At 29.6% G+C, this 115343-nt stretch carries 98 protein-coding genes, 4 tRNA genes and 3 other annotated features (2 of these 105 cut by a window edge); of the genes, 81 read left to right on the top strand and 21 right to left on the bottom strand.

What is annotated here, in order from left to right:
* Positions 1 to 298: the 3' end of a sporulation protein YunB gene (yunB, locus tag AC2JAQ_RS12090; protein ID WP_488456669.1), read on the top strand. 389 nt of this gene lie to the left of the window's left edge; 298 of the gene's 687 nt are visible here — the last part of the coding sequence; the start codon falls outside the window, past its left edge; its stop codon occupies positions 296 to 298.
* A 32-nt stretch (positions 299 to 330) separates the two neighbouring features.
* Here the strand turns inward: yunB and hpt are convergent, their stop codons facing one another.
* On the bottom strand, positions 331 to 855 hold the full coding sequence (hpt, locus tag AC2JAQ_RS12085) for a hypoxanthine phosphoribosyltransferase (RefSeq protein ID WP_488456668.1): 525 nt from the start codon (positions 853 to 855) through the stop codon (positions 331 to 333).
* Between the two features lie 106 nt (positions 856 to 961).
* Here hpt and hflX point away from each other — a divergent pair, with 106 nt between their 5' ends.
* The 10 genes from hflX (at position 962) to AC2JAQ_RS12035 (ending at position 8990) form a co-directional block, all read left to right on the top strand.
* Positions 962 to 2755, top strand: a complete 1794-nt coding sequence (hflX, locus tag AC2JAQ_RS12080) for a GTPase HflX (protein ID WP_488456667.1) — start codon at positions 962 to 964, stop codon at positions 2753 to 2755.
* A 129-nt stretch (positions 2756 to 2884) separates the two neighbouring features.
* Complete coding sequence (locus AC2JAQ_RS12075) at positions 2885 to 3340, top strand: hypothetical protein (RefSeq protein WP_488456666.1); 456 nt, start codon at positions 2885 to 2887, stop codon at positions 3338 to 3340.
* A 41-nt stretch (positions 3341 to 3381) separates the two neighbouring features.
* A complete protein-coding gene (locus AC2JAQ_RS12070) occupies positions 3382 to 4284 on the top strand; it encodes a nucleotidyltransferase domain-containing protein (protein WP_488456665.1) in 903 nt (300 codons plus the stop codon).
* Between the two features lie 14 nt (positions 4285 to 4298).
* Positions 4299 to 5705 (top strand): aminotransferase-like domain-containing protein, encoded by a 1407-nt coding sequence (locus AC2JAQ_RS12065; RefSeq protein WP_488456664.1) that lies wholly within the window; start codon positions 4299 to 4301, stop codon positions 5703 to 5705.
* 5 nt (positions 5706 to 5710) lie between these two features.
* The gene (locus AC2JAQ_RS12060) at positions 5711 to 6364 is read left to right on the top strand and encodes a YigZ family protein (RefSeq protein WP_423237770.1); all 654 of its coding nucleotides are present in this window, start codon (positions 5711 to 5713) and stop codon (positions 6362 to 6364) included.
* Between the two features lie 125 nt (positions 6365 to 6489).
* Positions 6490 to 7227 (top strand): YebC/PmpR family DNA-binding transcriptional regulator, encoded by a 738-nt coding sequence (locus AC2JAQ_RS12055; protein WP_423237769.1) that lies wholly within the window; start codon positions 6490 to 6492, stop codon positions 7225 to 7227.
* A 200-nt stretch (positions 7228 to 7427) separates the two neighbouring features.
* A complete protein-coding gene (locus AC2JAQ_RS12050; RefSeq protein WP_423237768.1) occupies positions 7428 to 7625 on the top strand; it encodes a hypothetical protein in 198 nt (65 codons plus the stop codon).
* A gap of 27 nt (positions 7626 to 7652) precedes the next feature.
* Entirely contained in the window at positions 7653 to 7943 is a 291-nt protein-coding gene (locus AC2JAQ_RS12045; protein WP_488456663.1) for a hypothetical protein, read from the top strand.
* Positions 7944 to 8052: 109 nt separating this feature from the next.
* Positions 8053 to 8499, top strand: coding sequence for a hypothetical protein (locus AC2JAQ_RS12040; protein WP_488456662.1), 447 nt, complete (start codon positions 8053 to 8055; stop codon positions 8497 to 8499).
* Positions 8499 to 8990 carry a hypothetical protein gene (locus AC2JAQ_RS12035; RefSeq protein ID WP_488456661.1) on the top strand — a complete coding sequence of 164 codons (492 nt, stop codon included), beginning with the start codon at positions 8499 to 8501 and terminating at the stop codon, positions 8988 to 8990. The genes AC2JAQ_RS12040 and AC2JAQ_RS12035 overlap by 1 nt, the downstream gene beginning before the upstream one ends.
* Positions 8991 to 9042: 52 nt before the next feature.
* Here the strand turns inward: AC2JAQ_RS12035 and AC2JAQ_RS12030 are convergent, their stop codons facing one another.
* Positions 9043 to 9246, bottom strand: coding sequence for a hypothetical protein (locus tag AC2JAQ_RS12030; RefSeq protein WP_488456660.1), 204 nt, complete (start codon positions 9244 to 9246; stop codon positions 9043 to 9045).
* A 734-nt stretch (positions 9247 to 9980) separates the two neighbouring features.
* Between AC2JAQ_RS12030 and AC2JAQ_RS12025 the strand changes: the two genes are divergently transcribed.
* The 21 genes from AC2JAQ_RS12025 to AC2JAQ_RS11925 all read left to right on the top strand — a co-directional run bounded on the left by AC2JAQ_RS12025 (position 9981) and on the right by AC2JAQ_RS11925 (position 34308).
* Complete coding sequence (locus tag AC2JAQ_RS12025) at positions 9981 to 10979, top strand: tyrosine-protein phosphatase (RefSeq protein WP_488456659.1); 999 nt, start codon at positions 9981 to 9983, stop codon at positions 10977 to 10979.
* A 288-nt stretch (positions 10980 to 11267) separates the two neighbouring features.
* Complete coding sequence (locus AC2JAQ_RS12020) at positions 11268 to 14777, top strand: multifunctional 2',3'-cyclic-nucleotide 2'-phosphodiesterase/3'-nucleotidase/5'-nucleotidase (protein ID WP_488456658.1); 3510 nt, start codon at positions 11268 to 11270, stop codon at positions 14775 to 14777.
* 133 nt (positions 14778 to 14910) lie between these two features.
* Complete coding sequence (locus AC2JAQ_RS12015; RefSeq protein WP_488456657.1) at positions 14911 to 15504, top strand: hypothetical protein; 594 nt, start codon at positions 14911 to 14913, stop codon at positions 15502 to 15504.
* A 326-nt stretch (positions 15505 to 15830) separates the two neighbouring features.
* Positions 15831 to 16436 (top strand): Holliday junction branch migration protein RuvA, encoded by a 606-nt coding sequence (gene ruvA / locus AC2JAQ_RS12010; RefSeq protein ID WP_423237760.1) that lies wholly within the window; start codon positions 15831 to 15833, stop codon positions 16434 to 16436.
* Positions 16437 to 16449: 13 nt separating this feature from the next.
* Complete coding sequence (gene ruvB, locus AC2JAQ_RS12005) at positions 16450 to 17490, top strand: Holliday junction branch migration DNA helicase RuvB (protein WP_488456656.1); 1041 nt, start codon at positions 16450 to 16452, stop codon at positions 17488 to 17490.
* Positions 17491 to 17509: 19 nt separating this feature from the next.
* Positions 17510 to 18535 (top strand): tRNA preQ1(34) S-adenosylmethionine ribosyltransferase-isomerase QueA, encoded by a 1026-nt coding sequence (gene queA, locus AC2JAQ_RS12000; protein ID WP_488456655.1) that lies wholly within the window; start codon positions 17510 to 17512, stop codon positions 18533 to 18535.
* A 23-nt stretch (positions 18536 to 18558) separates the two neighbouring features.
* Entirely contained in the window at positions 18559 to 19701 is a 1143-nt protein-coding gene (gene tgt, locus AC2JAQ_RS11995) for a tRNA guanosine(34) transglycosylase Tgt (RefSeq protein ID WP_488456654.1), read from the top strand.
* 37 nt (positions 19702 to 19738) lie between these two features.
* On the top strand, positions 19739 to 20008 hold the full coding sequence (yajC, locus tag AC2JAQ_RS11990) for a preprotein translocase subunit YajC (RefSeq protein WP_488456653.1): 270 nt from the start codon (positions 19739 to 19741) through the stop codon (positions 20006 to 20008).
* Positions 20009 to 20203: 195 nt separating this feature from the next.
* Positions 20204 to 20344, top strand: coding sequence for a six-cysteine ranthipeptide SCIFF (gene scfA, locus AC2JAQ_RS11985; RefSeq protein ID WP_003451489.1), 141 nt, complete (start codon positions 20204 to 20206; stop codon positions 20342 to 20344).
* A 69-nt stretch (positions 20345 to 20413) separates the two neighbouring features.
* Entirely contained in the window at positions 20414 to 21787 is a 1374-nt protein-coding gene (gene scfB, locus AC2JAQ_RS11980; RefSeq protein ID WP_488456652.1) for a thioether cross-link-forming SCIFF peptide maturase, read from the top strand.
* A 97-nt stretch (positions 21788 to 21884) separates the two neighbouring features.
* A complete protein-coding gene (gene secD, locus AC2JAQ_RS11975) occupies positions 21885 to 23144 on the top strand; it encodes a protein translocase subunit SecD (protein ID WP_488456651.1) in 1260 nt (419 codons plus the stop codon).
* The gene (gene secF / locus AC2JAQ_RS11970; RefSeq protein WP_488456650.1) at positions 23137 to 24006 is read left to right on the top strand and encodes a protein translocase subunit SecF; all 870 of its coding nucleotides are present in this window, start codon (positions 23137 to 23139) and stop codon (positions 24004 to 24006) included. The genes secD and secF overlap by 8 nt, the downstream gene beginning before the upstream one ends.
* A gap of 201 nt (positions 24007 to 24207) precedes the next feature.
* Entirely contained in the window at positions 24208 to 25062 is an 855-nt protein-coding gene (locus tag AC2JAQ_RS11965; protein ID WP_488456649.1) for a DHH family phosphoesterase, read from the top strand.
* A gap of 41 nt (positions 25063 to 25103) precedes the next feature.
* Positions 25104 to 25622: an adenine phosphoribosyltransferase gene (locus AC2JAQ_RS11960; protein ID WP_488456648.1), complete on the top strand. Its 519-nt coding sequence runs from the start codon at positions 25104 to 25106 to the stop codon at positions 25620 to 25622.
* Between the two features lie 151 nt (positions 25623 to 25773).
* On the top strand, positions 25774 to 27954 hold the full coding sequence (locus AC2JAQ_RS11955) for a RelA/SpoT family protein (protein ID WP_488456647.1): 2181 nt from the start codon (positions 25774 to 25776) through the stop codon (positions 27952 to 27954).
* A 15-nt stretch (positions 27955 to 27969) separates the two neighbouring features.
* Positions 27970 to 28419 carry a D-aminoacyl-tRNA deacylase gene (dtd, locus tag AC2JAQ_RS11950; RefSeq protein WP_488456646.1) on the top strand — a complete coding sequence of 150 codons (450 nt, stop codon included), beginning with the start codon at positions 27970 to 27972 and terminating at the stop codon, positions 28417 to 28419.
* A gap of 178 nt (positions 28420 to 28597) precedes the next feature.
* The gene (locus tag AC2JAQ_RS11945; protein ID WP_488456645.1) at positions 28598 to 29218 is read left to right on the top strand and encodes an MBL fold metallo-hydrolase; all 621 of its coding nucleotides are present in this window, start codon (positions 28598 to 28600) and stop codon (positions 29216 to 29218) included.
* Entirely contained in the window at positions 29208 to 30650 is a 1443-nt protein-coding gene (locus AC2JAQ_RS11940; RefSeq protein ID WP_488456644.1) for a coproporphyrinogen III oxidase, read from the top strand. Before AC2JAQ_RS11945 ends, AC2JAQ_RS11940 begins: the two co-directional genes overlap by 11 nt.
* Before the next feature lie 31 nt (positions 30651 to 30681).
* Positions 30682 to 31929, top strand: a complete 1248-nt coding sequence (hisS, locus tag AC2JAQ_RS11935; RefSeq protein ID WP_488456643.1) for a histidine--tRNA ligase — start codon at positions 30682 to 30684, stop codon at positions 31927 to 31929.
* Between the two features lie 20 nt (positions 31930 to 31949).
* Positions 31950 to 33743, top strand: a complete 1794-nt coding sequence (gene aspS / locus AC2JAQ_RS11930; protein WP_488456642.1) for an aspartate--tRNA ligase — start codon at positions 31950 to 31952, stop codon at positions 33741 to 33743.
* A gap of 292 nt (positions 33744 to 34035) precedes the next feature.
* Entirely contained in the window at positions 34036 to 34308 is a 273-nt protein-coding gene (locus AC2JAQ_RS11925; protein ID WP_488456641.1) for a metal-sensitive transcriptional regulator, read from the top strand.
* A 20-nt stretch (positions 34309 to 34328) separates the two neighbouring features.
* Here the strand turns inward: AC2JAQ_RS11925 and AC2JAQ_RS11920 are convergent, their stop codons facing one another.
* The gene (locus AC2JAQ_RS11920; RefSeq protein ID WP_488456640.1) at positions 34329 to 34847 is read right to left on the bottom strand and encodes a threonine/serine exporter family protein; all 519 of its coding nucleotides are present in this window, start codon (positions 34845 to 34847) and stop codon (positions 34329 to 34331) included.
* Positions 34848 to 35618: a threonine/serine exporter family protein gene (locus AC2JAQ_RS11915; RefSeq protein ID WP_488456639.1), complete on the bottom strand. Its 771-nt coding sequence runs from the start codon at positions 35616 to 35618 to the stop codon at positions 34848 to 34850.
* Positions 35619 to 35798: 180 nt separating this feature from the next.
* Here AC2JAQ_RS11915 and glyA point away from each other — a divergent pair, with 180 nt between their 5' ends.
* The 3 genes from glyA to ymfI all read left to right on the top strand — a co-directional run bounded on the left by glyA (position 35799) and on the right by ymfI (position 39101).
* A complete protein-coding gene (gene glyA / locus AC2JAQ_RS11910; protein ID WP_488456638.1) occupies positions 35799 to 37031 on the top strand; it encodes a serine hydroxymethyltransferase in 1233 nt (410 codons plus the stop codon).
* Positions 37032 to 37218: 187 nt separating this feature from the next.
* On the top strand, positions 37219 to 38181 hold the full coding sequence (locus AC2JAQ_RS11905; protein WP_488456637.1) for a dipeptidase: 963 nt from the start codon (positions 37219 to 37221) through the stop codon (positions 38179 to 38181).
* A 173-nt stretch (positions 38182 to 38354) separates the two neighbouring features.
* Positions 38355 to 39101: an elongation factor P 5-aminopentanone reductase gene (gene ymfI / locus AC2JAQ_RS11900; protein WP_488456636.1), complete on the top strand. Its 747-nt coding sequence runs from the start codon at positions 38355 to 38357 to the stop codon at positions 39099 to 39101.
* 135 nt (positions 39102 to 39236) lie between these two features.
* On the opposite strand, the gene AC2JAQ_RS11895 is transcribed toward ymfI, so the two are convergent.
* Together AC2JAQ_RS11895 and AC2JAQ_RS11890 are read right to left on the bottom strand one after the other, a co-directional pair.
* Positions 39237 to 40676 (bottom strand): HAMP domain-containing sensor histidine kinase, encoded by a 1440-nt coding sequence (locus AC2JAQ_RS11895; protein WP_488456635.1) that lies wholly within the window; start codon positions 40674 to 40676, stop codon positions 39237 to 39239.
* A gap of 83 nt (positions 40677 to 40759) precedes the next feature.
* Entirely contained in the window at positions 40760 to 41431 is a 672-nt protein-coding gene (locus AC2JAQ_RS11890) for a response regulator transcription factor (RefSeq protein ID WP_488456634.1), read from the bottom strand.
* A gap of 153 nt (positions 41432 to 41584) precedes the next feature.
* Here AC2JAQ_RS11890 and AC2JAQ_RS11885 point away from each other — a divergent pair, with 153 nt between their 5' ends.
* Genes AC2JAQ_RS11885 through AC2JAQ_RS11875 form a run of 3 tightly spaced genes read left to right on the top strand, consistent with a single transcriptional unit; the run spans position 41585 to position 44651 of the window.
* The gene (locus AC2JAQ_RS11885; RefSeq protein WP_488456633.1) at positions 41585 to 42829 is read left to right on the top strand and encodes a M16 family metallopeptidase; all 1245 of its coding nucleotides are present in this window, start codon (positions 41585 to 41587) and stop codon (positions 42827 to 42829) included.
* Positions 42830 to 42834: 5 nt separating this feature from the next.
* Entirely contained in the window at positions 42835 to 43473 is a 639-nt protein-coding gene (recX, locus tag AC2JAQ_RS11880; RefSeq protein WP_488456632.1) for a recombination regulator RecX, read from the top strand.
* Positions 43474 to 43478: 5 nt separating this feature from the next.
* Entirely contained in the window at positions 43479 to 44651 is a 1173-nt protein-coding gene (locus tag AC2JAQ_RS11875; protein ID WP_488456631.1) for a transglutaminase-like domain-containing protein, read from the top strand.
* 80 nt (positions 44652 to 44731) lie between these two features.
* Here the strand turns inward: AC2JAQ_RS11875 and AC2JAQ_RS11870 are convergent, their stop codons facing one another.
* A complete protein-coding gene (locus AC2JAQ_RS11870; RefSeq protein WP_488456630.1) occupies positions 44732 to 45082 on the bottom strand; it encodes a tetratricopeptide repeat protein in 351 nt (116 codons plus the stop codon).
* A gap of 156 nt (positions 45083 to 45238) precedes the next feature.
* Positions 45239 to 45453 (top strand) — a binding site (T-box leader).
* Between the two features lie 237 nt (positions 45454 to 45690).
* On the opposite strand from AC2JAQ_RS11870, the gene AC2JAQ_RS11865 reads away from it, so the two are divergent.
* The 3 genes from AC2JAQ_RS11865 (at position 45691) to AC2JAQ_RS11855 (ending at position 51642) form a co-directional block, all read left to right on the top strand.
* Complete coding sequence (locus tag AC2JAQ_RS11865; RefSeq protein ID WP_488456629.1) at positions 45691 to 48333, top strand: valine--tRNA ligase; 2643 nt, start codon at positions 45691 to 45693, stop codon at positions 48331 to 48333.
* Between the two features lie 290 nt (positions 48334 to 48623).
* On the top strand, positions 48624 to 49946 hold the full coding sequence (locus tag AC2JAQ_RS11860) for a bifunctional folylpolyglutamate synthase/dihydrofolate synthase (protein ID WP_488458800.1): 1323 nt from the start codon (positions 48624 to 48626) through the stop codon (positions 49944 to 49946).
* A 109-nt stretch (positions 49947 to 50055) separates the two neighbouring features.
* Positions 50056 to 51642, top strand: coding sequence for a ClC family H(+)/Cl(-) exchange transporter (locus AC2JAQ_RS11855; RefSeq protein WP_488456628.1), 1587 nt, complete (start codon positions 50056 to 50058; stop codon positions 51640 to 51642).
* A 34-nt stretch (positions 51643 to 51676) separates the two neighbouring features.
* Here the strand turns inward: AC2JAQ_RS11855 and AC2JAQ_RS11850 are convergent, their stop codons facing one another.
* Positions 51677 to 52171 (bottom strand): cupin domain-containing protein, encoded by a 495-nt coding sequence (locus tag AC2JAQ_RS11850; protein WP_488456627.1) that lies wholly within the window; start codon positions 52169 to 52171, stop codon positions 51677 to 51679.
* 109 nt (positions 52172 to 52280) lie between these two features.
* Between AC2JAQ_RS11850 and trhA the strand changes: the two genes are divergently transcribed.
* Entirely contained in the window at positions 52281 to 52922 is a 642-nt protein-coding gene (gene trhA / locus AC2JAQ_RS11845) for a PAQR family membrane homeostasis protein TrhA (RefSeq protein WP_488456626.1), read from the top strand.
* Positions 52923 to 52985: 63 nt separating this feature from the next.
* On the opposite strand, the gene AC2JAQ_RS11840 is transcribed toward trhA, so the two are convergent.
* The 3 genes from AC2JAQ_RS11840 to AC2JAQ_RS11830 all read right to left on the bottom strand — a co-directional run bounded on the left by AC2JAQ_RS11840 (position 52986) and on the right by AC2JAQ_RS11830 (position 56254).
* The gene (locus tag AC2JAQ_RS11840; protein ID WP_488456625.1) at positions 52986 to 54389 is read right to left on the bottom strand and encodes an LCP family protein; all 1404 of its coding nucleotides are present in this window, start codon (positions 54387 to 54389) and stop codon (positions 52986 to 52988) included.
* Positions 54390 to 54551: 162 nt separating this feature from the next.
* Complete coding sequence (locus tag AC2JAQ_RS11835; RefSeq protein ID WP_488456624.1) at positions 54552 to 55658, bottom strand: AI-2E family transporter; 1107 nt, start codon at positions 55656 to 55658, stop codon at positions 54552 to 54554.
* Positions 55659 to 55723: 65 nt separating this feature from the next.
* Positions 55724 to 56254 (bottom strand): DUF4364 family protein, encoded by a 531-nt coding sequence (locus tag AC2JAQ_RS11830; RefSeq protein WP_423237725.1) that lies wholly within the window; start codon positions 56252 to 56254, stop codon positions 55724 to 55726.
* A 107-nt stretch (positions 56255 to 56361) separates the two neighbouring features.
* Here AC2JAQ_RS11830 and pdaB point away from each other — a divergent pair, with 107 nt between their 5' ends.
* Together pdaB and AC2JAQ_RS11820 are read left to right on the top strand one after the other, a co-directional pair.
* On the top strand, positions 56362 to 57138 hold the full coding sequence (gene pdaB / locus AC2JAQ_RS11825) for a polysaccharide deacetylase family sporulation protein PdaB (RefSeq protein WP_488456623.1): 777 nt from the start codon (positions 56362 to 56364) through the stop codon (positions 57136 to 57138).
* 115 nt (positions 57139 to 57253) lie between these two features.
* Entirely contained in the window at positions 57254 to 57910 is a 657-nt protein-coding gene (locus AC2JAQ_RS11820; RefSeq protein ID WP_423237723.1) for a single-stranded DNA-binding protein, read from the top strand.
* 41 nt (positions 57911 to 57951) lie between these two features.
* Here AC2JAQ_RS11820 and dapD read toward each other — a convergent pair whose 3' ends face one another.
* Entirely contained in the window at positions 57952 to 58662 is a 711-nt protein-coding gene (gene dapD, locus AC2JAQ_RS11815; protein ID WP_488456622.1) for a 2,3,4,5-tetrahydropyridine-2,6-dicarboxylate N-acetyltransferase, read from the bottom strand.
* Between the two features lie 195 nt (positions 58663 to 58857).
* On the opposite strand from dapD, the gene AC2JAQ_RS11810 reads away from it, so the two are divergent.
* Positions 58858 to 59394, top strand: a complete 537-nt coding sequence (locus tag AC2JAQ_RS11810) for a cob(I)yrinic acid a,c-diamide adenosyltransferase (protein WP_488456621.1) — start codon at positions 58858 to 58860, stop codon at positions 59392 to 59394.
* Entirely contained in the window at positions 59394 to 60536 is a 1143-nt protein-coding gene (locus tag AC2JAQ_RS11805) for a pyridoxal phosphate-dependent aminotransferase (RefSeq protein ID WP_488456620.1), read from the top strand. The genes AC2JAQ_RS11810 and AC2JAQ_RS11805 overlap by 1 nt, the downstream gene beginning before the upstream one ends.
* A gap of 105 nt (positions 60537 to 60641) precedes the next feature.
* On the opposite strand, the gene dapB is transcribed toward AC2JAQ_RS11805, so the two are convergent.
* The 3 genes from dapB to AC2JAQ_RS11790 form a co-directional block, all read right to left on the bottom strand.
* Positions 60642 to 61406, bottom strand: coding sequence for a 4-hydroxy-tetrahydrodipicolinate reductase (gene dapB / locus AC2JAQ_RS11800; RefSeq protein ID WP_488456619.1), 765 nt, complete (start codon positions 61404 to 61406; stop codon positions 60642 to 60644).
* 78 nt (positions 61407 to 61484) lie between these two features.
* Entirely contained in the window at positions 61485 to 62360 is an 876-nt protein-coding gene (gene dapA / locus AC2JAQ_RS11795; protein WP_488456618.1) for a 4-hydroxy-tetrahydrodipicolinate synthase, read from the bottom strand.
* A 21-nt stretch (positions 62361 to 62381) separates the two neighbouring features.
* Positions 62382 to 63356: an aspartate-semialdehyde dehydrogenase gene (locus tag AC2JAQ_RS11790; protein WP_488456617.1), complete on the bottom strand. Its 975-nt coding sequence runs from the start codon at positions 63354 to 63356 to the stop codon at positions 62382 to 62384.
* Positions 63357 to 63557: 201 nt separating this feature from the next.
* Between AC2JAQ_RS11790 and AC2JAQ_RS11785 the strand changes: the two genes are divergently transcribed.
* The 7 genes from AC2JAQ_RS11785 to AC2JAQ_RS11755 all read left to right on the top strand — a co-directional run bounded on the left by AC2JAQ_RS11785 (position 63558) and on the right by AC2JAQ_RS11755 (position 65971).
* Entirely contained in the window at positions 63558 to 63830 is a 273-nt protein-coding gene (locus AC2JAQ_RS11785; RefSeq protein WP_488456616.1) for an alpha/beta-type small acid-soluble spore protein, read from the top strand.
* A 51-nt stretch (positions 63831 to 63881) separates the two neighbouring features.
* The gene (locus tag AC2JAQ_RS11780) at positions 63882 to 64619 is read left to right on the top strand and encodes a class I SAM-dependent DNA methyltransferase (RefSeq protein ID WP_488456615.1); all 738 of its coding nucleotides are present in this window, start codon (positions 63882 to 63884) and stop codon (positions 64617 to 64619) included.
* A gap of 14 nt (positions 64620 to 64633) precedes the next feature.
* Complete coding sequence (hslO, locus tag AC2JAQ_RS11775; protein ID WP_488456614.1) at positions 64634 to 65587, top strand: Hsp33 family molecular chaperone HslO; 954 nt, start codon at positions 64634 to 64636, stop codon at positions 65585 to 65587.
* 74 nt (positions 65588 to 65661) lie between these two features.
* A tRNA-Phe gene (locus AC2JAQ_RS11770) sits at positions 65662 to 65737 on the top strand.
* 5 nt (positions 65738 to 65742) lie between these two features.
* Positions 65743 to 65817: transfer RNA gene (locus AC2JAQ_RS11765), tRNA-Gly, on the top strand.
* A gap of 2 nt (positions 65818 to 65819) precedes the next feature.
* Positions 65820 to 65893 (top strand) — tRNA-Gly (locus tag AC2JAQ_RS11760).
* A 3-nt stretch (positions 65894 to 65896) separates the two neighbouring features.
* Positions 65897 to 65971: transfer RNA gene (locus tag AC2JAQ_RS11755), tRNA-Cys, on the top strand.
* 40 nt (positions 65972 to 66011) lie between these two features.
* Here AC2JAQ_RS11755 and AC2JAQ_RS11750 read toward each other — a convergent pair.
* Positions 66012 to 66398, bottom strand: coding sequence for a hypothetical protein (locus tag AC2JAQ_RS11750; protein WP_488456613.1), 387 nt, complete (start codon positions 66396 to 66398; stop codon positions 66012 to 66014).
* A gap of 309 nt (positions 66399 to 66707) precedes the next feature.
* Here AC2JAQ_RS11750 and AC2JAQ_RS11745 point away from each other — a divergent pair, with 309 nt between their 5' ends.
* A complete protein-coding gene (locus tag AC2JAQ_RS11745; protein ID WP_488456612.1) occupies positions 66708 to 67253 on the top strand; it encodes a hypothetical protein in 546 nt (181 codons plus the stop codon).
* Between the two features lie 134 nt (positions 67254 to 67387).
* On the top strand, positions 67388 to 67942 hold the full coding sequence (locus AC2JAQ_RS11740; protein ID WP_488456611.1) for an NUDIX hydrolase: 555 nt from the start codon (positions 67388 to 67390) through the stop codon (positions 67940 to 67942).
* A gap of 110 nt (positions 67943 to 68052) precedes the next feature.
* Here AC2JAQ_RS11740 and AC2JAQ_RS11735 read toward each other — a convergent pair whose 3' ends face one another.
* Both AC2JAQ_RS11735 and AC2JAQ_RS11730 read right to left on the bottom strand, forming a co-directional pair.
* On the bottom strand, positions 68053 to 68931 hold the full coding sequence (locus AC2JAQ_RS11735) for a BadF/BadG/BcrA/BcrD ATPase family protein (RefSeq protein ID WP_488458799.1): 879 nt from the start codon (positions 68929 to 68931) through the stop codon (positions 68053 to 68055).
* A 354-nt stretch (positions 68932 to 69285) separates the two neighbouring features.
* Positions 69286 to 69981 (bottom strand): DUF6873 family GME fold protein, encoded by a 696-nt coding sequence (locus AC2JAQ_RS11730; protein ID WP_488456610.1) that lies wholly within the window; start codon positions 69979 to 69981, stop codon positions 69286 to 69288.
* A 134-nt stretch (positions 69982 to 70115) separates the two neighbouring features.
* Here AC2JAQ_RS11730 and ytxC point away from each other — a divergent pair, with 134 nt between their 5' ends.
* The 10 genes from ytxC (at position 70116) to AC2JAQ_RS11680 (ending at position 81397) form a co-directional block, all read left to right on the top strand.
* Positions 70116 to 71000: a putative sporulation protein YtxC gene (ytxC, locus tag AC2JAQ_RS11725; protein ID WP_488456609.1), complete on the top strand. Its 885-nt coding sequence runs from the start codon at positions 70116 to 70118 to the stop codon at positions 70998 to 71000.
* Between the two features lie 136 nt (positions 71001 to 71136).
* Positions 71137 to 71256: a sequence feature (ribosomal protein L20 leader region), on the top strand.
* A gap of 29 nt (positions 71257 to 71285) precedes the next feature.
* Complete coding sequence (infC, locus tag AC2JAQ_RS11720; protein ID WP_488456608.1) at positions 71286 to 71807, top strand: translation initiation factor IF-3; 522 nt, start codon at positions 71286 to 71288, stop codon at positions 71805 to 71807.
* A gap of 21 nt (positions 71808 to 71828) precedes the next feature.
* On the top strand, positions 71829 to 72026 hold the full coding sequence (rpmI, locus tag AC2JAQ_RS11715; RefSeq protein ID WP_003451643.1) for a 50S ribosomal protein L35: 198 nt from the start codon (positions 71829 to 71831) through the stop codon (positions 72024 to 72026).
* A 29-nt stretch (positions 72027 to 72055) separates the two neighbouring features.
* The gene (gene rplT / locus AC2JAQ_RS11710) at positions 72056 to 72415 is read left to right on the top strand and encodes a 50S ribosomal protein L20 (RefSeq protein WP_423237706.1); all 360 of its coding nucleotides are present in this window, start codon (positions 72056 to 72058) and stop codon (positions 72413 to 72415) included.
* Positions 72416 to 72647: 232 nt separating this feature from the next.
* A complete protein-coding gene (locus AC2JAQ_RS11705; RefSeq protein ID WP_488456607.1) occupies positions 72648 to 73988 on the top strand; it encodes a TrkH family potassium uptake protein in 1341 nt (446 codons plus the stop codon).
* An 18-nt stretch (positions 73989 to 74006) separates the two neighbouring features.
* Positions 74007 to 74672 (top strand): potassium channel family protein, encoded by a 666-nt coding sequence (locus AC2JAQ_RS11700; protein ID WP_423237704.1) that lies wholly within the window; start codon positions 74007 to 74009, stop codon positions 74670 to 74672.
* 26 nt (positions 74673 to 74698) lie between these two features.
* A complete protein-coding gene (locus AC2JAQ_RS11695) occupies positions 74699 to 75478 on the top strand; it encodes a TrmH family RNA methyltransferase (RefSeq protein ID WP_488456606.1) in 780 nt (259 codons plus the stop codon).
* 146 nt (positions 75479 to 75624) lie between these two features.
* Positions 75625 to 75851, top strand: a binding site (T-box leader).
* 289 nt (positions 75852 to 76140) lie between these two features.
* Entirely contained in the window at positions 76141 to 77160 is a 1020-nt protein-coding gene (pheS, locus tag AC2JAQ_RS11690; protein ID WP_488456605.1) for a phenylalanine--tRNA ligase subunit alpha, read from the top strand.
* Positions 77161 to 77183: 23 nt separating this feature from the next.
* Complete coding sequence (gene pheT, locus AC2JAQ_RS11685) at positions 77184 to 79565, top strand: phenylalanine--tRNA ligase subunit beta (RefSeq protein ID WP_488456604.1); 2382 nt, start codon at positions 77184 to 77186, stop codon at positions 79563 to 79565.
* Positions 79566 to 79645: 80 nt separating this feature from the next.
* Positions 79646 to 81397: a cell division protein ZapA gene (locus AC2JAQ_RS11680; protein WP_488456603.1), complete on the top strand. Its 1752-nt coding sequence runs from the start codon at positions 79646 to 79648 to the stop codon at positions 81395 to 81397.
* Between the two features lie 196 nt (positions 81398 to 81593).
* Here the strand turns inward: AC2JAQ_RS11680 and AC2JAQ_RS11675 are convergent, their stop codons facing one another.
* Entirely contained in the window at positions 81594 to 82376 is a 783-nt protein-coding gene (locus AC2JAQ_RS11675; RefSeq protein WP_488456602.1) for a histidinol phosphate phosphatase, read from the bottom strand.
* Between the two features lie 431 nt (positions 82377 to 82807).
* Between AC2JAQ_RS11675 and AC2JAQ_RS11670 the strand changes: the two genes are divergently transcribed.
* The 6 genes from AC2JAQ_RS11670 to AC2JAQ_RS11645 all read left to right on the top strand — a co-directional run bounded on the left by AC2JAQ_RS11670 (position 82808) and on the right by AC2JAQ_RS11645 (position 92682).
* Positions 82808 to 85159 (top strand): U32 family peptidase, encoded by a 2352-nt coding sequence (locus AC2JAQ_RS11670; RefSeq protein WP_488456601.1) that lies wholly within the window; start codon positions 82808 to 82810, stop codon positions 85157 to 85159.
* 13 nt (positions 85160 to 85172) lie between these two features.
* Entirely contained in the window at positions 85173 to 87533 is a 2361-nt protein-coding gene (locus tag AC2JAQ_RS11665) for an endonuclease MutS2 (RefSeq protein ID WP_488456600.1), read from the top strand.
* A gap of 272 nt (positions 87534 to 87805) precedes the next feature.
* Entirely contained in the window at positions 87806 to 89989 is a 2184-nt protein-coding gene (locus AC2JAQ_RS11660) for a stage V sporulation protein D (RefSeq protein WP_488456599.1), read from the top strand.
* Positions 89990 to 90267: 278 nt separating this feature from the next.
* On the top strand, positions 90268 to 90711 hold the full coding sequence (locus tag AC2JAQ_RS11655; RefSeq protein WP_488456598.1) for a 2-thiouracil desulfurase family protein: 444 nt from the start codon (positions 90268 to 90270) through the stop codon (positions 90709 to 90711).
* Positions 90712 to 90725: 14 nt separating this feature from the next.
* Positions 90726 to 91748 carry an alpha-hydroxy-acid oxidizing protein gene (locus AC2JAQ_RS11650; protein ID WP_488456597.1) on the top strand — a complete coding sequence of 341 codons (1023 nt, stop codon included), beginning with the start codon at positions 90726 to 90728 and terminating at the stop codon, positions 91746 to 91748.
* Positions 91749 to 91965: 217 nt separating this feature from the next.
* Entirely contained in the window at positions 91966 to 92682 is a 717-nt protein-coding gene (locus AC2JAQ_RS11645; RefSeq protein ID WP_488456596.1) for a glycerophosphodiester phosphodiesterase, read from the top strand.
* A 278-nt stretch (positions 92683 to 92960) separates the two neighbouring features.
* Here the strand turns inward: AC2JAQ_RS11645 and AC2JAQ_RS11640 are convergent, their stop codons facing one another.
* The gene (locus tag AC2JAQ_RS11640) at positions 92961 to 93338 is read right to left on the bottom strand and encodes a hypothetical protein (RefSeq protein WP_488456595.1); all 378 of its coding nucleotides are present in this window, start codon (positions 93336 to 93338) and stop codon (positions 92961 to 92963) included.
* Between the two features lie 176 nt (positions 93339 to 93514).
* Here AC2JAQ_RS11640 and AC2JAQ_RS11635 point away from each other — a divergent pair, with 176 nt between their 5' ends.
* The 9 genes from AC2JAQ_RS11635 to AC2JAQ_RS11595 all read left to right on the top strand — a co-directional run bounded on the left by AC2JAQ_RS11635 (position 93515) and on the right by AC2JAQ_RS11595 (position 113224).
* The gene (locus AC2JAQ_RS11635; RefSeq protein ID WP_488456594.1) at positions 93515 to 96313 is read left to right on the top strand and encodes an alpha-L-fucosidase; all 2799 of its coding nucleotides are present in this window, start codon (positions 93515 to 93517) and stop codon (positions 96311 to 96313) included.
* A gap of 172 nt (positions 96314 to 96485) precedes the next feature.
* Positions 96486 to 100925, top strand: a complete 4440-nt coding sequence (locus AC2JAQ_RS11630; RefSeq protein ID WP_488456593.1) for a glycosyl hydrolase family 95 catalytic domain-containing protein — start codon at positions 96486 to 96488, stop codon at positions 100923 to 100925.
* Positions 100926 to 101022: 97 nt separating this feature from the next.
* Positions 101023 to 106278, top strand: a complete 5256-nt coding sequence (locus AC2JAQ_RS11625) for a glycoside hydrolase family 2 TIM barrel-domain containing protein (protein ID WP_488456592.1) — start codon at positions 101023 to 101025, stop codon at positions 106276 to 106278.
* A gap of 462 nt (positions 106279 to 106740) precedes the next feature.
* A complete protein-coding gene (locus AC2JAQ_RS11620) occupies positions 106741 to 107349 on the top strand; it encodes a 50S ribosomal protein L25 (protein WP_488456591.1) in 609 nt (202 codons plus the stop codon).
* Between the two features lie 124 nt (positions 107350 to 107473).
* Positions 107474 to 109201 carry a phospho-sugar mutase gene (locus AC2JAQ_RS11615; protein ID WP_488456590.1) on the top strand — a complete coding sequence of 576 codons (1728 nt, stop codon included), beginning with the start codon at positions 107474 to 107476 and terminating at the stop codon, positions 109199 to 109201.
* A gap of 242 nt (positions 109202 to 109443) precedes the next feature.
* Positions 109444 to 110541: a tetratricopeptide repeat protein gene (locus AC2JAQ_RS11610; RefSeq protein WP_488456589.1), complete on the top strand. Its 1098-nt coding sequence runs from the start codon at positions 109444 to 109446 to the stop codon at positions 110539 to 110541.
* Positions 110542 to 110557: 16 nt separating this feature from the next.
* Entirely contained in the window at positions 110558 to 111274 is a 717-nt protein-coding gene (locus AC2JAQ_RS11605) for a WecB/TagA/CpsF family glycosyltransferase (protein ID WP_488456588.1), read from the top strand.
* Positions 111274 to 112560 (top strand): glycosyltransferase, encoded by a 1287-nt coding sequence (locus AC2JAQ_RS11600; RefSeq protein ID WP_488456587.1) that lies wholly within the window; start codon positions 111274 to 111276, stop codon positions 112558 to 112560. Before AC2JAQ_RS11605 ends, AC2JAQ_RS11600 begins: the two co-directional genes overlap by 1 nt.
* A 28-nt stretch (positions 112561 to 112588) precedes the next feature.
* Positions 112589 to 113224, top strand: a complete 636-nt coding sequence (locus AC2JAQ_RS11595) for a cyclodeaminase/cyclohydrolase family protein (RefSeq protein ID WP_488456586.1) — start codon at positions 112589 to 112591, stop codon at positions 113222 to 113224.
* 250 nt (positions 113225 to 113474) lie between these two features.
* Here the strand turns inward: AC2JAQ_RS11595 and pdaA are convergent, their stop codons facing one another.
* Positions 113475 to 114272, bottom strand: a complete 798-nt coding sequence (gene pdaA, locus AC2JAQ_RS11590) for a delta-lactam-biosynthetic de-N-acetylase (RefSeq protein WP_488456585.1) — start codon at positions 114270 to 114272, stop codon at positions 113475 to 113477.
* Positions 114273 to 114430: 158 nt separating this feature from the next.
* Between pdaA and ychF the strand changes: the two genes are divergently transcribed.
* Positions 114431 to 115343, top strand: partial view of a redox-regulated ATPase YchF gene (gene ychF, locus AC2JAQ_RS11585; RefSeq protein WP_423237681.1) — the 5' portion only. The gene runs 185 nt beyond the window's last position; 913 of the gene's 1098 nt are visible here — the first part of the coding sequence; its start codon is at positions 114431 to 114433; the stop codon falls past the right edge of the window.

Below are 115343 nucleotides of genomic sequence, written 5' to 3'. Positions count from 1 at the left end.
AAATAATATAATGTCTTATTGGGGGCCAAGTATAACTGTTAAGATGGAACCAATAGGAAGAGTAGAGGTGTCTTATGACTCTGTTTTTGAGAGTGCAGGAATAAATCAAACTAGGCATAAGATTTTAGTAAATGTAAAAACTAATCTTAAAATAATATTACCACTTCAATCTAAAGAGGTTGAAGTGGTAAATCAAATTCCCATCTCGGATACAGTTATAGTTGGAGAAGTTCCTAAGAGTATGTGGGGAAGTAATATGCTCCAAGGAATTAATGAAAATATGGAAGATAATAATTAGGCGTTAAAAAAGGAGGTAATCCCTCCTTTTAATTATTTTTCCCAGTTAAATATGTAAGGAATATTTCTGTAGTGGTCACCATAGTTTAATCCATAACCAACAACAAATAAGTCTTCGATTTCAAAACAACAATAGTCTGGTTTTAAATCAACTTTTCTTCTAGATGGTTTATCTAAAAGTGTGCAAGTTTGAACTGATTTAGCACCTAATGATTTTACGTGATTTATAACAAAGTCCATTGTTATACCTGAATCTATAATATCATCAACTATTAAAACATCTAAACCTTCAATATTATCTGGAATATCATTTACAACCTTAACTATTCCAGTACTTTCTTCACCGTGACCATAACTTGAAGTAGTCATAAATCCTATTTGAGTTTTAGTATCAATTGCTCTAACTAAGTCAGCTGCAAATATGAAACTTCCTCTTAATAAAGATAAAACATAAAGATCTTTGTCTTTATAGTCCTGAGTTATTTTTTTACCTACAATAGCTATTTGCTCTTTAATTTGTTCTTCAGAAAGTAATATATTTCTGTTTTTATCTTCCATCATTTTCTCCCCTAACTGTGCCGTATTATTTACAATATTGTATTTATAGTATAAAATTAAATGAAAATTGTCAAGAAACATAATAAATATTACGAGGTGGTAATATATGATACATGGAAATACTGATGGCATAAGGAATTCAGTGTTAAAAGAATTAGAAGAACTTTATAAAATAAATGTACCTAAATATAGTGTTTGTACAGAAGACATAATAAATGTTATTTCTAGATTATCTTCTCAAATAGAAAGAGAGATTAGTGTAGGAATAAATAGAAAAGGAAAGGTAATTAGTGTAGCTATAGGAGACTCTTCAAGTGTAGAGATTCCATTAATAGATATACATGAAAAAAGATTATCTGGAATTAGAATAATACATACTCACCCAAGTGGAGTTTGTAGACTTTCAGCTTTAGATATATCTGCACTTATGAAATTAAAGCTTGATGTAATAATGGCTATAGCTGTTGAAGAAGGAAAAGCTAAAGATGCTTCTTTAGGATTTTGTTATGTAGAAAATGAACTTCTTATAAATGAAGAGTATCCTCATTTAACTATAGATCAATGTCTACAAATTAATATTTTAGATAAGATTAACCATGTTGAAGAGGTTATTAAAACAAGCAATGTTGAGGAAGATGATAGTGAAAGAGCTATTTTAGTTGGATGTGACACAAGAGAAAGTTTAGATGAATTAGAAGAACTTGCTAAGGCTTGTGATATACCTACTTTAGAAAAAGTATTCCAAAATAGAAGTAAAATTGATGCTGCCTTTTATATAGGAAGAGGTAAGGTTTTAGAAATTGCTAATATAAGACAGTTAACAAGAGCTAACTTAGTAATTTTTGATGATGAGTTATCAGGAGCACAGGTTAAAAATCTTGAAGCTAACTTAGGAGTTAAGGTAATTGATAGAACAACTCTTATTTTAGAAATATTCTCAAGAAGAGCTAAAACAAGAGAAGCTAAAATTCAAGTAGAGCTTGCTCAGCTTAAGTATAGAGCAGCTAGACTTATGGGACTTGGTACTGTAATGTCTAGAACAGGTGGTGGAATAGGAACAAGAGGACCAGGAGAAAAGAAACTTGAAATAGATAGAAGACATATAAAAGAAAGAATATATGATCTTCAAGCTGAACTTAAAAAAATAAAGAAAATAAGAGAAACTCAAAGAGAGAGAAGAAGTAAGGATAAAACTTCACAAGTTTCATTAGTTGGATACACTAATGCAGGAAAATCTACCTTAAGAAATACTTTATGTGAAGAATCAGCTTCAACACTAGCTACTCAAGCTAAGGATAAAGTTTTTGAAGCGGATATGCTTTTCGCAACCTTAGATACTACAACAAGAGCTATAAAGCTTCCTGATAATAGGGATATAACTTTAACAGATACAGTTGGATTTGTTAGTAAGCTACCCCACGAATTAGTTGAAGCATTTAAATCAACTTTAGAAGAGGTTATATATTCAGATCTTCTATGTCATGTTGTGGATGCATCTTCAGATAATGCGCAAGATGAAATCGTAGCTGTAGAAAAAGTTTTAGGAGAATTAAAGGCTTTAGAATTAGCTAAGATATTGGTTCTTAATAAAATTGATAAGGCTGATGAAGAAAAATTAGATGAATTAGAAGAAAAATATTCTTTAATATACAGTAAGGTAATAAAAATTTCTGCTAAGGAAAGAATAAACTTAGAAGAATTATTAAAAGCAATAAGTGAGGAGCTACCATATACTTTAAAAAGTAAGGAATATATAATTCCATATACAGCGCAACAAGTTGTAGCTTATCTTCATAGAAATGCAAATGTAAGTGAAGAAGAATATAGAGAAGAAGGCACTTATATAAAAGCAGAGGTTGATGAAGAAATAGAAAATAGATGTAGAGAGTATGAGTTATAATATTATTATCTAATCCATAGTAAAAGCTAAATTCTAATTGAATTTAGCTTTTATTCTTAAAATAGTTGCATCATAAAATATACTATATATAAGTATAATATAATAATACTAATTTTTAGGGTGAGGGTTATGGAGGTAAATGCTAATATAAGGGGAGCTAGAGAACGTGCTGGTTCAATTGATGAGGCGCTTTTAGCACAAGCAGTAGCGACAGAAACTCAAAGTACTCAAAGTGGTAATCCATGCGTAGATGATTTTAATAAGGCATTAACTCAGCTACAGGATATTTTATTAAAAGCTTCTACTATTCAAGCAAGTGTGGCTACTTTAACTATAGGTGATGAATACAGGATGTATTATGATAGAATTGTAAGACCAGCAGTAGATATTCTTTATTTTTTAAGCTTTGCAGTACAGAATACAGCATCAGCAGCAAATTTATATCAGTGTAATAATTATGGCAAAAGAGGAGAAGGAAAAAAAGCCTTAGATATTTCTTATGATTTATTAGATCAAATGGAAATAGCCCTAGAATTAATAAGAGAGTCTTTACCATGTTTATTAGAAAAAGGTAGATGTTTATAAATTTCGTTAAGATTGTATAAAGTCATTAAGGAGGGAAAAAGTTGAGTGAAATAATATTAAAGTATCAGAATTCTTTTAAGTCAGTTATATCTGATCTTCAAAGGAATGAAGAAGTTATTGGAGTTACGGCTTTTGGAAGTATAATAAACGGAGATATATGGGAAGGGTCGGATATAGATTTATTTGTTATTGTAAATGGAGAGTTTAAAGGAATAAAAGATGTTTATGGTGAAGAATTAGGAGTATCTCTTCATTTGAAGATAATATCAAAGAAATTTTTAGTTAATTTTAGCCAAGAAGAGATTACAGGCAGCACAATACATAGAAAATTTATATCATCAAAATTGATTTTTTGCAAGGATCAGGAAATTGCAGATAAATTTACTTCAATAAAATATTATATAGATGCTCACAGTGAAAAATGGAACTTAGTTTATTTTGGAGAACTTCTTCAAGATATGAATTTATATAAAAAATGTATTCATAATGAAAATTTTTATGCTGCTTTTGAAGCTCTTATGTATTCTGTAGATAGCTTTAGTAAACTTTACTTAAATTTCAATGGATATCTAATTACAAAAAGTTCTACTGGAATGCTTATGAAGTTAGATGAAAATTTTGAAAATGTGGTTAATAGTATATTTAAGGCGTCAGATAAACAAGCTTTAGAATATGTGCATTTTTATATTGAAAGTTTTTTAGAAAGAAATATTATAGGAATTATAAAAGCATTAACAGATTATATGAAGAAACAAAAGGTTTATTTGAGTTCAGAAGAAATAAAGAAATCAGAAGAGTTTCAGGGTTTTAAAATAGATTTTGAAGAGATATTAGGATATCTTTATAAGAAGAATATAGTAAAGAAAAGTGGAAGAGAGAAATTTTCAGAGTGTGGTCATAAGCTTATAACAGAAAAGGTATATCTAATAAAAGAGAGTGTTTAAATAAGGTGTGAAGTATGAATAAATTTAGGGTGGTTTTTACAGAGGGTGTATGTAAATACTTAATAATATATGAAAATATTAAAATGTTAATTGAAGAAGGAAAAGTATTAGAAGGAGAAAAGTTACCTACTATAAGAGAATTAGCAGATTTTTTAGGGGTAAATAAAATAACTATCATTAATGCTTATAAAAAGCTTGCACAAGAAGGATATGCATATCAGTCTCAAGGAAGTGGAACTTATGCTAAAAACAAGGATGTAGGAAGAAGCTTTAAACATGATTATAATGATATTTTTAGAAAGATAGCTTCTGGAGATTTAAAAAATTGGATAGATTTTACTGGGGAGACAACTAGTGCAAACTTCTTCCAAGTAGAAAAACTTAAGAATGTTCTAGATAATGTTTTAGTTAGAGATGGAGTAGAGGCATTAATATATAGTGATCCATTAGGATATTTAGAATTAAGAAGAAGTATAAATGAAGAATTTTGGAGTGGTAAAAATAATTTAGATAATATACTTATAATTTCTGGAGCTCAACAAGGAATAGATATCGTAGGTAAATCCTTAGTTAACATAAATGATAACATTGTAATAGAAAGACCGACTTACGGAGGAGCACTTTTAGTTTTTAAACTTAGAAGAGCAAATATATTAGAGATTCCAATGGAAAAAGATGGACCTAATATAGAAAAGTTTGAAGCACTATTAAAGAGAAATAAAATAAAATGTTTTTATACAATGAGCTATTTCCAAAACCCTACTGGGATAAGTTGTTCTTTAGAAAAAAAGAAAAAAATAATAGAATTAGCACATAAATATGATTTCTATATATTAGAGGATGATTATCTTTCAGAATTAGTTTATTCAGCAGATTTGGAGTACATACCATATAGAAGTTTAGATTCTGAGAGGGTTATATATATAAAAAGTTTTTCTAAAATTTTTCTTCCAGGAATAAGAATGGGCTATTTAATAGCTCCAGATAAGTTTAAAGAGGAATTCCAAGCTTTAAAGGTTAATACTGATATAGCTACATCAAGTTTAATGCAAAGAGCTCTTCAAGATTATATTGCAAAAGGTTATTGGAAAGAACATATAGAAATACTAAATAAGGAATATTCTAAAAGATATAATTTTATAAAAGAACTTATAAATAATAAATTAGGAAATAAGGTTTCTTTTCAGGAGCCTAAGGGAGGACTAAATTTATTCTTAAAAATCAATAAGAACATAAACATAACATCTAAAGAGTTATTCTATGAATTGAAAGATAGACAAACCATAATAACTCCAGGTAATATATTCTTCAAAAATCCTAATGATGGAGATAAAAGCTTTAGAATTGGATTCTCTCAGATAGATTATAGTAAAATAGAAAAAGGAATAGATAATATATACGATGTTTTAAAAGGTAGGTAGATATTATGAATTATATAACGGTAAAAAAAGCAGCTGATGATAGATTCGAAGAGAAAAAATCAGTTTTTATAGGCTATGTTAAAAGAGTTACAACAGAAGAAGAGGCTAAGGAATTTGTAGCTGAAATAAATAATAAGCATAAGGATGCTAGGCATAATTGTTATGCTTATGTTATAGGACAAAATATGGGAATACAAAGATATAGTGATAATGGTGAGCCACAGGGGACAGCAGGTATTCCAATATTAGAGGTAATAAAAAAACAAGGAATAACAGATTGTGCCGTAGTAGTAACTAGATACTTTGGAGGAGTATTATTAGGTACCGGGGGACTTACTAGAGCTTATACTAAAGGCGCAGCCATAGCTATAAATGCAGCGGGTGTTGTAGAAAAAGTAGAGGGAGCAATGCTTTGTACCGAGATAGATTATGACCTTTATGGAAAGATTCAATATATATGTGGTCAAAATAATTGGCACATAGAAGATACAGAGTTTACTGATAATGTTAAGATATATATATTGGCAGAAAAAACTACGATTCCAGAAATAGAAAAAAGCTTTACAGAAGCAACAAATGGAAAAGCTATAATGAGTACTGATTTAGAAGGGGTATATTTTAAAGAAGGAAATAGACTTTATGAAAGTTTTGATGAGTAAGCTTTAACTACAGAAAAGAGCCAAGTTGAAGAGAAAAAATCTCTATGATATAATATTTAGGTGTTATTTCAAGATATTTAAAGAAATTTAAACTATAGTTCACATATATGTTAGGAGGAATAAGGATGTCAGGACATTCAAAGTGGCATAATATACAAGCTAAAAAAGGTAAGATGGATGCCAAAAGAGGAAAAATATTCACTAAGATAGGAAAAGAGATAGCTGTTGCCGTTAAAGAAGGTGGAGCAAACTTAGATGGTAACTCAAGATTAAAGGATGCAGTAGCAAAAGCTAAGGCTGCAAACATGCCAAATGATAACATTCAAAGAGCTATAAAGAAAGCTGCTGGAGAAGGAGATTCAGTAAACTACGAATCAATAGTTTATGAAGGATACGGACCATCAGGAGTAGCTGTAATGGTTGAAGTATTAACAGATAATAAAAATAGATCAGCTGGTAATGTAAGAAGTGCTTTCACTAAAGGTGGCGGAAACATGGGTACATCAGGATGCGTTGGTTTCATGTTCCAAAAGAAAGGTGAAATAGTAATAGAAAAAGCTGATTTAGATGAAGATGAAATAATGATGATGGCTTTAGATGCTGGTGCAGAAGATTTCGCATCAGAAGAAGAAGTATTCATAGTTACAACTTCACCAGAAGATTTTGGTACAGTAAGAGAAGCTTTAGAAGCTGAAGGATTAGAATTCTTAGAAGCATCAGTTAAAATGATACCAGATACTGAAACTGCTATAAACGAAGATGATGCTAAGAAATTCCAAAAGATGTTAGACTTACTTGAAGATGACGATGATGTTCAAGAGGTTTATCACAATGCTGAATTCCCAGAAGGATGGGATGAATAATATCTTTTAAATAAGATATTTTCATTTTGTAATATAGACCTTCTTTTATCAAATGATTTGATGAGAGAAGGTCTTTGCTTTATATAGGTTTTATATAAGGCTATATTTTAAGGAAATATTGATTTTTAGATAGACCTTAAAATCTAACTTAATTTTTAAAGGTATTGAAAGGAATTGTTTTTATGTCTGGTGAGTTTTTTATGGTTTTATTTGAAGGGGAATATGGGGAAGCAGTTGCATATTGTGGAGACTCTGAAATTGAGGCATATAAGAAGTTTAAAGAAAGAAGTAAACTTTATAGACCTAGGATTATTAAAGCCAATGTAAAAAGAAGATTAATATTAGGAACACCTTTTATAATGAGTTATGATACTATTGAGGTTATAAAAGAGAGTTAAATATCATAATTTTTATGGGAGGGAAATATGGAAATACTATTTGGAATATTAATCATAATACTAGTAATAGCATTTATATTTATAAAAGCATTTTGTGAAAATAAAAGTTTTATAGAGATAATGCTTATTAGTATTGAAACAACTTTAATGGCAATAGTCTGTCTTTTATTTAGAGATGATTCTACTAGTGACTTAAATTTTTTATTAGGTTTAGTTGGTGGGGGATTGTTCATAATAGCTCTAATTGTCAGTATATATGGGGCTAAGAAAAATGGAGATCTTAAAAAACTAAAGGATAAGATTTTTATAAAAATATAAGGTGATTAACAGATAGGTATAGAGGAAAAGAATTTGAGTAAAAACATAGATTTAATCTACTAAGGATTATAAATTAATAAATATATACAAAGGAAAGGTGGAGACTAAAATGAAAAAGTCAGTACTAATAAAGATTGTTATAGTTATTTTAGTGATAATAGGGGCTGTTTTTGGATACAAATACATAAATAATAAAACAGCACCGAATGGAACTAAGGGTGATAAAACAATAACTGTAACAATTAAAGATCAGGAAAATAATAAAGTAATTGTTGATAATGAGGAATTCAAAACTAATGCAGTAACATTAGGAGAATTTCTTAAGGAAAACACAGATAGATTAAAAGTTAAGATGGATACTAGTCAGTTTGCAAGTTTTGTAGTAGGACTTGAAGGAATTGAGACTAAAGATATGAAAGTAGGTCCATGGTGGATGTATTCATATAAATCACCAGAACAAAATTTAGATTATAAAATTGGTGAGGCTCCAGGTGTAGATAGTATAAATATTCAAAATGGAGATAGTGTACAATTTGTATTTACTAAATCAATGTAATGACTACTAAAAGAATTACACAAGGAGCATTACTTGCGGCAATACTTTATGCAGTTTATTTTATGGGTTCCTTTGTTCCATATTTAGAACTTGTAAGTTTTGTTATTTTACTTTATGGAACATCTCTTCCAAGAAATCTTGGGTGGTATTCTGCTTTAGTATTTTCTATTTTAGTTATATTAACAAAGGGATTAGCACCATGGAGTCTCATGTATATAGTGGTATTCCCACAATATGTACTTATATATAATTTTATAGCTAAAAGAACGGATTCAGAGTATGTATATGCTTTTTTGGGAGCTATACTATCATTTTTAATGGGATCCTTAATTCAACTTCCTTACTTTTTAACTGCTGGATTAGGAGTGAAAGAACTTTGGGTAACTATTTTATTAGGATTTCAGGTTTCTTTAGGAAATGCAGTTTGCACAGTAATTGCAACATTATTTTTATATAATCCATTAAGTAAAGTATTAAAAAAATCAATCTAAAATAAAAAGGTATTTTCTTAGTTAAGAAAATACCTTTTTTATTTATTCACTTTTAAGATGGATGAGGCCCACAGCCAACATCAATTAATGGATTACCACACTTTGGACAAAGGAATTTACCATTTTCTTCTTTGGGTGAAACAATAGGTCCATGTGTATTACAATGCCAATAATGTGGAGAATCGTAGGTACAGGTCTCAGTTGCTTCTACATTTAATGAAGTTAAATTTGGATTTTCCCATTTTTTTAGTTTCATATATTCTTTCCCCTCTTTACATGTAATATATTTAAAATATTATAATTATTTACAATAATTTACAATTAAAATCATATTAAATATATTTTAATAATATATAAATATTATCAAGTTTATAAACTAAGTTTTTGTAAATATATAAAATTAGTATATTTACTTTATAAGAATTTTAAAAATATTTTTATGGGATAAGGTAACAATGGAGTTTTTGAAGGAGAAAATCATAAGAAAAAAGCAGTAATATTTTAATAGACTTAAGATTAAATAATTCTATATAAATAGTACTGCTTTTACTTATTATTAATAAATATTAATCTTTAATGTATTTCTTTTTCTTAGTTTCCCTTAGTGAGGTTGAAAAAGCTGTTATAAGCATTATTAAAAAAGTTAATATAAATAATAATTCCATGTGACCTCCTTAAGTATAAATAAAATTAGACTTAATTGGATTTTTGCTCTAAATTAAATTTACGTATTACCATATAAAAAAGTACCTTTTAATTATATAAAGTAAGATTTTAATAGAGTTTTGTAAATATAAATACATTAATAATTAAATAATATAACAGTATTTTAACATACATAATATGGAAAGATATTAACTCTTTGTAAAAAAACTATTGGTATTTATAAAAATAAAGAAAAAAATAAAGTGTTTATAAAAAATTAATAATTTGAAAAATAAGTAGTATAATTAAAAAAAGAAATATGGTTGTATTAGGAGAGGGTGTTTTATGAAAAGTTTCAATGGAAATCTAATGAGAATTTCAAAGGATTTATTAAAGATAACATTAAACCAAGAAGTAACAGGAACTTTATATTATTCAGATAAAATAGATGGTGAATTAAAATTTATTAAACATATAGATAAGGAAAATGAATTTGAATTTAAGGATCCAGATCCTAAAAATAGAACTTTTTACTTCATAAAATGTGAAGATGAAGAGTTGATTTTAGCAGAAAGACTTTTGCCACTTAAAAAGTTTTGTAATTTTAGAGATTTAGGTGGATATGAAACTAAGGATGGTAGAAAAGTTAAATGGGGGATATTTTATCGCTCAGAGGCATTAAATAAATTAAAAGGAGAGGATTTAGAATATTTTAAAACATTAGGTATAAAGTATATTTTTGATTATAGATCATTAGAAGAAGTTAAACTAAGTCCAGATAGAAATGTTGAAGGTGTGAAAAATATAAACATATCTGCTATGAGAAATTTAGATAATCAAAACTTAGACATGGAATCTTATTTAAAAGGTATATTATCGAAAAATAGTAATCAAGAACCACCTGAAAAAATATTGATGGATGGATATATTGAGATGCCTTTAAACAATTTAGCTTTTAAAGAACTTATTAAAACAATAGAAAACCCTAAAAATTTAGCTGTTTTACAGCACTGTACATCAGGAAAGGATAGAACTGGATTAGGATCAGCCTTGATATTATTACTTTTAGGAGTGTCAGAGAAAAAGGTAATAGAAGATTATATGCTAAGTAATGAGTATAGAAAGGGAGAAAATCATAGAATACTTCAAGCTTATGAAAAACATATATCCAATGAAAATATAAAGGAATTAATAGAAAATATTTTAGGTGTGAAAAAGAAATTTATAGAATTAAGTTTAAATAGAATAAAGGAAACCTATGGTAGTTATGAAACATATTTTTTTAAAGAGTATGGACTAAATAAGGAAAAAATAGAGTTTTTAAGAAATCAGTATTTATATTAATTCTTATAAGAAAATAGGAGTTAAAATACTAGATTTAAAAAAGAATAAATGACTATATAAAAGGCAGTAAAGTAAAAAAACTTTACTGCTTTTTGTTTTTAAAATTTATTATAATTTCATTTGTTTAAGCATATAATTATTTGAATGATTAATAAAAGAGAAAAAGTTAAATAAAGTTAACGAATATTTAACAATAAAAGATTGAAAAATATTCGTAAATTAATGTACAATACATATTGTATAAAATTTACTTTTATAACAATAGTAAACTAAATAAGGGGGAAAAATATGCTTAAAAAAGTAAGGGAAAAGAAATTTACAGCATTAGCAGTGGCCACGTCCATGATTTTTGGTATTGCATCACCGTTAACTACTGTAAAGGCTACTGAAAATTTAGCACCAGAAAACTTAGAGAAGAATGAAATGGTGAACACTAATGTAAATGAAGGTGATGTAACTATTCAAATTTTAGGTACATCAGATCTTCATGGTAAATTCATGAATTATGAGTATGCTAGTAATCAAAAAGCTGATGGCGGATTAAACCAAATATCTACTTTAGTTAATAATGCTAGAACAGAAAATCCAAACACTATAGTTGTTGATAATGGAGATACTATACAAGGAAACTTTAATCATTTATTTAAAAATGGTCCTAATCCAATGATTATGGGAATGAATGCCATAGGTTATGATGTTTTTTCTTTAGGAAATCATGAATTTAACTATGGAATGGACAACTTAAATAATGTAGTAAGTCAAGTCAATGATAATTTAGATGTATTATGTGCAAATCTTTATAAGGATGGAGAAAGAGTTTATAAAGGATATACAACTAGAGAGCTAGACGGAATTGAAGTTGCTTTAATTGGAGTTGTAAGTCCTCACATAATGAAGTGGGATTCTGAAAACTTAAAAGGATATGAAGCTAAAAGTCCAGCAGATGAAGTTGGCTTTGTAATAGATGAGATAGAAGCTAGACCAGAAGGTGGAGCCGATGTTTACGCAGTAGTTTCACATGTTGGTTTAGAAAGTGAATATGGAAATGGTGATAGTGCAAGAGCCATAGCAGAGCAAAATCCAGAAGTATCAGCTATAGTTGCAGGTCACAGCCATTCAAATATAAATCAAGAAGTTGTAAACAATGCTGTTATAAGTCAACCTACAAGCAATGGTCAAATGGTTTCTAAAATAGAATTAACTGTTAGAAAAAATGGGGAAGACGTAGAAGTTGTAGATAAAAAATCTAAATTATTAAGTACAAAAGGAGTAGCAGAGGATGAAAAAATTAATAATCTTCTTGCTGATTTCCATAATAAAGCTATAGCTGATGCAACTGCACCAGTTGGTAAAATGGTTGGTGGAGACCTTGCTGATAAAAATGAAATAAAGGATATACCACAATCTTTAGTTGAAGATCAAGGTATAACTGACTTTATAAACGAAGTACAATTATATAATAGTAGAAAGCATTTAGAATCAAAAAATATAAATCCAGATGAGGTTTATCATGTTTCAGGAGCAGCTTTATTTAGTGCTTCATCAAATCTTTTTGAGGGAGATATAAGCAAAGCAGATATTTCAAATATTTATAGATATGATAATAAATTATATACTATAAAGACAACTGGAAAACAACTTAAAAAGTATATGGAAGAAAATGCTGATTATTATAATACTTACAAAGATGGAGATTTAACAGTATCTTTCAATGAAGATATAAGAATGTATAAATATGATATGTTTGATGGAGTATCTTATGAAATAAACGTATCTAAAGAACCAGGCCAAAGAATTGAAAACTTAAAGTTTGAAAAAGATGGTAAGTTAGTTGAAGATTCAGACGTACTTTACTTAACAGTAAATGATTATAGATATAATTCAGGTTTAGCTGCTGGAATAATGGATGAAGGCGAGCATGAAAAGATATATGACACAAACAATGATCCTATATCAGATATGAGAGATTTAATAGTTGATTACATCCAAAATGTAAAAGGTGGAAAAGTTACTAAAAACGTTGATAATAACTGGAAGATTACAGGAAACGATTGGGATTCAGAGCAAAGAGAGTTAGCTGTTAAGCTTATAAATGAAGGTAAAATAAAAATACCTGTATCAGAAGACGGAAGAACTCCAAATGTTAAGTCTGTAACTTGGAATGATGTATTAGAAGCTTTAGGAACTAAGGAAGTTGAGATTCCAATAGTTACTTTTAATGATTTCCATGGTACTTTAGAGGAATCTAAGAGTGAGGTTGGAGCTTCTAAATTAGTTGGAGAAATAAAGAGAGTAAAAGGTGAAAATCCGAACACTATAGTTGTTACAGGTGGAGATATTTATCAAGGAAGTGCTATGTCAAATCTTCTTAAGGGAGAGCCAGTTACTGCAATGCTTAGAGAAATAGGATTAGATTTCTCAGCAGTAGGTAATCATGAGTTTGACTGGGGATATGAATATATACCTGATTGGGCTAAGGCTGGAGAATTTGATTTCTTAGCATCAAATATATATGAAAAAGAAACTGGAGAACCAGTTGAATGGGCTAAACCTTATGGTGTTATTGAGAGGGAAGGAAAGAAAGTTGGATTTATAGGACTTGCTACTCCTGAAACTGCATATAAAACTAAGCCAGATAATGTTGCTCATTTAGAGTTTAAAGATCCTGTTGAAGCAACTAAGACTTGGGTAGATTATTTAGAAAATGAAGAAAAAGTAGACGCTGTTGTTGTATTAAGTCACTTAGGAAGTGAACAAAATAGAGAAACTGGAGAAATAACTGGTGAGGTTGTTGATATTGCTGAGGTACCAGGTGTTGATGCTATAATATCAGCTCACAGTCATCAAAAGGTTGAAGGTACAGTTAATGGTGTTCCAATTGTACAAGCATATAAAAATGGTAGAAATTTAGGATATGTTAACTTGAAATTTGATTATAAAGGTGAGTTAGCTGTTTCAACTAAGCTTGATGATATTTCTAAGAGAAAAGATACTCTTCCAGTTGATAAGAATATGGAAGATATATTAGCTAAATACGAGGCTGAGTTAGCTCCTATAATGAATGAAAAAGTTGCTGACTTATCAGTAGATTTACCACATGATAGAGATACTGGGGTTACTCCTATGGGAGCTACTGTAGCTGAGACTATGAGAAGAATAGTTGATGCTGATATAGCAATAACTAATGGTGGAGGAGTAAGAGCACCTTTAATGGCTGGAACAGTTACTGTTGGAGATATGTACACAATACTTCCATTTGATAATACTCTATTTACAATGGAAATGAAGGGATCAGATATAATAAAAGTTTTAGAGCATGGAATAGAACCAGAAAACTTTGGATGGGGACAACATGCTGGAGTTAAAGTTTGGTATACACCTGGTGCAGAAAGAGGAGAAAAGATAACTTCTGTAAGATTAGCTGATGGAACTAAACTAGAAGATGATAAGTACTATAAAGTTGTTACTAATGATTTCATGGCTGTAGGAGGAGATTCTTATGATTTCTCAGCTGCTAAAAATTTAGTAGATACAAACTTAGTTATAAGAGATGAAATGACAAACTATTGGAAAGAAAATGGAATAGATCCTATAACTGATTTATCTACTTTATTAACTACAGGTGAAGACACAACTGTTGATCCAGAGAATCCAGAAAATCCAGAAAATCCTGATAATGGTGGAAACTTACCTAATACAGGTATGCCATTTGGAACTGGAGCTGTTGCTTCTATTGGTACTGTATTAACAATTGGTGGATTAGTTGTATTAAGAAAGAAAAAGAATAATGTTGCTTAATAGCAAGTAGTTTTAGGGAGTGAAGAATAATCACTCCCTTTTTATATTTAGATCTTATAAAAGATTTAAAAAAGAAAAAAATAACATGTATAAAAAGAGAAATTATGTCAATAATCACCAATGAGGTGATGGTATGAATTTCAATAATATAAAAAACAATAACAAAATAAAAAATTTAATATTCATTCTTTTAGGTATATTTGTATTTTTAAGCAGTTATATGATAGCTTATTTCTATAATAACAAAAAAGTTCAACAAACTAACATGAAGATTACAGAAAAAAAAGATGGTGGAGTTTTAGCGGCTGATATGGATGTAATCTTTACAAGAAGAACTTTAGATGACCATGTTGTAGTTGATTATAAAACTACCGTTGGAGAAATGGTTAAGAATGAAGAATTAAGAGAGCAAAATATAGAAGAACTTGTTTCAGTTGTAGAAAAAGATGGGTATGAATTAATTTCATCAAACTCAGAGGAAATAGTATTTTTAAATGATATGGGTGTTTTAGAATCAGGAAAGTATTACATTGGTGAAAAAGAAGGATACATAGCAATATTTAAAGCTGGAGAAGATGGAAGACCTTTTATTGAAAATCCAGAAGATGTTAGTACAAAGAAAATAGAGGATCTACCAGAAGTAGATAGAGAGAAGATAAGTAACTTTGAAAAGAAATATGATACAAGAGAAGAATGTGAAGAAGAAGTAACAAATTATATAAGCTAAGAAATGAATAAAAGTAATAATTGGGTTTCTTTATTTGTAAAAATATTATTACTTAATAACAGAATTAGTTTAAGTATTTTAGAAGTTAACATATCCCATAATATAGTCCCATAATATAGGTAGATAATAATTCTATAGATTAACAGCTATATCTTATTTAGATATGGCTTTTTTATTTATTAAATAAAAACTGTAACCTTGAAAAATAGAGAGGTTAAGGGGTGTTTAATGAATAGTAAATTTTGTGGAATTCATTGATAATATTCCCTCTTCATGTTAAAGTATTATATAGATTTAAAGAACTTATTATACATAGGAGCATTATTATGTACGAATATATAAGAGGCCAATTTCAAGGAATAAATAAGGATTATGTTGTAATAGAGTTAAATAATATAGGATATAAAATTTTCACTTCTGGAAATACAATTTCTAATATGCCTAAGGTTTCAGAAGAGGTATTACTTTATCTGGAACAAATAGTTAGAGAAGATTTTATAGGATTATATGGTTTTACAACAAGAGAAGAGTTAGAAATGTTTAAGCTTTTATTATCTATAAATGGAGTAGGAGCAAAAGCTGCTTTATCACTTTTATCAATAAGTACTGTAAATAATTTAAAGTATGCAATAATGATGGGAGATGAAAAGCATATAACAAGAGCACCTGGTATAGGAAAGAAAACGGCTCAAAGAATTATTTTAGAGCTTAAGGATAAATTAAAACCAGATGACCTTGTTTCAGAAGAGGGAGAATTAATAGAAGGTATTGATGATAATACTGACTATAGTTTCAATATAAATGAAACATTAAGTGCTTTAGTTGCATTAGGATATACAGAAAAAGAAGCTCAAAAAGCTTTAGAAAAAATTGATAAGACATTATCTTTAGAAAATATGATAAAGGAGTCTTTAAAGCTTTTAATGCGTTAGGAGGTGTAATTAAATGAGTGAAAGATTAGTTACCTCTAATGAGATTGGGATAGATTCAGCTAATGAATATAGCTTGAGACCGGAAAAAATTAATGAATATATAGGGCAAGACAAGGTTAAGGAAAGATTAAATATATTCATAAAAGCGGCTCAGAGAAGAGAAGAGGCTTTAGATCATGTAATTTTATATGGACCACCAGGTCTTGGAAAAACTACATTAGCTAATATTATAGCTAATGAAATGGGCGGTAATCTTAAAATAACATCAGGTCCCGCAATTGAAAGAGCTGGAGATTTAGCTGCCATATTAACAACTTTAAATACCAATGATGTTTTGTTTATCGATGAGATACATAGATTAAATAGGAGTGTAGAAGAAATACTATACCCTGCAATGGAAGACTATGTGCTTGATATAATTATTGGTAAGGGGGCTGCTAGTAAATCCATAAGATTAGATTTACCTAAATTTACTCTAATAGGTGCTACAACTAGAATTGGAATGTTAAGTTCACCTTTAAGAGATAGATTTGGAGTTTTGTGTTCTATGGAATACTATACTAATGAGCAATTGAAGGAGATAATAGTTAGAAGTGCAGAGATTTTAGGCTGTGATATAACTGAAGAAGGGGCCTTTGAAATTGCTAAAAGATCAAGGGGAACTCCAAGAATTGCAAATAGACTTTTAAAGAGAGTACGAGATTTTGCAGAAATTTTATATGATAATGAAATTACAGAGGAAGCTGCAAAAAAATCATTAGAGCTTTTAGAGGTTGATGGAGAAGGCTTTGATAGAATAGATAATAAAATTCTAGAAGCCATAATAGATAATTTCAATGGAGGTCCTGTAGGAATAGAAACCTTAGCATACTTTGTTGGAGAAGAATTAGATACTATAGAAGATGTTTATGAGCCATATTTACTTCAAAAGGGTTTTATAGTTAGAACACCAAGAGGAAGAATGGCTACAGATAAAGCATATAAACATTTAGGAAGAGTTAAATTTAATGAATCTAGAATGGATTCTAAGCAATGTACGTTATTTGAAAAATAAAATAGAGAAGGTGTAATTAATGAAAGTAAGTGATTTTTATTTTGATTTACCAGAAGAACTTATAGCTCAATGTCCACTTGAGAAGAGAGATGCTTCAAGATTAATGGTTTTAGATAAAGAAACTGGAGAGATTGAACATAGAAAATTCCATGATATATTAGAGTATTTAAATGAAGGAGATACTTTAGTTTTAAATAATACTAGAGTATTACCTGCTAGACTTATAGGAGAAAAAGAAGAAACTGGTGGTAAAATAGAATTTCTTCTTTTAAAGAGAATAGAAGGCGATAAGTGGGAGTGTTTAGCTAAGCCAGGTAGAAAAGCTAAAGTAGGTACAGTTTTCACTTTTGGAGAAGGTAAACTTAAAGCTATAGTTAGAGAAATTGGTGAAGAAGGAAATAGAATAATAGAGTTTATGTATGATGGTATATTTGAACAAGTACTAGATGAATTAGGTCAGATGCCACTTCCACCTTATATACATGAAAAACTAGAAGATAAAGAAAGATATCAAACAGTTTATTCTAAGGAAAAGGGATCAGCAGCAGCGCCAACAGCTGGATTACATTTTACTGAAGAATTATTAAAAGAAATTAAAGATAAGGGCGTTAATATCGCATATTTAACTTTACATGTGGGCCTTGGAACATTTAGACCAGTAAAGGTTGATGATGTTAATAACCATGTTATGCATTCAGAATATTATCATTTAGATAAAGAAAATGCAGAGCTTATAAATAAAACTAAGGAAGCTGGAAAGAGAGTAATTGCTGTAGGAACAACATCTTCAAGAACTTTAGAAACTATTGGAGATGAAAATGGAAGAGTTAGAGAACAAAGTGGATGGACAGATATATTCATATATCCAGGATATAAGTTTAAAATAGTTGATAATTTAATTACAAACTTCCATTTACCTGAATCAACTTTAATAATGCTTGTTTCAGCTTTAGCTGGTCAAGATAACATAATGAATGCTTATAATACTGCAGTAAAAGAAAAGTATAGATTCTTCTCATTTGGAGATTCAATGTTTATAAAATAAAAAGCAAAGGAAGGACTTTTTTCATGACTAAAAAAAGATATACTCTTTTAAAAAAAGACGGAAAAGCTAGAAGAGGTGAATTTGTAACTCCTCACGGTACAATTCAAACTCCTGTTTTTATGAATGTAGGAACTTTAGCAGCTATAAAAGGTGCTGTTTCTTCAATGGATTTAAAAGAAATAGGATGTCAAGTAGAGCTTTCTAATACATATCATTTACATTTAAGACCAGGAGATAAGGTTGTAAAGCAAATGGGAGGATTACATAATTTTATGAATTGGGATAGACCAATCTTAACAGATTCAGGTGGATTCCAAGTTTTCTCATTAGCAGGAATGAGAAAGATAAAGGAAGAGGGAGTTTATTTTAACTCACATATAGATGGTAGAAAAATATTCATGGGACCAGAAGAAAGTATGCAAATACAAAGTAACTTAGGCTCAACAATAGCTATGGCATTTGATGAATGTATTCCAAATCCATCAACTAGAGAATATGTTGAAAAGTCAGTTGCAAGAACAACAAGATGGCTTGAAAGATGTAAAAATGAAATGGATAGATTAAACTCACTAGATGATACTGTTAATAAAGAACAAATGCTTTTTGGAATTAACCAAGGTGGGGTTTATGAGGATATAAGAATAGAGCATGCTAAGACTATAAGAGAAATGGACTTAGATGGATATGCTATAGGTGGTTTAGCTGTTGGAGAAACTCATGAAGAAATGTATAGAGTTATAGATGCTGTAGTTCCTCACTTACCAGAAGATAAACCAATATATTTAATGGGGGTTGGTCTTCCATCAAACATATTAGAAGCAGTAGAAAGAGGGGTTGACTTCTTTGACTGTGTATTACCTGCTAGAAACGGAAGACATGGTCACGTGTTTACTAAAGAAGGTAAAATAAACTTAATGAATGCTAAGTTTGAGTTAGATGCTAGACCAATAGATGAGGGATGTCAATGTCCAGCATGTAAAAATTACACAAGAGCATATATAAGACACTTATTTAAGGCTAAAGAAATGTTAGCTATGAGATTATGTGTTCTTCACAATCTATACTTCTATAATAAGCTTATGGAGGATATAAGAGATGCTATAGATGGCGGATACTTTGCAGAATTCAAAGCTAAAAAGTTAGAAGAATGGAATGGAAGAGCTTAATAATATAAAAACTACATAAAAGAAGGGAGTGGCCGAAATGAACTTTCAACAAATAGCAGCAATGGTATTACCTTTTATTTTAATGTTTGGGGTATTTTATTTCTTACTTATACTACCAGAAAAGAAAAGAAAGAAAAAATATGATGCTATGATAGATGAGCTAAAAGTTAATGATAAAATCATAACTAGAGGTGGAATCATAGGAAGAATAATAAAAATAAAAGATGATAGCGTTATAATAGAAACAACTCAAGATAGAACTAAAATCGAGTTTTCAAAACAAGGTATAAGTTCAAAAGTTGACTAATAATTATTGAAAAATAGTTATTTTGATGTATTTTATGCATTAAAATAGCTATTTTTTTGTTCAAGGTATTGAATTTTATTTTATAATGTGAAAGAATAAGGATGGTAAATCAAATAAAGCTTTCTAAAAAGAACTTTAAAATTAAACCTTCACATGGTATAATATTAAAGATAGTTTTGATTGGAGGAAGAGTAAATGAAGCGTATAAAAACAGTAAACAAGTCAAGCTTAAAAAAGAGCTTATGTAAACCAGCAGATTGCAGAGAGTGTGCTAACTCATGCCAATCAGCTTGTAAAACATCAGCTACAGTAGCAAACTTAGCTTGTGAAAATTAATTATAAAAATTATTAAGTGGCAGTAACTTTTAAAGTTGCTGCCATAGTTCTTAGTTAGGAGGAAATATTGTGGCATTAATTCATAAATTTATGCAAGGTGGAGAGTATTACGTAGTAGACGTAAACTCAGGAAGTGTTCATATTGTTGATGATCTTATTTACAATATGATAGATAATGATAATAAATTAAGTAGTAAGGAATCTTTAGTTGAAAAGTTAAAGGACAAATATCCAGTTAATGAAATTGAAGAAGCTTACGAAGATTTACTTCAATTAGTAGAAGAAGACGCTTTATACTCAGGTGATTTATATGAAGAGGTTGCTAAGGAAAGTGACAAGGCACCTTCATACATAAAAGCTTTATGCTTAAATGTTGTACATGATTGTAATTTAAGATGTAAATACTGTTTTGCTGATGAGGGAGAATACAAAGGATGTAGAAAACCAATGAGTGCTGAAGTTGGTAAAAAAGCTATTGATTTTGTATTAGCAAATTCAGGTGGAATAAAAAACATAGAAGTTGATTTATTTGGTGGGGAACCACTAATGGTATTTGATACAATAAAAGAGATAATCGATTATGGTAAAAAAAGAGGAGAAGAAGAAGGTAAGAATGTAAGATTTACAATGACTACTAATGCAACTCTTTTAAATGATGAAAGAATTGATTATATAGATAAAAACATCGGAAACATAATTCTTTCAATAGATGGAAGAAAAGAAGTTAATGATGCTGTTAGAATAAGAGTTGATGGTTCAGGAAGCTATGACAGAATACTTCCAAACATCAAGAAAATGGTTGAAAAGAGAGATCCAAGTAAGCAGTATTATGCTAGAGGTACATTTACAAGAAATAATACTGATTTCTTCCAAGATGTAATGGCTCTTGCTAATGAAGGCTTTACTGAAATATCAATAGAACCAGTTGTATTACCAGATGAACATGAACTATCTTTAAGAAGAGAAGATTTACCAACTATTTTTGGAGAATACGATAAGTTATATGATGAAATGGTGAGAAGATTAGAAGAGGGAGATAACATATTCAAATTCTATCACTTTAACATTGATTTAAATGGTGGTCCTTGTGTTTATAAGAGAATAGCAGGTTGCGGAGCAGGTCATGAGTATATTGCTGTAACTCCAGATGGAGAAATATATCCATGTCACCAATTTGTTGGAAACCCTGATTTCTTATTAGGAAATATTTATGATGGAGAAATAAGAAAAGACCTTTCAACAGAATTTAAACAAGCTCATATATATAATAAACCAAAATGTAAAGAATGTTGGGCTAGATTCTACTGTAGTGGTGGATGCCAAGCTAACAACTTTAACTTTAATGGTGATATTCACGTTCCATATGAAGTTGGATGTGAGATGCAAAAGAAAAGAATCGAGTGTGCTATTGCGTTAAAATCAAAGACTATGGATGCTGAATAATAATATAATATTAACAATAGTTGCCATATATTGACTATATGGCAACATATTAATATAATTTAGTTTATCAGAGAAATTTTTACAGAGGGGGATAACCATGAAATCAAAAGTAGGTAGCTTCATATTATTCTTTATCTCCATAGCAGTAATAAGTTTTTTAGCTCTAGCAGGGTTCAAAGGATTTACTTTAGGGGATTATCAATTTAAAACGTTTAATGAGGTTATAACTAAAGGGTTGGATCTACAGGGTGGAGTTTCTGTTCTAATGGAAATTCAAAGTAATGACGTAACAGTAGACCAATTAAACACAACAAAGGAACTTCTATCTTTAAGGGTTAACAAGGTTGGAGTTTCAGAAACTGTAGTAACAACAGAGGGAAATAACAGAATAAGAATTGATATTCCAGGACAATACGATTCTAAAGCTATAGTTGATTCTCTTCAACAAACAGGAGAATTAACATTTGTAGGTCCTGAGGGTGACGTAATTTTAACAGGAAAAGATGTTAAAAAATCAAGTGTATATATAGATCCTCAAACAGCTAAGCCAGACATAAAATTAGAGCTTAACGAAGAAGGAAAGAAAAAGTTTGCTGAAGCAACAGAAAAATATAAAGGTCAAAAAATAGCAATAAAAATGGATGATGAAACATTAACAGATCCAGTAGTAAATGACATAATTTCTAATGGTGAAGCTATAATATCAGGAAATAGATCAATGGAGGAAGCAGAAAAGATATCTGGAATAATAAATGCAGGTGCATTGCCAGTACCAGTTAAGGCTGTTTCAGTTGAAACTGTAGGAGCACAATTAGGTGCCAATGCTCTTCCTAATGCTATGAAAGCAGGAGCAATAGGTGTAGCTATAATATTCATATTTATGATACTTTATTATAGAGTGCCAGGATTTATTTCATGTATGTCACTAAGTGTATATATATTAGCGGTTCTTTATGTTTTTGTATTAGTAGGAGTAACTCTTTCATTACCAGGTATAGCAGCATTCTTATTAACAGTAGGTATGGCTGTAGATGCAAATGTTCTTATATTTGAAAGAATTAAAGAAGAACTTGGAAATGGCAGAAGTGTTACGTCAGCAATGAAGATTGGTTTTAGTAATGCATTAAGATCAATAATGGACTCTAATATAACAACTCTTATTGCTGGTTTAGTATTATACTTCTTTGGATCAGGTCCAGTTAAAGGGTTTGCAGTAACATTATTAATAGGTATAGTTATTAGTATGTTTACTGCTATAGTAATGACAAAATTCTTTATGAATTTAGGATTCAACATGGGAATATTAAATAAGCCTTCGATGTTTGGTCGTATAAAAGGAGGTAGACATAATGCTTAAAATAGTAGAGAAGAAAAAAATATGGTTTGCTATATCAATTCTTATAATTGCTATAGGTTTTGGATTTATGTTTACTAAAGGAATGAACTTTGGAATCGACTTTAGAGGTGGTACTCAAGTTGTAATAAACATGGGTACAGATTTTAATAAAACTGATGTTGATAAAATAGTAGAAGAATATTCAAAAGATGCTATAACTAATCAGGTTAATGGTACTGAACTTCAAATAAAAGCAAAAGAGTTAAATAGTACTCAAGTTGATGAAATATTTAAAGCACTTCAAGAAAAATATGATTTAAAAGATGATGCTTTAGTGTCTCAAAATGAAATAGGTGCTTCTGTTGGAAGAGATTTAACAACAAACGCTATAATAGCTCTTATAATAGCTATTATAGGTATGCTTATATATGTAATCATAAGATTTGAATTCTCATTTGGGGTTGCAGCTATAGTAGCTCTTTTACATGACGTATTAATAACTATAAGTGTTTATGCTGTATTTGGAATAACAATAAATACTCCATTTATAGCAGCTATACTTACAATAGTAGGTTACTCCATAAACGATACAATAGTTATATTTGATAGAATAAGAGAAAATAGAAAGAAACTTAGAGGAAAATCTACAGAAGAGATTGCAGACATAAGTATAACTCAAACTATGTCAAGATCTATAAATACAACACTTACAACTTTAGTTACTATAGTTTGTGTTTATATATTTGTTCCAACAGTTAGAGATTTTGCTTTTCCTTTAATAGTTGGTATAGCATCAGGAGCTTGTTCTTCAATATTTATAGCAAGCCCAATATGGTGTATTATAACTAACAAACAAAAAAAGAAAAGAGCAAGAAATAAGTAAGGAATTTAAAATTGCTAGAAGTTATGAAACTTTTAGCAATTTTTTTTATTTTAACTTTAAAATCTTCTAACTTTTAAAGAAAAATCCTAAAAAATAATAAAAATATCTAATGAATACGTATTTATTTGAAAAGTATTTGTCAAAAAGACAATTTTAAATTATAATATACTTGTTTTCTTAATTTTATGGAGGAGTTAAATTATGCAGAAGGCTTGGAAAAACATATATTGCACTAATTACATATCTGGGTATAGCCCTTTTAACATTAAAAATATGAATAAAGCAATAGAAAGACTAGCATCTGCAATTAACAATAGAGAAAAGATAGTTATATATGGTGGATGTGATTTGGATTCCATATGTGCAATATCATCTTTAATGCTTATACTTAAGTATTTAAATGCTGATGTTGAATATTGTGTAAGTTCAGATTATGAAGAGAAAAACTATGATATAGATGAATATACATTAAAAGAGGATATTGCTTTTTTAGGTGCAGAACTTTTAATAACCGTAGGTTGTGGCCTTGAAGATAAAGGTGTTGAAAATCTTTGTAAAGTATTTAATATAGATTTAATCATAATGGAAAATAAACGCACAAAATGCATATATGATTCAACATATATAAACCCAAGCGAAGAAAAGTGTTCATATAGATACAAAGATTTGACTAACTCGGGGTTAACTTTTAAGTTGATGCAAGCTATTGCGATATACTATAATATGAAAAGAATAAATAAGTATTTAGACTTAATACTTATAGGTAGTGTTTCTAAAAACGTTGAGAATAAAGGGGAAAATGGAATAATATTAAAAGAAGGCATTCAATATTTAAGATATACTAATAGTATCGGATTGAATGCTATTAAGAGTTTCTTTAATATAAATGATATAAATATAGATAGTATAAAAAAAATAGTTAATGAAATAACTCCAAGAGAGGGTGCTATTAGCAAAAAGGATAATGCTAGGATAATAGTGGAATTATTAACTACAAATGATAAGGATAGAGCGGAGCAGATAACTAAGTATATTTATAATGAAAAAATAAGGTAGTAATTAAAATTTATATATTTATTAATTTTGGAGGCAAAGTAATGAGTTTAAAGGATAAAATAAGAGTTATAGAGGATTTCCCTAAAAAAGGAATAAGTTTCAAAGACATAACTACTCTAATAGCAGATGGAGAAGGTCTAAGAGAATCAGTTGATCAAATGGCAGAATTCTTTAAAGATAAGAATATTGACGTTGTAGTTGGACCAGAAGCTAGAGGATTTATATTTGGAGTTCCTGTAGCATATGCTTTAGGTGTTGGATTCATCCCAGTAAGAAAGCCAGGAAAACTTCCTTATGATACAGTTAAAGTAGAATATGATTTAGAGTATGGAAAAGATGCTTTAGAAATACACAAGGATGCTATAAAACCAGGTATGAGAGTTGCTATAGTTGACGATCTTTTAGCTACTGGTGGTACAATAGCTGCTGTTGCTAAATTAGTGGAGCAAGCTGGTGGAGAAGTTGCTGGATTAGCATTTACTATTGAGTTAACAGATTTAAAAGGAAAAGATAAGTTAGAAGGATACGATGTAACATCATTAGTTAAATATGATGTTTAAGATTCTTGAATTTTGTAAAATATTATAATAGAGTTTAAAATGGCTGGTTTATTGACCAGCCATTAATTTTATTATTGGTTTATTTTATTTTTTTGTTATATAATAATATAATATATTAAAAGAAATTTTAAGTAGGGGAGAATAATCCAGTATGTTAGAAGAACTAATTTCTAAAATAAAAGCTAATGGGAACAATGTTGATATAGATTTAGTTAAAAAAGCATATGATTTAGCTTTTGAAGCACATAAAGATCAAAAAAGAGCATCAGGAGAACCATACATAATTCATCCCGTTAGTGTAGCTATGATATTAGCTGACATGGGGATGGATACAAATACTATAGTTGCAGGACTTCTTCATGATGTTATAGAAGATACAAAATATACTTATGAAGATATAAGTAAACTTTTTGGAAGTGAAGTTGCAAACTTAGTAGATGGAGTAACAAAATTAGGTAAAATAAAATACAAAAGTAAAGAAGAACAACAAGCTGATAATATTAGAAAAATGCTTTTAGCCATGGCTAAAGACATAAGAGTTATAATAATAAAATTAGCTGATAGACTTCATAACATGAGAACGCTTAAACATAAGAAGCCAGAAAAGCAAAAGAAAACAGCTCAAGAAACTTTAGATATTTATGCCCCTTTAGCTCATAGACTTGGTATGTCTAAAATAAAATGGGAGTTAGAGGATTTATGTTTAAGATATATAAATCCAACAGAGTATTATGATTTAGTAAACAAAATAGCGGAAAAAAGAGTGGAAAGAGAAAAATTTATTTCACGTATAATTGAAGAAATAAAAGAAAATCTAGATAAGGCTAATATAGATAGTGATATAGAAGGAAGACCAAAACATTTCTACAGCATATATAGAAAGATGGTAAATAAACATAAGAGCATAGAGCAAATCTTTGATTTAACAGCTATAAGAATATTGGTTAATACTGTAAAAGACTGTTATGCCGTATTAGGTATAGTACATACTATATATAAGCCAATACCGGGTAGATTTAAAGATTACATAGCTATGCCTAAACCTAACATGTATCAATCTCTACATACAACAGTAATAGGAAGCGAAGGAAAAACTTTTGAAATACAAATAAGAACCTTCGATATGCATAGAACAGCTGAGTACGGAATTGCGGCTCACTGGAAGTATAAGAGTGGAGTTAGTGGAACTGATTCAAAGGATATGACTTTTGAAAACAAGTTAACATGGCTTAGAGATATACTTGAGTGGCAAAAAGAGGCTGTTGATGCAACAGAGTTTATGGAAGGATTTAAGCTTGACTTATTCTCAGATGAGATATTTGTCTTTACGCCTAAAGGAGTAGTTATAAATTTACCAGCTGGAGCAACTCCTATTGATTTTGCATATAAGATACATACAGATGTAGGTAATAAGTGTGTTGGTGCTAAGGTTAATGGGAAAATAGTAACATTAGACTATAAACTTAAAACAGGTGAAATAGTTGAAATACTAACTTCTTCATCATCTAGAGGACCAAACATAGATTGGTTAAATATCGCTAATAGTAATCAAGCTAGAAGTAAAATAAAACAATGGCTTAGAAAAGCAAGAAGAGATGAAAACCTAGAAAGAGGAAAGGAAATGCTTGAAAAAGAATGTAAGAAGCAATCCTTAGTATTTTCTGATCTTTGCAAAGGTCCATTATATGAAAAATTATTAAAAAGATATCATTTAAACAATGTTGAAGAGATATATGTTGCCGTAGGAGAAGGAGAGCTACTTTCATCTACTGTAATATCTAAACTTAAAGAGACTGTTGTAAAGCAGGTTAGTGAAGAAGAGTTAAATAAAAACATTGAAGATCAAATAGCTAAAACTGAGAGACAGACTAAGAAAAAGCAAAGCTATGGAGTAACAGTTAAGGGATTAAATAACATTATGGTTAGATTCGCAAGATGTTGTAATCCGGTACCAGGAGATGATATAGCAGGGTATATAACAAAAGGAAGAGGAGTTTCTGTACATAGAAAAGACTGTTCTAATTTTAAGGCTATAGTTGAGAAACAAGGAGAGAAAGTTGTAGATGTTAGTTGGGGAACTGAAAAGGGAGCTGCATATGTGGCTGAACTTGAGGTTAAAGCAGAAGATAGAATGTGCTTACTATCTGATGTTATGTTAGTTATAACTGATTCTAACCTTAGTTTACTTGCCTTAAATGCTAAGTCAGGTAAAAATGGAATAGCAAATATAAACATTCAAGTTAAAATTGACAGTATAGAACAATTAAGAGATTTAATGAAAAAAATTCGAAGATTACAAGGAATAGTGGATGTTTATAGAGTAAATAAATAAAAAGGGGGACCTGCAATGAGAGTTGTAGTTCAAAGAGTAAATAAATCCTCTGTTAAGGTGGAAAATGAAGTTGTTGGAAGCATAAACAAAGGTTTTAATGTATTAGTCGGAATAGGCAAAGAAGACACTTTAGAAGACTTAAAGTATGTAAAAGATAAAGTTTTAAACCTAAGAGTCTTTGAAGATGAAGATGATAAGATGAATTTATCTTTAAAAGATGTGGGGGGAGAACTACTTCTTATATCACAATTTACTCTTTATGGGGACTGTAGAAAAGGAAGAAGACCAAACTTTATGAATGCTCTTGGAGGCGATGATGCTAAGAAACTATTTGATGAGTTTGTAAGCATGTGCAGAGAAGAGAGGATAAAGGTTGAAACAGGAGTTTTTGGAGCTCATATGGTAGTTGACATAGAAAATGATGGGCCTGTAACTTTAATGATAGATAGTAAAAAGAATTTCTAAACAAATGTTACTATTTTAGCAATAAAGCATTATAATAGATATAGGATTTTAGAAGAGTTAAACATTAAATTGTTTTGTGGGAGTTTAGCTTATTAGGTTAAACTCCCATAAATTCGACTAAATTTCAGTAAAATAAATATTAAGCTGAATTAAGCTTCATTTTTTAGGAGGGATTGATATGTTAATAAAAACAATTCCAGTAGGAATGTATCAAGCTAATTGTTATGTTGTTATAGATGAAGAAACCAAGGATTGCGTAATTGTAGATCCAGGTGAAGAGGAATCAAGAATAGAGAGTGCAATAGAATCTTTAGGTGCAAAGCCAAAAATGATTTTATTAACTCACGGACATTTTGATCATGTTGGAGCTGTTAAAAAACTTTCAGAAAAGTTTAAAATACCTTTTTATATAGATAAGAAAGATGAGGATATGATAGAAAGAAATGTTGATGTTTTTGGTAAACTACCAAAGGCAGATGGATATTTAAAAGATGGAGATACTCTTAAACTATCAGATAATTATGAAATAAAATGTATAGAAACACCAGGACATACTCCAGGAGGATTATGCTTCTTAATAGACAATTGCTTATTTACAGGAGATACTTTATTTAGAGAGTCTGTTGGAAGAAGCGATTTTGAGGGTGGTAATCATGCAACACTACTTAAGAGCATAAATGATAAGCTTGTGCCATTAGGTGATGAAGTAGCAGTATATCCAGGGCATGGTCCAAGTTCAACTATTAAACACGAAAGACAAAGAAACCCATTTTTAGCAGGAGATTTTTATGTATATTAAAATATATCTTAACGACTTAAAGTATAGATATGATGTTTATCAAATGTTTAACATATTCTATACTTTTAAGGAGTTAAAGTTTGTAAATGAAGATGAAGAGAGAGACTATGATGTCTTTATATCTGAAAATATGGTGAAGATATCAGATAAAGAAAATAGTTTTTCTTATGAGTTTAAAGAAGGATACGGATTTAAAACTGAGCTTAAAAAAGGAATATTTAAATTCTTAGCGGATACCATTAAGGATGAATATCCTTGGGGAACTTTAGTTGGAATAAGACCAAGTAAAATTGCCTTATCTCTTATAAGAGAAGGAAAATCAGATGAAGAGATAATAAAATATTTTGAAGATAATTATATGGCAAGTGAAGAAAAAGCTAAACTTTGCATAGAGGTTGCAGAGAGAGAAGAGAGTTTCGTAAATAAGGATGAAAAAACAATAAGTATATATGTAGGAATGCCTTTTTGCCCTACTAGATGTCTTTATTGTTCCTTTGCAGCCAATCCTATTGCTGGATGCAAGAAAGATGTAGAACCTTATTTAGATGCTTTAAGCAAAGAAATTTCAGCTATAAGTGAATATGTAATAAATAAAGGATTAAATATAGAGACTGTTTATTTTGGAGGTGGGACTCCAACATCAGTAAATAATGAACAATTTGAGATTTTAATGAAACATATATATCAGAGTTTTGTTAAAGATAAAGAAATAAAAGAGTTTACTGTTGAATGTGGAAGACCTGATTCTATAACGGAAGAAAAGTTAAAAACCATGAAAAGATATGAAGTATCTAGAATATCTATAAATCCTCAAAGTATGAATGATAAAACCTTGAAATCTATAGGTAGAGGCCATTTAACAGAGGATGTAGTGGATAAATTCAATTTGGCAAGAAGCCTAGACTTTGATAACATAAATATGGATATTATAATTGGACTTCCAAATGAGGATGTTTTAGAGGTTTCTAAAACTTGCTCAATGATAAAAGAACTTAATCCAGATAGTTTAACTATTCATGGAATGTCTATTAAAAGAGCTTCAAGACTTCATGAAAATTTAGTTTTACACAATACTATAACAATTGCGGATCAAAAAAATCTTAACAAGATGTACGAAATGAGTAAAATCTTAGGAAGAGAATTAGATATGCACCCATATTATATGTACAGACAAAAGAATATGGTTGGTAATATGGAGAATGTAGGATATTCAAAAACTAATAAAGAATGTATTTACAACATTCAAATGATTGAAGATAAGCAAACTATAATAGCATTAGGAGCAGATGCAGTTTCTAAGGTGGTATTTTTAGATGAAAATAAAAATCGTATAGAAAGATTTGCAAATGTTAAAGATGTAAAAGAATATGTTAGAAGAATAGATGAAATGGTTGAAGGTAAGATAGAATTACTTGATACTTTATATAAATAAAAAATTAAATATTGTGTAGGAGGAGTAGTTTATGGCGATACAAGCTCAAAAGGGTACAAAAGATATGTTACCTAATGACGCTTATAAATGGCATTATATAGAAGAAAAATTAAGAAAGATATCAGCAGAATATGGCATTAGAGAGATTAGAACTCCTATGTTTGAAGCAACTGAGCTTTTTAAAAGAGGAGTAGGTGAAACTACTGATGTTGTTCAAAAGGAAATGTATACTTTTGAAGACAAAGGTGGAAGAAGTATAACTCTTAAACCAGAAGGAACAGCTCCAGCAGTTAGAGCATTCGTTGAAAATAGCTTATATGCTGATGCTCAACCAACAAAAATGTTTTATTTTACTCCATGCTTTAGATATGAAAAAATGCAAAAAGGAAGATTAAGAGAGTTCCATCAATATGGAATAGAAGTTTTTGGTTCACAAGAAGCTTCTATTGATGCAGAAGTATTATCTTTAGTTATGAGAGCATTAACAGAAGATTTTGGAATAAAAGGATTAAGCTTAAATATAAACAGTTTAGGATGTCCAACATGTAGAGCTAAATTTAATGAAGCTTTAAAACAATACTTAAAAGAGAACTATGATAATCTTTGTGAAACTTGTAAAACAAGATTTGAAAAGAATCCTATGAGAATCATAGATTGTAAAGAAAAAAGATGTAAGGAAATAGTTAAGGAAGCACCTTCAATATTAGATTACATCTGTGAAGAATGTAGTGATCACTTCACTAAGTTAAAAGCTTACTTAGATGTTATGGGAATAGAATATAATATAGATCCACAAATAGTAAGAGGATTAGATTATTACAGCAAAACTGTTTTTGAAGTTATAAAAGATGGATTAACAGTTTGTGGTGGAGGAAGATATGATTATCTAGTAGAAGAAATAGATGGTCCTCAAACTCCAGCAATGGGATTTGGATTAGGTCTTGAAAGACTTCTTTTAACCCTAGATGAAGAAGGAATAGAGATTCCTGAACCTGTTAGATGTGAGGTTTATATTGGATCAATGGGAGATAATGCTAAGTTAGAAGCTATGAAATTAGCATTTAATCTTAGAAAAGCTGGTATTAAGGCTGAAATAGATCACTTAGGAAAGAGTGTTAAAGCTCAAATGAAATATGCTAACAAAATTGGAGCTAAATTCACTTTCGTTATAGGTGATTCTGAGATAGAAGAAAACAAAGTTAAAATTAAGAGAATGAGCGATGGAGAACAATTCGAAGTCAGCTTAGATATAAATGAAATAGTAAATATAGTTAAGTAGTAGACAGGAGGAGAATTAAAATGGGTGAAGCTTTAAATGGCTTAAAGCGTAACATAATGTGTGGCGAAGCTAGAGAAAGTCACATTGGACAAAAAGTAACCGTAATGGGTTGGGTTCAAAGAAATAGAAATCTTGGAGGTCTTCAATTCATAGACTTAAGAGATAGAGAAGGAATTTTACAGGTTGTATTTAATGATGATTTAGGAGAAGAAATCCTAGAGAAAGCAAAATCAATAAGACCTGAGTATTGTATTGCTGTAACAGGTGAAATAGTTAAGAGAGAGTCAGTAAATCCAAACATGCCAACTGGAATGGTTGAATTAAAGGCTGAGGAATTAAAGATTTTATCTGAATCAGATACTCCTCCAATATATATAAAAGAAGATTTAGATGCTGCTGAAAGCATTAGATTAAAGTATAGATACTTAGATTTAAGAAGACCAGATATGCAAAACATCTTCAAGATAAGACATAAAACAACTAAGGCAATAAGAGATTATCTTGATCAAAATGGATTCTTAGAAATGGAAACTCCAATACTTACAAAGTCAACTCCAGAAGGAGCTAGAGACTACCTTGTGCCATCAAGAAACTATCCAGGAATGTTCTATGCATTACCTCAATCACCACAATTATTTAAACAATTATTAATGGTATCAGGTTTTGATAGATACTTCCAAATAGTTAAATGTTTCAGAGATGAGGATTTAAGAGCAAACAGACAACCTGAGTTTACTCAAGTTGACTTAGAAATGTCATTCGTTGAACAAGATGACGTTATGACTTTAAATGAAGGATTAATAAAACATGTATTTAAAGAAGTTTTAGGTGTTGATGTAAAAACTCCAATAAAGAGAATGACATTTAAAGATGCTATGGAAAAATACGGTTCAGATAAACCAGATTTAAGATTTGGAATGGAAATAACAGACTTAAGTGAATCTGTTAAAGAATGTGGATTTAAAGTATTCACAGACGCTGTAGCTAATGGCGGTTCAGTTAGAGGCTTATGCTTAGAAGGCGGAGCTTCTATGGGAAGAAAAGATATCGATAGATTAGGAGAATTCGTTAAGACTTTCAAAGCTAAAGGATTAGCATGGATTCAATTAAAAGAAGAAGGTGTTAAATCACCAATAGCTAAATTCTTCTCAGAAGAAGAGTTAAACAAAATAATCGAAACTATGGGAGCTAAAACAGGAGATTTAATTCTTATAGTCGCTGATAAAAATTCAGTAGTTCTTAAAGCTTTAGGAGAATTAAGATTAGAGCTTTCAAGAAAATTTGACTTAGTTAAAGATAAGAGTGAATTTAACTTCACATGGATAACAGAATTTGATCTTCTTGAGTATGATGAAGAAGAAGGAAGATATTTTGCTGCTCACCACCCATTCACAATGCCAATGGATGAAGATATTCAATATTTAGATACTGATCCAGGAAGAGTTAGAGCTAAAGCTTATGACTTAGTATTAAATGGAGAAGAATTAGGTGGAGGATCTATAAGAATACATGATACTAAACTTCAAGAAAAAATGTTTGAGGTATTAGGATTTACTCAAGAATCAGCTTGGGAAAGATTTGGATTCTTATTAGAAGCATTTAAATTTGGACCACCACCACACGGCGGATTAGCTTTTGGTTTAGATAGAATGATAATGTTCTTAGCAGGAACTGAAAACATTAAAGACGTTATAACATTCCCTAAAAACCAAAATGCATTCTGTTATTTAACTGAAGCACCTAATATAGTAGATGAAGAACAATTAAAAGAATTAGGAATTGAAACAATAAAGAAAGAAGATAAGGCAGAATAATTTTTGAGCAATCTAAATTTGAGATAATAAATTAGACTTAAATTAGCGTGGGTTTTACTCACGCTAATTTTTGTCGAATTTATATTGGAGGTAGAAATCATAATAGTTTAAGCTTTAAAGAGCGTAAGTTTTAGTGTTTTTACCAGAGGACAAAAGAAAATCTTAATTTTAGTTTGCTATTTTTATTGACTTTTTAGAAAAAAGTAGAGTATATTTAATAATTAATATGAAATAATAATATACATTAAAAATATTATATAGTAAATTATAATAATTGTATGAGGTGTAGAAGTTGAGTGATAATGAAGCTTTAAGAAAAGATATATTAATAAGATTAAGAAAAATAGAGGGGCAAGTTAAAGGGATTCAAGGAATGGTGGATAAGGATGCTTGTTGTAGAGATGTATTAACTCAAATATCTGCCATAAGAGCTGCTATAAACAAAGTCGGAGTTCTTCTAATAGAAAATTATGCTAGAAATTGTATGGGCATAGGACAAGAGAATGAAGAAGAATTAGCGGCTTTAGAACAATTAATAAAGACATTAAATAGTTTTGTAAAATAATAGGCCACCAATGTGGTCTATTATTTTTTATTAAAATGTATATCATTTTTATTTCTTAACTTCTTAAATAGTAAAATATTTTTAGGATTAAGTGAACCATGTGTATAATGTTTTTTCTTAGTATTTATTAAACGAGTAATTGTAGATACAAATAAAACTCCTAATGCTAAGGCGCCTGATGATGAAATTGTCATTATTGCTTGATTCCAAGTAGACATAGCATCTCCGTTGATAGCTTCATACATAGTATTATACATACCGCTTCCAGGCACAAGCGGAATCAAAGCACAGACAACTATTGTTGTTACTGGGGTTTTTAGAATTCTTGCACATATTTCAGAGTAAGCACTAAATACAATGGCTGAAAAGAACATTGACAATATAACACTTATTCCACAATATAAACCTATCTTATATACTAGCCACCCTATAGCGCCACCTATTCCGGCAAAAAATAAATTTCTACCATGTATATTAAATAATACGCCAAAAGCAATAGTAGCTATAAAGGTAGCTAAAACTTCTTTAATTAAAACCAATTATATACCACCTCCAAAGTAAATCCAAATACTCATGACCATACCGGTTCCAACAGCTATGGAAACAGCTACTAAAAATGCTTCTGCACCTCTTATAAGTCCTGAGATTAAATCACCAGCAATTGTATCCCTGATAGCATTAGTAATTGATAAACCAGGAACTAATAGCATTATACTACCTATTATCATTGTATCTAGATTGCTACCAACGCCTAGATTATATGCTATTAAGGAGAGAAGTGCGGCAATAGCTCCACCCAAGGTATTTATGAAAAAGGCATTTATTCCTAGTTCACCAGCTTTGAAAGTAGCTAATTTTACAAACATACCTACAAAAAAAGAAACTAAACAGTCTTCAATATTACCACCTAGAATAGCAGTAAAACCAGCTGCACCTATAGCTGAAAATATTAGGTTCGTTTTAAAATCATACTTAGGACAGTTTTCGTTTATATCTATTAATCTTTCTAGTACTTCATCAAGAGAATATTTTTCAGTATAAAGTTTTCTTGAAAGTGCATTTACTAAATGAATTTTTTGTAAGTCAACAGTTCTATTAGTAACTCTTTTTACTAATGTAGTTGTATAATTATTCTCATCATATACAGAAACCATAATTCCTGTTGGAGTAACAAAACTCTCTGCGTAGCGAATTCCATAAGCAGCACAAATTCTGCATATAGTCTCTTCAACTCTATAGGTTTCGCCACCACTTTCTAGGATTATTCTTCCTGCAAAAGTTGCAATATGTAATACTTTATCAAAATCCATATTATTCGCCCCTATGTAAATTTTATAACCAATACAGTAATTATAACATATGAAAAGTTAAAATAAGATATACAAACTCATATTAGTTTAATCAAATTATAAACAAATTATTTTCTATTGATAAAAATAATTAATAAATTTATAATAGTTAATATATATTTTACGTTTGGGGTGAAGAAAATGAATTTTGAAAATTTAGAAAGAGAAGATGAGCAAATTGCACATCTTGTTGAAAAAGAAAAGGAAAGACAGGAAAATAGTATAGAACTTATAGCCTCAGAAAACTTTGTTAGCAAAGCTGTTATGGAAGCTATGGGATCATATTTAACTAATAAATACGCAGAAGGTTATCCTTCAAAAAGATACTATGGTGGCTGTCACGTAGTAGATGAGGTTGAAGACTTAGCAAGAGAAAGAGTAAAAAAATTATTTGGGGCTGAGCATGCTAATGTACAACCACATTCAGGATCACAAGCTAATATGGCTGTTTATTTTTCAATATTAGAGCCAGGTGATACTGTTTTAGGAATGGATTTAAGCCATGGAGGTCATTTAACTCATGGTTCACCTGTTAACTTCTCAGGTAGATTATTTAATTTCGTATCATATGGTGTTGATCCAGAAACTGAAATGATTAATTATGAAACTGTAAGAGAATTAGCTCTTAAACATAAACCTAAATTAATAGTAGCAGGAGCTAGTGCATATTCAAGAACTATAGATTTTAAAACTTTAAGAGAAATAGCTGATGAGGTAGGGGCTTATTTAATGGTTGATATAGCTCACATTGCAGGGCTTGTAGCAACAGGGTTACACCCATCACCAGTTCCTTATGCTGATTTTGTTACATCAACAACTCATAAAACTTTAAGAGGTCCAAGAGGAGGATTAATACTTTGTAAAGAAAAGTTTGCAAAAGCATTAGATAAAAATATTTTCCCAGGAATTCAAGGTGGTCCTTTAATGCATATAATAGCTGCCAAAGCTGTTTGTTTTAAAGAAGCATTAGAACCAAGCTTTAAAACTTATATGGAGCAAGTTGTTAAGAACGCGCAAGCTCTAGCAGAAGCTTTAGAGTCTTATGGATTTAAATTAGTTTCAAATGGAACTGATAACCATTTAATACTTGTTGATTTAACTAATAAGGATATAACAGGCAAAGATGCAGAAATTCTTTTAGATAGCATAGGAATAACATTAAATAAGAATACTGTACCGAATGAAACAAGAAGTCCGTTTGTTACTAGTGGAGTTAGAATAGGAACACCAGCAATAACAACTAGAGGATTTAAAGAAGAGGAAATGAGAGAAATAGCTTCTATAATAAATGATGCTATTAAAGAAAAAGAGGGAGATTTAGAGCCATTAAAAGCTAGAGTTAAAGCTTTATGCCATAAATATCCTTTATATTAGTAATTAAATAACAGATAATTTATAGGCCATGTTACAGTTTAAATTTGTAACATGGCTTTAATTTTTAAATAATAATATTAGTAGGAAGCAATAATTTAAAAAAAGAGATATTTTTGATATAGTTTATATTGTGAATAAATTCATACTAGTTATATGAAAGAGGTGAACTTTCATAGGAAAATTACCTATGAAGATTTTTATGAAATTTATAGATTTTCATTGTGATACAGCATCACTTATGTTTCAAGAAAATAAGAAACTTTTTCAAAACGATTTAAAGGTTGACATAAAAAAATTAAGAGAGGGAGAAGCTTTAGCACAGTTTTTTGCTTTATTTATAGATAAAGAGTGTACTAAAGACACTTATAATTATTGTAAAAGAATGCTAGAAAATTTAAAAAAAGAGTTTCAAGAGAATTCAAGTGACATAATCTTATGTAGAAATATATTAGATTTAGAAAAAGTAGAAAAAGAAAATAAGATAGGAGGGTTCATTACTATTGAGGAAGGAGATGCCATTAGAGGAGATGTTGAAAAGTTAAGGGAATTTAAAAAAGAGGGAGTTTCTTTAATAACATTAACATGGAATTATATAAATGATTTAGGGTATCCAAATTATCAATTTAAATATAAAGATAGAGGACTTACTAAAAGAGGAATTGAAATTGTAGAAGAGATGAATCGACTACGTATGTTAATTGATGTATCTCATCTTTCAGATGGAGGATTCTATGATGCTATAAAATATTCGAAAGATCCTATAATAGCATCTCATTCTAATAGTAGAATTCAGACAGGGCATAGTAGAAATTTAACAGATTCTATGATTAAGCTTTTAGCTGATAAAGGAGGACTAACAGGAATAAATTTTTGTAATGCCTTTTTAAAAGAAGCAGAAGGAAATGATTCAGATTTAGCTTTGATAAATGATATGATTAGACATATAAAGCATATAAGAAATATTGGTGGAATAGATGTTATTGGGCTAGGTTCTGATTTTGATGGAATAGAGAATGAAGTTGAAATTACTAATTCAAGTAAAATGGGATTGCTTTTAGATTCTTTAGAAAAAGCAGGTTTTAAAGAATATGAAATAGAAAAAATATTCTACAAAAATGCAAAGAGGATAATAAGAGATGTTTTAAGATAGCCTTATAACTCAATTATATGATGGGTTGTATCAAAATTTAGAAAAATAAAACTTATAAATATATTCCGAGAATTATTGGATTTCACTAAGAATTATGTATAAGTTTTATTAAGTTATTTTGATACAGCTTTTTAAAAAATTACAATATGTATAAAGAAAAGGATGAAGGATTAATGGAGAAAAAATTATTAGGTAGAATAGTTTATATAACAGGGGCTTCAAAGGGGATTGGAAGAGGAATAGCCAAGGAATTTGGAAAAGAAGGAGCTTTTGTTTTAATTGGATATAATAGTGATTTAGAGGGTGCTAATGAAACATTAAATATGATTAAGGAATTAGGAGGAACAGGAGAGGTTCTTGGAGGAAATGTAGCCAAGAAGGATGATAGAGATAATATAATAAGTACTATTAAAAATAAGTTTGGTAGACTTGATATATTAGTTAATAATGCGGGGATATCAAAAATAGGGTTATTTATGGATTCAAGTGATGAGGAAATAGATTCTATTATGAATGTTAATTTAATCGGAGCTATGAAGCTTACAAGAGATGCTATGGACTTATTAAGGGAAGGGAAAAATGCATCAATTATAAATATATCATCAATATGGGGGAATGTAGGAGCTTCCTGTGAGGTTTTATATTCAACAACTAAAGGAGGAGTAAATTTATTTACTAAAGCTTTAGCTAAGGAGATTTCAGCATGGGGCATAAGAGTTAATTGTATAGCACCAGGAGTTATAAATACAGAGATGAATTCATGGCTTAGTCAGGAAGAAAAAGAAAGTTTAGAAGAAGAAATACCTATGAGTAGATTTGGAGAAGTTGAAGAAGTAGGAAAGATAGCAGTATTTTTAGGATCTGATGATTCCTCATATTTAACAGGACAAATATTAACTGTTGATGGTGGTATGTTATAAAAATTTTATAGACAAAAATAGGCTGTATTAAAACTTTAAATAATAAAACTTATAAATTCTTAGTGAAATCTAGTAATTTTCTTAATATATTTATAAGTTTTATTTTAAGTTATTTTTAATACAGCACATTTTATTTTATAATTCTTCTATTATATCTACTTCATTAGATTTTTTTAATGTAAAGTAGAATTTAACTCCATCTTCTGTATTCATAACACCAAATTCACTTCCATGGGCTTGAAGAAGATTTTTAACTATAGATAAGCCAAGACCTGTACTTCTATCACATCTATTCCTTGAAGTATCTCCTCTATAAAATTGATTCCAAATCTTACTTAATTCTGTTTCAGGAATATGTGCTCCTGTATTTTCAATAGAAAAATAAATTTTATCTTCTTCAACTGGTTTTATATCGATTATTATTTTATTATTAGGTTCTGAATACTTTATGGCATTGGTCACAAAATTAGTTATAACCTGTTCTATTTTAAAGTCATCTCCTTCAACATAAACATCTTCATCTGGAGAGTAGTTCTTTATGACAGTTAAATTATTGTTATTTATATCAACAGCATTTTTTACTAGAACCTCTTCAGTAAGAGCAGTAAGAGAGAATTCTATAAAGTGCAAATCAATTTTACCTGCTTCAAGCTTTGAAAGTTCAAGCATATCCATAACTAATTTATTCATTTTTTCAGCTTCATCTATTATTATGTCTAAATAAATATCTCTATCACTATCATCAACTATTCCATCTTTTATACCTTCAGCATAACCAGAAATTATTCCTATTGGAGTTTTAAGTTCATGAGAAGCTCCTGCAATGAAATCTTTTCTAAGCTTTTCTAATTCTCTTTCTTTTTCTATATCTTCTTCTAGTTTTTTATTTTTTATTTTCAAATCCTCTAAGGCATTAGAAAGGTTTTTCGATAAGAAATTTAGAGTTTTTGCTAAGCTTCCTATTTCATCTTCTCTATCAATATTACATTTTTCTGAGAAATCCATAGCACTCATCTTTTTGGCAGATTTATTTAACTTAACCAAAGGTTTTGAAATTAAGTTTGAAAATACATAAGATAAAATTAGTCCAATAATAATAACAATTATTATTATGTATTTATAGAAATCTTTTATTAGCGAACTTGCTTCTTCAATTGGTTGGAATGATGTTATTGCAACAATAATAGAATCATTCGTAGTAGTGAAGGAGAATGGAACCATATAAACAATATATTTTGTAGAATACTTCTTGCTATTAAAAACTGTTGTTACTCCAGAGTTTGAATTTAAAAGTGTTTTTGCAAAATCAGGATCGCTATATAATTCATTGAATATATTATTTAATAAATCAGCTGCTTCTGAATTCTGATTATCAGGATCAGGAAGGTATTTAGGGGTACTGTCAGTTGAATAAATACCTATTTTAGCATTATTTTCTAGCTCAAAAAGACTTAAAGCTTTATATAAGGAGCCGGTATTTTTTATATCATAAGAGTAAAGAGCTCTAAATTTTAAAACTGCATTACTTAAATCAGAACTCTTTCTTTTGAAATAAAACTCTTGAAAAAATGACATTTGAAACACCATAGTAAACAGTGTTAAAAATATTATTATACCGAAGGTTATAATAAATAGTCGTTTTGAAATACTCTTTTTCACTATTTCACCTCGAATTTATAGCCACTTCCTCTAACAGTAGCTATATAATTAGATTTATCCATTAGTTTCTCTCTAAGTCTTTTTATATTCGTATCAACTGTTCTTATATCACCAAAATAATCATATCCCCAAACATTATCCAATATTTTATCTCTAGATAATGCTATACCTTCATTAGAAGAAAGATAAATAAGCAAATCGTATTCCTTAGGAGAAAGTAGAATTTCCTCATCATGTAATTTTACTTCATGTGAAAGTTTATTTATGGTTAATCCATTGAAATCTAAAATATTCTTATCATTTAAAGTACCAGTTCTTCTTAATAATGCTTTAGCTTTTGCTAATAAAACTTTAGGGCTAAAAGGCTTAGTCATATAATCGTCAGCTCCAAGTTCATATCCTAAAAGTTTATCTTCCTCTTGGCTCTTAGCTGTTAATAATATTATAGGAGTATTAGAAACTTCCCTTATATTTCTACAAACAGCAAGACCATCTAATTTTGGCATCATTATATCTAATATTGCTAAATCAACTATATTTTCAGAAAATATCCTAAGAGCTTCTTCGCCATCAGAGGCCTCTAATACATTAAATCCCTCTTTTTTGAAGTAATCTCTCACAAGAAATCTTATACGTATTTCATCTTCTACAATAAGTACCGTTTTGTTCATATAATCACCAACCTTTAAAAAATATTGTTTTAACTTACTTAATATTATACAATGAAAACAGCTTTACGTTTAATTTTATTTTGTTTTTATAAGGGATTTAATATTATATAATTAAAGTTAAAATTTATATAAATAATTTTAGGGGAGTTTTTAATGAAAAGATGGACATTTGATGAAAATACCATAATTTTACCTAATGGGTTAAAAGTAATAACAATAAAAAAGGATACAAGATTAGCTTCTATAAATATTGGAATTAATATAGGTTCTTTATATGAAGATGCAAAAGAACTGGGTATGAGTCACTTTGTTGAACATATGCTTTTTAAAGGAACAAAGAATAGAAATAATGAACAATTAAATAGAGAACTAGAATTTTTAGGTGGAGATTATAATGCATATACAGATTATATATCAACAGTATATAGCGTTAATTGTTTAGATGAAGAATTTGAGAAGGGTATAGAACTATTAAGTGATATGATTTTAAACTCTTCCTTTGACGAAAAAGAAATGAAAAAAGAAAAGGGAGTTGTTTTATCAGAAATAAGAAGTGATAAAGATGATCTTGAGGATTTAAGTTTGAGTAGAACCCATGAATATGCCTTTGATAAATCTGCTCTTAGAAATTCAATAGCAGGAACAGAAGGACATGTTAAAGGCTTTAAGAGAAACCAGGTTTATGATTTTTATAAGAAATATTATACTCCAGATAACTGTGTCATTGTAACAGTAAGTGCTTTTAGTCATGAACAAATGCAAAAAATAATTTTGGATTTTTTTGGAAAATGGGAAGGAACTTGTCATAAGAAAGCAAAGATAATAAAAGAAAAAAATAAACCAATAATAAAAACAACATATAAATCTCAAATTGAACAAGGAACTGTTACTTATCTTTATACTTTTGAAGAGGTTGAAGAAAAAGATAAGCTTCCTTTAAAAATATTGAGTTATAAGTTGGCTGAAAGTTCAAACTCGATATTATTTAGAGAACTTAGAGAAGAGCGTGGTTTAGCTTATGATGTTTATAGTCAGATGGATTTGGATGAAAATGTTAATACAATGAATATTTTCACTTCAGTTAGAGAAGAATCAATAGATGAAGTAATAGAAGTAATAGATGCGGCTATTGATGATATAAAAAATAAAGTCATAAATTTTGATGAAGACATGCTTTGTATGATGAAGAAAACTCATAAGACTGGAGTCGTTTCTACTCTAGAAGATTGTAGCAGTCTTTGTGGATATGTTTTAGTGCAAAGTTTGGCGGGAAAGGATATAACAGAATTTATAGATAGTATGGAAGAACTAGAGAAGATGACCGTTGACGATATATATAGGGTTTGTGATAAATACTTAAACAATCCTACTATACACATATTAAAACCAATGGAGTAGATAAAATGGGAAAAATAACAAGTATAGAAGTTCAAAAGAGAAATACAAATAGAGTAAATGTTTATGTAGACGAAGTGTTTACTTTTGCTTGTGATGCTGAACTTATATATAAACAGGGAATACAAAAAGATTCTTTAATAGATGTTGAATCAATTAAAGAAATTGTGAAAGAAGATGAGTTTATAAAGTGTAAGAATTCAGCGCTTAGAACAGTTGAAAAAACATATAAAACTGAAAAGGAATTAAAAGATAAACTTAAAGAAAGAGGCTTTGAGGAAGATACTATTAAAAGAACATTAGACTTTCTAAAGGAATATAATCTTTTAAATGATGAAAAATATGCAGAAATGTATATAAAAGATAGACTTAGAACTCAGGGGAGAAATAAAATAAAATATGCTCTTATAAGAAAGGGCATTAGTGAGGAAGTACTTTTAGATAAGTTATCTAATATTGATCAAGAGGATGAAAATGATACTGCTTTTAAGCTAGCAGAGAAAAAATACAATATGCTAAAGAAAAAAGAAAGTGATAAGTATAAATTATCTCAAAAATTATTTAGATTTCTTTTATCTAAAGGATATGACTATGACTGTTGTAATAGCGTAGTCAGAAGATTAACAAATAATGAATATATGGAGTAGGTAAAATGAATTTTAACTTAGTAGATTTGATTGTAGTTTGTTCTTTTATACTGCCGTTAATAGTCGCTTACAAAAGAAAATTTAATATTATAAAAATAAAGCATAGTATTGAAGAACTAGGTGGATATATAGCCTTTTTCTCAGCTTTATACTTAAGTTTCATTGTAATAAAAAAAGTAGATATAATAGAAAAAATGTTCTCTATTATAGTGGTAGATTTTGATTCACTCATATCAAGATTTAATATTTCACCACAGGTGATAATTATATTAATCGTATTAGTTCTTACTCTTGTGATTTTTTTCGTAATAAAGCTTGTATTTTTAATACTTAATTTATTAATTATAAATCCAATATTAAGATGGTTAAAAAAAGCAGAGGCTAAAAGAGGAAAGAGATTTGGAAAAGGAGCAGCATTATTAATTAATATACCTAAGGCTGCATTTTATATGATAATAAGCGCCTTAGTTATTATTATTTTGGGGAGTAATGGATTTTTAGGAAACAAAATGGAAAAGTTAACTTTAAATTCAAGAGCTTATGAGATAATAAACAATAATCAGTATTATGCTGCTTTGAATAAAGAGTATGAATCTTTTCATAAAGAATATAAAGATGCTATAAGTAAAAACTTAATTACTGAAGAAAGTACTAAAAAACCAACTGAAGAAAAAGTAATTAAAAATAATAGTAATGTTATAAACCTTTATAATGGAGTAACTCTAGAACAGGGTATAAAATCAAATGAAGCTATTAATGCAAAAGCTAGAGAACTTACTAAAAAGGCAAAGACTGATAGAGAAAAAGCTAAAAACTTATATATTTGGATAAGTGAAAATATTAATTATGATGATAATAAAGCCGAAAACATAAGTAAGGAACCATCAAAGTATAAATCAGGTGCTATTGAAGCTTTTGAAACTAGAAGTGGTATATGCTTTGATTATTCATGTCTTTATGTTGCTATGGCAAGAGAAGCTGGACTAAAAGTTAGAATGGTAACAGGAGAAGGATTTAACGGTAAAGAATGGGGACCACATTCTTGGAATGAGGTTTATTTACCAGATAAAAATGAGTGGATAACTGTTGATACAACCTTTGGAAAAGCCGGTAATTATTTTGATAGCAGAAAAAATAATGATTCACATAGAAATGCCCAAATAATAGGTGAGTGGTAAAAAATAACCAAGCAATTTTGCTTGGTTGTTTTTTGTTGAGATAATTTATAATTTTAAAGTTAATCAGTTAGGAGTATAGGTTATTTTGTAAGTTTTGATAAGATTAAATCTATGGCTTTTTCGCAGTCATTATCTGCATTATCTAATGCCCAAGCTAAATTAAAGTATCTTAAAGCTTTAGGATTATTATTTATCATTGAATAGCAATAAGCTAGATTAAAGAAGTACTTTGAGTCTTGATAAAGTTCTAAAGCTTTATTAATCATTTCAATAGCTTTTTCATACTGCTTTAATTTTATGTAGCAAACACCAGCATTATAATAACTATGACATTTACATTCATCGTTATCTAAAGCCTTTTTGTAATAACTTATGGCATCAGAATAATTTCTAGTATTGTATAATTCGTTACCTTTAGAAAAATTACTCATTTTTGACCTCCTAAAAAATATCTACTTTAATTATTAACTTATTTTGGAATTATATTCATAAGATGAAAATATTATAAATTTATATGTATATTTGATTAGACTTACTTGACATAGGTTAAAATAATGGTATAAGATATATTTATAATTTAAATAGTAATATAAACAGTGATAAAGAGGAGTAAAGGTAGGAAGAGCTTTTAAGAGAGGAGATCCTTGGGTGTAAGATTTCTAAGCTTGATATCTTGAAGGTAGCTTTTGAGTTTCTTTGGTGAAATTATTAAAGTAATCAAAGACGGCATTTTCAGTCGTTAGTTTTTGAGAGCCCTTAATATGAGGGAAAAAAGGTGGTACCGCGAGTTTTCGTCCTTTTATGGATGAGGGCTTTTTTTATTGCCCAAAATTACTTTTAAATAAAGGAGCTGTTTTAAGTTAGTGTTGGTTTTTAGATAGAACTATAAGATAAATCTGAAGGGTTAGCTAAAAATAAATATTCACTTAAAGTAGATCATAAATAAAAAAATAATTGTTAAAAGGCATTTCAAGATAGTTTTTGGAATGTTTTAAATAAATACATAAAACTATGTTTGAATTTTAAGGAGGTAAGTCTAATGGATAATAAAAATATTTCTACAACGTATAATCCTAAAGAGTTTGAAGAAAGACTTTATAGCAATTGGCAAGAAAAGAAGTACTTTACTCCTGTAATAGACAAGAGTAAAAAACCTTACACTATAATAATGCCACCACCAAATATAACTGGTAAATTACACTTAGGCCATGCACTTGATAATACACTTCAAGATATGCTTATAAGATTTAAGAGAATGCAAGGATATTGTACTTTATGGTTACCAGGACAAGACCATGCTAGTATAGCAACTGAGGTTAAAGTTGAAAATGAGCTTTTAAAAGAAGGTCTTTACAAGAAAGAAATGGGAAGAGAAGCTTTCTTAGAAAAAGTTTGGGAATGGACAGATGAATACAGAGAAAGAATAAGAGAGCAGCTTAAGAAAATGGGTTGTTCAGCAGACTTTACAAGAGAAGCTTTCACAATGGATGAAAATTTAAGTAAAGCTGTAAGACACGTATTTGTTAAATTATACAAAGAAGGTTTAATATATCAAGGAAACAGAATAACTAACTGGTGTCCTAAGTGTCAAACTGCTTTATCAGATGCTGAAATAGAGTATGAAGAAAAAGAAGGAAACTTCTGGCATATAAAATACCCAGTAGTTGGTTCTGATGAGTATTTAGAAATAGCTACTACAAGACCAGAAACTTTACTTGGAGATACTGCTGTTGCAGTTAACCCAAATGATGAAAGATATGCTCATTTAGTAGGTAAGATGTTAAAATTACCTTTAACTGATAGAGAAATACCTGTAGTTGCTGATGACTATGTTGACGTAGAATTCGGAACAGGAGCAGTTAAAATAACACCAGCTCACGATCCTAACGATTTTGAAGTTGGTAAGAGACATAACTTACCACAAATAAGAGTTATGGATGATAGTGGTGTAATAAACCACCTAGGTGGAAAATATAAAGGCTTAGATAGATATGAGGCTAGAAAACAAATGGTTGCTGACTTAGAAGAGTTAGGATTATTAGTTAAAATAAAACCTCATACTCACAATGTTGGTACTCATGATAGATGTGGTACAGTTGTTGAGCCAATCATATCAAAACAATGGTATGTAAAAATGCAATCATTAGCAGATCCTGCTATAGAGGTTGTTAGAAATAAAGGAACTAAATTCGTTCCAGAGAGATTCGAAAAAACTTACTTCAACTGGATGGAAAATATCCAAGATTGGTGTATTTCAAGACAATTATGGTGGGGACACAGAATACCAGTATTCTACTGTCAAGATTGTGGAGAAATCATGGTTGAATTAGAAGATCCAACTAAGTGCTGTAAGTGTGGATCAAAGAACATAGAACAAGATAAAGACGTTCTAGATACTTGGTTCAGTTCAGCTTTATGGCCTTTCTCAACTTTAGGATGGCCTGATAGAACTGATGATTTAGAGTTCTTCTATCCAACATCAACATTAGTTACAGGATACGATATAATATTCTTCTGGGTTGCTAGAATGATATTCTCAGGTATACACAACATGGGAGAAACTCCATTTGATACAGTATTAATCCACGGTATCATAAGAGATGCTCAAGGAAGAAAAATGAGTAAATCATTAGGAAATGGTGTTGATCCATTAGAAGTTATAGATGAATATGGTGCTGACGCATTAAGATTCATGTTAGTAACAGGAAACGCTCCAGGAAATGATATAAGATACATTCCTGAAAGAGTTGAAGCTGCAAGAAACTTTGCTAATAAGATTTGGAATGCTTCAAGATTCGTTATGATGAACTTAGACAGAGAGCTTATGGATAAATACAAAGATTGCAAAGAATATAGCTTAGCAGATCAATGGATATTATCAAGAATGAACTCATTAATCAAAGAAGTTACAGAAAACATGGAAAAATATGAGTTAGGAATAGCTCTTCAAAAAGTACATGATTTCTTATGGACAGAGTTCTGTGATTACTATATAGAATTAGTTAAACCAGTATTATATGGTGATGATGAGAAAGCTAAGGGAGTAGTATTTAATGTACTTTACACTGTATTAAATACAGGATTAAAATTATTACACCCAGTAATGCCTTTCATAACTGAGGAAATATATACTCACTTAAGCACTGAAACTGAGTCAATCACAATAGCTGAATGGCCAACATATGATGAAGCTTTAAATAACGAAAAAGCTGAGAAGGATATGACATTCATAATGGAAGCTATAAGATCATTAAGAAACTTAAGAGCTGAAATGAATGTACCACCTTCAAGAAAAGCTAAGGTTATGGCTTACGCTTCAGAAGAGGCTAAAGATGCATTTATAAATGGTGGAGCTTACTTAGAAAAACTTGCATCAGCATCAGAAGTTACTTTCTTAGATAATAAGGATAACTTAGATAATAACTTAGTATCAGTAGTTGTTAAGGGTGGAGAATTATTCTTACCATTACTTGACTTAGTTGATAGAGAAAAAGAGTTAGAAAGATTAAATAAAGAGAAAACTAAACTTGAGGGAGAAATCTTAAGAGTTGAAAAGAAACTTTCTAATGAAAGATTCGTAAGCAAAGCACCAGAGGCTGTTGTTAATGAAGAAAGAGCAAAAGGTGTTAAATATAAAGAAATGTTAGAAGCTGTTCTAGAAAGAATAGAGGCTTTACAATAATATAACAATAAAGCTTTAGTGTATCTAAAGTGCTAAATAAAACTTATAAATATATTCTGAGAATTACTGTGTTTCGCTAAGAATTTATAGCAATCATTCCGAGAATTTTGCTAAAGATTGAAAACTAGCTTTGCGTCGGACATTCAATCTTCTTAACGCAAAATCCTCTCCATGATTACTTAAATTCTAAAGCTTACACAGATATTCTCTTCATACTATTTATAAGTTTTATTATTTAAGCACTTTGTGATACACTTTCTTTATATATTTTAAGGAGGGCTATAGTAATGATGAATTATAATGAAGCTATGGAGTATATTGTTACTGCATCAAGATTTGGAATGAATTTAGGATTAGATAGAATAGAGAAAGTTTTAGAGTTTTTAGGAAATCCACATAAGGATATTAAATTTATACATATTGGGGGCACAAATGGTAAGGGATCAACTACAGCCATGATAAGTTCAGTTTTAAAGGAAGCTGGGTTTAAGGTAGGAATGTATACATCACCTTATTTAGAAGAATTTGAAGAAAGAATACAAATTAATGGAGAAAATATAAAAAAAGATGACTTAGCATGTCTTATGGGAGATGTTAAGAAAGCCATTAATAAAGTTATAGAGCTTGGATATGAAAGTCCAACTCAATTTGAAATAATAACAGCTCTAATGTTTTATTATTTTTCAAAGGAAAAAGTTGATTATGCTGTTTTAGAAGTTGGTCTAGGGGGAAGATTAGATGCAACTAATGTAATTATGCCTGAGATGGTTGTATTAACTTCAATAAGCTTAGATCATATGAATATTTTAGGTAATACCATAGAGGAAATCGCAAGAGAAAAATGTGGCATAATAAAATATGGTGTTCCTGTGGTATCTTATCCTCAGAAAGAGGACGTATTAGAGGTAATTAAGAATAGATGTAAAGAACTAAATTGCCAGTTAGAAGTAGTAAATATTTATGATATTAAAAATGTAATCATAGATAAAGAAAAACATGTTCAGAAAATTGAAGTTTTAATAGATAATGAAACTTTTAAAATAGAATTATCTTTACTTGGGGATCATCAAGTGAAGAATTTCTTAGTAGCATTAAGAACTTTATTAGATTTAAGAAAAAAGGGTGTTAATATAAGTAATGAGGCTATTAAGAATGGTTTAAGAAAAGTAAGATGGATTGGAAGAATGGAAGTATTAAATGAGAGTCCTCTAGTTGTAATAGATGGAGCTCATAATATTGATGGAATAAGGAACTTAAGAAATAGTATCGATAAATATTTTAATTTTAAAAACATAACATTAATATTAGGAATTTTAGGGGATAAACAAGTAGAAGAGATGGTAGGAGAAATAACTAGGGGAGTAGATAATGTAGTTATTGTAGAACCTCATAGTGATAGAGCAGAAGATGTGGAAGATTTATATAAAAAAATAAAGAAATTTGGAAAAGAATCTTTTATGTTTAAAGATTATAAAGAGGCTTATAATAAGGCTTATGAATTAACTAAAGAAGATGATTTATTGTTAATTTGTGGTTCTTTATATATGGTTGGAGACATGAGAAGAGTTATAAGAAATAATGAGGATACATCATTAAGAAGCATAAAGTACTAGACTTAAGTAGATAAAGTGGATTTAACTGGATAAATAAGAAATGCAAAATTTGAACTTATGTTAACAAAAGGTATATAATTTATTCATAAAATAATATGGATGTGATTATATGGTGAGAGATAAATATAGAGATAAAGAGATAAGTGGATTAAACAACTTAGAGTTTAAAATAATAGTACATGGAATACTTGTAGGATTAATAGTTGGAATTGTAATAATGATATATAAAACCATAATAGGATTTGGGATGGATGGATTTAATAAAGTATATTCTTATACACGTGAAAATCCTAAGTTTATAGTTCCCTTATTTATAATTCTTATATTATTAGGTTTTATAGTTGGGATAATAGTAAAGAGGAATCCTATGATAGGAGGAAGTGGTATTCCACAGGTCGAAGGAGAGCTTAGCGGAAAGATAACTGTAAACTGGAAAAGAGTACTTAGGGATAAGTTTATCGGTGGAATAATATGTATGGCATCTGGACTTTCATTAGGTAAAGAGGGACCATCAGTACAAATAGGTGCTTCTATAGGTGAGGGATTTGCTAAGATTTTTAAGAAAAGTGATTTTGAAAAGAGATTACTTATAACAGGAGGAGCTAGTTCAGGGCTTGCTGTTATATTTAATGCTCCTTTATCAGGTGCAATATTTGCTCTAGAAGAAGTACATAGAAGTTTTTCTTTGCCTGTAATGCTAGCTGCATTATCAGCTTCACTTACTGGGGTTTTTATAGATAACCTTATTTTAGGCAATGAATTTTGTATAAAAATTCCTCCAACAGGTTCCTTACCAATAAAATATTACTGGACATTAATAATATTAGGAGTAATATTAGGGGGAACAGGATATATTTTTAATAAAGGGCTTTTAAAAACACAGGATTTTTATGTGAAAACATTAAAAAAGATTCCTATTCAATTTAAAACTATAATTCCATTTGTTATGACTGGAATCTTAGCATTAACAATACCTCAAGTGATTGATGGTGGAGATTCTCTCATTGAAAACATAATAAACAATAATATTGCGATAAAACTTTTAATAATAATATTAGTGATAAAGTTTATATTTACTTTTTTTAGTTATTCTTCAGGAGTACCAGGAGGAATATTCTTCCCTTTATTAGCTTTAGGAGCTTTAGTTGGGGCAATATTTGGATTGGTTTTAAATAAGTACTTAGGAATAAGTGATTCCTTAATAGTTAATTTTATAGTTTTAGCTATGGCGGCACAATTTGCATCTATAGTTAAGGCACCAATTACTGGCTTAATGCTTATAACAGAGATGACAGGTACTTTTAAACACTTATTACCAGTTGCAATAACAGTTACTGTGGCATATTTGGTTTCTGATATGCTTAATAATAAGCCTATTTATGAAAGTTTATTAGAAAGATTATTAGAAAGAATGAATATTAAATTTAATTCTGGCATAAAGAAAAAAGAAATTTTTGATTTTGAAGTGAAAATTGGTTCTGAATTAGATGGGAAATATATAAAAGATGTTAAGTGGCCAAAGGAAAGTTTGATTATAACTATTTTTAGAGGGGCAGAGGAAATAATACCAAACGGAGAAGTAAAAATACAGGCTGGAGATGTATTAGAAATAATATTTAGTCAATCTAAGGAATCTCAGTATTACGATGAGATTTCTAAAAAAACAAATTGTAACATGTGTTTAAACGATAGATAAAAAAAGACAAGCTGATATGCTTGTCTTTTTTTATCTATCTAGTTAATTTTTCTATTATTTCTTTATAATTTGGATATTTTTCAAGTAAGTATTTTCTATTAAATAACTCAAAATCTTTAAAGTTAAAGCCAGGTGCTACCATACAACCAACTAGAGAAAAGCCATCATTATTCATTGCAGAACCAAAAATATAATCTTTAGGTACTAAAACTTGAGGAGTTTCTCCTTTTTCTATGTTTAAGCCTAATTGTTTTTCTATAAGTTCACCATTAGGTGTTATCATATAAATTGTTAGAGGTTCTCCAGCATGGAAATACCACATTTCGTCAGATTTTAATCTATGAAAATTTGAAACTTCTCCAGTTCTTAATAAGAAATAAATGCTAGTCCAAAGAAAGCGTTCTTCATTTATATGTAATGTGTTTGGAGGAAGCGTTCTCTCGGAAACAAAAGATTCTTTGAAGTAACCACCTTCAGGATGAGCTGTCATCTCTAATGATTTTATGAAATAATCAGCTGAATGATTCATATTAAAAACCACCTTTCAAATAAATTTTTTAAATATATTTAATAATAAACTATAAATGATATAATTACAATTATAAATTAAAAACTAGATTATAAGGGGGAATGGAATTTTGAGTGAAGAACTAAACTTTTATACTAAAGGAGAAGAGATAGCTAATGCCATAACACATGGGATAGGAGCTGTATTAGCAGTTGTAGGGGCGGTTTTGCTTATAGTTTTTTCAGCACTAAGTGGAGACGTTTATAAAATAATAAGTTTTACTATATTTGGAGTAACTCTTGTGATATTATATTTAGGCTCTACTTTATATCACAGTATTCCTAATAAAAAGGCAAAGAGAGTTTTTAGGATAATTGATCATTCATCCATATATCTTTTAATAGCAGGAACATATACACCATATGTTTTGGTATGCTTAAGAGATAATAAAAAGGTAATGGCTATATTTATTATGATTTGGATTCTTACAATACTTGGTATAGCTTTTAAAGCTTTCTTTATAAATAAGTTTGAAAAGCTGTCTACGCTACTATATATATTTATGGGATGGGCTATTTTATTTGTAGTTAAGGATGTATGGAAAGCAGTTCCGCATATGGCTATATTATGGCTTGTTATAGGTGGATTGTTTTATACACTGGGATGTATATTTTTTGTTCTAGATAGAATGCCATACAATCATGCTATATGGCATTTATTTGTAATAGGAGGAAGTGTAAGTCACTTTTTTTCTGTAATATTATATCTTTAAATTATGAAAAAAGAGTTGCCCAAAAGTCTATGTTAATAATCATAGCTTTTAGACAGCTCTTTATTAATTTTCTTGAGTATTATTCTCTTGATTTGTATTATCTGAAGAGGAATTTTCCCCATTTGATGGTGTCTCTGAAGAAGAACCATTATTTCCACTTTCAGTTTGAGTAGGTGGAATAGGTTTTTCTTGAGGAGCCACTGGTTTTTCTGAATTATTACTAGAGTTTGAACTATTATCTGTATTTGGCTTATTAGCAGGTTTTTCAGTATTTCCAGAATTATTTGGCTTTTCTACCTTATTGTTAGAATTTGAATTAGTGGTATTATTATTTGAACTAGATTTCTTATTACTTTCAAAATTACTATTTATATTGCTATTAGGTATATACTCATAATCAGGATGAGAGGTATCGTCTTTTATATCATAGCTATTAAAACAATTTTCTATGATTGAATCAAAATTACTAGTATCAGGCTCATAATCTTTATTGTCATTAAAGATAAATTCTTGAAGAGCCTTAGATGTTTCAACTTTATCTATAACAAATACCCAACCTTTATTATCAATTATTCCACCTTTAGAAATACTATCTAGAGGAATTCTAAATTGCTCTATTTCAAAGTTACAATCTTTTCCTACATTTAAAGCTGTAAAACCGTAATTCATAGCATCGCCTAATGAAATGTTAGTTTTTACATATGGGAATAACTCGTTAAGTAAGGCAACAAGTTTAACCGGTGACATATCTTTAATTTTTTCTAGAGCAATTTGAATAACAGCTCTTTGTCTTTCCGTTCTTTCATATTCTCCATCACCAACTTTACGTATTCTAGCGTAGGATAATGCTTGATATCCATTAAGATTATATGTGCCAGGGGCAGAAAGTAAATCTTTTTCTGAACCACCACCATCTAGAATATATTTATTAAGTTCATCAAGCTCATAATCTTTTATAGTAACCTCAATTCCACCTATAGCATCTATCACTTTAACAAAGGAATTAAAGTCTATTATTACATAGTTATCTAATTTTATACCAAAGTTATTTTGAATAGTTTCAATAGTTTTAGTTGGACCACCATAAGCAAAAGCATGATTTAATTTTTCTTCACCATGACCATCTATTTTAACTAGCATATCTCTCATTAGAGAAGTTACTTTTAATTTCTTATGAACATTGTCTATTGTTAATATCATTATTGAATCTGATCTAGAGACATCTTCACCGGGCCTAGCATCGCTACTAAGTAATAGAATATTAGTTATACCGGGAACTTCTGTGAATTTAATATCTTCATCTACAACATTAACTTCTGTAGGATCTTTTTTTGCTTCGTATGAATGATTGTAAAATCTAAAAACAAAAAAGCTTACTACAGAAACTATTAAAGCTAAAATAGCTAATAAAGAAAAAAGAGTTATTTTTTGTTTATTACTAAAATTAAAGCGCTTTTTTTTATTCATAAGTATTTCCTTTCAATGATTATTTAAACGTTTTAGTAATTGTCTAAAGCTTAATGTATTTAATAATAACATAATATTGGCAATTTAACATCATATTTAGATTATTATTAACAATTAGTTAAATAATAAAGGGGTATACAGAATGTATACCCCTTTTAGCTCTTAAGAACTAAGATTTTGTTTTTTATTTTCTAATCTATATTCAATAAATTTCTCAGTGTATATTTTGATTAATGCTATTATAGGAACACTTAAGAACATTCCTAAAACACCAAATAATCCACCACCAATTGTAACTGCAAATATTATAAATAGTGGAGAAACTCCAACTTGATCTCCAAGTATCTTTGGTCCTAAATACCAACCATCAAATTGTTGAAGCAAGAATATGAATAAAAGAACCCATATTGCCATAGATGGTTGAACAATAAGTGTTAATAAAAATGCTGGAATCATTCCTATGAATGGTCCAAAGTATGGAATCATATTTGTTAATCCAACTATGAATGCAATAAGTACTGCATATTGACTTTTCATTAAGAATAATCCTATGTAACAAAGAACTCCTATTATAAGTGAATCTATAATCTTACCTATTATAAATCTACTAAATATATTATGTGCTTCTCCCATAAAACTAATAAAAAGTTTTGAGGATTTTTCAGAAGGCATAACAGCAACTACAATTTTTTTACAACCTGAAATTAAGGTTTCTTTATCCATTAACATATAAATTGATATTATGAATCCGAAAACAAATTTCACAACAGATGAAGTTATCTTTAGGGTTTGAGTTAATAAGCCTCCAAATATAGTAGATAATAATGTTGATGTTTTAGAAATAAAGTCTGTAGCAGAAGTATTTAGATGAGTTAAATCTAATGGAATATTCATATTTGCTAAGCTATTATTAATCCAATCTTCAGCAGAAGAAGCATATTCCGAAATATTACTAAATAATTCTGACACGCTATTGATTATTGTAGGAACAATAATTGCAACTAATATGTAAGCGCAAATTATAACTAAGACATAACTTATTATTAGTGAAAAAGCCCTCTTAAGTTTAAATTTTTTTTCTATAAGCATCATGAGAGGGTTTATTAAGTAAGCTACTCCAAAAGCCCAAAAAAATGGCGTTAAAACTGACAAAAAAGGTTGAATTCCTTCACTAAATATGGTCCTAACATTTAAAATTAATGCTATTGAAATTGTTGATATCAATATTAGTGGGAGCCAATTAAAGTGAAAATTATGTTTTTTAAACAATTGCATTTTCCCCCTAAAATTTATAAATTTTATATTAATTTTTGCTAATAATAATAGCAGGATTATTAATCTTCTATAAGAGCATGAATTATCTTATTGTATATATCAGAAGAATTGCTTTGCCATTTGCTACAAATAGCTTTTGCTTCAGTTTTGGAAGGAACACTTACATTTAAATCAATTATTATAGTATTATTTTCTATTGCTTTAAGATTTACTATGAAAGAACTATCTTCACCAACTGTATAATCAGCAGATATACTTAATTCTTTTTTTATTTTTTCAACATGCTTACGTACATAATCGTCTATAAGTTTTAACTTGTTTGGAGATATTCTATCTTTGAAGAAGAATAATACATTATCTCCTTTGGTAGTAAGTACTAAAATTTCCTTATCATCATCTTGAGTTTCGTATTTTAAAAACTCAGAAGAAATTAATTCAGATACATATTGCTGCAACATGAAGTAATTTATAAAGCTATTTTCTAAGACTATATCCGTTAATTGAGTATTAGATATAGGATATTTTATTGACTTTATTATATATAAAAGAAGTAGTTTATTCTCGGCTAGTTCTAATGTGTTATCATACATTTATGTTTTCCTCCATAACTGTTTTGAAATAATAATCCTATTATACCATATATGTTTTAAGATAATAAAGTTATTTGATTAATATTAAAGATTAAGGAGTGAATACTTTGAGATGTAATAATAAATTTTTTCTTAATAAAAGTTTTGGTATTAAGGTTACTTTAATTGTTATTGTTGCCATATCTACCTTAAGTATGAGTGTTTTTGCTAAAGGAAATATTCCGATTTATTCTGTAGAAAGAGAGGATAAAAAAATAGCTCTTACTTTTGATGTAAATTGGGCAGAAAAAGAATATATATATGAAATTTTAGATTTATTAGATGAAAATGATATAAAAGCTACATTTTTTATAATGGGAAGATGGGTAATATATCCTGAGGGAAATAAAGAAAAACTAATAGATATACATAAAAGAGGGCATGAAATAGGTAATCATAGTTATTCCCATCCGGATTTTAAGAAGATAGGAAAAGAGAGAGTTATTGAGGAGGTTAAAAAAACTGAAGATATTATAAAAAATGAAATAGGAATAAAAATGAATTTATTTAGGTTTCCAAGTGGTTCCTACAGTGATGAAAGTCTAAAGACTATTGATGATTTAGGGTATAAAAGCATACAATGGGATGTTGATAGTGTAGATTGGAAAGGAGAAAGTAAGGAAAAAGAATTTAAAAGGGTAATGAATAATGTGAAAGGTGGATCCATACTTCTATATCATAATAATGGTAAATATACTGTGAACAACCTAAAGGAAATTATACCTAAGTTAAAGGCGGATGGATATGAATTTGTAAAAGTAAGCGAAATAATATATGAAAATAGTTACGAAATAGATGACAATGGAAAACAATTGTTAATTAAACAGAAACAAAATAATAGTTGAAATCGTTGAACAAAATGTATTATAATGGAAATAGTTATTAGATATACAGATAAATATAAAAAACATATTAAACTTATATGATTAAACACTAATGGGGAGAGGGGTTTAGGTTAAAATGGATAATTTAATGTTAAACAACAAAATTTATTTAGAAGGGACTGTAGTATCAGAACTAGAGTTCAGCCATGAAATGTATGGAGAGGGGTTCTATACATTTAATTTAGAGGTTATGAGGTTAAGCGATTCAAAGGACTTATTAAATATTACTGTATCAGAGAGATTAATAACAACAATGGATCTAAAAGTGGGGACAGATGTAATTGTTGAAGGACAATTAAGAAGTTACAACAAATTTATAGATGGAAATAATAAGCTTATCTTAACAGTTTTCGCAAGAAATATAGAATACTGTGAGGAAAGAAGCAAGAATCCTAATGAAATTTTCTTAGATGGATTCATTTGTAAGGAACCAATTTATAGAACAACTCCATTTGGAAGAGAAATTGCTGATTTATTATTAGCTGTAAATAGATCTTATAACAAGTCAGACTATATACCAACTATAGCATGGGGAAGAAACTCAAGATTCTGTAAAACATTAGAGGTAGGGGATAATATAAGAATCTGGGGAAGACTTCAAAGCAGAGAATATCAAAAGAAAATATCTGAAACAGAAGTTGTTAAGAAAATAGCATATGAAGTTTCAATTTCTAAAATGGAAAAAGTAAGTGATGAAATAGAACAAACTGATTCTGGTGAAGAGATATCTTAATAAAAAATGCCATGAGAAAATTTCTCATGGCTGTTTTTTTATTATTTTCTTAAATCATCTAAGATTTCTGTCTTATCTTTAGTTTTTTCATCAACAGACTTAATTACTTTAGCAGGAGTTCCAGCTACAACAACACCAGCAGGTACGTCTTCAACAACAACTGAACCAGCAGCAACAACTGAGCCTTTTCCTATTTTAACGCCTTCAAGGATAACAGCATTAGCTCCTATTAAAACGTCGTCTTCTATTATACATGGAGTTTTGCTAGGTGGTTCTAAAACACCAGCAACAACAGCACCAGCACCTAAGTGAACTCTTTTTCCAAGTTTTCCTCTAGCACCGATAACAGCATTCATATCTACCATTGTGCTTTCACCGATTTCGGCACCTATGTTTATAACAGCACCCATCATTATAACAGCATTATCTCCGATTGATACCTTATCTCTTATTATTGCGCCAGGTTCTATTCTAGCGTTTATGTTTAAAAGATCTAACATTGGAATAGCAGAGTTTCTTCTGTCATTTTCAAGTCTAAAGCTTTCTATTCTTTCTTTATTTTCAGTTAATAAAGTAGCAACTTCATCACTTTCGCCAAATAATACATAGAAACCATTATTTCCATAACATTCTATTGAGCCTAATTCTAAACCTTCTAAGTTACCTTTAAGGTAAACTTTAACAGGAGTTGATTTTTTTACTTCCTTTATGAATCTAGCAATTTCATATGGATCTGTAAAGTTATAACTCATATCAAATTACATCCTTTCTTTTTATAATGCATTTTAGTCTTATATATTTATTAAAATATAACACATAATATAAATTATTATAAACAAAAATGATTATCAATAAAAGAGAAAAAAGAAAAATTCTATTATTTAATAAATAGATTGTGTAAATAAAAGAAATATATTATAAAATATAATTTAAAGGAGTGATTAAATATGGCAAGACTTAAAGAAGGATATGTTCAGGTATATACTGGTAATGGAAAAGGAAAAACCACTGCAGCAATGGGATTAGCTTTTAGGGCTGCCGGTGATGGGATGGAAGTAAAAGTTGTTCAATTTCTTAAGTCATGGAAAACAGGTGAGCTAGAAGCTGCTAAGAAATTTAATAACTTAGAAATATTAAGATTTGAAAAAGTTAAGGGATTTACTTGGGAACTAAATGAAGAACAATTAGCCCAATTGAAATCAGAGGTTAGAGTAGGATTTGATTTTGTTAAGAAATTAATTGAAAATAGAGAATGTGATATATTAATTTTAGATGAAATAATGGCCTCAATTTCTGCAGGTTTCATAGAAGAAGATGAAATTGTAGATTTAATAGAGAAAAAGCCTAAAGATATGGAATTAATACTTACAGGTAGAAATGTGCCAGAAAAAATTATGGATAAAGCTGATTTAATTACAGAGATGAGAGAAGTTAAGCATTATTATAAAAAAGGAGTTCCAGCAAGAGAGGGGATAGAATTTTAATGAATAAAAATGTTATTGGGGTAGAAATATCAGGAATAAGAAAATTTTATAATGAGGTTGTAAAATTTCCAGAAGCTATATCATTAACTTTAGGACAACCAGATTTTCAAGTTCCAGAAAAAGTTAAAGAAGCAATGATAAGGGCTATTGAAGAGGGAAAAACAGCTTATACTGCAAATGCAGGTATAATTGAATTAAGAGAGGAAATATCAAATTTATTAAAAAATACTTTTGATATTGATTTTAATAAAGATGAAATAATAATAACTGTTGGTGGAAGTGAAGGATTATATGCTGCTATGACTGCAGTTCTGAATCCAGGAGAGAAAGTTTTAGTTCCATCAATTGCATATCCAGCCTATGAAAGTATAAGTAAAATAATAGGCTGTGAAATTGTGAATTATGAATTAAATGAAGATTTTTCAGTTAATATAGAAAGCTTAAAGAAAGGTATAAAAAATGGAGGAAGACTTTTAATCCTTTCTTACCCATGTAATCCGACAGGAGCATTACTTACTAAAGAAAATAGAGATGAACTCGTAGAGTTAATAAAAGAAAATGATATTTTAGTATTAACTGATGAGATTTATTCATCTCTTTGTTTTGAAGAAGAATATTATTCAGTGGCTCAATGCAAAGAGATAAAAGATAAATTAATATATGTAAGTGGATTTTCAAAGATGTTTTCAATGACAGGGCTTAGAATTGGATATGTGGCTTGTGTTAAGGAAATATATGATCAAATCATAAAGGTTCATCAATATAATGTTTCATGTGCAACTTCAATAGCTCAATGGGGAGCCCTAGAGGGAATAAAAAGCTGTATGAGTGATGTTGAAAAAATGAAGGAATCTTTTAAAGAAAGAATGAATTTTACTTATAAGAGATTAGTGGATATGGGCTTAGATGTAGAGAAGCCTAAGGGAGCCTTTTATATTTATCCTAATATAAGCAAGTTTGGATTAACATCAGAAGAGTTTTGTCATAGACTTCTTAAAGAAGGTGGAGTTGCTTGTGTACCAGGAGACGCCTTTGGAAAAGGTGGCGAAGGATATATAAGAATATCATATTGTTACAGTAAAAATGAGCTTGAAAGAGCTTTAGATAATTTAGAAGCTTTTATAAAAACTCTTAAAAAATAAGGTTATTTTAGGCAAATATTGATTTTTAGATAGCACTTCAGACCTAACTTAATTATAAAATAAAAAATAGGATGTATAGATTTTTATCTATACATCCTATTTTTATTAGAAGTTTAGTTGAAGGACATCGTCCATTGAGTATTTTCCAGCTTTAGTTTTATCAGCCATGTATTCACATGCTTTTAAAGCACCTATAGCAAAAACATCTCTTGAAATGGCTTTGTGATTTATTTCTATAACTTCACCATCTCCAGCAAAGATAACTTCATGGTCTCCTATTATTCCGCCACCTCTTACTGTATTAACACATATTTCATTTTTTTCTCTCTTAGCCATTCCTTCTCTTCCGTAGATTAGATTTGTTTCTTCATTAAGAGAGTCTTGAATAGTATGAGCTAATAGAAGAGCAGTCCCACTAGGAGCATCAACTTTTTGATTGTGGTGTCTTTCTACAAGTTCTATATCAAAGTTTTCATAAAGAACTGGAGCAACTTTCTTTAATAAATTATTTATTAAATTAACACCTATGCTCATATTAGCAGATCTAAATAGAGGAATTTCTTTTGAAGATTCTTCTATGAATTTTAAATCTTCAGGAGTATATCCTGTTGAACATAGTATAAGTGGTTTTTTAGTTTTCTTTGAAAATTCTACTAAGCTTCTTAAAGCATCCGCTCTTGAAAAATCTAGTAATACATCATATTCAACATTACAATCTTCTGGCTTTGCAAAAATTGGGTATGATCTTTGAGCCTTAGTATTATTATCTATACCAGCAACGATTTCAACATTAGGGAATTTTGTTTCGGCTAAGTTTGAAATTACGCTACCCATTTTTCCAGAACAACCATTTAATATAACTTTAACCATAATTGGTACCTCCGATATTCATTTTTAAATAAGCATAATCACCACAAAGTTAGGCGATTATGCTTATTATATAATAGATTATTTTATTAAACCATTAACTTTTAAGTTTTCTTCTAATATTTTTAGGTTAGAATCTTCCATTTCACATAAAGGTAATCTTAAAGGTCCACAGTTAAAGTTCATTAAATTCATAGCTGTTTTAACTGGGATTGGATTAGTTTCTATGAATAAAGAATTTGCTAATGAAAGATATTTAAGTTGAATATTACGAGATTCAACAACTTCTCCTAAGAAATATTTTTCACATATATTGTGAGTTTCTTCAGGAAGAATATTAGCTAAAACTGAAACTACACCAGCTCCACCTAGAGAAAGGATTGGAACTATTTGATCATCATTACCTGAATAGATAGCAAGTCTATCACCACATAATTCAGCCATTTTAGCTACTTGTGAAAGATCTCCACTAGCTTCTTTTATAGCAACGACATTCTCTAAGTCAGCAAGCTTATCAAGCATTAATGGAGTTATATTCATTCCTGTTCTTCCTGGAACATTATAAAGCATAATAGGTATATTTATTGCATCATTTATTGCTTGGAAATGAGCAAATAATCCTTTTTGAGAAGTTTTATTATAGTATGGTGTTATTATTAATACCATATCAGCGCCAACTTTTTCAGCGTATTGACTTAGTTCTATTGAAGCTTTAGTATTATTTGTACCAGTTCCGGCTATTACAGGAACTCTTTTGTTTACAACTTCAACGGAGAATTTTATAACTTCCTTTTTCTCTTCTAAAGTCATAGTAGAACCCTCACCAGTTGTTCCACAAACTAATATTGCATCAGTATGATTTTTAATGTGCCATTCTAATAATTTTCTTAACTCTTCATAATTAACTCCGTCTTCAGTAAATGGAGTTATTAAAGCTACACAAGAACCTTTAAACATAATATTACCTCCAAAATAAATTTATTTTTCTATTAGTATTTCAGCAATTTGAATTGCATTAAGAGCAGCACCTTTTCTTATATTATCGGCTACAACCCAAAGGTTAAGACCATTATCTAAGCTAAAGTCACGTCTTATTCTTCCAACAAATACTTCATCTCTTCCACTAAGTTCAAGTGGAGTAGGGTATTTTAAGTTAGCTACATCATCATGAACTATTAATCCTTTTGAAGAGTTGAATAAATCAATTATATTTTCAACTTCAAATTCAGAATTAAGTTCTACGTTTATGCTCTCACTATGAGAATTTAAAACTGGTACTCTAGCTGTTGTAGCTGTTATTCTTAGGCTATCATCATGAAGTATTTTCTTTGTTTCTTCAATCATTTTTATTTCTTCTTTTGTATATCCATTATCTAAGAATACGTCTATATGAGGAATTATATTGCCTAATATAGGATATGGGAATTTTTCAGTTGTTCCTTCTTGTAAATCTAATATACCTTGAATTCCAGCGCCTGAAACTGCTTGATAAGTTGAATATACTATTCTTTTAATTCCATATTTATCATGTAGTGGTTTTAAAGCTACTACAGCTTGAATTGTAGAACAGTTTGGATTTGCGATAATTCCTTTATGCCATTTAACATCCTCTGGGTTAACTTCAGGAACTACTAAAGGAACATCCTTATCCATTCTCCAAGCACTACTATTATCTATAACTACTGCTCCGTGTTTAGAGAAAATAGGAGCGAATTCTAAACTTACACTTCCACCAGCTGAGAATAATGCAAAATCTATTTTTTTATTTTCAATATTAGCCTCACATAATTCTTCAACTACTAAGTCTTCACCTTTAAATTTTAAAGTTTTTCCTGCTGATCTTTTTGATGCAAATAAATATAATTCTTTAACTGGGAAATCTCTTTCTTCCAGGATTTCAAGGAATTTTCTTCCTACATTTCCTGTTGCCCCAACTACTGCTACGTTATACACGTTATCCCTCCTAAATTTAATATTAATATATTGTATTTCTATATATTAAATATAGTTCAATAACAAATACTTTATCAAGTGTATTTTAAGATTAATTTGAAGGATTTGAGTAAGTTAACTTTCATATTTAAGAAAATATGAATATTTAAGCTTATAGGGGGGATAATAGTTTTAAAAATAAATTTAAGGTAGGAGAAGAATATGAGTAATACACCATTAAAAAAGATAATAAAAGGAAAATTAAAGTCTAATAAAGAGTTAACTCCTGCAGAACAGCTAAGAGAGAAAATGAAATATGAAATAGCTGGAGAGTTAGGATTGAGTGATAAAGTTGACCAACTTGGATGGGGTGGGTTAACCGCTGAAGAAACAGGACGAATTGGAGGACTAATGACTAAAAGAAAGAAGGAGCTAAAATTGCCTAGTAATGACGAAATATTAGGTAGAAAGAAACCTCCCGTTGACGAAAAGTAAAAAAAGTATATAATTTTTAGGTAGAATAATACATGGGGGATTTAAATTATTATGAAAAGTTATAAGATGATGGCAAAGGTTTATGATGAACTTATATATGAAGATGTAAACTATGAGAACATAGCAAAATATGCCTTATCAAAATGTGATAAGTATAATGTTAACAAGGAAATGTATTTAGATTTAGCTTGTGGTACAGGAAATGTTGGTGTTCATGTAGGAAAATCCTTCAAAGAAAATTATTTTGTTGACCTTTCTCAGGAGATGCTTATAGAAGCTGATAAGAAGCTTAGAGAAAATAGGGTTAGAGGTAAAATAGTGTGTCAAGATATGTGTGAGCTAGAGTTAAATAGAAAGTTTGATTTAATAACATGTGTCTTAGATTCAACAAATTATATTTTAGATGATGAAAGTGTGGAAAATTATTTAAGAGGAGTATATAATCATTTAAAAGAGGATGGTTTATTTGTATTTGATATAAATTCATACTATAAAATATCAGAAGTTTTAGGAAATAATGTCTACACATATGATAGTGAAGATTTATTTTATGCTTGGGAAAATATCTTTGAAGATGAAATAGTAGAAATGAACTTAAATTTCTTTATAAAAGATGGAGATAATTATGAAAGGTTCACAGAGGTTCATGAAGAAAAAGCTTATAAGGAAAGTGAAATAGAAAATATTCTTAAGGTGATAGGCTTTAAAATAGAGGAAAAGCATAATGGTTATACAGAAGAGGAAGTAACACCAGATACTGAAAGAATAGTTTATATAGTAAAAAAATAACGGAGGGATTAAATATGAGTGATAAATTAATAAGAGCCATAGCTAAAGATGGTATGATAAGAATATTTGCAGTAGAAACTACAGAGTTAGTTGATGAAGCATCAAAAATACATGATTGTACACCAACAGCAGCTGCTGCTTTAGGAAGAATGCTAACAGCAGGTACTATGATGGGTGCAATGTTAAAATCAGATAAAGAAGTTGTAACACTACAAATAAATGGTGGTGGAATGGCTAAGGGAGTAACTGTTACTGCTTACTCAGATTGTAGCGTTAAAGGATATATAGGAAATCCACATGTTGATTTACCTTTAAACACAGAGAATGGAAAATTAAATGTTGGAGAAGCTATTGGCAAAAATGGTGGATTAACAGTAATAAAAGATTTAGGTTTAAAAGATCCATATGTAGGACAAGTTCCAATATATAGTGGAGAAATAGCTGAGGATTTAGCATATTATTTCACAGCTTCAGAACAAATACCTTCAGCCGTTGCTTTAGGAGTGTTAGTAGACAGAGATCATTCAATAAAAAAAGCTGGTGGATTTATAATTCAATTATTACCAGGTGCAGATGAACTTTTAGGAGATTTATTAACATATAGATTAGATGAGATACCTTCATTAACTACAATGTTATCAGAAGGAAAAACTATAGAAGAAGTTATAGAATTGATTTTTGATGGAATGGATTTAAAAATTTTAGAAGAAGAAACTCCAAAATATAAATGTGATTGCTCAAGAGAAAAAGTTGAAAGAGCATTATTAAGCATAGGATATAAGGATTTAAAAGAATTATATGATGAAGGTAAGGAAGAAGAATTAAAATGTCACTTCTGTAATAAGTCATATAAATTTACTAAAGAAGATATAGGTAGATTATTAGAAGAAAAAGAAAAAGTTATTGCTGATGAAGTTTCAGAGGAAATGAAAAAAGCAGAAGAGAAAGAAAAAGAAGAAAATAAATAAATTGAAAAAAATATGTTGACAAATTAAATTTAAGTTAATATAATAATAAATGTCTTGAAAAGCTCAAGACATTTGGCTCGATAGCTCAGTCGGTAGAGCAGAGGACTGAAAATCCTCGTGTCGCTGGTTCGATTCCTGCTCGAGCCACCATAGTTGCGGGAGTGACTCAATGGTAGAGTGTCACCTTGCCAAGGTGAAAGTTGCGGGTTCGAGTCCCGTCTTCCGCTCCAATGCGGGTGTAGTTCAATGGTAGAACACCAGCCTTCCAAGCTGGATACCCGGGTTCGATTCCCGGTACCCGCTCCATATGGCGCTATAGCCAAGTGGTAAGGCAGAGGTCTGCAAAACCTTTATTCCCCGGTTCAAATCCGGGTGGCGCCTCCAAAAAAACATCTATAAGATTACTTATAGATGTTTTTCTTTTTTAGATCAAAGATTTTATTAATTTTTCACCAAAATTATAGAAATTAGTTTCTTTAAATACCTTTCTTAATGTTAGATCATAAATAGTTTCATTATCTACAAAATCTACAAAAGAATCTTTTAAGAAAAGTTTTATTACTTGAATATCTTGATATTTAAACCAAGTTAAAACAGCAACAACATCTTTATCTACAGGTTTTTCGGAGGTTTTAAAAGAACCTTCTTCTTGAAATACTATTAAATCTTTATGAGCTACTGAGTAAAATTCATTTGAAGGACAGGTATATTGAATTAATTTTACATTATCAATAGCTATTAGCAGATCTAGATTTTTTTTCTCTCCTAAATCGTTTGTAACTTTTTTTTGGAGTTTCATAACTTTCTTCATAAAAATATCCTCCTACAATAAAATGATGAATTTGGGTAAAGGTTTACAAAGAATATTAAATTATCAATAAAGTGAGATTAGAAGCATATAATATATTAGATTGCAACTCACAATATAATATGTTTTACAGTGTGAGAAAATTACATTAATGTTTATATAAAATTACACTTAATAATAACTTAATATTTATTATATTTAAATTTTAAAAGAATCTATTTATCAATACCGATTAAAAAGTGAATCACATAAGGTATTAATTAAAATTTTAGTAGCTACAATATAAAAATAAACTTATTAGGGGGAATAAAAATGTTTTTGGCTATTATAATTATTTTAGGTTTATTTTTAACTTATTTAATTGTAAAAAACGCAAATGAAAGCAAAAAGATTAAGAAAAACATAAATAAAGGATGGAAAGCTACACCATATATAAACTTAAGAATAAGTTACTTTGAAAAGCGAATTGATTTAGAAAAAATGCGTTTAAAAGAATTAATAAAAAATACCATAGCTTTAATGGATAAAAATGCAAAAATTATAGATAACAGTAAAGATGGATTTTATATAAAGAGTGAAAATGAATTGATATATTTAGAATTTTTAGCTGTAGAAGAAAAGCTAAAAGAAATTAAAGAATGTACTGATTTAAAAAATAATGAAATAATAAAATTAAACACTTATAATATCATAAAAAGGACACTTAGAAGGCATATATGGTCTTGGGAAGAAGAGATTATAGACTCCTTAGTGAGTAAGTTTTATTTAAAATTTTCTAGTGGATATATTGTTATGAGAGTTAGCAAAGAGAATAAAATAGTTTTTACGGAAGATAAAGAAAGTGATTTTTTAAAATAAAAAATGAAACTATTTTAATAAAAAGATATATAGTATTTTTTAGGATAAATATAAAGGAAACTTTATATTTATCTTTTTTATGTGTAAAATTAAAATATATTATTTAAGAATAAGAGTATGAAAGGAGTATTAAAATGAAAATAAAAGATATAAAGAAATTAACTGATTGCAAATTTTTAAACTTATATAAATTAGATATTGAGAATAAGGTTGGAAATTCTAAAGAGTATTTTATTGCAAGTAGAAGAGAAAAAAAGGATTTAAGCTGTGTTGTTAATAATCACAATAGGGCAGATGGGGTTATGATTATACCAATAACTGAAGAGAATGAATTAGTTTTAATAAAACAATTTAGACCAGCTATAAATGATTATATATATGAATTCCCAGCAGGACTTATAGATGATGGGGAAGATGCTATAAAGGCTGCAACAAGAGAGCTTTTTGAAGAAACAGGACTTTTAGCTAGTGAATGTGAGTATCTAATAAAGCCTAGTTATACCTCTGTCGGAATGTCAGATGAGACTGTAGCTGTTGTTAAAATGAAAGTTCACGGTAACATATCAACTGAAAACTTAGAAGAAAACGAAGAGATAGAAGTTATTAAAATTCCTATTAAAGAGGCAAAAAGCTTTGTTAAAGAACATAATGTATCTATAAAAACTGCTTTAGTTTTAACTTTTATGTAAAATAAAAGGGAATGTATAAAAGGTTTCTTAAAATAAAATTTATAAATAAATCTTCTTTATATTATTTATAAGTTTTATTATTTTAAGTTTCAATACATTCCCTCTATTTATTATACTAAAATTTCTTTTGGCTCTTTAGCTAAAATTTCTACTACACCTTCTGGAACTTCACCAGTATGAAGTTTTAAAGCATTTAATGCAGCACCTTTAATAGGTGGTAAAATAGGCGCTTTTAAATTAAATGCGGTATAATTATCTTCAAGATATTTCTTTAATGGGTTTAAAATAAAATCTTTTGAGTTGAAAACACTTCCTGAGTAAGAAATATTTAATATCCCTTTAAACTCAAGTTGATTTGTTATTCCGTTTACCATTAGAAGACATTCCTTAGCGGCTTGTCTATAAATATCTAAAGCATATTTATCTCCCTTAAGGGCAGCTTCATAAACTAACATTGCAAGCTTGCCAACTTTAGTTCTATCCTGCTTATATTCATCTTTTATAAGGAATATTAAGTCAAAATCATTTTTCAATTCTAATTCCTCTTTAAATATATCATATAGGACAGTTCTTTCTAATCTATGGTCAGATTGCTTACCAAAGATTTCAACACCTTTTTTAGCAATCCAGTATCCAGAGCCTTCATCACCACAAATATGACCCCAACCACTAGTTCTAGTTGTTTTTAAATCTTCAGTTATACCGGCAGCAATAGCTCCTGTGCCTAAGATTATACATATTCCTGGTTCGCCAGCTAAAGATCCAGCTAGAGCAACCTCTACATCGTTTCCACAAGAGAATTTATTTTCTCCTAAAATTTCAGCTATTATAGAGTTCATTTCTAATTTTTCATTTTCGTTTTCGCCATATGCAGGCAAACCTAAAAATGAATAATTAAGATCTTCTTTAGAAATATTAATTTGACTACAAACTGTATTTATTCCTTCTTCGATACCTTTTCTAAATCCATCAAATCCTACTTGGTGAATATGACAAGTACCACTATTGTAAGTTGATAGAACTTCTCCTAAATGGTTATAAGCATAAATGATGTTTTTGTTCCGCCAGCATCAATACCTAAATAAAACATACTTCTCCCCCTTTAAATACATAGTTGTAATTACCACTTTAATTTATTTTACTATATTATTAATTAGGTAATCAATGGAAAAAAAGAAGTATGAATTAAAGTAAAAAATAATTCAAGAAACATTAAATTTGTTCACTTTAAATTGAAAAAAATTACATTAAAATTGTAACAATAAATGTGATAAATATAAAAATAATATTTATATGCTATTTTATCAACATTTATTACTACTTTGAGTAAAATATATTGATTATTAAAAACATAAAATACTTCCTCTATCTATTAATTTATCATTAGAAAGATAAATTGGTTTAACATTATATTTAGCTAAAAAGTTTTTTATATCATCTCCGTAAGGATGTTTCTCTAAATTGCCAAAAAAGACCATTTTATCTTTTGAAATTAAGCCACAAGTTCCACCTATGAAACCATAATCTAGTCCAGGAAGAGATATATCGCCACTAGGAATTAAAAGAATATCAAAGCCATAAGGCGTTAAAGCTTTATAAATTCCTTTATCAGAAGTTATTAGGGCTTTTTCTGAAACTATTGCTATGGAACATTTAGAATATCCTTGTTTTATGTTTATTAGCTTTTTTTCTTTAATTTGCTCAAGTAAATTGATATCAGTGAATTTTAAATTATGTATAAAATAATCTTTTAAATTTACAGCGTTTAAAGCTATATTTTTAGGATATTCATTTTCCAATTGGCAAGAGCTTTTTATAACTTTAATACCTTTAGGAATAGAGTCAAATAATTCTTCTGATGAGTTTTTGGCTAATATTAGTGTGTTTTTATCTATAATATTTAATTGAATATCTGGGTGACCATCTATAGCATTATATAGATTAGGATGCTTTGGTACTTTAATTAGATTAAGACCTAGATGTTTTAAATTTTTTTCTTCTATTTCTGAAATTCTATAATCAACAAAACAATTTCTCATAATAATCTCCTTATTGAACTTTTTATACTTTAATTTTACTAAAATAGCAAATAAATTGTCGATTAATAAATTTAGCTTTTTGAATATTCGATGAGAATTAATACATACTAAAAGTAAAGAAAGGAGTGAGAAGAATGCTTCTAATGACATTATGTTGTGAGGATGAAAAAAATTTGATACAAGATATACAAAGCATTAAAAATGTTTTAAAAAGTAAAGGTATTATAATTGGAGTATCAGAAAGTATCTCAGATGAAACTCACTTCGTTAAAATATACTATGAAAGTAGTCACTTTGATGAAAAAGCAAGAGAAACCATAATGCTATATATAAGTAATGTTATATATAATGTTATAATTGAACACTATAGAGAAAAGGAAATGCTTCATTATATAAATGAAAATTATTTCTTTTTAAAGCATGATGAAATCTTAGAAATTGATTTAACAATAAGTAAAATATTAAAAGGTGAACAAAAAGTTTGTAGTGATAAGGATTTCTATTGTTTAAATAAAGTAAATAATGTTATAGAAAGTATAAAAGCCTTTATATTAGAAAATGACTATATAAATATAGAGGGTTTTATAACATTTAGAATGAAGTCCTTATTAAAAGATATTGAGTGTATAATTGATAAAGTTGTAGAAGAATATATGATTGAAAAAGAATATAATGAATTTATAAAGTTGCTAAAGTATTTTGTTGATATACAAGATTGTAAATTAGAAGAAGTAAACATTATAATTCAAAGAAATGGAGCTTATGAAGTTAAAGATAATTTTGGAGCTGATGTATTTAAAGAATTTTTAAATGAAATTACAGATATGTCTGAAGAGGGAATAGTAAATGTAGAAGATGTTATTATTAGTGGATTAATAACTAACTCTCCTAGGAAAATAAAAATATATAATGAGCAGGAATGTTTAAATAAAGAATTTTTACAAACAATAAAAAGTGTTTTTGGTGATAGGGTAGAAATACACGGAAACTACGATTTAAATAGTATTATAAAAAAATAAGTGATGTATAAGAGTTGTTTTTAAATTTAAATGATTAAGATATAAATTAATAGAGAAAATAAAAATAGTAATAATATATTTTAAAAGAAATTGATGAATTATGTTGACAATGAAAAAGAATAGTGATAAGATAACTGATGTCAAGAAGAAACAGCCGTTTCTCACCTTACAGCTGAAAATGCTAGTTAGGTCATGAATTTTATTACTTTTGATTTTGGTAATAGAGGACGGCTTAAAACCGTCCTTTTTTATTTATATATTTGTGTTGGCTAAATTCTATCGGAGGTGAACAAGATTAGTAAAAATTTTGCAATCAATCAAGAAATAAGAGAAAAAGAGGTTAGATTAATTTCTAACACAGGAGAGCAACTTGGTGTTGTATCTGGAAGAGATGCACAAAGAATGGCTGATGAAGCTGAGTTAGACTTAGTTATGATTTCGCCAAACGCTAAACCACCAGTTTGCAAAATAATGGATTACGGTAAATTTATTTATGAGCAATCCAAAAAAGATAAAGAAGCAAAAAAGAAGCAAAAGGTTATCAGTGTTAAAGAGATAAGAGTTAGCCCAACTATAGAAAAGCATGACTTAGAAATAAAAGCTAAGAATGCTAAGAAATTCTTAGAAGCTGGAGACAAAGTCAAGATAACTGTAAGATTTAGAGGAAGAGAAGCTGAGCATTCACATGTTGGTGTTAAGATATTAGATAATTTCTTAGCTCAATTAGAAGAAGTATGTACAGTAGAAAAGCCTGCTAAATTAGAAGGTAGAAACATGATAATGATTTTAGCTCCTAAAAAAGCGTAACTTGAGAGGAGGATACTTACAATGCCAAAAATGAAAACTCATAGAGGTGCAGCAAAAAGATTCAAGAAAACAGGAACTGGAAAGTTAAAGAGAGCTCACGCTTTCACTAGCCATATCTTAACAAAGAAAAGTGCTAAGAGAAAAAGAAATTTAAGAAAAACTGGTTATGTTTCAACTGCACAAGAAAAAGCAATGAAGAAATTATTACCATATCTATAAGATAAAACACGGAGTAGGAGGTCTAGAAAATGGCAAGAGTTAAGAGAGCGGTAAATGCTCGTAAAAATCATAAAAAAGTTTTAAAACTTGCAAAAGGATACTATGGTGGAAAAAGCAAGTTATTCAAAACTGCTAACGAATCAGTAATAAGAGCATTAAGAAATGCTTACGTTGGAAGAAGATTAAAGAAGAGAGATTACAGAAGATTATGGATAGCTAGAATAAACGCAGCTACAAGAATGAATGGTCTTTCATACTCAAAATTCATGAACGGAATGAAATTAGCTGGTGTTGATATAAACAGAAAAATGCTTTCAGAGATAGCTATAAATGATCCAAAAGCATTTGCTGATTTAGTTGAATTAGCTAAAAAGCAAATAAACGCTTAATATCAGATGCGAGTTTATCTCGCATTTTTTTTATATACTATTTATATTTTATAAGTTTAATTTTATTCAGAATTTTTATCTGAATAAAATTAAACTTATTTGCAATTACAATTAAATAAAAATTACTTTTAACTTCTAAAGATAAGACAACTTTACATATATAAATTAAAATTAAGATATAATAAGTATAAAATAAAAGATATAATATTTAATTTGAGTTGGGGGTTTAATTATGTACATTAAACTGACAAAAAAAATAAAATTTAGTGCTGTTCAGATTTTAGCTTTAGGATTTTTTATTGTTATTTTCTTAGGCGCTATAATATTAAGTCTTCCAATATCTTCTAAAAGTGGAGAGCCTACTGCGTTTTTAGATAGTTTATTTACTTCAACATCAGCAGTATGTGTTACTGGACTTATAACCCTAAATACGGCAGAACATTGGAATTACTTTGGAAAAACCATAATAATAATCTTAATACAAATAGGTGGATTAGGATTTATGTCATTTACTACTTTATTTGCCTTAATGGTTAAGAAAAAAATAACTTTAAGAGAAAGACTTCTTATACAGGAAGCTATGAACACATTCGGCATACAGGGGTTAGTTAGAATGATTAGGTATATATTAGCATTTACATTTTCAGTAGAGATGTTAGGTGCATTATTATTATCAACTCAGTTTATACCTAAGTTTGGATTTTTAAAAGGGGTTTACTATAGTATTTGGCATTCAATTTCAGCTTTTTGTAATGCGGGATTCGACTTATTTGGAGATAATCTAGTTGGCTATGCTAATAATAAAACTGTAATACTAACAATTGCAGCCTTAATTATTATTGGTGGATTAGGATTTACTGTTTGGTCAGAGTTATACAATTTTAAAGGATATAAGAAATTATCTTTACATTCTAAAGTTGTAATAATGATAACAGCAATTCTTTTAATTGGTGGAACTATTCTTATGTTCATCTTTGAATATAATAATCCTAATACTCTTCAAAATATGAGTTTTGGTGATAAAGTGACTAATGCTTTCTTTGCTTCGACAACTACAAGAACTGCTGGTTTTAACTCAATATCTACTACTGATATGACTTTAGCAGGGAAATTTTTAACTATATTATTAATGTTTGTAGGTGGTTCACCAGGATCAACAGCAGGTGGTATAAAGACCGCAACATTTGGTATAGTAGTTCTTACTTTAATCTCTATAATAAGAGGTAGAGAAGATACTGAAGTATTTAAGAAGAGAATTTCAAAAGAATTAGTATATAAGGCTTTTGCCGTTTTATTTATAGGTTTTGGTATAGTTGTACTTGGAACATTAATTTTAGCAGTTACGGAACCAGGGTTCTCACTAGAATATATACTGTATGAAGTTACATCCGCGTTTGCAACAGTTGGTTTAACATTGGGAATGACTCCATACCTTTCAGCAATAGGAAAAATAGTAATAATCATAACTATGTATTTAGGAAGAGTGGGTCCTATGACTGTAGTTTTAGCTTTAACTAATAGAAAGAAACCTAGTGCATACAAATACCCAGAAGATAAAATATTAATAGGATAAGTTAGGAGTGTAAGGCTTATGTCAAGTAAACAATTCGTTATTATAGGATTAGGAAGATTTGGAGCATCAGTAGCTAAGACTTTATATGCTTTAGGTCATGATGTTTTAGCAATTGATTCTAATGAAGATTTAGTTCAAGAAATATCAGATAGTGTAACTCATGCGGTTCAAATGGATGCAACAGATGAAAATGCTTTAAGAACTTTAGGATTAAGAAATTTTGATGTTGCAGTTGTTACTATAGGAGCTAATATACAGGCTAGTGTTATGGCAACATTACTTGTTAAAGAGATGGGAATAAAATATATAATAGCTAAAGGTAACAGTGATCTACATGCTAAGGTTTTATACAAAATAGGAGCAGATAGAGTAATTTTACCTGAGAAGGATATGGGAGTTAGAGTTGCTCATAACTTAGTTTCTTCAAGTATTTTAGATTATATAGAATTATCACCTGACTATTCTATAATTGAAATAGAAAGTCCAAAAGAGTGGTATGGAAAGTCAATGAAAGAATTAAGTTTAAGAAGTAAGTATGGAATAAACGTAATGGCTATTAAGAGACACAATGAAGTTAATATATCTCCAGATGCAGATGACGTTATTAATAAAGATGATATAGTTGTAGCTATAGGATCTGCAGAAGATTTAACAAAATTAGAAGGAAAGATATTTAGACATTAATATCTTTTAGGAAAGGATTATTTGCTTTGTTAGAGATAGAAAGTAAAAATAATAACTTATTTAAAGAGATAAAAAAATTAAAAGAAAAGAAGCATAGAATAAAAAGCAATAAATATATTATTGAAGGTCTAAGATTTGTAGAAGAGGCCATTAAAAGTAAGGTATCCATAGATTCAATAATATTTACAGAGGGTTTTAAAGAAAAAAATCCAGAGTTTTTCTTAAATATTAATGAGGATATAAAACTTATACAAATGAATGGTGCTCTTTTAAAGCAACTTTGCTCAACTGAAAATCCACAAGGGGTTATTGGTGTTATAAACATGCAAAATAAGGAATTAAAAAGTGGAGAGCTTGTTGTTTTAGTAGATAAAGTTCAAGATCCAGGAAACATGGGAACAATTATAAGAACAGCCCATGCAGCAGGGGCAGCTGGAATAGTTATGACAAAAGGTACTGTTGATATATATAATGATAAAACATTAAGATCAACAATGGGTTCAATATTTTATATTCCAGTTGTTGAGGATGATTCTTTAGAATATGTAAAATCATTGAAAGAAGATGGATATAGGCTTGTAGTAAGTTCGCTTCAAGGAAAAAATAATTTCTTTGAGGAGAATCTACAAGGAAAGATTATGATTGCTGTTGGCAATGAGGGAAATGGTGTTAGTGATGAGATATATGAAATTGCTGATATAAAGGTTAAAATTCCTATGCCAGGTGAGGCAGAATCATTAAATGTGGCTGTAGCTACTTCTATAATGATATATGAAAAAATAAGACAATCATTTAATTTAAATTAAGGGGAAAATATATTCTCCTTAATTTTTTTGTATAGGTATAAACTTTAATTGCTATTTTAGGAAATACGAATCATAAAAGGTTAAAATATAATAAATCCCTTGATTATGCATAGTATTATATGTATAATATACTTTGAATTGAATAGATAAAAACATTGATAGAGAGAGTAGATGTAGTAATTTCTTTTCAGGGAAAAGATGCCATAGACTGAAAGCATTTTAAGAAAACTATATTGAAGTTCACTCTGGAGTTCTAACTGTGAAATTTAAAGTAGCAGTTAGCGGCATGGTCGTTATTTAAAATTAAGTGAGTACTAATTTATTTTAGTGCTAATTAGGGTGGTACCACGGATATGAATACCCCGTCCCTTGTGTTTATAGGGATGGGGTTTATTTTATTTTCTTGGAGTTGTGTCAATACTAGAAAAGTGACAATAAAAGGGCCATATAACCTTATAATATTTAAAATAAGGGCTAATTTAATAAAAGAAGATTTTTATATTTAGATAAAACATACTTTAATTCAGTAAAGATTTTTAATTATATTGAATTTGAGTTTACTTTATCTAGGCAAGTAGAACCTTTAATAGGAATATTACGGTTCCAAGAGCTTTAAGATAAAATCTAATATATTAAGTATATATCAGGAAAGGAGAATAAAAATGCAAGATAAGTTAAATCAAATTAAAGAATTAGCTTTAGTAGAAATTAAAGAAGCTAAAGATAGTACTACTATTGAAGCAATAAGAGTTAAATATCTTGGTAAAAAGGGAGAGCTTACAACTATATTAAGAGGAATGGGAGCTCTATCTAAAGAGGAGAGACCAGTAGTTGGTAAATTAGCTAATGAAGTAAGAGAGGCTTTAGAAGTTGAGTTAGAAGCTGTAATAAAAGCTGTTAAAGAAGCTGAAAAACAAGAAAAGTTAAAAAATGAAGTAATAGATATTTCAATGCCTGGAAAGAAACAAACAATAGGAAAGAAACATCCATTAGAGCAAACTTTAGATGAAATGAAGAAAATATTCGTTTCAATGGGATTTGCTATAGAAGATGGTCCAGAAGTTGAGAAAGATTACTACAACTTCGAGGCTTTAAATATTCCTAAAAATCATCCAGCTAGAAGTGAGCAAGATACGTTCTACATAAATGATAATGTAGTTTTAAGAACTCAAACTTCTCCAGTTCAAGCTAGAGTTATGGAAAAACAACAGCCACCAATAAAAATGATATCACCAGGTAAAGTGTTCAGATCAGATGCTGTTGATGCTACACACTCACCAATATTCTATCAAATGGAAGGTCTTGTTATAGATAAAGATATAACTTTCGCAGATCTTAAAGGAACTTTAGAGTTATTTGCTAAGAAAATGTTTGGTGATAAGGTTAAAACTAAGTTCAGACCACACCATTTCCCATTCACTGAGCCATCAGCTGAAATGGATGCTACATGCTTTGTATGTAACGGAAAAGGATGTAAAGTATGTAAAGGAGAAGGTTGGATAGAAATACTAGGTTGCGGTATGGTTCACCCTCAAGTTTTAAGAAACTGTGGAATAGATCCAGAAGTTTATAGTGGATTTGCATTCGGTTTCGGTGTAGACAGAATGGTTATGCTTAAGTATGGAATAGATGATATAAGATTATTATACGAAAGTGATATGAGATTCTTAAATCAATTCTAGTTTTAAAATAGGAGGTAAAAAAGATGAAAGTACCATTTAATTGGCTTAAAGATTACGTTGATATAGATATGACAGCAGAAGAGTTAGGCGATGCTTTAACTTTATCTGGATCAAAAGTAGAAGAGGTCGTAACTGCTGGAGCAGAAATAGAAAATATAGTTACTTGTCAAATAGATAAAATAGAACAACATCCAGATGCTGAAAAGCTTAAAATTTGTCAAGTAAACATAGGATCAGAAATGATTCAAATAGTAACAGCTGCGGATAATATGAAAGAACATGATAAAGTTCCAGTAGCTTTACATGGCGCAATATTAGCTGATGGAAGCAAAATCAAAAAAGGTAAATTAAGAGGAGAAGTTTCAAACGGAATGTTCTGTTCAGAAGAAGAATTAGGAATTGCTGACGGAAAAGAAGTTATTGGACTTATGATTTTACCAGAGGATGCTCCAATTGGAGTTTGTATAAAAGAATATTTAGGACTTAATAAACAAGTTTTAGATTTCGAAATAACTTCAAATAGACCAGATTGTTTAAGTGTTCTTGGAATGGCTAGAGAAACTGCTGCAACAACAAGAAAAACTTATAGAATGCCAAACACTAAGTTTGAAGTTAAATGTGATAAAAATATAAATGATGAAATAAAAGTTACAGTTAATGATGAACTTTGTAACAGATATATGGCTAGAGGAGTTAAGAATGTAAAAGTAGCTCCATCACCAACTTGGATGCAAGAAAGATTATTAGATGCTGGTGTAAGACCAATAAACAACATAGTTGATATTACTAACTTTGTTATGTTAGAGCTTGGTCAACCAATGCATGCTTTTGATAGAAGAGAGTTAAAAGCTTCTAACATAGTAGTTGAAAGAGCTAAAGATGGAGAAAAATTCACAACTTTAGATGAAGTTGAAAGAGAATTAACTTCAGATGTTCTTTGCATAAAAGATGGAGAAGAAATAGTTGCTTTAGCTGGTATAATGGGTGGATTAAACTCAGGTGTTAAGGATGATACTACTGAAATAGTATTTGAATCAGCTAACTTTGATGGAACAAATATAAGAGTTAACTCTAAAAACTTAGGATTAAGAACTGAAAGTTCATCAAGATTTGAAAAAGACATAGATCCAAACTTAGCAGTTTTAGCTTTAGACAGAGCATGTGCTCTAGTTGAAGAATTAGGTTGTGGAGAAGTTATGGAAGGAACTATAGATGTCTACAACAATGTTAAAGAAGAGAAAACTTTAGAAGTAAGCGTTAGCTGGATAAACAAATTCTTAGGAACTTCACTAGAAGCAGAAGAAATGAAAAAATGTTTAGACAGCTTAGATTTAAAAACTAATATAAATGGAGATACATTAGAAATTTTAGTACCTACATTTAGAATAGATGTTGATATAAGAGAAGATGTTGCAGAGGAAGTTGCAAGAATCTATGGATATAATAATATTCCAGCTACATTAATATCAACTAGCACAGAAAAAGAAGCTAAGGACAAAAAACAATTATTAGATGAAAAAGTTATAGATGCAATGTTAGCATCAGGATTAAATCAATCTATAAGTTATTCATTTGTAAGTCCAAAGGTATTTGATAAAATATGCTTACCAGAAGATAGTGAGCTTAGAAATGTTGTTAAAATAAAGAATCCATTAGGAGAAGACTACAGTGTAATGAGAACTTCAACACTTCCTTCAATGATGGAATCTTTAGCTAGAAACTATTCAAGAAGTAATGATATAGTTAGATTATTTGAAATAGGTAAAACTTATATACCAAATTCAGATGAAAATGAATTACCAACTGAAAGAAACATATTAACAATTGGTATATATGGACAATGCGATTATTTTGACTTAAAAGGAATAGTTGAAAACTTATTAGATACATTAGGACTTAAGAGTGCATCATTCAAGAGAATGAGTGAAAATCCAAGCTACCATCCAGGAAAAACTGCTGAGTTAGTTTTAGGAAGAACTTCATTAGGAGTTTTAGGAGAAATTCATCCAGATGTTAATGATAACTATGGAGTAGATGTTCCTTGCTATGTAGCAGAATTAGATTTAGATGCTATGTACAACTTCTCAAAAACTGAAAAAGCTTATAAGCCATTACCTAAGTACCCAGCAATAACTAGAGATATAGCTTTACTTGTTGATGATGCTGTTTTAGTTCAAGAAATTGAAGAGGCTATAAGAAAAGCTGGTGGTCAAGTAGTTGAAAAAGTTGAGTTGTTTGACGTTTATAAGGGAGCTCAAATACCAGAAGGCAAGAAGAGTATTGCATATGCTATAGCTTATAGAGATCCAAGTAAAACTTTAAAAGATAAAGAAATAAACAAAGTTCATGATAAAATATTAAGAGCTTTAGAGTATAAATTAGGCGCTCAATTAAGAGAGCAATAATAGTTTTAAATATGTTATGTATATGATAAAATGTACATAACATATTTTTTATTATGGAAGTAAGAGGTGTTTAAGGAAGTATGGCGACTGTTACGGTAACAATAAACGGCGTTGAATATAATTTAAAAGGCCAGGAAGATGGAGAATATTTAAAAAAAGTAGCTGGATACTTAGAAGAAAAAATACAAGCTATGTTAGCAAAGAATAATAAACTAAGTGCACCAGCAGTAGTTTCTTTAGCAGCTCTAAACATAGCTGATGAGTTATTTAAAGGAAACGAAGAATATAATCAATTAATAGATTACTATGAAAAAGTTAAAGCAGAATTAGAGAATTCTAAGAAAGAGGTAGAAGAACTTCAAGAATTAGAAGGAAAAAGTATAGCCTTAAAGGAAGAGCTTGAAAAGATTAATTCAGAAAAATTAGACTTAGAAAGTACTATTAAATCTTTAGAGGAAGCTAAGAAGAACTTTGAAAAGGAATCTCAAGAGTTTAAAAAGCAATGTGACGACTTAAATGATAAAACTTCTAAATTAAAAGAAGAATTAAAGGTTTCACAGACAAATCTTAATAATTCAAAAAATGATGCTAATCAATTAAGAAAAGAAATTGAAAAATTAAGAAGTGAGAACACTAGCTTAAAATCTTCAAAGGACAAGCTTAGAAGTGAAAATGATAAGTTAAGTAGAGAGCTTAAGGAAGCAAGAGATAAAAATAACAATTTAAACAACTTATTAAATGATTCTAAAACTAAGGAAAAGAGATTAAATGATGAGATTAATGCTTTAAAAAATAAAAATAGCAACTCAGAAAAAGAAATCAGAGAACTTAGAGAAAAAAATAATGGACTAAGTAATATAGTCAATTCATCTAAAAAGAATATAGATGAATTAAATAAAGAACTTAATAGTTTGAAAGAAAGAAATAAAGTTCAAAAAGAAGAAAATACTAAATTAGCTTTAGAGGGAGAGTCTTTAAAAGCTAATATTAAAGAGGCTGAAAGTAAGCTTTCTGAATTAAGTGAGAAAAATAAAAACTTGACTTCTGAAGGAGAAGCTTTAAAAATTGAATTTGCAGAATCTAAGCTTGAGAATAAAAAGTTAAGAGAAGAAAATTCAAGAGTAATAGCTGAAAGTGAAGATTTAAGTGAAGAGTGTAGAGAAGCTAAAGATAAGCTTCAGGAAATAAATGAAAAGAACAATAAGCTAATGGCTGATAATGAATCATTAAAAGCTGAGAAAAAAGCTTTACAAGAACAAGTTTCTAATTTAATAGAGGATAAGGATAATTTATCTTTAGAAAGCAATACTTTAAAAGTTAACTATAAAGAGATAGAAGATAAAGTAAATGCATTAAACAAAGAGAAAAATGTACTTAAGGACATTAATATTAGATTAACTGAAGAGAATAATAAGCTTGGTTCAGAAAAAGGAAAGCTTGAAGAAAACATTAAATCTCTAGATGAAGAGAAAACTTCAACTAAAGAAGAAAATAGTAGTCTTAAAGAACAAATACTTAAATTAGAGAAAGATATAGAATTAGCTTTACAGGAAAAAGAAACCTTAAGTAAAAAAGTTTCAGATGAAATGGAAGTTGAAATAAACTCCTTAAAAGAAGAGCTTGAAAGAGTAAAAACTGAAATGGAGATTTTAGAAGAAGAAGCTAAGAAGATTAAAAAAGAAAAGAATCTTCTAATGGGAAATAATAAAGAGCTAAGACGTAATTGGCAAAATGCAAAGTATAAGTTGTTAGATTTAGAACAAAAATACTTAGATTCTCAAGTTAAGCTGGCCGCTACAAAGAAAAAAGATAATGTATTAGTAAAAAGATAATAAAATAAGAGAGTATATATTTAAAAATAAATATATACTCTTTATTTTTATAGATATTTTAAGGAAACTGTAACATTATTGGAATTGTTTTAGTTTGTTTAGGATTAATTAATAAAGTTAAGGTTATCAAATGAATAATTTTAAGTCTTAGATTCCGTTATATGAATTTATGACTTAAAATACTTATCAATATAAGTTAGATATTACAAGGGACAAAAGTTCTATTTACAAAATAACAAGGAGTTAATCCTGTCTTTTCTAAAAATTCAGGAACTTTATCAAAATTTCTTCCAATATGAGATAGCATATGAGAATCTGACCCTAAAGTAATATATTTTCCACCAAGTTCTTTATAGTATGAATAAATCTCTACCATGTTTTTAAATGAGGTTTCATTATCTAAACGACTTGTATTAAGTTCAAGAATTTTGTTTTTCTTTATCAAAGCTTCAAATATAGCTTTGAATTTAGACTTAAAGTCTTTAAGAGTCATTTCTTTATCCTCATAAACGCTATATCTACAAGGATAATCTATATGTCCTAGAGTATCAAAAATATTATAAAACTTTATGCATTTAAGAACATTATCAAGGTATTCTCCATAAACAATATCTTTTGGTCTAGTATCTTCTCTTAGAAATCTAGAAAGAGTAACTCCGTTTATGGAATGAATAGAACCTATTATCATATCAAATTTATCTTTGTATTTTTCATAAAAAGCAAAGTTTTCATCAATATTATTCATGGCAAGTCCAAGTTCAACACCTTGTTGCATATTTTTCCCTCTATATTCTTCATAGGTTTCTAGGTAACCATCAAGGTCAAGTTCTGCAAATTGAGGATGTGTTGTTAAATTATAATCTAAATGTTCTGTAGTTAGTATTCCAAGATTTTTTTCTTTAGCCTTTTCTAGTATATCTTTGATTTTTAACCTAGAATCAGCTGAAAATTCTGTATGCATGTGACAATCGTAAAGCATTGAGTTACCTCCCAATAAATATTTCTACATTTTAATTTTATCACAATAGAAGAATATATTAAGAAAAATAAGTTTTTTTAACTTACTCTTAAAATAGCTTTTGATAATTAAGTTTTAGGGTAATATATTAAAGTTAATATTAAGTAAGCATTATGTTAAAAACATATTTTTATGTTTTGGTTAATTTAATTATTTGGTTATGTTTTAAGCTATGTCTCAAAGTTTAAACAAAAATCAACGTTCACCTAAAACATAGAAAATTATCTAAATATACTTAATATAATAATAACTAAAAGTACTGTTGAAAATTAATATTAATGGAAAGAGAAGTAGCGAAATGTAGAATTGTAATGTGTAATTGTGTATAATACAAAGTATTGAATAAATTAACTAAGGAAAACCCTAGTTGACTTTTAGGAGAGATGAATTTTATGGAAAGAATAGAATTACTGGCACCAGCAGGAAGTATGGAAAGTTTGATTGCTGCCATAAATAGAGGTGCTGATGCCATATATTTAGGAGGAAGTAAATTCTCAGCAAGAGCATATGCTTCTAACTTTGATGATGAAACAATGGAAAAGGCCGTGGATTATGCACATACTTATGGCGTTAAAGTTTATGTTACAGTAAATACTTTAATCAAGGAAAATGAGTTTCAAGAGGCTGTAGATTACATAGGATTTTTATATAGAATAGGTGTAGATGCCTTAATAATTCAAGATGTAGGTCTTGCTAAAAGGATAAGGGAAGTATATCCAGATTTTGAATTACATGCTTCAACTCAGATGAGCATACATAATGGAGAGGGAGCTCTTTTCTTTAGAGAGAATGGATATTTTAGAATTGTTTTATCAAGAGAGCTTACTTTAGAAGAGATAAAATATATATCAAAAGACTTAGGAATAGAAACTGAAATATTCGTTCATGGAGCTTTATGTGTTTGCTATTCAGGACAATGTTTAATGAGTAGTCTAATTGGTGGAAGAAGTGGTAATAGAGGAAGATGTGCTCAAAGTTGTAGACTTCCATATACACTAATTAGAGAAAAAGATAAGAAAGAAACTAAAGGATTCCTTTTAAGTCCAAAGGATATATGTACTATTGAAAATGTGGAAGATTTAATAAAGACAGGAACTAGTTCATTAAAGGTTGAAGGAAGAATGAAGAGACCTGAATATGTTGCTGGAGTTATAGAATCTTATAGAGAAGCTATAGATAATTCATATAAAAATATTAAGAAATCTCAAGAGGGAAATAAGCTTAAGCTTAAAAAGTTATTTAATAGAGAAGGTTTTTCTACTGCATACATGTATAAGAATGTGGGAAAAGATATGATGGCATTTAAAACTCCAAGAAACACAGGAGTTTTACTTGGTGAAGTTTTAAAAAGTGGAGAAGTGCTTTTATTAGATGATCTTTCATTAAAAGATGGAATAAGAACTAATGATGATGGATTTACCGTAAGTAAAATACTTATTGGAAATCAAGAAGTTACTGAAGGTAAAAAAGGGGATAGGGTTAAAATATTCCCTAAAAAATATAAAGCTAATGATAAACTTTATAAAACTTCAGATGCTAAGCTTTTAAATGAGTTAAAAGTAGCTTATGAAAATCCATATGAGAGAAAAATAAACTTAAAAGCTTATATGAAATTTAAGGTTAATGAGCCAATGGAACTTACTGTAGAGTATAATGGAAACTACTTCACAAAAGAAGGAGATGTTGTCCAAGTTGCAGTAAATAGACCTATGGATAAAGAAAAGGTTGAAAAGAACTTAAGAAAATCAGGAGATATTCCATATCAAATAGATGAAATAGAATATGTAGATTTTGAAGATGGATTCGCAGCAGTATCTTCAATAAACAACTTAAGAAGAGAAGTATTAGAAGACATAAGAAATTCTGAAATTAAGAAGTATAAAAGAAATATTGAAAAACAAGAGAATAAAGAATTAAATGAAAAGAATGGTGAAATGCCAGAGATATTAGTTGTTGTTAATACTAAGGAACAATTAAGAGCTGCTAAAAATAGTGGAATCAAAGATATTGCTTTAGACATCTTTGGAAAGAATGAAGGGCAACTTAATAAGAATGCCTTAAAGGAATTCCAAGGTGAAGGAGTTAATCTTTACATAAAGGCACCTACAATAATAAAAGAAGAGTTTGAAATAATAAGTAATATAATAGAAGAAAACCTTAATTTAATAAGAGGATTAGTTACAGCCAATGCTGGAATAATAAATAGATTTAAGGATAAAACAAATATTATAGGTGATTATAAGCTTAATATATTTAATTCTTATGGTATGAAATTTTATAATGAACATATGATGGGAAGTTGTTTAAGCTTAGAGTTAAACAAGAAAGAATTAAATAAAATGCTTAAAAAGTATTCTAATGGAGCTCAAATGTTTGTTTATGGAAGACCAGAGGTTATGGTTAGTGAATACTGTCCAATAGGAAGTACCTTTGGTGGAAAATGTACTTCAAAAAATTGTGATAACCAATGCGTAAGCAGTACATTTACTTTAAGAGATAGAATGAATCAGGATTTTGTTATAAGAACTGATATATTCTGTAGATCACACATATACAATACAGTACCTGTTAACTTAATTCAAGAAATGGATGAAATAAAAGGATTTGGAGTAAATTCATTTAGATTAGATTTTGTAGATGAAAACTATGAAGAGGTTATGCAGGTAATTGAAGCTCTAAACAAGAAAGAATCTTTAAAATTAAAGGATTATACTAAAGGTCACTTTAAAAGAGGCGTTGAGTAAAGGGGATTAAAGTATGAACGATAGAGTTTTAAGAGTTTTAGAATTTAATAAAATTAAAGAATTGGTTAAGGGATATGCCATTACAAAATCAGCTAAAGAGATGGTTTTAGATCTTAAACCATATGATTCTGTTTATGATGTTAAAGAACATTTAGAAGAAACAAAAGAAGCCTTAGATATTTTAATGAGAAAAGGAAATCCTCCTTTTAAAGGACTTTATGACGTTAAAGAGGCCATAACAAGAGCTGAAAAAGGTGGAGTTTTAAGTATAGAAGGGTTACTGAGAATAGGAAATATGCTTGCAGTAACAAGAAAGCTTTCAGATTTCTTATCTAGAAAAGAAGAGGAAGAAGAGCATAGAATTTTAGAAGGAATGAAAGAGGGACTTATAGTACTTAGAGGCGTTGAAAGTGCCATATCAAAGGCTATAGTAAGTGAAGAGGAAATTGCAGATTCAGCAAGTGACAAACTTTATAGCATAAGAAGAAGTTTAAAGGAAAAGAATTCATCTGTAAGAGATAAGGTTAATGCCATAGTAAGAAGCAATGCTCAATATCTTCAAGATGCCTTATATACAGTTAGAGGAGATAGATATGTTATACCTGTAAAGGCTGAATATAAATCACAAGTTCCAGGACTTGTTCATGACCAGAGTTCTACAGGAGCAACGCTTTTCATAGAACCAACAGCCCTAGTTAATTTAAATAATGAAATAAAAGAGCTTATGCTAAAGGAAAGAGCTGAGATTGAAAGAATATTAGCAGAGTTATCAGCTTTAGTATATAAAAATATTGATGTTATAAAAGTTAATTTCAATATAATAGTTGAGTTAGATTTCATATTTGCAAAGGCTAAATATGGAAGTGATTTAGGTGGAACAATGCCTATAGTAAATGAAGAGGGAATAATAGATTTAATGGATGCTAGACACCCATTAATAGCAAAGGATAAGGTTGTTTCTTCAGATATTTATTTAGGTAGAGAATTTACAACGCTACTTATAACAGGTCCAAATACTGGTGGTAAAACTGTAACATTAAAAACTACAGGACTTATTGAACTTATGGGATTAAGTGGACTTTTAATACCAGCCAGTGAAAATTCAAGTATAAGCTTCTTTGAAGAGATATTTGCAGATATAGGAGATGAACAAAGCATAGAGCAAAGTTTATCAACGTTCTCTTCTCATATGACTAATATCGTCGGAATAATGGAGAAGGCAAATAGTAAGAGTTTTGTGCTTTTTGATGAGCTTGGAGCTGGAACAGATCCAACAGAAGGAGCAGCTTTAGCTATTTCAATATTAGAAACTTTAAGAGCAAGAGGATGTAGAATAATGTCTACAACTCACTATAGTGAATTAAAAGGATATGCCTTAAGAACTGAGAATGTTGAAAATGCTTCAGTTGAATTTAGTGTTGAAACCTTAAGACCAACATACAGACTTTTAATTGGAGTTCCAGGTAAATCTAATGCCTTTGAAATTTCAAGAAGATTAGGTCTAAAAGATGAAGTAATAGAAGAGGCTAAGAAGGTTATTTCTACTGAATCACTTCAATTTGAGGATTTAATTCAATCACTTCAAGAGAAGAGTATAAAGGCAGAAAATGATGCTAGAGAAGCTGCTATATTAAGAAATGATGCAGAAAAGTACAAAAATAGATACAAAGAGAAATTCGAAAGAATTGAAAGTGTTAGAGATAATGTATATGCTGAAGCAAGAAGAGATGCTAAACAAATTTTAGATTCAGCTAAGGAAGAGGCAGATGCTATTCTTAAAAATATGAGAGAGTTAGAAAGAATGGGTATATCTAGTGATGCTAGAAGAAAACTTGAGGCTGAAAGAGGAAAACTTAGGGATAAGATAAGTGACGCAGAGGCTAGACTTCAGAAGAAAAAAGAAGAAAAACAAGGGGAAGAACTTAAGAAGATTGAAGTTGGAATGGAAGCTTTATTACCTTCAATAAACCAAAAGGTTATAGTTCTTTCTAAGCCAGATAACAAGGGAGAAGTTCAAGTTCAGGCTGGGATTATGAAAATAAATGTTAAGGCTAAGGACTTAAGAGTTGCTAAGGAAACAAAGGAAGAAAAGAAAATTAAAAAAAGAGAAGCAAGATTAAACTTAAGACAGGTTGATCCATCAATAGATTTAAGAGGAATGGATTCTGAAGAAGCTTGTTACACTGCTGATAAGTATTTAGATGATGCTTATGTTGCAGGTAGAGGAGAAGTAACTTTAGTTCATGGAAAAGGAACAGGAGTTTTAAGAAAAGCTATAAATGAAATGCTTAAGAAACATCCTCATGTTAAATCACATAGACTTGGTGAATATGGAGAAGGTGGAACAGGAGTTACTGTTGTAATTTTAAAATAAAATCTATTTTAATCTATTATTGATTTTTAATTGTTATTAAGAATTAGATAAATATCAATGTTTTGTAAAATATAGAATTAATGTAGAGATTTATATTAGGAGTTTGTCTGAAATTTTTAGTAGAAAGCAAGAAGAATTTAAGCTTTCTATAAGGAATTTGAGATGAGCTCCTTTTTATATACAATTTATTAAAAAAAGGACATGAGTATTTATGATATAATCAATTTAAACTTTGAAAATTATGTAAAATTGGTTATATAGGAGGAATTTAGGTGAAAGGAAAAAAGAGTGGTAAAAGGGTTAGACTTAATGAAGGCAGGGTACTAATTTTTTTATTGGCAATAATGATAATATTCTTGACCTTAGTAGGAAAATTAATTTATATAACATTATTTAGATCAAAAGATTATAAAGCTATGGCAGAAGAGCAATGGACAAATGAAATACAAATAGATGCTAGGAGAGGAAGAGTATTAGATAGGAATGATAGAGAATTAGCTGTTACTGCAAATGTATTCAGAGTAGATTTAGATTTAGTTACTTTAAGAAAGTACATTGAGATTAAAGAAACAGATAATATTGAAATAGCCAAATTATTGGCTGAAGCATTAGAGATGGATGAGGAAGAAGTCTTATCAAAAATAGAGCACACTTACCCTTCTGGAAATCCAGCAAATTCTGCAACCTTAGTAAGGAGAATAGAGAAAGAAAAAGCAGATAAGGTTAAAGCCTTAAAAATAAGAGGAGTTATAGTATCAGGAGATACTAAGAGGTATTATCCTAATGGAGAATTTCTTTCACATACACTTGGAACAACCAATGCAGATGGAGAAGGACTAAGTGGAATAGAACTTTATTATAATGAAGAACTTATGGGGATACCAGGAGTGAGAGTAAACGAAGTTTCTGCAGATAGTTCTGCTAATCCTTATTCAGAAGCAAGTTTCACTCCACCAGTAGATGGAAAGGATGTAACATTAACAATAGATGAAAATATTCAATATTTTGTTGAAACAGTGGCTGGGAAAGCATTAAAAGAGCACAATGCAGATTCTGTTAGTATTGCGGTTATGAATCCTAATAATGGAGAGATTTTTGGAATAGTTAATAAGCCAGGATTTAATCCTAATAATCCTTATGAGGGAAGTGAAATTTTTAAAGGAGAAAATGAAGCAGATAAGCTTCAGAATATGTGGAGGAATACAATAGTTTCAGATGCCTTTGAGCCAGGGTCCATATTTAAAATAATAACATCCATAGCTTCTATTGAGGAAGATATAGCTGGAGAAGATGAAGTTTATTATTGTGATGGAAGTTTAAATGTTTCGGGGAGAAACATAAAATGTTGGAAACCAGGTGGTCATGGAGTACAAAATTTTAATCAGACTCTAGAAAATTCATGTAACGTTGCTTTTATGGAAATGGGTCAAAAATTAGGAGCAGAAAAATTAAATGCATATATTAAAATTTTTGGCTTTGGGGCTAAATCTGGTGTGGATTTACCAGGAGAAGCTACTGGAATAGTGAAAGATGCAGAAGATATAAGTGCTGTTGATTTAGCTACTATATCATTTGGACAAACTAATACAGTAAATGCTATTCAATTTATGGCTGCTTTAAATGCTGTTGCAAATGGAGGCGATTTAATACAGCCTCATGTTATGAAAGAATTAAGTCATAAGGATGATAATGGAACAAAGATTATAGATGAAGTATTCATGCCAGAGATAGAAGAAAATATAATAAGTGAAGAAAGTACCATAAGGGTTAAAGAAGCTTTAGAATCTACTGTATCAAATGGTTCATCAAGAGATGCTGGAATTAAAGGAGTTAAGGTGGCTGGTAAAACTGGTACAGCAGAAAAGGTTGATCCTGAGACTGGAACTTATGGAGCAGGTTATATATCATCTTTTGCTGGCTTTGCCCCTTATGATAATCCTCAAATATCTTTAATAGTAATAATAGATAATCCTAAAAATGGAGAACACTTTGGAGGTGTTGTTGCTGCACCTTTTGCAGGAGAATTATTCAACAATATATTTAATTATATGTCCTTAAATGAAGGGGATTTAGGAGCAAAAGATGAGAGTGTTATAATACCAGATTTAAGAGGGGATAAAGTAACTTATGCAGAGAAAATCTCTAAAGAATTAGGAATAAATTGCGTAATAGAAGGAGAAGGAACTTTTATTACTTCTATGAAACCTATTCCTGGATATAAAGTTAAAAAAGGAGATACCATAACATTATATGCTGGAAGTAGATTTGATAGAAATGAAACAGAAGTTGTAATGCCTGATTTTAGAGGAGTTAAAAAAGGTGAAGCAGAAGAGGTACTAAAATCATTAGGATTAAAAAGTGAATTTGAAGGAAATGGAGAGATTAAGGAACAGAGCATAAAAGCTGGTGAGATAATAAAGGTTGGAGATAAGATTAAATTTACTTTAGAAAAATAGATATGTTTATATATTAAAATTTTGTTTTTTTAATTTAGAAAGTTATTATCTAAAGGGCTTCTTAGAATTTTAATTTGTGAAATTAAGGTTCTAAGAAAAGCCCTTTTGCTATTTAAAAAGTATTTATAAGAGAAATGCTTTTTTTATATAATTATAAGGATTATAATGAAATAGAGTTTTGTTAAGAAGAAATTAAGCTAGATTTGAAGTCTATCTAAATATCAACACTAGTTTAAAACAGAGCTTTAGCTTTAATAATTGTTTGGAAGGTGAATTGTATGATTTTAGTTAGTGGATGTTTATGTGGAGTCAACTGCAAATATAATGGTGAAAATAATTTGAATGAAAATATATTAAAACTTCTTAAGGAAGGAAAAGCAGTTATTGCATGTCCTGAACAATTAGGAGGACTAAAAACACCAAGAATACCAAGTGAGATTGTTGGTGGAGCAGGTAAGGAAGTTCTAGAAGGTAAAGCTAAGGTGCTTGGTAGAGATGGTTCTGATGTCACAGAAGAATTTCTTAAAGGAGCTTACGAAACTTTAAATATTGCTAAGAACATAAATGCAGAGTATGTTATATTGAAGGCTAAAAGTCCATCTTGTGGTTTAGGAGAAATATATTCAGGAAAATTTAATGGAGAAAAAAAGCAAGGCAATGGTGTAACTTGTGAACTTTTACTTCAAAATGGATTTAAAATTAAAACAGAAAATGATTTTTAGGGAGGAATGTATAAATGAATAAGGATATGAGAGACAAAGCAAGAGAACTTTACAATGGAAGTTGTAGAGTGTGTAAGGTTTGTAATGGAGTAGCTTGTGCAGGAGAAGTTCCTGGCATGGGTGGAAAAGGAACAGGAGATTCTTTTATAAGAAATGTTAAGGCATTAGAAGAAGTAAAGCTTAATATGAGAACAATTCATAATGCAAAAAATCCTAGTACATCTACTGAGTTTTTCGGAAAGAATATGGAATTACCACTTTTTGCAGCTCCTATAACAGGAACTATGTTAAATATGGGTGGAAAAGTTAGTGAAAGAGAATATATTGAGGGAGTTGTTAAAGGATGTTTAGATGCAGGTATATATCCTATGGTAGGAGATACTGCAGTTGATTTATGTTTAACTACTAACTTAGAAGTAATAGAAGAATACAATGGACAAGGGATTGTATTCATAAAACCATGGAAAAATGAGGTTGTAATAGAGAAAATCAAGATGGCAGAAAAAGCAGGAGCTTTAGCTGTAGGTGTAGATATTGATGCCGCTGGTCTTATAACTTTAGCTATGCATGGAAAGCCTGTTGAACCTAAAAATTTAGATGAAATAAAGGAACTAGTTAATTCAACTAAGTTACCTTTTATATTAAAAGGAATAATGACACCAGATGAGGCTGAATTAGCAGTAGAAGCAGGAGTAGATGCAATAGTAGTATCTAATCATGGAGGAAGAGTTTTAGATCAAACACCAGCTACATGTGAGGTATTACCAGAAATAGCAGCTAGAGTTAAAGGAAAAGTTAAGATTTTAGTTGACGGTGGAGTTAGAACTGGTGTTGATATATTAAAGATGATAGTCTTAGGAGCAGATGGTGTTTTAATAGGAAGACCATTTATAACAGCTACTTTTGCCGATGGAGCTAAAGGAGTAGAAGAGTATGTTAATGATTTAAAAGGCGAATTAAAGTCAGCAATGGTATTAACAGGATGTAATTCAATAGAAAACATAGATAATAGAGTTATTTATAAGAGTGCTTTTTAAGGTGAATGTTGATTTTTAGCTAGTACTTCAGAATTAGCTTAATTTCTCAAGGTATTGATTATTAAGAGAGTTTTACAGTTCTATCTAAAAATCAACACTATTTTAAAATAGATAGCTTATAAAAAAGAATTTTCACATAAGATTTGATTTTTAAAGTTAGATAGAAATACCTTATTCTGAAATAAGATAAGATATAAAATTTATGGAGGAAAGCTATATGAAAGTTTTTGCACATAGAGGATTTAGTGGTAAATATCCAGAAAATACTTTATTAGCATTTAAAGAAGCTTTAAATTTCGATATATACGGAATAGAACTTGATATTCATAAAAGTAAAGATGGAAAATTAGTAGTTATACATGACGAGGATATTAAAAGAACCTTTAATGGCAAAGGAGAAGTTAAGGATTATACATTTAAGGAGCTTAGAGAGTTTAATTGTAATAAAGAGGGGTTCAAGGAGAATGAGGCCTGTAAAATCCCATTATTGGAAGAAGTCTTTGATCTCATAAAGGATAAAGATATAGTTTTAAATATAGAAATTAAAAATGACATAATAGATTATGAGAATATTGAAAAAGAAGTATTAGACTTAATAAATAAGTATGATTGTTTTAGTAAAATACTTATTTCAAGCTTTAATCATGAGGCTTTAAAGAAGTTTAAGGCTTTAAAAGACGACGTTAGGTTAGGAGTACTTTATGAAGAAGAGATAGCTAATATAATTGAATATGCCAAGGAGTTAGGAGCTTACGCAATACATCCAGCCAAATCACTTGTAACAGAAGAATTGGTGAAAAATGCTCATGAGGTAGGAATAAAGGTTAATGTTTATACTGTAAATGAAGAGGCAGATATTGAAAAGTTAAAAAACTATGGAGTAGATGCTATTTTTACTGATTATGCAGATAAAGCACTAGAGTATTTAAAATAAAAGGTTATGTTTTAGGTGAGTGTTGATTTTTAGCTAGCCTTTCAGACCTAACTTAATTTCGTAAAGTATTGCTATCATCTACTCCAAAATAATAGCTAAAGCTTTTAAACTCGCTTCGCTTAAACAGAAAAAGCTTCTTAACGCTATTATTCTTACGTAGATAATGCAATACTAGTTACTCATTAAGATGGTCTTACAGTTCTATCTAAAAATCAACACTAATTTAAAACAGAGCCAAATAAAAAATATCTAGGATTAAAATATCCTAGATATTTTTTTTATTGTTTTGGTGGTTTAGAAACAAGAATTTTTTGTGCTGATGATTGAGGTGGTATAGAATTAGTAAATGCACTACTAAGAACTATAAAAACATAATCACCCTTTTCAATAGTAGGTTTTTCATTTGAAGTATTTGTTTCACAACCTTTCAAGTACTCAGTTTGATCTCCTACTATAGCTATAAGTTCTTCTTCGTAAACAGAGCAGCTTTTTAGGTAGCCTTTAACTCTTACCATTAGAGTTTTTCCATCGGATGCAGTATTAACTTCAAGAACTCTTCCCATAAACAGTGGAGGTTTAAGTTCTTTAGAAGAAACAAGCACACTAGTAAACAATAGCATAGCTAATAAAGTAAGAGTGAACTTTTTGAATTTCATAAATGCACCTCCTTAAAATAAATGATAAAAATATTATTAGTTACTTAAAATATTTTATTCATTTTATTGTGTCTATTTTTTTAGAAAAATTTAGTTTTACATATTTTATTTATTGTAATAAATATGATTTTATTTGAATAAATATATATAGAAAAAATATGATTTGAGGAGGAAGTATGAAAGTTAAAGCTATAAAAAGTTTTTTAGCAACTACAATGGCAATGACTTTTCTGGTTAGTGTTGGACAAGGATCTGTACTAACTAAGGCAAATACTAAGAATAATATGAAATATGTAACAGAAGCATTTGGAGCAATTCCAACAAAAGAACAAGTAGATTATCAAAAAGAGGAGTTGACAGCATTTATACATTTTGGTGTGAATACGTTTACTGGGAGAGAGTGGGGAGATGGCACAGAAAACCCAGAAATATTTAATCCAACTGATTTAGATGCAGATCAATGGGTGAGAACTTTAGCGGAGGCTGGATTTGAGAGAGTAATATTAACAGCAAAACATCATGATGGATTCTGTTTGTGGGATAGTGACTATACAGATCATGATGTGGCAAGCAGTCCTTGGAAAAATGGAGAGGGAGATGTTGTAAAAGAGGTTTCTGATGCTTGTGCTAAGTATGGTGTAAAATTTGGAGTTTACTTATCACCATGGGATCAAAATTCAGAGCATTATGGAGAAGGTAATGGTGGAGATTATAATGAGTTTTACATGAACCAGTTAAGAGAATTATTAACTAATTATGGTCCTATAGCTGAAGTGTGGATGGATGGAGCTAAGGGATCTAATGTAGAACAGGAATATAAATTTGATGAATGGTTTGCTCTTATAAAAGAATTACAACCAGAGTGCTTAATATTCAGTCCTCAAGGACCTGATATTAGATGGATTGGAAATGAGAAAGGATATGCAGGGGAACCTTGTTGGTCAACTATAGATATTGAAAAAATGAAGGAAAGAGAAAATCCAACTTATTTAAATCATGGAGAAGAAGGGGGACCAGATTGGGTAGTTGGAGAATCAGATGTATCAATAAGACCAGGTTGGTTTTATCATGCTTCTCAAGATAATGAGGTAAAATCCTTAGAGAAGATGATGGATATTTATTTTAAATCAATTGGGAGAAATTCAGTATTATTATTAAATGTACCTCCTAATAAGGAAGGAAAATTGCATGAAAATGACGTTAACAGATTAAATGAATTTGGAGCAACAATTAGAGATACTTTTAATGAAGATTTTGCATTAAATAAAGAAATAACAGTTGATAGTTTTGTTAATAATGATGAAACATATGAAGCAAGTAAAATTGTAGATGGAGATTATGATACTTATTGGGCTCCTGATAATGGAAGTAGAACTGGTACTATTGAAATAGATTTAGGTGAGAATAAAGAATTCGACGTTATTTCAATACAGGAATATATTCCATTAGGACAAAGAATATCTAGTTTTAATGTTGAAGTATTACAGGGGGAAACTTGGAATAAGGTTTATGAAGGAGAGACTATAGGATATAAGAGGCTTGTTAGAATACCTCCAACTAAGGGACAAAAAATAAGAATAAATATAACAGGTTCATTAGAAGTTCCGTTAATAAATAATGTTGGAGTTTATAAACAGCCTACCAACATAGAATTGCCAGCAGGTCCACCAGCAGGATTAAAAATCTTAAATGATGATAATAAAGGGACTGGATTGGAACAGTTTAATTTTAGTGATGGTTGGGTTTATGAAACTGCTCATGGTGATAATGATTTAGGAGGAGATGCCCATTACACAACTAAAACTAATGCTACTGCTAGTATTAAGTTTAAGGGAACAAAGTTCTTCTTATCAGGAGCAAAGGATCCATCACATGGAATAATGGAAGTTTCTATAGATGGAGGAGAAACTGTAGAGGTTGATTTATATTCTTCAGAGAGAAAAGCTAAGGAAATTGTTTTTGAAAGTGAGGATCTAACTAATGAAGAGCATGAAGTTACTATTAAATGTACAGGAAGAAAAAATCCAAGTTCAAGAGGTGTAGCAGCTCATTTAGATGGTGCCTTGGTATTAGATAATGATGGAAAAGGTATGGTGGACTTTGAACAAGTTAATTATGAAGTTAGTGAAGGCATAGGAACAGCTACATTTAAAGTTGTAAGAAAGGGTGGAAGTAATGGGAAACTTGAAGTAAACTATGATACCCTACCAGGAACTGCTTTAAATGGAGTTGATTATCAAACTTGGTCTGGTACTTTAGCTTTTAATGAAGGAGAGACAGAAAAAACTTTTGATATAACTATTATAGATGATAAAGAAAAAGAAGACTCTAAGGAATTCTATCTAAAATTAAGTGATCCAATAGGGGGAATATTAGGATTTAATCCAAGAGCTACAGTTACTATTATTGATGATGAACAAATTAAAATAGAAACAACTGAAGTTGGTGATGGGTTACATCAGTTTAATTTCTCAAGTGAGTGGAACACTGAACCAGGTGGAGTGTGGACAAACAATAGAAACGCTACATTTACAATTAAGTTTAAAGGAAAGCAAATTTCTTTAGTAGGAGCTAAAGACCCTAACCATGGGATATATGACGTTTCAATAGATGGTGGAGAATTTGTAGAGGTTGATGCTTATGCAGAAAGTAGAACTTTAAATCAAGTTGTATATGAAAGTGAAGTATTAACTAGTGGAGAGCATACTTTAAGCTTTAGATTAAAGGGAGAAAACCCTCATGGAGGTAGAGCGGATGCTCAACTTAACTATGCATTAGTAGATACCAGTGAGGATGAAGACGTAGAACCAGAAAGCCCTACAACAGATTTAAACAAAGATGGAACGGTTGATATTGGAGACTTATCATTAGCATCTAAGCATTATGGAGAAAGTATTAAAGAATACGATATAAATGGTGATGGAATAGTTGATGAATTTGAGTTAAACGCAATAATGAATGATATATTAAAGTAAAAATTTTAAGCTGTATCTATAACACTTAAATAATAAAGTATATAATGAAAAATTCTTTATATACTTTATTAAAATTTAAGTAGAGATACAGCTTTTTGTATTACAAATATTACAATTAATGTAAGAATATGTTATTATAATTAAGAAGAAAACTATAATAGGGGGAGGAATCATGAAAAGAAAATTTTTAAAGAAAGTAGCTTTAGCTGTTTCCTTAATGGTAGTAGGTCAATCTGTATATTCTTTTGCTAAACCTAGTAGATTTAATGAAATAGGAAAGAGTATTTCAAATGAAGATATTGATTTAGATAAGCTGGCATTATGGTATGATGAACCAGCTACAGATTGGGAAAATGAGGCGCTTCCAATTGGTAACGGATATATAGGAGGAATGATTTTTGGAAGTGTAGAAAGCGAAAGAATACAATATAATGAAAAAACTTTATGGTCAGGTGGACCAGGAGCTTGGGAAGATTATAATGGAGGAAATAAAGAAGGAGCTTGGGAAGCAGTACAAGAGATAAGAAGAATATTAGATGAAGGTGGAACACCATCAAATGACTTATATCAAAGAGTATGCGGAGAGCAAAGAGCTTATGGAGCTTATCAAAATTTTGGAGACATATTCTTAGACTTTAAATCTCATGAAGATAGTAATGTTACTAATTATAGAAGAGAGCTTAATATTGAGGAAGCTTTATCTACAGTTAAATACACTTATAATGGAGTAAATTATGAAAGAGAATATTTCACTAGTTATCCTGATAATGTAATGGTTATCAAGCTTAAGGCTGACAAAGCTTCTTCAATAACTGTTGATGTAAGAAATGAGGGTCCTCATGATGGAAAACAACTTTCAGTTGAAAATAATATATTAACTTTAAGTGGAGCTTTAACAGATAATGGGATGAAATATGAATCTCAAATTAAGGTAATTAATAGCGGAGGTTCAATTCAAGATAAAGAAGACAAAATAAGTGTTGAAAATGCTGATGAAGTTACAATAATAATGAGTGCGGGAACTGATTATGTAAATGAATATCCAACTTATAAGGGTGAAGATCCACATGAGGCAGTAACAGAAAGAATAAATAATGCTGTATCTTTAGGATATGATGAGTTAAAAAATAGGCACTTAGAGGATTATAAGGAACTCTTTGATAGGGTTGATTTAAATTTAGGAGAGCTTAAATTAGACAAACCTACTGATGACATGCTTAAAGAATACAAAACTAATCCATCTAATAGTTTAGAGACTTTATTTTTCCAATATGGAAGATATCTTTTAATTTCATCTTCTAGAGAGGGAAGTCTGCCAGCTAACTTACAAGGAGTTTGGAATAATTCAAATAATCCACCTTGGAGTTCTGACTATCATTTCAATGTAAATTTACAGATGAATTATTGGCCAGCAGAGGTGGCGAATCTATCTGAAACAGCTATTCCTTTAGTTGAATATGTAGAAAGTTTAAGAGAGCCTGGAAGAGTCACTGCAGAGATGCATTGTGGAATAGAAGACGCACCAGAAAAGAAAAATGGATGGACAGTAAATACCATGAATAATCCTTTTGGATTCACAGCTATGGGTTGGGAGTTTGATTGGGGATGGGCTCCAACATCAAATGCATGGATAAGTCAAAACCTTTGGGAACACTATCAGTTCACTGATGATGTAGATTATTTAAGAGATAATATATATCCTATTATGAAGGAAGCTGCTCAGTTTTGGACTCAGTTTTTAGTTGAATATACTCATACTGATGGAAAAACATATTTAGTTTCATCACCAAGTTATTCGCCAGAACAAGGCCCAAGGACTGTTGGAACAACTTTTGACCAAGAGCTTATTTGGCAGTTATTCACAGATACTATAAAAGCTAGTGAAACCTTAGGTGTGGATGATGAGTTTAGAGCAGAGTTAGAAGATAAAAGAGAGCGACTCTTAAAGCCGCAAATAGGTAAATATGGACAAGTACAAGAGTGGAAGGATGATATAGATGATCCAAATAATAAGCATAGACATATCTCACACCTTGTAGGTCTTTATCCAGGAAATCAAATAAACCAAAAGGATACTCCAGAATTATATAAGGCTGCTAAGGTTACTATGAATCATAGAGGTGATGGAGGAACAGGTTGGTCTAAGGCTAATAAAATAAATCTTTGGGCTAGACTATTAGATGGAGATAGAGCTCACAGTTTGTTACAAAACCAATTAACTGCAAGTACATTAGATAACTTATTTGATACTCATCCACCTTTCCAAATAGATGGAAATATGGGAGCTGTATCTGGAATGTCTGAGATGCTTATACAAAGTCATTTAGGTACAATTAATCCATTACCAGCTTTACCAGCAGCTTGGGAAGAGGGAAGTTTTGATGGATTAAAGGCTAGAGGAAGCTTTGAGGTTTCAGCTAATTGGAATAACAATTCATTAAATCTTTTAAAAATTAAATCTGGTTCAGGAAATGACTGTTATTTAGAATATCCAGGAATAACAGAAGCAGTTATAACAGATGCTGATGGAAATGAAATAACTCCAGAAGTTATTTCAGAAAACGTAGTTAAATTCCCTACAGAAGTTGGAGGAGAATATCAAGTAGAGGGAATGCCTATGGAAAAGCCAGTAAAGGTTGAAGGTTTAAAAGCTTTAAGAAGTGATGATAATTCAGTTTCATTAAAGTGGAATAAGTCAAAATTTGCAGAAAGCTATGATGTTTATAGAAAAGGTGAGGGAGACTTTGAATTAATAGCTGAAAGTATAGAAACAGAAGAATATATTGATGAAAATGCTCCTTCAAATGATGATTACACTTATGTATATTATGTAGTTGCAAAGAACTCAGAAGGAGAAGGTGAAGCTTCTGAAAATGTTGCAGTTGAAACAAGTGTTTATCTAAGTGACTTAGATTGGACAAGTGCTTCAACAGGCTATGGAACAATAAATAAAGATGCTAGTTGCGATGGCAATACAATAACATTAAAAGGTGAGAATGGAGAAAGAGTTCCATATGATAAAGGACTAGGAACTCATGCACATTCAGAAATAGTTTATAATTTAGATGGGTTAGATTACTATGATTATTTTGAAACTTTTGTTGGGGTAGATCAAGAAATGGCTGGTTCAATAGCATCTATATCATTTGAAGTGTATTTAGATGATGAAAAAGTTTTTGATAGTGGTTTAATGACAGGTGATACTCCACAAAAGCATGTGAAGGTTCCTATAGCTGGAAAAAGTACTCTTAAATTAGTAGTTAAAGATGGTGGAAATGATATAGGTTCTGATCATGGAAGTTTTGGTGATGCTAAGTTAACAAAGGTTCACGCAACAAGTAATGCAGAACTTAAATATATAGCCATAAATGGCAATCTTTTAGACGGATTTAATGGAAGTAACTATGAGTACTCTTATGAATTTAAAAAGGGAGAAAATCTACAAAATTTAAACATTGAGGCAGAAGCTATGGCTTCAGGTGCTAATGTTGAAATCATAAAACCAGAAGAACTTCCAGGAGAGGCATTAATAAAAGTTACATCTAAAGATGGAACTATGAATAGAGAATATAAAATAGCAATAAAGCCATATGTAATTGTGGAAGAGAGTATTATTGCTGATTATGACTTTGAAAATCCTTCAAATTTAGGAGAAGATAGTTCAGAAAATAATTTCCACGGAGTAATAACTGGAAATATAACTCAAGTAGATTCAGAGGATGGAAAAGCTGCAGACTTTGGAGATGGATATATAAAGGTTGAAAGTAATGATTCGCTAAAATTATCTGATAATATTGTTGTGGAAACAGAAGTTTATTTAGATGAATATACAGGATATTGGCAAAAGATAGCTCAAAAAATAAATAATGCAACTGGTAAAGGTGGATTTTTAATAGATGTATCTCCTCAAGGAAAATTAAGATTCCATGCTGAAGGATCAATAACTCAATTTGTATCTAATAAAGCAATACCTTTAAATGAATGGACTAATATAAAGGTTGTATTTGAACATTCAAGGGGAGAGGCTTCTATTTATATAAATGGGGAATTAGATAAAAAAGTAAAACCAAGTGCAACCTTAGAAGTTAGTGATTTACCACTAGTTATAGGAGCAGATGGTAATGGAAATGATAAGTTAAAAGGAAAATTAAACAATTTAACTATTTCTTCAATAGAAAGTAGAATTGCTAGTAGTAATGCTAATTTAAGTGGTATTTCTATTAGTGGAGAATCTATGGATGAATTCCAAGAAGATGTATTAGAATATGAAGTCAAGTTACCAGAGGGAACAATTAATGCTCCAGAAGTAACGGCAACATCAGAAGATTCAAATGCTACTATTGAAATAGAAAGTGCTGAATTTGCACCTGGAGTTACTAAAATAAAAGTTATAGCAGAAGATGGTACAAAGAAAGTTTATACTATTAATTTTACTGTTGAGGAAAGCAATCCATTAAGAGCAGACTTTAATAAAAATGGAGTGATAGATTTAGGAGATTTATCTCTAGCTTCTAAGAATTTTGGTTCTAATAACAGTGAGTTTGATTTAGATGGAGATAGTTTAGTAGGGGAATATGAAATAAACTTTATAACAAATGAAATTTTAAAATAGATAAAACTCTAAAATAAATGCATATATAATTGGCTCTCCTTGAATATATATATTGGAGAGCCTTTTTTAAAATTAATATATAAAGGGGGAGAAAAATTTGTTAAAAGGAAGTAAGAGAACCTTAGCCCTAGTTGTTTTAGGAAGTTTTTTGGCTACAACATCACACCAATTATTTCTTGGGGGGAAGAGTGTAGATGCAAGGGAATATCCAGATAGTGAAATGCCAACTATAGGAGAGGAATTTACGGGAGAAGAGTGGAATAATAATCCTGAGAGTTATCAAGTTAATAGAGAGGAATCTCATGCATCATTCGCTTCTTTTAGTAATAGTGAATTAGCTTTGGAGGATTCTAAGAAACCTGTAAATGAGAGAGGAGTAAGAACTGATACAGAGTACCATAAACTTTTAAATGGTGAGTGGGATTTTAATATTGTGGATAAGCCAGCAGATAGACCTACAGAAATTGATGAAAACGGTTTTAATACATCGGATTGGACTAAGATATCAGTTCCAAGTAACTGGCAAACAGAAGGATTTGATTATCCTATATATACTAATACAACATACCCATGGACTGGAAGAGAAAATCCTCAGCCACCTAATGCACCAACTGAGTATAATCCAGTAGGAACTTATCAGAGAACCTTTATAGTTCCTGATAATTGGAAAGAAGGCAGAAGAGTTTATATGTCTTTCCAAGGGGTTGAATCTGCTTTTTACCTCTGGATTAATGGACATAAAGTAGGATATGGAGAAGATAGTTACACTGCAGATGATTTTGATATAACTGACTACTTAAAAGAAGGTGAAAATACTGTTTCTGTTCAGGTGTTTAGATGGAGTGATGGTAGCTGGTTAGAAGATCAAGATTTTATAAGACTAAGTGGTATTTTTAGAGATGTATCAATATATTCTACACCAGAAGTTAAAATGAGGGACTTTAAAATAGAAACTGAGTTAGATGACACATATACAGATGCTAATTTGAAAGTAGATGTTGAACTTACAAATTATTTAAAAAATAATGAAGAGTACACTGTAGAGGCTAAGCTTTATGATGAAAATTATGAAGAGGTTTTAGATGCTCCAATAATAATGAGTACTGATTTCAAGGGAGCAACGGATTATAATAGTGAAGCCACTAAAGTTAAGTTAACAGCTAATGTAGACGTTGAAAATCCTAAAAAGTGGTCAGCAGAAGATCCTAATTTATATACTATGGTTTTATCTTTAAAAGATAAAGATGGAAATGAGGTTGAGGCTACAAGCACCAAAATAGGATTTAGAGAGTTCAAGATTCATGGAGAGCAGATGCTTATAAATGGACAACCTATAATGTTTAAAGGTGTTAATAGACATGAGACAGATCCTAATGATGGTAGAGCTGTATCTATTGAAAGCATGATACAAGATATTGAGATGATGAAAGCTAACAATATAAATGCAGTTAGAACATCTCATTATCCAAATAATACAGCATTCTTAGAATTATGTGATGAGTATGGATTATATCTAGTTGGAGAGGCAAATATAGAATCTCATGGAGTTAGAAACTATCTACCAGGAGATATGCCAGAATGGTTTGGAGCTTGTCTAGATAGAGTTAAAAATATGGTTCAAAGAGACCAAAACCATGCATCTATTGTTATATGGTCTTTAGGAAATGAAGCTGGTGGAGGAGAAACATTTAATATTTTATCTGATTGGGTACATGATAATGATACAACAAGACCTGTACATTATGAAGGAGATTATAATGATCCTACAGTTTCAGATATATATAGCCACATGTATTTAAGTCCAAAGGCAGTTGAAAACATAGGAAAGCAAGGTGGAAAACCTTTCATACTTTGTGAATATGCTCATGCTATGGGAAATAGTAATGGTAACTTTGATCAATACATGGAAGTCTTTGAAAAGTATGATAATCTTCAAGGTGGATTCATATGGGACTGGGTTGACCAAGCTTTATATAAAGATGTGGAAACAATTAAATATTCACCTGATTCTAGTTCAAATGGATTTAAAGGAATTCCAAGAGAAGGGCAAGCTGTTGAAGGAAAAGATGGGCAAGGATTTAAAGGTTATATGACATTTGATCAAGCTGATGAGTTAAATATTACAGGAAAAGGTGTAACCTTGGAAGCATGGGTTAAACCGGAAGGTGGTAATCAAGATAATGTTTTTGTAGCAAAAGGAGATACTCAATTTGCTATAAAAGAAACAGCAAACTTCCAACATACTGGTAAGAGAGCAATAGAATTCTTTATTTATGATGCGAATGGAAGCCAGTGGGTTGCTGCTAAGACCATGGAAATACCAAGTGATTGGGTAAATAATTGGCATAAGATTGCAGGTACTTTTGATGGAAATCAGCTTAAACTTTATATAGATGGAGAGGAAGTTGCATCAACAAATTATACAGGTTCAATTACAGCTAGTAATTATCCATTAACAATAGGAGGAGATGCTCAAAAGAATAGTAGAAGTAATGCTTCTATAGACTCTGTACGTGTATATAATAGAGCTTTAAGTGAAGAAGAATTAAATGATGAAAGTAGAACCCCAGATGAAAATACTGTTTTATGGATGGATTTTGAAGAGTGGAAGGAAGAAAGCACTTCACAGGATGGCTCAACTAAGTATTTAGCTTATGGCGGAGATTGGGGAGATAATCCTAACAATGATAACTTCTGTGCAAATGGAATGATTACAGCTGAGAGAGAAGAAAAGCCACAGCTTAAAGAGATTAAGTATGGCTATCAAGATATAGAAATAAATAATGTAAATGCTACTGAAGGATTAATAGAAATAGAGAATGAATTCTTATTTACTAATCTTAATAAATATAAGATGATTTGGGAATTAAATAAGGATGATGAAGTTATCCAAAGTGGAGAAATGAGCTTAGATATAAGTCCACTTGAAAGAACCAATGTTCAGATTGATTTAAATAGACCAGAATATATTGATAATGGAGCAGAGTATTGGTTAAATATAAGGTTTGAAACTTTAGAGGATGAAAAGTGGGCTAAGGCAGGTCATATAATAGCTACAGAGCAATTTGGAGTTGATTTTTTAGAAGAAAGTAAGGATGTAGTAGATGTTGCTTCAATGGATAATATTGAGGTAACCAACAATGATGATACTAATTTAACCTTAAGAGGAACTGATTTTGAATTAAGCTTCAATAAGGTTAAAGGTAATATTGATTCCTTCAAAAACGATGGAAAAGAGTTATTAAGTGCACCAATAGAACCTGATTTTTGGAGAGCACCAGTTGATAATGATAAAGAAAATGGAATGCCAAATAGAACAGGAACATGGAAGAATGCCGGTAAGAATAGAACAGTAAACAATGTTACTGTTACAGAGGATGAAAGTGGAAAGTTTGTAACAATAGAAGCAAGTGCTACTTTACCAACTACAACAGCTTCAAGTTATAAAAATATAATAAAAGTTTATGGAGATGGAGAGGTTGTTATAACTTCTGAACTTAATCCAGGAGCTTCAAATTTACCAGAAATTCCTGCCATTGGAATGGAATTTAACATGCCAACTGAATTTGAAAACTTAGACTGGTATGGAAGAGGACCTCAAGAAAACTATTGGGATAGAAATAAAGGAGCTCATGTAGGAGTATATAGTTCAACTGTAGAGGAACAATTCTTTAAATATATAGAGCCATCAGAAATGGGAAATAAAACTGATATAAGATGGATGACTCTTACTAATAATGATGGAGTTGGATTAATGGTTTCAGGAGATCCTTATGTAGAAGCATCAGCTCTTCATTACACAGAAGAGGAACTTGGAAGCAAGAAGCATCCTCATGAACTTGTAAAATCAGAGGATGTTGTGGTTAATGTTAATTATAGACAAATGGGAGTAGGTGGAGATGATGCTTGGGGTGCTAGACCAAAACCAGAATATACTCTTTATCCAAATCAAGATTATGTATATAGAATGGTATTAAGACCTATTAATACACAGGTTCAATCACCTATGGAGTTGAATAAATTGGATGCTCCTTATGAGGTTAAGGGAGAACAGGAAAGTATAGAAGTAAAAACTTTAGTTGGAGAAGCACCAGTTTTACCAAAGAAAACTCAGGTAGAACTTACTGATGGAGCATTGAAAGAAGTAGGTATAACTTGGAATGAAATAGATCCTGAGTTATACAGTAAGGTTGGAACTTTCCAAGCTGAAGGAACAATTAAGGGAACTTCAAATAAAATAATTGCTAATGTAACTGTTAGAGACATTGTTGAAGCTAATGGAATAAATGTTCAAACAATTATAGGTCAAAAACCAGTTTTACCAAATTCAGTGGAAATAGTATATACAGACGGGGAGAAGGTAGTTACTGAGGTAATTTGGGATGAAATATTAGAGAAAGATTATTCAAAGGAAGGAATCATTAATATTAAGGGAATAGCTAATGTTAATGGTGATGAGTTTGAGGTTAAAGGAACAGTGAATGTGGCAAGAGGAGAATACCTAAGTGATTTAGATTGGGAGAGTGCACAGCAAGGATGGAGCGTTCCAAAGAAAGATACCTCTGTTGATGGAAACCAAATAAGATTAACTGATGGATTAAATGCTATGAGTTTTGAAAAGGGTTTAGGAACCCATACAGATTCTACTATTGTATATGATGTAGCTGGTAAGAATTATGATTATTTTGAAGCTTATATAGGAATGGACATTGAAACCGGATCAATAAGTGATGGAGCTATATTCAAAGTTTTAGTAGATGATGAAGAAGTATATGATAGTGGAATTGTTAAACCAGAAGAAAGAGCTAAAAATATAAAATTAGATATAAAAGGGGCTTCTAAGATAACTTTAAAAACTTTAAAGAATGAACATGATTGGCAAGATCATACTGATTGGGCTAATGCTATGTTCACTTATGAGGTTAAGGTTGCTGATGAAGAATTAGGAACATTAATAGATAATGCTAAAGAAATAAACAGTAATGCAGTTGAAGGAATTAATCTTGGAGAATATCATAGTGGCTCTAAGAGTGAATTAGAAAAAGTTATAACTTTAGCAGAAGAAGTTTATAATAATAGCGAATCTTCAAATGAAGAAAAAGAAAATGCTAAACTTTCATTAAATGCTGCCTTAGAAAGGTTTGAAAGCCTAAAAATAACTGCAACTACAGGTGATTTAAATGAAAATGGTAAATTTGAAATAGGTGATTTAGCTCTGATTTCTAAGCACTATGGAAAAAATTCAACAGATAATGCTGATGAATGGAAAGCTATAGAAAAATATGATTTAAATAAGGATGGAAAAATAGATCATTATGAATTAGATTTCATAAGCCGTAAAGCATTAAACTAAAGATTAATAACTAATAGAAGATGCTATATAAAAATTAACTTTAAATAAAACTTATAAATATATTCTGAGAATTACTGAATTTTAAGTGAAAGTCTAAATTAAAATTTAGATTCTTGAATTTATAGAATTGAACTTTAGTTATATTGTATTCATTAATTATAGCCATTACCCCGAAGAATTTGCTAAAGCTTCGAAAGTAAAGTGAAAGTCCAAATTTTTAATTTGGCAACTTGAACTTATGCAAACGAATAAAATAAGATTGTATTCCTAAAAAATAACAATCTCAGCTTTTTAATGCAAATTCTTCTACGTAATAGCTTAAATTATAAAGTTCATCTAGATATTTTATTAATACTATTTATAAGTTTTGTTAAGTAAAGTTTTTATATAGTATCTTCTTTTTGATTTTAAGCTGAATAATAAGAGCCTTTTAGGAAATAATACTTAAAAGGAGGGATGATTATGGAAAATTTAAATGTAAATCAAAGAGAAAAAAAGACTGGACATTCAAGTAGAAGAGGTAGAAGACAAGGAGTAATTCCTGGAGTTGTATATGGAAAAGGAATGAATAACCTTTTAGTTGAAATAGGAGAGCTAGAACTTAATCATGCACTTGCTGTAGCTGGAGAGCATGGAGTTTTAAGTGTAAATTCACAAGAGGGACAAATGAATACACTTATAAAAGAAGTTCAAAGAGATCCTGTAAGTAGAAGGGTTGTACATATAGATTTAGAAAAAGTTGAAGGAAATGAAGAAATAGTAACAACTGTTCCTATAAATTATATTGGTGAAGCTCATGTAAATAACATAGATGCTGTACTACAAAAAAATAAAGAATGCATAAAGATAAAATGTTCACCAAATAATATTCCAAAGCATGTAGAACTAAATGTAGAAAATGCTGAAAAAGGGGATCAGTTTAAAGTTTCTGATGTTGAATTTGGAAGTGAGATAACAGTAGTTGATGATTTAGATTCTATAGTAGCTTCTGTAAGCTATGATCAAAAGATAATAACACAAGAAGTAGTTGATCAACAAGTAGAAGAAAATAGAGCTAAAAAAGAGAATTAATATTTATAAGTTGAGAATGGAATTAATAGTAAAATAATTCTGTTCTCAATTTTTTTATTTTCATATTGTAAAATAATGTAGTATAATATTTGTGGAAATAAAATACAAAAGGGGAGAGAGTGCAGTGTATAAAGAAAGATATGAAGAATGGTTAAACTCTAGTAGTATTTCAGAAGAAATAAAAGCTGAATTAAGAGCAATATCAGATGAAAAAGAAATTGAAGATAGATTTTATAAAGAATTAGATTTCGGAACTGGTGGATTAAGAGGAGTAATTGGTGCTGGAACTAATAGAATGAATATCTATACAGTTGGAAAAGCTACTCAAGGGTTTGCTGATTATTTAAATGATAATTATAGTGGAAATAAATCAGTTGCAATAGCTTATGACTCAAGAAATATGTCTAAGGAATTTGCAAAAGCAGCAGCATTAACTCTTTGTGCAAATGGAATCAAAGTTAACCTTTTTGAATCTTTAAGACCAACTCCAATGTTATCATTTGCAGTTAGAGAATTAAATTGTAATGGTGGTATTGTTATAACAGCATCACATAATCCAAAGCAATACAATGGATATAAAGTTTATGGAGATGATGGATGTCAATTAACAGATGTTCCTGCTAAAGCTGTTATTGGATACGTTAATGAAGTTACAGATTATGCTAACATAAAGACAATGAGTGAAGAAGAAGCTTTAGAAAAAGGACTTTTAGTTTACATTGGTGAAGAGATTGATAAAAAATATATAGATGCCTTAAAAACTTTAACTATAAGAAAGGAATTAGTTAAAGAGCATTCTAAAGATTTAAAAATAATATATACTCCAATCCATGGTTCAGGAAATATTCCAGTAAGAAGAATATTAAGTGAACTTGGTTATGAAAATGTTTTTGTTGTTAAAGGACAAGAATTACCAGATGGAAACTTCCCTACTGCACCATACCCAAATCCAGAGGATCCAAAAGTATTTGAATTAGCTTTAGATATGGCTAAAGAAATTCAACCAGACATAATATTTGGAACAGATCCAGATTGCGATAGAATAGGTGTTGTTGTCAAGGATAACGAAGGAAAATATCAAGTTTTAACTGGTAACCAAACAGGAATGTTATTAACTAATTACATTTTAAGTTCATTAAAAGAAATGAATAAGTTACCTGAAAATGGAGCTGTTATAAAAACTATAGTTACTACAGAATCAGTTAGAAAAATGGCTGAGGAATATGGAGTTACTTTAATAGATACATTAACAGGATTCAAATATATAGGTGAAAAAATAAAAGAGTTTGAAGAGTCAGGCTCAAATCAATATCTATTTGGTTTTGAAGAAAGTTATGGATATTTAGCAGGTACATTTGCTAGAGATAAAGATGCTGTTGTAGCTTCAATGTTAATAGCTGAAATGACTTTATATTATAAAGAACAAGGAAAAACTCTTTATGATGGCTTAATAGAACTTTATGAGAAGTTTGGATACTTTAAGGAAAGTCTAGTATCAATAGAACTTGCAGGAAAAGAAGGCCAAGAACAAATTGCTAAGTGCATAGATGGTTTAAGAAATGAAGCCTTAAAAGAGATGAATGGTGTTAAGGTTGTTACATCTTTTGATTACAAATTAAGCAAAGAAGTAAATAACTTAACAGGAGAAGAAAAAGTGATTAATCTTCCAAAATCAAATGTTTTAAAATATGTTTTAGAAGATGATTCATGGTTTGTTGTAAGACCTTCAGGTACAGAGCCTAAGATGAAAATTTATTTATCAGTAAAAGGGTCAAGCTTAGAAGATTCAAAAGAACAAACAGAAAACTTTAAAAATGCTATAATGGAAGTAATTAACGCTAAGCTAAAATAGTTTAGATGAGATAAGGAGCTGTATATTTTATACAGCTCTTTTTATATTTTTAAATAGGACTACACCAAATAGTTGATTAAAGTGTTATAATATATAACTAATATATATTAAGATGAACTAAATTTTATTTTGTGATAAAATATAGTTCGAAATTTATGATATATAATAAAATATAGGTTTATAAATTTTATTTTTAGATAGAATTAAAATAGTTAGTAAAAGTTTGTTAAGGAGATAGATATATGAGTTTTAATACATTTGCAAAAGAGAAGTTATCACAACTTTTATTTTTAGAAGTGGATGGGAATGGCCTTATTAAGAGCTTAGGTAAAGATCCAAAGGAAGTAAACATAAAAGAATTATATGTTCCTATAGATCCAAGACACTTATCAGATGATATAAAGAGTGGATATAAGTTAGAGTCATTACCAATAAATTATTTAGTTGAAGGTATGTTTTTTGCTTTAGGTGGAGATAAAGATTTTAGATTTAATGAAGATTATAAAAAATTAATTCCATTAATAGATGATGCTATTCCATGCGTGAAAAAAATAGTAGCTGATAAGGTTAAAGATGAAAATATGGTTGAGGCTTTTATGCTTTTAAAAGGATTAAATGAAATCTCTGATGATACTGAGGTTTATGAAAATCTTTTATTAATATGTGAGTCTTTAAGAGAGAGAAATAAGTCTTATAATGAAACTCAATTAGAAATATGTGATAAATGTAAGGCTCATAGAAGTGATTTAGCTCTTCCATACCTTTATTCAGCAATAGCTTACAATGATATGGGACAATATGATAAGGCTTATGTTGATATAAATGAGTATTTAGCTAAGGGCGGAGAAAGAAACGAAATAGTTGAGATTTTATACAATGAAATAAAAGATTCAGCTGATTATGAAGAGGGAAAAGAAGAATTAATAGAAGAGCCAGAAGATGCTTTAAAAAGACTTCTTCCTTTAGCAGATAAGTTTCAAGATAATGCTATATTAAGATATTATATTGCAACTGCTTATAGAAGATTGGGAAACTTTGAGAAGGCAGTTTATTATTTAAATGAATGCTTAGCTATTGATGATAGTATAGTTGAGGCTGTAAATGAAATGGGAATAAACTATGCTTCATTAGGAATATATGATGAAGCAGTTAAATATTTAAGAAAAGCCTTTGAAAGTACAAGAGATATAGAAGTTTGTACTAACTTAATAGTTTGCTATTTAAATGCAGGGATGATTGAAGAGGCTAAACAGCATTTAGATATAGCTAAAGCTATTAACAAGGATGATGAGATAGTAAAAGAAATAGAAATATTCATGAAAAATAATAATATTAAATAGCCTTTAGGAGAGGGATATGTATAAGGAGTTATTAGGATATAAGATATTTTCAGATAATAAACAGGAACTTTTAAAGGAAATTGAAAATAAAAAAAAGGTTAATATAATATCTGGAAATCCAGAGGTTTTATATAATGGTATAAATAATGAGTTTTTAAAAAATAGTTTTACTAAAGAGGATGCTTTAATAATTCCAGATGGAGTTGGAACTCTTCTTGCCGCTAAAATAAATGGCATAGAAATTAAAGAAAAAATAGCTGGTATTGAAGTTATGGATATGCTTTTAAGAGATGCTAGAGATAAGAATTTAAAAGTATTTCTCTTAGGAGCTAAGGAAGATACTCTTATTAAATGCAAGGAAAAAATAGATGCGGACTATGAAGGAATAAACATAGTTGGAAGTAATAATGGTTTTTTTGATTTGGAAAACTGTAATGATTTAATAGAAAAAATTAATGAAAGTAAAGCTGATATAATTTTTGTTGCAATGGGAGCTCCAAGACAAGAAATATTTATAGAAAAATATAAAGAAAAACTTTGTTGTAAAGTTTTTATGGGTGTTGGTGGTAGTTTTGATGTTATGGCTGGTAATATAAACAGAGCACCAGAATTTATGATTAATATTGGTATGGAGTGGCTTTATAGAGTAGCCAAGGAACCATGGAGAATAAAGAGGTTAGGTTCTATACCAAAGTTTTTACTTCTATCAGCTAAAGAAAGAGGTAAGAAGTAATGAAGATTTTATTTATAGCCTGCTATTCACCAATGATTAATAATTCTGCATCTATTGAGACTCTTATGTACCTAAATAATTTATGCAATATAGATAACAATGAAGTTCATCTTTTAACAGTAGATTTTCCTAAAAACTCTATTTATTATGATGAAGAAATTCTTAAGCTTTTAGATAGTAAGGTAAAAGTCCATGCAATTGAAGGTGGGAAATTATTTAATAAGATTATGCCTAAGAAAGCTACTAATGAAGAAGTAATACAGGTTTCTTCTAATGAAAAGACTAGTAGCAAAATTAAGCTTATGAGAAAAATTAAAAACAAAATAATTTTTCCTGATATGTATTATAACTGGAGTTTTAAGGCTTCAAAGTATGGTAAGGATCTTATGGAAAAAGAAAAGTTCGATGTTATATTTTCTATGCATGAGCCACCTTCAAGTCATCTTTGTGCTTTAAGAATAAAAAAAGCTTTTAAGGATATACCATGGGTTTTATATTGGAGTGATCCATGGCTTAAGGATCCATCAAGAGAAGATATTGGATTTATAAGAAAGTTTGTAGAAGGAAAACAGGAAAAAGCTGTAGTATTAAATGGTGATAGGCATATATTTGTAACCGAAGAGAATAAAAAAGACTTTATAGAAAAGTATAATGTTAAAGATGATAAAATGTTTATTGTAACTAGAGGATATAATAAAGCTATATATGAAGAGATTGAAAGAGAAGAGAAACCAGAGCTTTTAAAAGAGGATAAGATAAATTTAATTTATGCTGGAGAGATTTTTAGTAAGATTAGAGATTTAAGACCTTTCATAAAAGCCTTAAAAGAATTAGAAATAAGCAATAAGGAATTATTTAATAGATTAAACATAATATTCTTTGGAAATATAGATGATGAAAACATAAAAGAAGAATTAAAACAATTTTCTAATATAAGTGTTAATGGAAGAATTGATTATAAAGAAGCTTTAAGATATATGATTCATGGGGATGTTCTTCTTGTTTTAGGAAATAAAAATTCAAAACAAATACCTGCTAAAATATATGATTATTTAGGAACAAAAAATCTTATTATGGTTATATTAGGTGATGAAAATGATCCTATAAAAACTGTTGTAAGTAATAAAGATAAGTGTATAGTTAGTGAAAATAATTATAAAGCTATATTAGATGATTTAAATAAATGTAGAGAATTAATTGATTCTGGTAAGAACTTTAAGGCTAATGAAGAATATGAATGGAGTAGCATAGGTAAAAAATTAAATAATATACTTAAATTAAAATAAGCAATAATATTTGATGGAGGGGTACTTAATGAAAAACGAAACAATAAAAGATTTTATAGAAGACTTAGGATCAAGTTCATCAGCACCTGGTGGTGGGGCAGCGGCAGGTATTGTTGGAGCAGTAGGAGTAGCTTTAAATTCAATGGTTTATAGCTTAACTGTTGGTAAAAAAGCTTATGAATCTTTAAGTGATGAAAATAAAAAGATTCTAGACAAGAATTTTGAAGAAGCTAAAAAAGGCTATGATGAAATGTTAGATTTCATGAATAAAGATGAAGAGGCTTTTAGTGCATTAATGGGCTGTTATAAATTGCCTAAGGATACAGAGGAAGAAAAGAAATTAAGAAATGAAAAAATAGATGAATGTACTTTAGGTGCAATGATGGTTCCTTTAGAACTAAGCAGAAGGGCCTTAAAGTTTTTTGATAATGTAAAATTTGCTGCAAAGTATGGAAATAAAAATTTAGTTTCTGATGCAGTTGTTAGTGCAATAATGCTTAGTGCTTGTATAGACAGCTCTATAGTTAATGTGGAAATAAACTTAGCCTTTTTAAAGGATGAGGAATTTGTGAAAAAGATAAAAGAAGAAATTTTACATATAAGACATGAAAGTACTAGATTAAAAGAAGAAATTTTAAAAGAGAATAATTTCTTACAAGATTAATTATGTACTTCAGTTAAACTTGTATGGAGTTTAAGTGAACACTGATTTTTAAATAATTTTTCAGATTTAGCTAAAAATGAACAACTATTAAAAATAGAGTATTATATTTAAATTAGTTTAAATTGTTTAAGTTAAGAGTTTATATTATTGAATCTTAAATGGTTTATAAATATTATAGAGGTTTAGCGTAGACTAGGGGGGTTAGTTTATGCTAGACCTCTAAATATATTTATAATTTTATGAAGAAAGTTTATTCTTGTTTAGGTGTTATGTCATTTAAAGATTTAAATTCAAATCCATCAGATTTAAGTTCTTTTATAAGATCATCTAAAATAGCAGTATTTGTATCTGATACAGCATGAAGTAAAGCTATTTCACCATTATGAACTTTCTCTAATATTTTCTTTTTAGCAGCTTCTTTAGAAGGTTGCTCATTAACTAACCAATCTCTATAAGCGAAGCTCCAAAATACAGAAGTATAACCAAGTTCCTCAGTTGATATTAGGGATTGTTCGCTATATTTTCCCATTGGAGGCCTAAAGAATTTAGGCATTTCTTTTCCTGTTACTTTGAAGTATTCTTCTTCAACCTCAGTAAATTCCTTTTTGAATTTTTCTTTATCAAGAATTTTAGCCATTGATGGATGGTGAGAAGTGTGATTACATACAAGATGACCTTCTTCATCCATTCTTTTTATAAGATCTGGATAATCTTTTATATATGGTCTTGTTACAAAGAAGGCAGCAGGTACTTGGTTTGCTTTTAATATATCAAGTATTTTTCCTGTATTTCCATTTTCATAACCTTCATCAAAAGTAAGGAAAATTTCTTTTTTTGAAGTATCTCCACAATATAGCACTTTACATTTAGATATATAAGGAGTTTCCTTAGGAAAGTGAGGGACTCCTTCTTCTTTGTTATAAGAGTAATACCAGTTAAATTCTTTTGTACAAGGATTATTGATTTCTTTTGCTGCTATTTTTGTATTTAAAGAAAGAGATAAAATTATCATCATAGAAAAAAATAATGATAAAAATTTCTTAATCATAAAACATCACCTCGAATTTATTATGTGTTATATAGTAGGATTAATTTGTATTTTTATGTGGATAATTAGGAAAGATAATACAGTTGTTGAAATATATATTAAGCTAGAGTATAATCATTAAGTATGAAATTAAATATGAGAAAGGGACGTGTACATAGATGAAATTAGGAATGGTTGGATTACCAAATGTTGGTAAAAGTACATTATTCAATGCTATTACAAAAGCAGGAGCTGAATCAGCAAACTATCCTTTCTGTACAATAGAACCAAACGTAGGTGTTGTAAGTGTACCAGATAAGAGATTAGATGTTTTAGAAAAAATATATAATACAAAGAAAAAAGTATATACTGCAATAGAATTCTATGATATAGCAGGGTTAGTTAAAGGTGCTAGTAAAGGTGAAGGTTTAGGAAATAAATTCTTATCACACATCAGAGAAGTTGCAGCTATCGTTCATGTTGTAAGATGTTTTGATGATGAGAATGTTGTTCATGTAGAAGGTTCTGTAGATCCAATAAGAGATATAGAAACTATAAACTTAGAGCTTATCTTTGCGGACTTAGATGTTCTTGAAAGAAGAATGGAAAAGACTATGAAGTTAGTAAGATCTGGTGATAAAACTGCTAAGTTTGAGTACGATGTAATGGAAAGATTAAAAGCTCACTTAGAAGCAAATAAACCAGCTAGAACTTTAGAAGCTACTGAAGATGAAGAAGCTTTCGTAAAAAGCTTATTTTTAATAACTTCAAAACCAGTTTTATATGCTTGTAACATATCAGAAGATGATATGATGGAAGGAAACTTAGATAATGAGTATGTTCAAAAAGTTAGAGCATATGCTGAAACTGAGAATTCAGGAATAATGGTTGTTTGTGCTAAACTTGAAGAAGAATTATCAGGGTTAGATGAAGAAGAAAAAGCTGAAATGTTATCTGAGTATGGATTAGAAGAATCAGGTCTTGATAAACTTATACAAGCAAGTTATAAATTATTAGGATTAATGAGTTACTTAACTGCAGGTGTACAAGAAGTTAGAGCTTGGACAATAAAACAAGGAACTAAAGCTCCAC

The sequence above is a fragment of the Clostridium sp. LIBA-8553 genome (assembly GCF_057782465.1).
Note: the sequence above shows the minus strand (reverse complement) of the source record. Positions and strands in the feature narration are given on the sequence as shown.

Excerpts from the sequence above, each read along its gene's own strand:
- hpt (WP_488456668.1), bottom strand. The coding sequence starts at position 855 with ATGGAAGATAAAAACAGAAATATATTACTTTCTGAAGAACAAATTAAA.
- hflX (WP_488456667.1), top strand. The coding sequence starts at position 962 with ATGATACATGGAAATACTGATGGCATAAGGAATTCAGTGTTAAAAGAA.
- AC2JAQ_RS12075 (WP_488456666.1), top strand. The coding sequence starts at position 2,885 with ATGGAGGTAAATGCTAATATAAGGGGAGCTAGAGAACGTGCTGGTTCA.
- AC2JAQ_RS12065 (WP_488456664.1), top strand. The coding sequence starts at position 4,299 with ATGAATAAATTTAGGGTGGTTTTTACAGAGGGTGTATGTAAATACTTA.
- AC2JAQ_RS12060 (WP_423237770.1), top strand. The coding sequence starts at position 5,711 with ATGAATTATATAACGGTAAAAAAAGCAGCTGATGATAGATTCGAAGAG.
- AC2JAQ_RS12055 (WP_423237769.1), top strand. The coding sequence starts at position 6,490 with ATGTCAGGACATTCAAAGTGGCATAATATACAAGCTAAAAAAGGTAAG.
- AC2JAQ_RS12050 (WP_423237768.1), top strand. The coding sequence starts at position 7,428 with ATGGTTTTATTTGAAGGGGAATATGGGGAAGCAGTTGCATATTGTGGA.
- AC2JAQ_RS12045 (WP_488456663.1), top strand. The coding sequence starts at position 7,653 with ATGGAAATACTATTTGGAATATTAATCATAATACTAGTAATAGCATTT.
- AC2JAQ_RS12040 (WP_488456662.1), top strand. The coding sequence starts at position 8,053 with ATGAAAAAGTCAGTACTAATAAAGATTGTTATAGTTATTTTAGTGATA.
- AC2JAQ_RS12035 (WP_488456661.1), top strand. The coding sequence starts at position 8,499 with ATGACTACTAAAAGAATTACACAAGGAGCATTACTTGCGGCAATACTT.
- AC2JAQ_RS12030 (WP_488456660.1), bottom strand. The coding sequence starts at position 9,246 with ATGAAACTAAAAAAATGGGAAAATCCAAATTTAACTTCATTAAATGTA.
- AC2JAQ_RS12025 (WP_488456659.1), top strand. The coding sequence starts at position 9,981 with ATGAAAAGTTTCAATGGAAATCTAATGAGAATTTCAAAGGATTTATTA.
- AC2JAQ_RS12020 (WP_488456658.1), top strand. The coding sequence starts at position 11,268 with ATGCTTAAAAAAGTAAGGGAAAAGAAATTTACAGCATTAGCAGTGGCC.
- AC2JAQ_RS12015 (WP_488456657.1), top strand. The coding sequence starts at position 14,911 with ATGAATTTCAATAATATAAAAAACAATAACAAAATAAAAAATTTAATA.
- ruvA (WP_423237760.1), top strand. The coding sequence starts at position 15,831 with ATGTACGAATATATAAGAGGCCAATTTCAAGGAATAAATAAGGATTAT.
- ruvB (WP_488456656.1), top strand. The coding sequence starts at position 16,450 with ATGAGTGAAAGATTAGTTACCTCTAATGAGATTGGGATAGATTCAGCT.
- queA (WP_488456655.1), top strand. The coding sequence starts at position 17,510 with ATGAAAGTAAGTGATTTTTATTTTGATTTACCAGAAGAACTTATAGCT.
- tgt (WP_488456654.1), top strand. The coding sequence starts at position 18,559 with ATGACTAAAAAAAGATATACTCTTTTAAAAAAAGACGGAAAAGCTAGA.
- yajC (WP_488456653.1), top strand. The coding sequence starts at position 19,739 with ATGAACTTTCAACAAATAGCAGCAATGGTATTACCTTTTATTTTAATG.
- scfA (WP_003451489.1), top strand. The coding sequence starts at position 20,204 with ATGAAGCGTATAAAAACAGTAAACAAGTCAAGCTTAAAAAAGAGCTTA.
- secD (WP_488456651.1), top strand. The coding sequence starts at position 21,885 with ATGAAATCAAAAGTAGGTAGCTTCATATTATTCTTTATCTCCATAGCA.
- secF (WP_488456650.1), top strand. The coding sequence starts at position 23,137 with ATGCTTAAAATAGTAGAGAAGAAAAAAATATGGTTTGCTATATCAATT.
- AC2JAQ_RS11965 (WP_488456649.1), top strand. The coding sequence starts at position 24,208 with ATGCAGAAGGCTTGGAAAAACATATATTGCACTAATTACATATCTGGG.
- AC2JAQ_RS11960 (WP_488456648.1), top strand. The coding sequence starts at position 25,104 with ATGAGTTTAAAGGATAAAATAAGAGTTATAGAGGATTTCCCTAAAAAA.
- AC2JAQ_RS11955 (WP_488456647.1), top strand. The coding sequence starts at position 25,774 with ATGTTAGAAGAACTAATTTCTAAAATAAAAGCTAATGGGAACAATGTT.
- dtd (WP_488456646.1), top strand. The coding sequence starts at position 27,970 with ATGAGAGTTGTAGTTCAAAGAGTAAATAAATCCTCTGTTAAGGTGGAA.
- AC2JAQ_RS11945 (WP_488456645.1), top strand. The coding sequence starts at position 28,598 with ATGTTAATAAAAACAATTCCAGTAGGAATGTATCAAGCTAATTGTTAT.
- AC2JAQ_RS11940 (WP_488456644.1), top strand. The coding sequence starts at position 29,208 with ATGTATATTAAAATATATCTTAACGACTTAAAGTATAGATATGATGTT.
- hisS (WP_488456643.1), top strand. The coding sequence starts at position 30,682 with ATGGCGATACAAGCTCAAAAGGGTACAAAAGATATGTTACCTAATGAC.
- aspS (WP_488456642.1), top strand. The coding sequence starts at position 31,950 with ATGGGTGAAGCTTTAAATGGCTTAAAGCGTAACATAATGTGTGGCGAA.
- AC2JAQ_RS11915 (WP_488456639.1), bottom strand. The coding sequence starts at position 35,618 with ATGGATTTTGATAAAGTATTACATATTGCAACTTTTGCAGGAAGAATA.
- glyA (WP_488456638.1), top strand. The coding sequence starts at position 35,799 with ATGAATTTTGAAAATTTAGAAAGAGAAGATGAGCAAATTGCACATCTT.
- AC2JAQ_RS11905 (WP_488456637.1), top strand. The coding sequence starts at position 37,219 with ATGAAGATTTTTATGAAATTTATAGATTTTCATTGTGATACAGCATCA.
- ymfI (WP_488456636.1), top strand. The coding sequence starts at position 38,355 with ATGGAGAAAAAATTATTAGGTAGAATAGTTTATATAACAGGGGCTTCA.
- AC2JAQ_RS11895 (WP_488456635.1), bottom strand. The coding sequence starts at position 40,676 with ATGTCATTTTTTCAAGAGTTTTATTTCAAAAGAAAGAGTTCTGATTTA.
- AC2JAQ_RS11890 (WP_488456634.1), bottom strand. The coding sequence starts at position 41,431 with ATGAACAAAACGGTACTTATTGTAGAAGATGAAATACGTATAAGATTT.
- AC2JAQ_RS11885 (WP_488456633.1), top strand. The coding sequence starts at position 41,585 with ATGAAAAGATGGACATTTGATGAAAATACCATAATTTTACCTAATGGG.
- recX (WP_488456632.1), top strand. The coding sequence starts at position 42,835 with ATGGGAAAAATAACAAGTATAGAAGTTCAAAAGAGAAATACAAATAGA.
- AC2JAQ_RS11875 (WP_488456631.1), top strand. The coding sequence starts at position 43,479 with ATGAATTTTAACTTAGTAGATTTGATTGTAGTTTGTTCTTTTATACTG.
- AC2JAQ_RS11870 (WP_488456630.1), bottom strand. The coding sequence starts at position 45,082 with ATGAGTAATTTTTCTAAAGGTAACGAATTATACAATACTAGAAATTAT.
- AC2JAQ_RS11865 (WP_488456629.1), top strand. The coding sequence starts at position 45,691 with ATGGATAATAAAAATATTTCTACAACGTATAATCCTAAAGAGTTTGAA.
- AC2JAQ_RS11860 (WP_488458800.1), top strand. The coding sequence starts at position 48,624 with ATGAATTATAATGAAGCTATGGAGTATATTGTTACTGCATCAAGATTT.
- AC2JAQ_RS11855 (WP_488456628.1), top strand. The coding sequence starts at position 50,056 with ATGGTGAGAGATAAATATAGAGATAAAGAGATAAGTGGATTAAACAAC.
- AC2JAQ_RS11850 (WP_488456627.1), bottom strand. The coding sequence starts at position 52,171 with ATGAATCATTCAGCTGATTATTTCATAAAATCATTAGAGATGACAGCT.
- AC2JAQ_RS11840 (WP_488456625.1), bottom strand. The coding sequence starts at position 54,389 with ATGAATAAAAAAAAGCGCTTTAATTTTAGTAATAAACAAAAAATAACT.
- AC2JAQ_RS11830 (WP_423237725.1), bottom strand. The coding sequence starts at position 56,254 with ATGTATGATAACACATTAGAACTAGCCGAGAATAAACTACTTCTTTTA.
- AC2JAQ_RS11820 (WP_423237723.1), top strand. The coding sequence starts at position 57,254 with ATGGATAATTTAATGTTAAACAACAAAATTTATTTAGAAGGGACTGTA.
- dapD (WP_488456622.1), bottom strand. The coding sequence starts at position 58,662 with ATGAGTTATAACTTTACAGATCCATATGAAATTGCTAGATTCATAAAG.
- AC2JAQ_RS11810 (WP_488456621.1), top strand. The coding sequence starts at position 58,858 with ATGGCAAGACTTAAAGAAGGATATGTTCAGGTATATACTGGTAATGGA.
- AC2JAQ_RS11805 (WP_488456620.1), top strand. The coding sequence starts at position 59,394 with ATGAATAAAAATGTTATTGGGGTAGAAATATCAGGAATAAGAAAATTT.
- dapB (WP_488456619.1), bottom strand. The coding sequence starts at position 61,406 with ATGGTTAAAGTTATATTAAATGGTTGTTCTGGAAAAATGGGTAGCGTA.
- dapA (WP_488456618.1), bottom strand. The coding sequence starts at position 62,360 with ATGTTTAAAGGTTCTTGTGTAGCTTTAATAACTCCATTTACTGAAGAC.
- AC2JAQ_RS11785 (WP_488456616.1), top strand. The coding sequence starts at position 63,558 with ATGAGTAATACACCATTAAAAAAGATAATAAAAGGAAAATTAAAGTCT.
- AC2JAQ_RS11780 (WP_488456615.1), top strand. The coding sequence starts at position 63,882 with ATGAAAAGTTATAAGATGATGGCAAAGGTTTATGATGAACTTATATAT.
- hslO (WP_488456614.1), top strand. The coding sequence starts at position 64,634 with ATGAGTGATAAATTAATAAGAGCCATAGCTAAAGATGGTATGATAAGA.
- AC2JAQ_RS11750 (WP_488456613.1), bottom strand. The coding sequence starts at position 66,398 with ATGAAGAAAGTTATGAAACTCCAAAAAAAAGTTACAAACGATTTAGGA.
- AC2JAQ_RS11745 (WP_488456612.1), top strand. The coding sequence starts at position 66,708 with ATGTTTTTGGCTATTATAATTATTTTAGGTTTATTTTTAACTTATTTA.
- AC2JAQ_RS11740 (WP_488456611.1), top strand. The coding sequence starts at position 67,388 with ATGAAAATAAAAGATATAAAGAAATTAACTGATTGCAAATTTTTAAAC.
- AC2JAQ_RS11730 (WP_488456610.1), bottom strand. The coding sequence starts at position 69,981 with ATGAGAAATTGTTTTGTTGATTATAGAATTTCAGAAATAGAAGAAAAA.
- ytxC (WP_488456609.1), top strand. The coding sequence starts at position 70,116 with ATGCTTCTAATGACATTATGTTGTGAGGATGAAAAAAATTTGATACAA.
- rpmI (WP_003451643.1), top strand. The coding sequence starts at position 71,829 with ATGCCAAAAATGAAAACTCATAGAGGTGCAGCAAAAAGATTCAAGAAA.
- rplT (WP_423237706.1), top strand. The coding sequence starts at position 72,056 with ATGGCAAGAGTTAAGAGAGCGGTAAATGCTCGTAAAAATCATAAAAAA.
- AC2JAQ_RS11705 (WP_488456607.1), top strand. The coding sequence starts at position 72,648 with ATGTACATTAAACTGACAAAAAAAATAAAATTTAGTGCTGTTCAGATT.
- AC2JAQ_RS11700 (WP_423237704.1), top strand. The coding sequence starts at position 74,007 with ATGTCAAGTAAACAATTCGTTATTATAGGATTAGGAAGATTTGGAGCA.
- pheS (WP_488456605.1), top strand. The coding sequence starts at position 76,141 with ATGCAAGATAAGTTAAATCAAATTAAAGAATTAGCTTTAGTAGAAATT.
- pheT (WP_488456604.1), top strand. The coding sequence starts at position 77,184 with ATGAAAGTACCATTTAATTGGCTTAAAGATTACGTTGATATAGATATG.
- AC2JAQ_RS11680 (WP_488456603.1), top strand. The coding sequence starts at position 79,646 with ATGGCGACTGTTACGGTAACAATAAACGGCGTTGAATATAATTTAAAA.
- AC2JAQ_RS11675 (WP_488456602.1), bottom strand. The coding sequence starts at position 82,376 with ATGCTTTACGATTGTCACATGCATACAGAATTTTCAGCTGATTCTAGG.
- AC2JAQ_RS11670 (WP_488456601.1), top strand. The coding sequence starts at position 82,808 with ATGGAAAGAATAGAATTACTGGCACCAGCAGGAAGTATGGAAAGTTTG.
- AC2JAQ_RS11665 (WP_488456600.1), top strand. The coding sequence starts at position 85,173 with ATGAACGATAGAGTTTTAAGAGTTTTAGAATTTAATAAAATTAAAGAA.
- AC2JAQ_RS11655 (WP_488456598.1), top strand. The coding sequence starts at position 90,268 with ATGATTTTAGTTAGTGGATGTTTATGTGGAGTCAACTGCAAATATAAT.
- AC2JAQ_RS11650 (WP_488456597.1), top strand. The coding sequence starts at position 90,726 with ATGAATAAGGATATGAGAGACAAAGCAAGAGAACTTTACAATGGAAGT.
- AC2JAQ_RS11645 (WP_488456596.1), top strand. The coding sequence starts at position 91,966 with ATGAAAGTTTTTGCACATAGAGGATTTAGTGGTAAATATCCAGAAAAT.
- AC2JAQ_RS11640 (WP_488456595.1), bottom strand. The coding sequence starts at position 93,338 with ATGAAATTCAAAAAGTTCACTCTTACTTTATTAGCTATGCTATTGTTT.
- AC2JAQ_RS11635 (WP_488456594.1), top strand. The coding sequence starts at position 93,515 with ATGAAAGTTAAAGCTATAAAAAGTTTTTTAGCAACTACAATGGCAATG.
- AC2JAQ_RS11630 (WP_488456593.1), top strand. The coding sequence starts at position 96,486 with ATGAAAAGAAAATTTTTAAAGAAAGTAGCTTTAGCTGTTTCCTTAATG.
- AC2JAQ_RS11620 (WP_488456591.1), top strand. The coding sequence starts at position 106,741 with ATGGAAAATTTAAATGTAAATCAAAGAGAAAAAAAGACTGGACATTCA.
- AC2JAQ_RS11610 (WP_488456589.1), top strand. The coding sequence starts at position 109,444 with ATGAGTTTTAATACATTTGCAAAAGAGAAGTTATCACAACTTTTATTT.
- AC2JAQ_RS11605 (WP_488456588.1), top strand. The coding sequence starts at position 110,558 with ATGTATAAGGAGTTATTAGGATATAAGATATTTTCAGATAATAAACAG.
- AC2JAQ_RS11600 (WP_488456587.1), top strand. The coding sequence starts at position 111,274 with ATGAAGATTTTATTTATAGCCTGCTATTCACCAATGATTAATAATTCT.
- AC2JAQ_RS11595 (WP_488456586.1), top strand. The coding sequence starts at position 112,589 with ATGAAAAACGAAACAATAAAAGATTTTATAGAAGACTTAGGATCAAGT.
- pdaA (WP_488456585.1), bottom strand. The coding sequence starts at position 114,272 with ATGATTAAGAAATTTTTATCATTATTTTTTTCTATGATGATAATTTTA.